This is a genomic window from Flavobacterium sp. NRK F10 (genome assembly GCF_024054235.1).
GTDB classification, from domain to species: Bacteria; Bacteroidota; Bacteroidia; order Flavobacteriales; family Flavobacteriaceae; genus Flavobacterium; species Flavobacterium sediminis.
In genome coordinates this window covers 622,112-731,202 of sequence record NZ_JAMXLC010000001.1, presented here as the reverse complement: position 1 = coordinate 731,202, position 109,091 = coordinate 622,112, and the positions used below count along the sequence as shown (strand labels likewise).

General features: G+C 35.2%; 104 protein-coding genes, 1 tRNA gene and 1 pseudogene. 60 read left to right on the top strand and 46 right to left on the bottom strand.

The genetic code is table 11. The features are described from left to right. From NHF50_RS03440 to NHF50_RS03430, 3 genes and pseudogenes are all read right to left on the bottom strand, one after another. Positions 1-214, bottom strand: a pseudogene (locus NHF50_RS03440) (T9SS C-terminal target domain-containing protein); the annotation flags it as partial. Positions 215-795: 581 nt separating this feature from the next. Continuing rightward, on the bottom strand, positions 796-1,884 hold the full coding sequence (locus NHF50_RS03435) for a cytochrome-c peroxidase (RefSeq protein WP_252775067.1): 1,089 nt from the start codon (positions 1,882-1,884) through the stop codon (positions 796-798). A 93-nt stretch (positions 1,885-1,977) separates the two neighbouring features. Beyond that, complete coding sequence (locus NHF50_RS03430; RefSeq protein ID WP_109568359.1) at positions 1,978-2,682, bottom strand: peroxiredoxin; 705 nt, start codon at positions 2,680-2,682, stop codon at positions 1,978-1,980. A gap of 229 nt (positions 2,683-2,911) precedes the next feature. On the opposite strand from NHF50_RS03430, the gene NHF50_RS03425 reads away from it, so the two are divergent. From NHF50_RS03425 to NHF50_RS03410, 4 genes are all read left to right on the top strand, one after another. Continuing rightward, positions 2,912-3,907, top strand: a complete 996-nt coding sequence (locus NHF50_RS03425; protein WP_252775066.1) for a DUF3365 domain-containing protein — start codon at positions 2,912-2,914, stop codon at positions 3,905-3,907. Continuing rightward, positions 3,907-4,113, top strand: a complete 207-nt coding sequence (locus NHF50_RS03420; protein ID WP_109568357.1) for a DUF6132 family protein — start codon at positions 3,907-3,909, stop codon at positions 4,111-4,113. The genes NHF50_RS03425 and NHF50_RS03420 overlap by 1 nt, the downstream gene beginning before the upstream one ends. Further along, positions 4,110-4,706 (top strand): bifunctional 2-polyprenyl-6-hydroxyphenol methylase/3-demethylubiquinol 3-O-methyltransferase UbiG, encoded by a 597-nt coding sequence (locus NHF50_RS03415; protein WP_252775065.1) that lies wholly within the window; start codon positions 4,110-4,112, stop codon positions 4,704-4,706. Before NHF50_RS03420 ends, NHF50_RS03415 begins: the two co-directional genes overlap by 4 nt. Before the next feature lie 130 nt (positions 4,707-4,836). After that, entirely contained in the window at positions 4,837-6,282 is a 1,446-nt protein-coding gene (locus tag NHF50_RS03410) for a hypothetical protein (protein WP_252775064.1), read from the top strand. 83 nt (positions 6,283-6,365) lie between these two features. On the opposite strand, the gene NHF50_RS03405 is transcribed toward NHF50_RS03410, so the two are convergent. Both NHF50_RS03405 and NHF50_RS03400 read right to left on the bottom strand, forming a co-directional pair. Continuing rightward, the gene (locus NHF50_RS03405; RefSeq protein WP_252775063.1) at positions 6,366-8,462 is read right to left on the bottom strand and encodes a TonB-dependent receptor domain-containing protein; all 2,097 of its coding nucleotides are present in this window, start codon (positions 8,460-8,462) and stop codon (positions 6,366-6,368) included. Between the two features lie 87 nt (positions 8,463-8,549). Continuing rightward, complete coding sequence (locus tag NHF50_RS03400; protein WP_252775062.1) at positions 8,550-8,933, bottom strand: hypothetical protein; 384 nt, start codon at positions 8,931-8,933, stop codon at positions 8,550-8,552. Between the two features lie 328 nt (positions 8,934-9,261). Here NHF50_RS03400 and NHF50_RS03395 point away from each other — a divergent pair, with 328 nt between their 5' ends. The 22 genes from NHF50_RS03395 to NHF50_RS03295 all read left to right on the top strand — a co-directional run bounded on the left by NHF50_RS03395 (position 9,262) and on the right by NHF50_RS03295 (position 30,541). Next, on the top strand, positions 9,262-9,567 hold the full coding sequence (locus tag NHF50_RS03395; RefSeq protein ID WP_109568352.1) for a co-chaperone YbbN: 306 nt from the start codon (positions 9,262-9,264) through the stop codon (positions 9,565-9,567). 86 nt (positions 9,568-9,653) lie between these two features. Further along, a complete protein-coding gene (locus NHF50_RS03390) occupies positions 9,654-9,878 on the top strand; it encodes a hypothetical protein (protein WP_252775061.1) in 225 nt (74 codons plus the stop codon). A 41-nt stretch (positions 9,879-9,919) separates the two neighbouring features. Continuing rightward, positions 9,920-11,518 carry a hypothetical protein gene (locus NHF50_RS03385; RefSeq protein ID WP_252775060.1) on the top strand — a complete coding sequence of 533 codons (1,599 nt, stop codon included), beginning with the start codon at positions 9,920-9,922 and terminating at the stop codon, positions 11,516-11,518. Between the two features lie 154 nt (positions 11,519-11,672). Further along, positions 11,673-13,004: a cytochrome ubiquinol oxidase subunit I gene (locus tag NHF50_RS03380; protein ID WP_252775059.1), complete on the top strand. Its 1,332-nt coding sequence runs from the start codon at positions 11,673-11,675 to the stop codon at positions 13,002-13,004. A gap of 3 nt (positions 13,005-13,007) precedes the next feature. After that, positions 13,008-14,084, top strand: coding sequence for a cytochrome d ubiquinol oxidase subunit II (gene cydB / locus NHF50_RS03375; protein ID WP_252775058.1), 1,077 nt, complete (start codon positions 13,008-13,010; stop codon positions 14,082-14,084). Between the two features lie 85 nt (positions 14,085-14,169). Next, positions 14,170-14,763 carry a TetR/AcrR family transcriptional regulator gene (locus NHF50_RS03370; RefSeq protein ID WP_109568347.1) on the top strand — a complete coding sequence of 198 codons (594 nt, stop codon included), beginning with the start codon at positions 14,170-14,172 and terminating at the stop codon, positions 14,761-14,763. After that, a complete protein-coding gene (locus tag NHF50_RS03365) occupies positions 14,760-16,004 on the top strand; it encodes a TolC family protein (protein WP_109568346.1) in 1,245 nt (414 codons plus the stop codon). The genes NHF50_RS03370 and NHF50_RS03365 overlap by 4 nt, the downstream gene beginning before the upstream one ends. An 11-nt stretch (positions 16,005-16,015) precedes the next feature. Then, a complete protein-coding gene (locus NHF50_RS03360) occupies positions 16,016-16,897 on the top strand; it encodes an HlyD family secretion protein (RefSeq protein WP_252775057.1) in 882 nt (293 codons plus the stop codon). 1 nt (position 16,898) lies between these two features. Then, positions 16,899-17,804: an ABC transporter ATP-binding protein gene (locus NHF50_RS03355; protein ID WP_252775056.1), complete on the top strand. Its 906-nt coding sequence runs from the start codon at positions 16,899-16,901 to the stop codon at positions 17,802-17,804. Between the two features lie 4 nt (positions 17,805-17,808). Next, on the top strand, positions 17,809-18,543 hold the full coding sequence (locus tag NHF50_RS03350; RefSeq protein ID WP_252777301.1) for an ABC transporter ATP-binding protein: 735 nt from the start codon (positions 17,809-17,811) through the stop codon (positions 18,541-18,543). A 14-nt stretch (positions 18,544-18,557) separates the two neighbouring features. Then, complete coding sequence (locus tag NHF50_RS03345) at positions 18,558-19,664, top strand: ABC transporter permease (RefSeq protein ID WP_252775055.1); 1,107 nt, start codon at positions 18,558-18,560, stop codon at positions 19,662-19,664. Further along, complete coding sequence (locus NHF50_RS03340; RefSeq protein WP_252775054.1) at positions 19,664-20,785, top strand: ABC transporter permease; 1,122 nt, start codon at positions 19,664-19,666, stop codon at positions 20,783-20,785. Before NHF50_RS03345 ends, NHF50_RS03340 begins: the two co-directional genes overlap by 1 nt. 138 nt (positions 20,786-20,923) lie before the next feature. Then, a complete protein-coding gene (locus tag NHF50_RS03335) occupies positions 20,924-21,133 on the top strand; it encodes a hypothetical protein (RefSeq protein WP_109568342.1) in 210 nt (69 codons plus the stop codon). A gap of 142 nt (positions 21,134-21,275) precedes the next feature. Then, on the top strand, positions 21,276-21,878 hold the full coding sequence (locus tag NHF50_RS03330) for a DUF2202 domain-containing protein (protein WP_252775053.1): 603 nt from the start codon (positions 21,276-21,278) through the stop codon (positions 21,876-21,878). Beyond that, the gene (locus NHF50_RS03325; RefSeq protein WP_252775052.1) at positions 21,862-22,356 is read left to right on the top strand and encodes a DUF2202 domain-containing protein; all 495 of its coding nucleotides are present in this window, start codon (positions 21,862-21,864) and stop codon (positions 22,354-22,356) included. The genes NHF50_RS03330 and NHF50_RS03325 overlap by 17 nt, the downstream gene beginning before the upstream one ends. Positions 22,357-22,433: 77 nt before the next feature. Then, entirely contained in the window at positions 22,434-23,894 is a 1,461-nt protein-coding gene (locus NHF50_RS03320; protein ID WP_252775051.1) for an NAD(P)/FAD-dependent oxidoreductase, read from the top strand. Between the two features lie 21 nt (positions 23,895-23,915). Further along, positions 23,916-24,044 (top strand): hypothetical protein, encoded by a 129-nt coding sequence (locus NHF50_RS15740; protein ID WP_256475980.1) that lies wholly within the window; start codon positions 23,916-23,918, stop codon positions 24,042-24,044. Between the two features lie 265 nt (positions 24,045-24,309). Beyond that, the gene (locus NHF50_RS03315; RefSeq protein ID WP_109568338.1) at positions 24,310-25,617 is read left to right on the top strand and encodes a TolC family protein; all 1,308 of its coding nucleotides are present in this window, start codon (positions 24,310-24,312) and stop codon (positions 25,615-25,617) included. 8 nt (positions 25,618-25,625) lie between these two features. Continuing rightward, positions 25,626-26,711, top strand: coding sequence for an efflux RND transporter periplasmic adaptor subunit (locus NHF50_RS03310; RefSeq protein ID WP_252775050.1), 1,086 nt, complete (start codon positions 25,626-25,628; stop codon positions 26,709-26,711). Between the two features lie 79 nt (positions 26,712-26,790). Next, the gene (locus tag NHF50_RS03305) at positions 26,791-29,988 is read left to right on the top strand and encodes an efflux RND transporter permease subunit (RefSeq protein ID WP_252775049.1); all 3,198 of its coding nucleotides are present in this window, start codon (positions 26,791-26,793) and stop codon (positions 29,986-29,988) included. A gap of 53 nt (positions 29,989-30,041) precedes the next feature. Next, entirely contained in the window at positions 30,042-30,347 is a 306-nt protein-coding gene (locus tag NHF50_RS03300; protein ID WP_109568336.1) for a hypothetical protein, read from the top strand. Positions 30,348-30,352: 5 nt separating this feature from the next. Beyond that, positions 30,353-30,541 (top strand): DUF2892 domain-containing protein, encoded by a 189-nt coding sequence (locus NHF50_RS03295; RefSeq protein ID WP_109568335.1) that lies wholly within the window; start codon positions 30,353-30,355, stop codon positions 30,539-30,541. 141 nt (positions 30,542-30,682) lie between these two features. Here NHF50_RS03295 and NHF50_RS03290 read toward each other — a convergent pair whose 3' ends face one another. The 3 genes from NHF50_RS03290 to NHF50_RS03280 are packed head-to-tail and all read right to left on the bottom strand — an operon-like array spanning position 30,683 to position 34,690. Next, entirely contained in the window at positions 30,683-33,214 is a 2,532-nt protein-coding gene (locus NHF50_RS03290) for a TonB-dependent siderophore receptor (protein WP_252775048.1), read from the bottom strand. Then, positions 33,214-34,116 (bottom strand): FecR family protein, encoded by a 903-nt coding sequence (locus NHF50_RS03285; RefSeq protein ID WP_109568333.1) that lies wholly within the window; start codon positions 34,114-34,116, stop codon positions 33,214-33,216. The genes NHF50_RS03290 and NHF50_RS03285 overlap by 1 nt, the downstream gene beginning before the upstream one ends. 55 nt (positions 34,117-34,171) lie before the next feature. Continuing rightward, the gene (locus NHF50_RS03280; RefSeq protein WP_252775047.1) at positions 34,172-34,690 is read right to left on the bottom strand and encodes an RNA polymerase sigma factor; all 519 of its coding nucleotides are present in this window, start codon (positions 34,688-34,690) and stop codon (positions 34,172-34,174) included. 216 nt (positions 34,691-34,906) lie between these two features. Between NHF50_RS03280 and NHF50_RS03275 the strand changes: the two genes are divergently transcribed. The 3 genes from NHF50_RS03275 to NHF50_RS03265 all read left to right on the top strand — a co-directional run bounded on the left by NHF50_RS03275 (position 34,907) and on the right by NHF50_RS03265 (position 38,091). Continuing rightward, entirely contained in the window at positions 34,907-35,551 is a 645-nt protein-coding gene (locus tag NHF50_RS03275; protein WP_109568331.1) for a hypothetical protein, read from the top strand. 254 nt (positions 35,552-35,805) lie between these two features. After that, on the top strand, positions 35,806-37,146 hold the full coding sequence (gene ffh, locus NHF50_RS03270; RefSeq protein ID WP_109568330.1) for a signal recognition particle protein: 1,341 nt from the start codon (positions 35,806-35,808) through the stop codon (positions 37,144-37,146). Positions 37,147-37,206: 60 nt separating this feature from the next. Then, the gene (locus NHF50_RS03265; protein WP_109568329.1) at positions 37,207-38,091 is read left to right on the top strand and encodes a bifunctional 5,10-methylenetetrahydrofolate dehydrogenase/5,10-methenyltetrahydrofolate cyclohydrolase; all 885 of its coding nucleotides are present in this window, start codon (positions 37,207-37,209) and stop codon (positions 38,089-38,091) included. A gap of 35 nt (positions 38,092-38,126) precedes the next feature. On the opposite strand, the gene NHF50_RS03260 is transcribed toward NHF50_RS03265, so the two are convergent. Next, on the bottom strand, positions 38,127-38,333 hold the full coding sequence (locus NHF50_RS03260; protein ID WP_109568328.1) for a hypothetical protein: 207 nt from the start codon (positions 38,331-38,333) through the stop codon (positions 38,127-38,129). Between the two features lie 51 nt (positions 38,334-38,384). Then, the gene (locus tag NHF50_RS03255) at positions 38,385-39,980 is read right to left on the bottom strand and encodes a peptide chain release factor 3 (RefSeq protein ID WP_252775046.1); all 1,596 of its coding nucleotides are present in this window, start codon (positions 39,978-39,980) and stop codon (positions 38,385-38,387) included. 172 nt (positions 39,981-40,152) lie between these two features. Between NHF50_RS03255 and NHF50_RS03250 the strand changes: the two genes are divergently transcribed. From NHF50_RS03250 to NHF50_RS03235, 4 genes are all read left to right on the top strand, one after another. Continuing rightward, complete coding sequence (locus tag NHF50_RS03250) at positions 40,153-42,123, top strand: peptidylprolyl isomerase (protein ID WP_252775045.1); 1,971 nt, start codon at positions 40,153-40,155, stop codon at positions 42,121-42,123. After that, positions 42,124-42,972 (top strand): hypothetical protein, encoded by an 849-nt coding sequence (locus NHF50_RS03245; RefSeq protein ID WP_252775044.1) that lies wholly within the window; start codon positions 42,124-42,126, stop codon positions 42,970-42,972. After that, positions 42,956-44,305: a peptidylprolyl isomerase gene (locus tag NHF50_RS03240; RefSeq protein WP_109568324.1), complete on the top strand. Its 1,350-nt coding sequence runs from the start codon at positions 42,956-42,958 to the stop codon at positions 44,303-44,305. Before NHF50_RS03245 ends, NHF50_RS03240 begins: the two co-directional genes overlap by 17 nt. Before the next feature lie 108 nt (positions 44,306-44,413). Then, entirely contained in the window at positions 44,414-45,367 is a 954-nt protein-coding gene (locus tag NHF50_RS03235; RefSeq protein WP_252775043.1) for a MoxR family ATPase, read from the top strand. Here the strand turns inward: NHF50_RS03235 and NHF50_RS03230 are convergent. Continuing rightward, complete coding sequence (locus tag NHF50_RS03230) at positions 45,359-46,453, bottom strand: hypothetical protein (protein ID WP_252775042.1); 1,095 nt, start codon at positions 46,451-46,453, stop codon at positions 45,359-45,361. The genes NHF50_RS03235 and NHF50_RS03230 overlap by 9 nt on opposite strands. A 73-nt stretch (positions 46,454-46,526) precedes the next feature. Between NHF50_RS03230 and NHF50_RS03225 the strand changes: the two genes are divergently transcribed. The 4 genes from NHF50_RS03225 to NHF50_RS03210 all read left to right on the top strand — a co-directional run bounded on the left by NHF50_RS03225 (position 46,527) and on the right by NHF50_RS03210 (position 53,934). Beyond that, the gene (locus tag NHF50_RS03225) at positions 46,527-47,645 is read left to right on the top strand and encodes an acyltransferase (protein WP_252775041.1); all 1,119 of its coding nucleotides are present in this window, start codon (positions 46,527-46,529) and stop codon (positions 47,643-47,645) included. A 240-nt stretch (positions 47,646-47,885) separates the two neighbouring features. Then, positions 47,886-50,675, top strand: a complete 2,790-nt coding sequence (locus NHF50_RS03220) for a bifunctional aconitate hydratase 2/2-methylisocitrate dehydratase (RefSeq protein WP_252775040.1) — start codon at positions 47,886-47,888, stop codon at positions 50,673-50,675. Positions 50,676-50,783: 108 nt separating this feature from the next. Then, a complete protein-coding gene (locus NHF50_RS03215; protein ID WP_109568319.1) occupies positions 50,784-53,045 on the top strand; it encodes an aconitate hydratase in 2,262 nt (753 codons plus the stop codon). Positions 53,046-53,238: 193 nt separating this feature from the next. Further along, the gene (locus NHF50_RS03210) at positions 53,239-53,934 is read left to right on the top strand and encodes a DUF4397 domain-containing protein (RefSeq protein ID WP_252775039.1); all 696 of its coding nucleotides are present in this window, start codon (positions 53,239-53,241) and stop codon (positions 53,932-53,934) included. Positions 53,935-54,024: 90 nt separating this feature from the next. On the opposite strand, the gene NHF50_RS03205 is transcribed toward NHF50_RS03210, so the two are convergent. Both NHF50_RS03205 and NHF50_RS03200 read right to left on the bottom strand, forming a co-directional pair. Beyond that, positions 54,025-55,473: a glyceraldehyde-3-phosphate dehydrogenase gene (locus NHF50_RS03205; protein ID WP_109568317.1), complete on the bottom strand. Its 1,449-nt coding sequence runs from the start codon at positions 55,471-55,473 to the stop codon at positions 54,025-54,027. 125 nt (positions 55,474-55,598) lie between these two features. Next, entirely contained in the window at positions 55,599-56,981 is a 1,383-nt protein-coding gene (locus NHF50_RS03200) for a Do family serine endopeptidase (RefSeq protein WP_252775038.1), read from the bottom strand. Positions 56,982-57,111: 130 nt separating this feature from the next. Between NHF50_RS03200 and dapF the strand changes: the two genes are divergently transcribed. From dapF to NHF50_RS03175, 5 genes are all read left to right on the top strand, one after another. Further along, positions 57,112-57,894, top strand: coding sequence for a diaminopimelate epimerase (gene dapF, locus NHF50_RS03195; RefSeq protein WP_252775037.1), 783 nt, complete (start codon positions 57,112-57,114; stop codon positions 57,892-57,894). Between the two features lie 3 nt (positions 57,895-57,897). Next, the gene (locus NHF50_RS03190; RefSeq protein ID WP_252775036.1) at positions 57,898-58,425 is read left to right on the top strand and encodes a GNAT family N-acetyltransferase; all 528 of its coding nucleotides are present in this window, start codon (positions 57,898-57,900) and stop codon (positions 58,423-58,425) included. A gap of 8 nt (positions 58,426-58,433) precedes the next feature. Continuing rightward, positions 58,434-59,474: an endolytic transglycosylase MltG gene (gene mltG, locus NHF50_RS03185; RefSeq protein WP_252775035.1), complete on the top strand. Its 1,041-nt coding sequence runs from the start codon at positions 58,434-58,436 to the stop codon at positions 59,472-59,474. 109 nt (positions 59,475-59,583) lie between these two features. Continuing rightward, positions 59,584-60,456 carry a DUF2279 domain-containing protein gene (locus NHF50_RS03180; RefSeq protein ID WP_252777300.1) on the top strand — a complete coding sequence of 291 codons (873 nt, stop codon included), beginning with the start codon at positions 59,584-59,586 and terminating at the stop codon, positions 60,454-60,456. Between the two features lie 97 nt (positions 60,457-60,553). Next, positions 60,554-61,198 carry a peptidoglycan-binding protein LysM gene (locus NHF50_RS03175; protein ID WP_109568314.1) on the top strand — a complete coding sequence of 215 codons (645 nt, stop codon included), beginning with the start codon at positions 60,554-60,556 and terminating at the stop codon, positions 61,196-61,198. A 5-nt stretch (positions 61,199-61,203) separates the two neighbouring features. Here NHF50_RS03175 and NHF50_RS03170 read toward each other — a convergent pair whose 3' ends face one another. The 3 genes from NHF50_RS03170 to dnaA are packed head-to-tail and all read right to left on the bottom strand — an operon-like array spanning position 61,204 to position 63,808. Further along, positions 61,204-61,926 carry an SAM-dependent methyltransferase gene (locus NHF50_RS03170; protein ID WP_252775034.1) on the bottom strand — a complete coding sequence of 241 codons (723 nt, stop codon included), beginning with the start codon at positions 61,924-61,926 and terminating at the stop codon, positions 61,204-61,206. Next, positions 61,923-62,381, bottom strand: coding sequence for a low molecular weight protein-tyrosine-phosphatase (locus tag NHF50_RS03165; RefSeq protein WP_109568312.1), 459 nt, complete (start codon positions 62,379-62,381; stop codon positions 61,923-61,925). The genes NHF50_RS03170 and NHF50_RS03165 overlap by 4 nt, the downstream gene beginning before the upstream one ends. Then, entirely contained in the window at positions 62,381-63,808 is a 1,428-nt protein-coding gene (dnaA, locus tag NHF50_RS03160; protein WP_252775033.1) for a chromosomal replication initiator protein DnaA, read from the bottom strand. Before dnaA ends, NHF50_RS03165 begins: the two co-directional genes overlap by 1 nt. Positions 63,809-64,010: 202 nt before the next feature. On the opposite strand from dnaA, the gene NHF50_RS03155 reads away from it, so the two are divergent. Then, complete coding sequence (locus tag NHF50_RS03155; RefSeq protein WP_252775032.1) at positions 64,011-64,415, top strand: thioesterase family protein; 405 nt, start codon at positions 64,011-64,013, stop codon at positions 64,413-64,415. Here the strand turns inward: NHF50_RS03155 and NHF50_RS03150 are convergent. The 4 genes from NHF50_RS03150 to ribD are packed head-to-tail and all read right to left on the bottom strand — an operon-like array spanning position 64,407 to position 67,525. Further along, entirely contained in the window at positions 64,407-65,033 is a 627-nt protein-coding gene (locus NHF50_RS03150; protein WP_252775031.1) for a YigZ family protein, read from the bottom strand. The genes NHF50_RS03155 and NHF50_RS03150 overlap by 9 nt on opposite strands. Beyond that, a complete protein-coding gene (locus NHF50_RS03145) occupies positions 65,034-65,888 on the bottom strand; it encodes an EamA family transporter (protein WP_252775030.1) in 855 nt (284 codons plus the stop codon). Further along, positions 65,881-66,489: an HAD family phosphatase gene (locus NHF50_RS03140; protein ID WP_252775029.1), complete on the bottom strand. Its 609-nt coding sequence runs from the start codon at positions 66,487-66,489 to the stop codon at positions 65,881-65,883. The genes NHF50_RS03145 and NHF50_RS03140 overlap by 8 nt, the downstream gene beginning before the upstream one ends. After that, on the bottom strand, positions 66,482-67,525 hold the full coding sequence (gene ribD / locus NHF50_RS03135) for a bifunctional diaminohydroxyphosphoribosylaminopyrimidine deaminase/5-amino-6-(5-phosphoribosylamino)uracil reductase RibD (protein WP_252775028.1): 1,044 nt from the start codon (positions 67,523-67,525) through the stop codon (positions 66,482-66,484). The genes NHF50_RS03140 and ribD overlap by 8 nt, the downstream gene beginning before the upstream one ends. Before the next feature lie 81 nt (positions 67,526-67,606). Between ribD and NHF50_RS03130 the strand changes: the two genes are divergently transcribed. Both NHF50_RS03130 and prmC read left to right on the top strand, forming a co-directional pair. Next, a complete protein-coding gene (locus tag NHF50_RS03130) occupies positions 67,607-68,083 on the top strand; it encodes a GNAT family N-acetyltransferase (protein WP_252775027.1) in 477 nt (158 codons plus the stop codon). A gap of 23 nt (positions 68,084-68,106) precedes the next feature. Next, complete coding sequence (gene prmC, locus NHF50_RS03125; protein WP_252775026.1) at positions 68,107-69,027, top strand: peptide chain release factor N(5)-glutamine methyltransferase; 921 nt, start codon at positions 68,107-68,109, stop codon at positions 69,025-69,027. A gap of 92 nt (positions 69,028-69,119) precedes the next feature. Here the strand turns inward: prmC and NHF50_RS03120 are convergent, their stop codons facing one another. Continuing rightward, positions 69,120-70,364 (bottom strand): ABC transporter permease, encoded by a 1,245-nt coding sequence (locus NHF50_RS03120; protein ID WP_109568306.1) that lies wholly within the window; start codon positions 70,362-70,364, stop codon positions 69,120-69,122. Positions 70,365-70,556: 192 nt separating this feature from the next. Between NHF50_RS03120 and hisS the strand changes: the two genes are divergently transcribed. Together hisS and NHF50_RS03110 are read left to right on the top strand one after the other, a co-directional pair. Beyond that, positions 70,557-71,981, top strand: a complete 1,425-nt coding sequence (hisS, locus tag NHF50_RS03115; RefSeq protein WP_252775025.1) for a histidine--tRNA ligase — start codon at positions 70,557-70,559, stop codon at positions 71,979-71,981. A gap of 53 nt (positions 71,982-72,034) precedes the next feature. Beyond that, on the top strand, positions 72,035-72,376 hold the full coding sequence (locus NHF50_RS03110; RefSeq protein WP_109568304.1) for a hypothetical protein: 342 nt from the start codon (positions 72,035-72,037) through the stop codon (positions 72,374-72,376). Positions 72,377-72,439: 63 nt separating this feature from the next. Here the strand turns inward: NHF50_RS03110 and NHF50_RS03105 are convergent, their stop codons facing one another. The 7 genes from NHF50_RS03105 to NHF50_RS03075 form a co-directional block, all read right to left on the bottom strand. Then, positions 72,440-72,775, bottom strand: a complete 336-nt coding sequence (locus NHF50_RS03105) for a hypothetical protein (RefSeq protein ID WP_252775024.1) — start codon at positions 72,773-72,775, stop codon at positions 72,440-72,442. A gap of 112 nt (positions 72,776-72,887) precedes the next feature. Beyond that, on the bottom strand, positions 72,888-73,250 hold the full coding sequence (locus tag NHF50_RS03100) for a helix-turn-helix domain-containing protein (RefSeq protein WP_109568302.1): 363 nt from the start codon (positions 73,248-73,250) through the stop codon (positions 72,888-72,890). A gap of 915 nt (positions 73,251-74,165) precedes the next feature. Beyond that, positions 74,166-74,936, bottom strand: coding sequence for a DUF6624 domain-containing protein (locus NHF50_RS03095; RefSeq protein WP_252775023.1), 771 nt, complete (start codon positions 74,934-74,936; stop codon positions 74,166-74,168). Between the two features lie 143 nt (positions 74,937-75,079). Beyond that, positions 75,080-76,357, bottom strand: a complete 1,278-nt coding sequence (locus NHF50_RS03090; RefSeq protein WP_252775022.1) for an alpha/beta hydrolase-fold protein — start codon at positions 76,355-76,357, stop codon at positions 75,080-75,082. Between the two features lie 43 nt (positions 76,358-76,400). Then, complete coding sequence (locus NHF50_RS03085) at positions 76,401-77,477, bottom strand: serine hydrolase (protein ID WP_252775021.1); 1,077 nt, start codon at positions 77,475-77,477, stop codon at positions 76,401-76,403. After that, a complete protein-coding gene (locus tag NHF50_RS03080; RefSeq protein ID WP_252775020.1) occupies positions 77,474-77,908 on the bottom strand; it encodes a MarR family winged helix-turn-helix transcriptional regulator in 435 nt (144 codons plus the stop codon). Before NHF50_RS03080 ends, NHF50_RS03085 begins: the two co-directional genes overlap by 4 nt. 273 nt (positions 77,909-78,181) lie before the next feature. Beyond that, a tRNA-Met gene (locus tag NHF50_RS03075) sits at positions 78,182-78,255 on the bottom strand. A gap of 152 nt (positions 78,256-78,407) precedes the next feature. Between NHF50_RS03075 and NHF50_RS03070 the strand changes: the two genes are divergently transcribed. Both NHF50_RS03070 and NHF50_RS03065 read left to right on the top strand, forming a co-directional pair. Beyond that, positions 78,408-78,800, top strand: a complete 393-nt coding sequence (locus NHF50_RS03070; protein WP_109568288.1) for an START-like domain-containing protein — start codon at positions 78,408-78,410, stop codon at positions 78,798-78,800. A 58-nt stretch (positions 78,801-78,858) separates the two neighbouring features. Continuing rightward, a complete protein-coding gene (locus tag NHF50_RS03065; protein ID WP_252775019.1) occupies positions 78,859-79,701 on the top strand; it encodes an aminotransferase class IV in 843 nt (280 codons plus the stop codon). Here the strand turns inward: NHF50_RS03065 and NHF50_RS03060 are convergent. The 5 genes from NHF50_RS03060 to NHF50_RS03040 all read right to left on the bottom strand — a co-directional run bounded on the left by NHF50_RS03060 (position 79,688) and on the right by NHF50_RS03040 (position 84,208). Then, a complete protein-coding gene (locus NHF50_RS03060; protein WP_109568286.1) occupies positions 79,688-80,248 on the bottom strand; it encodes a YqgE/AlgH family protein in 561 nt (186 codons plus the stop codon). The genes NHF50_RS03065 and NHF50_RS03060 overlap by 14 nt on opposite strands. A 119-nt stretch (positions 80,249-80,367) precedes the next feature. Further along, entirely contained in the window at positions 80,368-80,640 is a 273-nt protein-coding gene (locus NHF50_RS03055; protein ID WP_109568285.1) for an HU family DNA-binding protein, read from the bottom strand. 175 nt (positions 80,641-80,815) lie between these two features. Continuing rightward, the gene (gene fmt, locus NHF50_RS03050) at positions 80,816-81,763 is read right to left on the bottom strand and encodes a methionyl-tRNA formyltransferase (RefSeq protein ID WP_252775018.1); all 948 of its coding nucleotides are present in this window, start codon (positions 81,761-81,763) and stop codon (positions 80,816-80,818) included. Then, a complete protein-coding gene (locus NHF50_RS03045) occupies positions 81,751-83,655 on the bottom strand; it encodes an ATP-dependent DNA helicase RecQ (protein WP_252775017.1) in 1,905 nt (634 codons plus the stop codon). The genes fmt and NHF50_RS03045 overlap by 13 nt, the downstream gene beginning before the upstream one ends. A 7-nt stretch (positions 83,656-83,662) precedes the next feature. After that, entirely contained in the window at positions 83,663-84,208 is a 546-nt protein-coding gene (locus NHF50_RS03040) for an AAA family ATPase (protein ID WP_109568283.1), read from the bottom strand. Between the two features lie 124 nt (positions 84,209-84,332). Here NHF50_RS03040 and NHF50_RS03035 point away from each other — a divergent pair, with 124 nt between their 5' ends. The 3 genes from NHF50_RS03035 to murA are packed head-to-tail and all read left to right on the top strand — an operon-like array spanning position 84,333 to position 86,630. Then, the gene (locus tag NHF50_RS03035) at positions 84,333-84,617 is read left to right on the top strand and encodes a DUF493 family protein (protein ID WP_109568282.1); all 285 of its coding nucleotides are present in this window, start codon (positions 84,333-84,335) and stop codon (positions 84,615-84,617) included. A gap of 3 nt (positions 84,618-84,620) precedes the next feature. Continuing rightward, on the top strand, positions 84,621-85,310 hold the full coding sequence (locus NHF50_RS03030; RefSeq protein ID WP_252775016.1) for a DUF4290 domain-containing protein: 690 nt from the start codon (positions 84,621-84,623) through the stop codon (positions 85,308-85,310). Positions 85,311-85,319: 9 nt separating this feature from the next. Continuing rightward, positions 85,320-86,630 (top strand): UDP-N-acetylglucosamine 1-carboxyvinyltransferase, encoded by a 1,311-nt coding sequence (gene murA / locus NHF50_RS03025; protein ID WP_252775015.1) that lies wholly within the window; start codon positions 85,320-85,322, stop codon positions 86,628-86,630. A 65-nt stretch (positions 86,631-86,695) separates the two neighbouring features. Here the strand turns inward: murA and NHF50_RS03020 are convergent, their stop codons facing one another. The 4 genes from NHF50_RS03020 to NHF50_RS03005 form a co-directional block, all read right to left on the bottom strand. Beyond that, entirely contained in the window at positions 86,696-87,118 is a 423-nt protein-coding gene (locus NHF50_RS03020; RefSeq protein ID WP_109568279.1) for a hypothetical protein, read from the bottom strand. Between the two features lie 36 nt (positions 87,119-87,154). After that, a complete protein-coding gene (locus NHF50_RS03015) occupies positions 87,155-89,623 on the bottom strand; it encodes a DUF5686 and carboxypeptidase regulatory-like domain-containing protein (RefSeq protein WP_252775014.1) in 2,469 nt (822 codons plus the stop codon). A 27-nt stretch (positions 89,624-89,650) separates the two neighbouring features. Next, complete coding sequence (aroQ, locus tag NHF50_RS03010; protein WP_109568278.1) at positions 89,651-90,064, bottom strand: type II 3-dehydroquinate dehydratase; 414 nt, start codon at positions 90,062-90,064, stop codon at positions 89,651-89,653. Positions 90,065-90,139: 75 nt separating this feature from the next. Then, positions 90,140-90,697, bottom strand: coding sequence for a porin family protein (locus tag NHF50_RS03005; RefSeq protein ID WP_252775013.1), 558 nt, complete (start codon positions 90,695-90,697; stop codon positions 90,140-90,142). 367 nt (positions 90,698-91,064) lie between these two features. On the opposite strand from NHF50_RS03005, the gene NHF50_RS03000 reads away from it, so the two are divergent. The 3 genes from NHF50_RS03000 to xerD all read left to right on the top strand — a co-directional run bounded on the left by NHF50_RS03000 (position 91,065) and on the right by xerD (position 93,364). Continuing rightward, positions 91,065-91,682, top strand: coding sequence for an OmpW family outer membrane protein (locus NHF50_RS03000; RefSeq protein WP_109568276.1), 618 nt, complete (start codon positions 91,065-91,067; stop codon positions 91,680-91,682). 188 nt (positions 91,683-91,870) lie between these two features. Then, the gene (locus NHF50_RS02995) at positions 91,871-92,389 is read left to right on the top strand and encodes a porin family protein (protein ID WP_109568275.1); all 519 of its coding nucleotides are present in this window, start codon (positions 91,871-91,873) and stop codon (positions 92,387-92,389) included. A 75-nt stretch (positions 92,390-92,464) separates the two neighbouring features. Then, on the top strand, positions 92,465-93,364 hold the full coding sequence (xerD, locus tag NHF50_RS02990) for a site-specific tyrosine recombinase XerD (protein WP_252775012.1): 900 nt from the start codon (positions 92,465-92,467) through the stop codon (positions 93,362-93,364). A gap of 73 nt (positions 93,365-93,437) precedes the next feature. Here the strand turns inward: xerD and rny are convergent, their stop codons facing one another. The 3 genes from rny to NHF50_RS02975 form a co-directional block, all read right to left on the bottom strand. Next, positions 93,438-94,997, bottom strand: a complete 1,560-nt coding sequence (rny, locus tag NHF50_RS02985) for a ribonuclease Y (RefSeq protein ID WP_109568273.1) — start codon at positions 94,995-94,997, stop codon at positions 93,438-93,440. A gap of 214 nt (positions 94,998-95,211) precedes the next feature. Continuing rightward, positions 95,212-95,505 (bottom strand): cell division protein ZapA, encoded by a 294-nt coding sequence (locus NHF50_RS02980; protein ID WP_109568272.1) that lies wholly within the window; start codon positions 95,503-95,505, stop codon positions 95,212-95,214. Between the two features lie 3 nt (positions 95,506-95,508). After that, positions 95,509-95,799, bottom strand: coding sequence for a hypothetical protein (locus NHF50_RS02975; protein ID WP_252775011.1), 291 nt, complete (start codon positions 95,797-95,799; stop codon positions 95,509-95,511). A gap of 181 nt (positions 95,800-95,980) precedes the next feature. On the opposite strand from NHF50_RS02975, the gene NHF50_RS02970 reads away from it, so the two are divergent. From NHF50_RS02970 to NHF50_RS02955, 4 genes are read left to right on the top strand one after another with little or no spacing between them, the layout of a single operon-like run. Beyond that, on the top strand, positions 95,981-97,666 hold the full coding sequence (locus NHF50_RS02970; RefSeq protein ID WP_252775010.1) for a peptidoglycan DD-metalloendopeptidase family protein: 1,686 nt from the start codon (positions 95,981-95,983) through the stop codon (positions 97,664-97,666). 13 nt (positions 97,667-97,679) lie between these two features. Then, positions 97,680-100,139 (top strand): carboxypeptidase-like regulatory domain-containing protein, encoded by a 2,460-nt coding sequence (locus tag NHF50_RS02965; RefSeq protein ID WP_252775009.1) that lies wholly within the window; start codon positions 97,680-97,682, stop codon positions 100,137-100,139. Between the two features lie 50 nt (positions 100,140-100,189). Continuing rightward, a complete protein-coding gene (locus NHF50_RS02960; RefSeq protein WP_109568269.1) occupies positions 100,190-100,921 on the top strand; it encodes a hypothetical protein in 732 nt (243 codons plus the stop codon). Between the two features lie 21 nt (positions 100,922-100,942). Then, positions 100,943-102,283: an MATE family efflux transporter gene (locus NHF50_RS02955; RefSeq protein ID WP_252775008.1), complete on the top strand. Its 1,341-nt coding sequence runs from the start codon at positions 100,943-100,945 to the stop codon at positions 102,281-102,283. On the opposite strand, the gene NHF50_RS02950 is transcribed toward NHF50_RS02955, so the two are convergent. From NHF50_RS02950 to NHF50_RS02925, 6 genes are all read right to left on the bottom strand, one after another. Further along, positions 102,280-102,981: a hypothetical protein gene (locus NHF50_RS02950; protein ID WP_109568267.1), complete on the bottom strand. Its 702-nt coding sequence runs from the start codon at positions 102,979-102,981 to the stop codon at positions 102,280-102,282. The genes NHF50_RS02955 and NHF50_RS02950 overlap by 4 nt on opposite strands. A gap of 65 nt (positions 102,982-103,046) precedes the next feature. Beyond that, positions 103,047-104,906 (bottom strand): ABC transporter ATP-binding protein, encoded by a 1,860-nt coding sequence (locus tag NHF50_RS02945; protein WP_252775007.1) that lies wholly within the window; start codon positions 104,904-104,906, stop codon positions 103,047-103,049. Continuing rightward, on the bottom strand, positions 104,906-106,633 hold the full coding sequence (locus tag NHF50_RS02940; protein ID WP_252775006.1) for a phospho-sugar mutase: 1,728 nt from the start codon (positions 106,631-106,633) through the stop codon (positions 104,906-104,908). Before NHF50_RS02940 ends, NHF50_RS02945 begins: the two co-directional genes overlap by 1 nt. A 76-nt stretch (positions 106,634-106,709) precedes the next feature. Then, positions 106,710-107,123 carry an ORF6N domain-containing protein gene (locus NHF50_RS02935; RefSeq protein WP_252775005.1) on the bottom strand — a complete coding sequence of 138 codons (414 nt, stop codon included), beginning with the start codon at positions 107,121-107,123 and terminating at the stop codon, positions 106,710-106,712. Between the two features lie 32 nt (positions 107,124-107,155). Further along, entirely contained in the window at positions 107,156-108,106 is a 951-nt protein-coding gene (locus tag NHF50_RS02930; protein ID WP_109568263.1) for a glycosyltransferase family 2 protein, read from the bottom strand. 4 nt (positions 108,107-108,110) lie between these two features. Further along, on the bottom strand, positions 108,111-108,650 hold the full coding sequence (locus NHF50_RS02925; protein ID WP_109568262.1) for a DUF4199 domain-containing protein: 540 nt from the start codon (positions 108,648-108,650) through the stop codon (positions 108,111-108,113). 218 nt (positions 108,651-108,868) lie between these two features. Here NHF50_RS02925 and NHF50_RS02920 point away from each other — a divergent pair. Continuing rightward, the coding region (locus tag NHF50_RS02920; RefSeq protein ID WP_252775004.1) for a type B 50S ribosomal protein L31 at positions 108,869-109,091 on the top strand (223 nt) is incomplete at its 3' end.

The following is a 109,091-nucleotide window of genomic DNA, read 5'->3' as shown; positions in this document are numbered from 1 at the left end:
GATCGCCTTTGTTCTTTTCGTCTTTGTTGCCGTTTTTACCGGAAACCGAACTTCCGGCCAGGATAAATCCGTAGTCAGGCGTCGATATGGCATCGTATAAGTATTCGGCATGTTTGCCTCCATAGGTCTTTTCCCATAGGATGTCCTGCGCTGAAGTAATGGCAGGAATCAATAATGCAGGGAAAATAGCGGTTAAGCGTAATTTTATTCGCATTGCATTTTATTTGTAATTAAATATGGATAAATGTATGTTTTTTTTGTAATACGAAAAGGCAAATAGTTGTTTTTACGGTTTTTTCAGTTTTAACCGGATATTTTCAGATTTTTGAAGGTTTTTAAGATTTTATATCTATTAATTTTCTTTAAATTGTAATTTTTATCTAAAAAAATGCAATGGACAAAAAATCAACACAATGTCAAAATCGTACTCAAAATTGTTTTTTCGGCATTTTGTGTCAATTTTTTGATAGATTTTTTTTGACACAACAATTGTGGCATTTTTTTTTAAACTATTTTTTTGCTACAAAACGTGTGATTTTTTTCTAATGTGATTTTTTTGAACACAGTTTTTCTATATGAAAAAGAGAGGTTTTCAGATAGACGATAGATTGGAAACGATAAGAATAGATAGAAATAAAATGTAGAGCGAATCTTTTTTGGAAGATACTGATTGTATTGATTCTAATATTGTTATGACAAGTGAATTGTTTTTTAGTATTTGGACTATACTAAATTAATGGATAATCAATCTGGAAGACGTGGTTTGATTCTCAATTTAGAATATAAAAAAGCCGATTAATTATCGGCTTTTTTATATTTTTCATCAATATCAGCTGTCAGTGTTTTTAAGAAAGCAACAATATTATTAATCTCAGTTTCAGATAACTCTTTGTTAGTTTGCAGTTTACCCATGATCTTAACAGCGTCTTCTAACTTTGCTACTGAACCGTCGTGAAAATATGGATATGTTTTTTCAACATTTCTAAGACTCGGAGTTTTAAACATGAACTTATCCGTTTCATTTTTTGTCAGGTCATATACACCGTTATCGGTCGTTTTACTTTTAGTGTACTCCCAATAATTTCCGTATAAACCGAATTTTTGCATCATTTGTCCGCCTATAGCCACACCGCTATGGCAGGTGATACACCCGTTGTTGATAAAGGATTTCAGTCCGGCTTTTTCAGTTTCGTCTAAGGCATTGTCGTTCCCGTCTAACCATTTGTCAAAACGGCTTTCTGGCAGCAACTTTCTTTCAAAAGAGCCTATAGCATTCGTTAAATTAGCATAGGTAACAGGTTCCTTATCGTTAGGATATACAGATTTGAATAATTTTTGATATTCTTCAATACCTCTTAGGCGGTTTATTAAAAAGTCTTCAGACGGAATAGCGTGTTCTACCGGATTTAAGATTGGCATGCCGGCTTGTTCTTCCACATCTTTAGCCCGACCGTCCCAAAATTGTTTAAAGTGCAATGAGGCATAAATAACACTGGGAGAATTTCTGTTTCCGAAGGCTTTAGTATCACCAAGTGAAGTAGGTGAGTTGTCTACACCGTAAGTGTCCAGATTATGACAGGAATTACAACTGATCGTTCCGTTTTTAGACAAACGTTTGTCATAATATAACTTTTGTCCTAAGCGTTCTTTATCATTTAAACGATCATCAAACCTAACAGAAGTAATATTGACAGGGTTGTTTAATTGCTGGAAATTTTCCGGAATATTTTTATTTGAAACAGAGGAAATTGGTTTGAAATAATCATCAGCTTCAACCATAAGTGCTGTTTTGACCTTGTTGTCAGCGAGCGGAATTTCTTTTGGTTCATCATTTTTGCAAGCAATAAAACTAAGAATTGCCAGCAAAGCTAAATTTTTTTTCATAAGTCGGATTTTATATCAAAAATAGTAAAAAAGCAAGTTGTAGTGCGTAACAAATGTAACTTACATTACAAAAAATAGCCCGAAGGCTATTTTTTATTTTTTAAGAACAGTGTCCAGAACTTTTTGCTTGTCCAGTTTCTTCGTACAGAAGAACCAGTCTTTACAGTCAAGTGTTTCTGCATCTTCCATTCTTTCTTTGGCTACACCGCAAGAACCTGCAGTAGGAACAATAACATCATCTCCCGGTTGCCAGTCAGCCGGACATGCGACCTGAAAAGCATCAGCAGTTTGTAAGGCTATTAAGGCTCTGTAAATTTCCTGAAAATTTCTACCGATGCTTAGCGGATAATATAAAATGGTTCTGATAATACCTTTCGGGTCAATAAAGAAAACAGCTCTGACTGCTTGTGTACTGCTTTCGCCCGGTTGTATCATCCCGTATCGTTTAGAAACTTCCATTGAGATGTCCTCAATCAAAGGAAAAGTTACCTCAATATCTTTCATTCCTTTGTATTCGATTTTCTCTTTAATCGTTCTTAACCAGGCAATATGACTATATAATCCGTCTACTGATAGTCCTACTAATTCACAATTGGCCTCATTAAATTGTTTTTCCATATTGGCAAACGTCATAAACTCAGAAGTACAAACCGGAGTAAAATCGGCAGGATGACTAAAAAATATAACCCATTTTCCTTCATAGTCTTTAGGGAAATTAATAGTTCCCTGAGTTGTTACTGCTGTGAATTCAGGTGCTTTTTCACCTATTCTCGGCATAAATGTTACTTGATCTTCCATAATAATTATAATTTTTGTTTAACATTAATTTTAATATTGCAAATATCAGATCAACTAATAATGTTATTTGTCTTAATAGTATTTGTGTATTAAATAATTTTATTGTAAATTTATATTTAATAAATAAAATCTATTTAAATATTGAAACGTTCTATATTAAATCAGATTGTGTAACATGTGTTACCTCAAAAGTAGAGTTAGCGTTATATTTTTGATAAAAACTAAAGAAATGAAAAATAGTATATGGTTTTTCGGTTTATTGTTATTGGTTAGTTGTAATAACAAGAAATCAGATTATCAGGAAGTTAAAACTACTGAGGATTCAGTCAGTATGGTTCAGTTTGAACCATCTGAAGCCAAAGAGCTAATGGAAAAACATTGCTATTTATGTCATAGCCCAAGTGCTGCGGAACAAGAAGGGCGTATCGCTCCGCCTATGGTTGCCATAAAAGGACGGTATATTACGATGCAGAGTTACACTAAAGCAGAATTTATAAAAGCCGTTACCGATTTTGTTGCGGAACCAACAGCTGATAAAGCATTGATGAACGGAGCTGTCAAGCGTTTTGGTGTTATGCCGAAGCAAGCTTTTCCGGAAGGCAGTGTTGCTAAAATAGCTGAGTTCATGTATGATTATCAAATTGAAGAACCGGATTGGTTTGCGGAACATTGGAAAGGAAATCATGGTGAATTTAATTGGAAACAAAGCGGGAAACAATTTCAGGAAGAAGCAAAAGAAAAAACCTATGCTGATATTGGTCTGGAATATGCTTTGGGAACCAAAAAGGTTTTAGGTAAAAATCTTATGGGAACTATACAAAAAGAAGGAACCGAAGCTGCTTTAAAATTTTGTAATGTAAGTGCAATGCCATTGACGGATAGTATGTCTGTTCACTATAATGCAGAAATTAAAAGAGTTTCCGATAAGAATAGAAATCCGAACAACAAAGCATCAGCAGAAGAATTAGGTTACATAGAACAATTCAAAAAAGATTTGTCTGCCCAAAAGGAAATCCAGCCTATAGTAGTAGAAGAGATCGAAAAAGTCCATTTCTATTATCCGATCGAAACCAATACCATGTGTTTACAATGCCATGGAAAACCCGAGAATATAAAACCGGAAGTTTTGAAGAAGCTCAAAACTTTGTATCCGAACGATCTGGCAACAGGTTATGCAGAGAATGAAGTAAGAGGAATTTGGAGCATCACGTTCGACAAAAAATAATGAAAAAGAAAACATACCTTATTACAGGAATTGGAGTAATTATCGGTTGTATTGCCGGTTATGCCTATTATTACTATGTGGGTTGTGCATCAGGAACCTGTGCCATAACGTCAAAACCGCTAAACAGTACGCTTTACGGTGGTTTAATGGGCGGTTTATTGTTCAATATGTTTGTTACTTCACCTAAGAAAGACGATAAAAAATGAAAGATTTTTGGAATAGTCGTTATGCAGAAACTGATTTTGCATACGGTGCTGAGCCTAATGAATTTTTAAAAGAGTATCTTGACTTTTTACCCAAAGGCAAAATTTTATTTCCGGCAGAAGGCGAGGGCAGAAATGCTGTTTTTGTAGCTCAAAACAATAGGGAGGTCTGTGCTTTTGACATGAGTGAGGAAGGGAAGAAAAAAGCGTTGGATTTAGCAGAAATAAAAAAAGTATCATTAGATTATGAAGTTTGTAGTGCAATGGGAATGCCCTATAAACCTGATAGCTTTGATGGTTTAGTACTGATTTTTGCTCATTTTCCGAAATCCATTCGCAAAGAAGCACATCAAAAGCTATTAACTTTAGTAAAGCCAGGCGGGAAAATTCTTTTTGAAGCTTTTAGTAAAGAACAATTGAAATATTCATCCGGTGGACCAAAGGATGTAGAAATGCTTTTTTCACCGGAAGAAGTAAAAGAGGAATTCCCGGGAGTTATTTTTGAACAGTTGGAAAAAAAAGTTATTGTTCTCAACGAAGGAAAATACCATCAGGGAGAAGGTTCCGTTATTCGGTTTTTAGGAACAAAAAAATAAAGAAGAACTTTACAGTTTAAGAAAAGCTTTTTGTGAACTCAAACTCGATGTTCACCATAATTGGCTAATATTAGTATGCTACTTGTTTTTAAATTCGAAAAAAATAAGTAGTAATACTAAATAGTTATATATGATACTAAGTGAGTTTTTTGGAATTTTAAATTCTTTAGATTTTGATTTGTTGTCTCATTTTCCTTATGTTGAAGGGAAATTGGGAGAAGAGTTAGCTAAAAAAATTATACAGAAAAGAGAAGAACAATTGTTTACCAGTGAAGAAATGGTATTAGATTTCTTTGGAATAGAAGAAGAAAGTTGGCAATTGTGGAAAGACAGATTAGATATAAATGAAAAATCAGAGAACTATCTGAAATCTCACAATTTATTTATTTTTAAAGGAGAGCCATCTATTCCGGAAGAGTATTCAGAGACTATTTACTTTAAAGAAGTAGCCTTTAAAGAAGAATTGATAATCACTGATAGCGGCGAGATTGTAAAACCTGTCTCAGACGTAAAAAAGTATGAATTATTTTATTCAAAAGAGTTAGATAAACAAGCTTTGGTTGAAAGTTTAGAAAGTCAAGAAAACTTTATTGATACAGTTGAAGATGAAATTTTTGCTATACAATTAAGAAATAATTTCTTTATTGTGGTAGCAGGTGCGGCTTATTCAAGAAATATAAGACTAGCAAATACGTGTAGAGTCGTATATGAAGTGAATAATGCTCATTATTTAGGAAATACTAATCAGCAAAATTGGCCTTGTTTAAATAAAAGTGTTGTTTTTGAAACACGATATTTTAATAGTCCTCCTGATTTTTTAAGCTTTGATAGCGCTCTAAATAGAGTCAAAGCTGCAAGTAACAATCAACAAATAACAATAAATGAGCTATTTGATGTTAATGGGATTTTCAGCCCTCCTAATTGGGCTGGACAAGGTGTCTATAAGCATTTCAATATGATGAATTGGGTACAGTCACAATTACTGCAATCTGATCCAAGGCAGTTTATAAAAGGTAAACCTGATTTTAATTCTAATCGTGTGTTGCTAGGATCCGGTAATAATCAAGAATTCTGGAATCCGGATTATGAGTTCAGATTTGTTCAAATTTTGGATGATGTTCTTATTGAAGTAAAATCTAATCAAACTACCGGATCTCAAAGACGATTTCTATCCCTTCAAAACGGAAATTTAACGACGGTTGACAAATTGATAAGTCAAGTTCAAATTGAAGATCAATTCCGTATCCATGTTATTCATGGTTTATGGAAAGACAGACGAAGTGTAACTACAAAAATTATCATTGAAAATTATTACTACCAAAAATTTGTAGTATTATCAGAAAACCAGTTAAATATAAAAGAAGAATTGAGTACTTTTGAATACACTCCGCAAACGGAACCACTTCCGATACATCCCGATATGCTATTTGATGTAGAAGATGGATGGGGAGGAACAATAGACGATATTGTATTAAAATCAAATGAAGGGAAATACTTATCAAATTGGAATAATCTGATGATCGCAGATAAAAATGCACCTCTTCCGGAATGTCAATTGAGAATAATTCGTCCTTAATTTTTTAATTTAAAAAAGTTTTCGGATTTGTAATTCTAAACTCTCTGATTAGATATCAAATCCGAAAACTTACTTATGTTGTTTTAAAATTTATAATTCACAAAGAATGTAAAATTACGTCCCGGTTCTGTAATCGGAACTCTTCCGTAACCTGCTACATTGTTGAAGGCAAACGTTAAGTGGTTGTTGTAATATTGGTCAAATAAATTCAAAACACCTGCTCCTAATGAAAGGCTCTCAAAAGGCTTGTAGCCTAATTTTATATCCATAACTTCATAGCCGGATGTGGCAATCTCATCATAGCTATATGAAATTTTGTTTTGTTTAGCAGTCAGTGTGTATTGTGCACTAGCCCAAAACTTTTTGATTTCATAACTCAATTTCAAGCGGGTGGTCAAAGGAGGTGTTAAAGGTAAGCTTTCGTTAAAATCTTTGTTTTCGGTATAGGTATAAGAAATTTCAGTACTAAAATTAAAGTGATTTGCAAAATCAGCATTAGCATATATTTCAAAACCGGTTTTTAGCGCATTATCAATATTACGGAATACTTTCGGATGAACAGGAGGAGTTGTCGGGTTATATTTTCGAGTTAAACTTTCGTCTACAACACCTAAAATATAGTTTTCGTAAATTGAGTAGAAAACAGACGAACCGAATCGTAGCTGAGAAACAAAGCCATTAAAATTATGTTTTCCATTGAACCCGATTTCAAATTGGTTGTTTACTTCCGGTTTTAAATACGGATTCCCGACATATTCGTAAGTGTCTCTTCCTATGTTAAAAAAAGCAATATAGCGTTCTTCAATTGTAGCCGCTCTTGTTCCTCTACCAAATGAGAATTCAATGTTATAGTTCGGATTGAAAGTGTATTTGTAGGAAACCGTTCCGCTGTAATTGGCTTCGGTTTGCTTGTCTAAGTTGGGATAAAGTGCGGCAAATGTAGGATCCAGATCTTTAGCTTCAGCAGCAATAAAATCCATTCGCGAACCTATTGTTACCACAGACTTATCTGATGTTTTAATTTTGGCTTCCGCAAAAACTCCGGTATCGTTTGTATAACTGTCTTGCCAAACTTTGTCGTAAAAACTCATTGGCATAGGTAATGGGTTACCATTCATGACTTTAACTAATCGGTCTCTGCCACCATCTCGTGATAAGTTAACCATATCTACTCCGGTAAATAAAACGACTTTTGGACTGAATTGCCATTTAGTTTCTATTTTTCCGCCATAAGTTAAAGCTTCCACATTTGAAACAGCCTCCATCATCATAAAAGAAGGTCTTCTGGTATTACTCATAGTATGGTCTACATACGAGTAATATAGTTTTGAAGTTAAACTTTTAAATGTTTTATGTGTACTATTCCATTTGTAGTCTAAAGCAGCCAGAGTACTATTGTCTTCATCGGTATCCATCGGTAATCCGGCATGTAAAACATCCCGTCCGAAATTTTGTTTGAAAGATGCCTGTAAGCGTTGATTTTCTGTAATGTCGTAACCTGCTTTTAAGCCATAATTAGTACTTCTGAAAGAAGAAGGAATCTCATTTTGGTTTCCGTCCTCATAATTTCCGTAATCCCGATAGCTTATATTTCCGGTGAAATCAAATTTCTTGATCTTGGTACCCAATTCCAGCATATTTACAATAGATTTTCCATTGCTTTCATAACCGGAAGATAATGACCCACTGATTTTTTTCTCGTTATACGCCGGGGTTTTGGTAACCAGATTGATCAGTCCGGCAAAAGTATTTCCGTAGCGAACGGAAAACGGTCCTTTGATGATCTCAATTTTAGTGACTTCTTCCGGGTTTACTAAAGTAGTTACCGGATCCATGCGATTAGGACACGCATGGAAAGCCTTGGTTCCTCCGTCGATCTGTACATTTAATTGTTCGTATTGACTAGCTCTGAACGAAGGGTCAACCGCATAATTTCCTCTTTTTATTAAAGAGAATCCGTTGATGCCCTGAAATAATTCACCCGAATTTTTAGGTTGAACCACCTTTTCGGTATAATCTTGTTTTACGATTACTTGGGCAGGATCATTGATCTGATTTCCTGTTACTAAAACTTCATTTAACAATGTTACTTTAGTAGAGTCAGTTGTGTTTTTTTGATTTTCCTGCGCATGAGATACAGTAAAGGCTAGTAAGCCTAAACTCATTATTATTTTTTTCATTTTAATTAAATAAAGTCAAACTTGTGCCATAACCGTTTTTTAAATGAATGCAAAACAGCTAAGGCAATAAAAAATTGATATTGAAAGTTAAAATGAAAATTGAGGAGGATGATCCAGTTCTGTGAGAGTTGTCAATGAATATAAATCCGGACAATTCCAAAAAGTCTTTTTTAAAATTAAATACGGATTAAAAAAGGCAAAAGTTTTTTCAATATTTTGAAAAAATGTAATTTCGATATCCAGAAAAAATTGTTTTTCAGCGTTTTCTTTTTGATTTTCTTTAGCGATCTTGGCTAAGTGGCATTTACCGTTACATTTTAATTCCGGCTTGTCCTTGTTAATACAGTATTTTTCAGTGAACGCTTTGTTGTTAAAGGTATATTCAAATTGTAAAATGACCACTTTAATGTTAAACAGGAAAAGACTGCTAACAATGAGAAAAAGGAGTGTATTTTGTACAACTTTTATCAAAATAAAAGGCTGAGATCCGTTTTTTTAGAAAATATAAAGCAAATTTTGGTAAAAAAATAATACTAAAAGGTGACAAATGTCACATAACGTTTTTTCGTGATATCTTACTTTAGCTGATATGAAAAATATAAATTGGAAAAGAATGCTCTTTTCGAACTGGCATGTAATGCGTATAGTTCGTTTAGTTTTGGCTATAGGAATAAGTTTTCATGCTTACAAAAGCGGTGAAAGTTTCTTTTATTTATTCGCCTTGTATTTCTTAATACAAACTATCTTTGATTTTGGCTGCCAATCCGGTAGCTGCCCCCTTAATGAAAAGGAATGAGTTATGGAAAATACATTATTAGAAATTATTCAGGATGAAAAGCCTGCTTTAGTTGAATTTACAATTGCAGATTGTGATCCTTGTGAAATGATGGCGCCAACCCTAAGGCAAGTTAAAAACGTTTTCGGAAAACGAATAAATGTGAGTATAATTACGGTAAACAGTTTAGATGAGATAGCCGAAAAATACAATATCAAATCAGTCCCTACAACAGCCCTGTTCTGTAAAGGAGAAATCTTATGGCAATCTTCATCAGTATTGTCTAAACAGGAAATTATTAATATTGTTTTAGATAAGATCGATAGTTGAGATTCTGGATTTACATAGTAGTACCCTATCTTTTTATAATTACACTTTTGCCTTCTGTCAGAGCGCTTAAGTTGCAATTTAGTGCAATGAATGATCTGGAGTGTAGTTATCAGGGAACAACGTGTGAAATGGGTAAATTTATTGCAGATTTGAATTTTAGCTCTGTTCAATGCGTCAAAGAAATGAAATTAGAGTTAGAAGAACACCTGTATATGGTTTATTCTCAAAAACAAAGTCAGTTCTTTTATACTCTTTCCTTACCAACCCCCGTTCAAAATTTCATCTGGCGACCGCCTAAAAAGTTGTTGTAATTCTCTTTGCAAACATACTATTAATCAATAATTACAACAAGATGAAAAAAATATATTTTATTCTTGTGCTGGCGCTGTTGCAGTCAGTACACTCTCAAAGTACGTTCCCGTATGACGTGGTTTTAACACCTGTTACAGTAACAGGATTACCGGGATTGCATTCTTACGCTTTTGGACAACATAACGGCAAATGGTTGATCGTTGGCGGAAGAAAAGACGGAATCCATGCACGCCAACCTTTTAATGCTTTTCCGGAAAACCAGAATAATACGGATCTTTATGTGGTGGATCCTACTGCCAATCAGTTTTGGAGTGCCTCTGTAAATGTATTGCCGACAGGTTTACAAGAACAATTGCAATCGACTAATATGAATTTCTACCAAGACGGGGATACATTATACATTATCGGCGGTTATGCTTTTGCTACTTCTGCCAATGACCATATCACACATGATAAATTAACTGCTGTAGATGTTCCCGGATTAATAACAGCTATTGTTAATAATACATCAATTAGTCCTTATTTTAAACAAATTACAGCGCCTGAATTTGCTATAACCGGAGGACAGTTAGGAAAAATAGGAACGGATTTTTATTTGGTAGGAGGACATCGTTTTGACGGAAGGTACAATCCTATGAACGGTCCTTCATTTACGCAAACCTATTCTAATGCTATCAGAAAATTTCAAATTGACAACTCAGGAACACAACTCAGTATTTCAAATTATACAGAGATATCGGATGCTACTCATTTACACCGTCGTGATTATAATTTAGTTCCTCAGGTTTTTCCTGATGGTGAATTAGGTTATACTATTTCGTCAGGAGTTTTCCAGATCAGTGTCGATTTACCGTTTTTGTATCCTGTAGACATTAAAGCCGGCGGTTATATTCCGCAAACACAATTTAATCAGTATTTGAGTAATTATCATAGCGGAAGTGTAGGGCTTTATAATGCGACCTTAAACGAGATGCACAGTCTGTTTTTTGGCGGAATGAGTCAATATTATTATCAAAACGGGACATTGATACAGGATGATACAGTTCCTTTTGTAAAGACCATCAGCAGGGTTTCAAGATTAACGGACGGAACGCTGGAAGAATACCAATTACCTGTTGAAATGCCGGCTTTAAAAGGTTCGGGAGCAGAGTTCATTCCGAATAAAACCTTGCCACATTATACGAATGAAGTTATTCAATTGGCTAATATTACTGCAAATGAGTTTGTGATCGGTCATTTGTACGGTGGAATTTTAACCTCTTCTGTATCGGCATTTACAGATAATCAAACCGATCTGACTTCTGCGGATACTTCAATTTATGAAGTCAAATTGGTGTACAATCCGACCTTATCAGTTTCCGGTATCGACGGAAGTAATCCTTTTACTTTTAAAGTACATCCGAATCCGACTAACGGAGATGTGGTTAAACTGACTTTTAATGCTCCTTATGCAGCATCACTGGAATACTTAGTCATGTCGATTGACGGTAAGATAATTTCTGACGGTATTATTACTGATTTTCAACCGGGAAATAATTCGATGAGTTTTGATCTTGAGTCGCCTAATGATCAGGTTGTTATACTTACATTGATTTTTGATAATAAATTTTTTGTAACACATAAGGTTATTAAAAATTAAAAAATATTAAGAAGTAAGTATTTTACTAAAGCAAAATTTCAGGTGTACGAGAAATTTTTCGTAACTTTTCGACTGTAAAATTTAACACATTTTTGTAATGGTTGTTACAGTTAAAAAGATGTAAACACCTGAAATTTGTGCAAAATTAATTATCATGGAAGAAATGCTATTTTATGACAGAATGCAATTTGCATTTACAGTCACATTTCATTACTTGTTTCCACAATTAACCATGGGCTTGTCCTTACTCATTGTATACTTTAAGTGGAAATTTCTAAAAACCAATAATGAAGAGTACAACGATGCCGCCAAATTTTGGATGCGGATTTTTGCATTGAACTTTGCGATGGGAGTTGTTACCGGAATCCCTATGGAATTTCAGTTCGGAACAAACTGGGCGAAATTCTCCGAGTTAACAGGAGGAATCATAGGACAAACGCTCGCTATGGAAGGGATGTTCTCTTTTTTCCTGGAATCTTCATTTCTGGGATTGTTTTTGTTCGGTGAAAAGCTCTTAGGACATAAACTTCACTTTTTAACCGGTTTTCTGGTGTTCTTAGGTTCCTGGATGAGCGGTTTTTTAATTATCGCAACGCATTCCTGGATGCAAAATCCGGTAGGATATGAAATTTTAGCCAATGGTAAATTTGTACTCAATAATTTCGGAGCATTATTTACCAACCCTTGGCTTTGGCCTTCTTATTTGCACAATCAGGCAGCTTCAATTGTAACCAGTTCATTTGTAGTTACCGGAATAGGAGCTTTTTATATCTTAAGTAAAAAGAATCTTGCTTTCGGTAAAATGTTTGTTAAAACAGGAGTGATTTTCGGTTTGATATCTTCAATGATAGTAGCTATGCCTACAGGTGATTTGCTGGCAAAAAATGTGGTAAAACACCAACCGGTTACTTTTGCCGCTATGGAAGGGATCTTCCATACTGAAGAAGGAGGGTCTGAAATTGTATTGATTGGTCAGCCTGATGTTCAGAATAAAAAATTAGACAATAAAATTGCTGTTCCTAATATTTTAAGTTTTCTGACCTATGGAAATTGGGATCAGGAAGTAAAAGGATTAAATGAATTTCCGGAAGAAAACTATCCGACCAATATATCAGGTCTGTATTACGGATATCATATTATGGTAGGCTTAGGAACTATCTTTATCGGAATGATGTTTTTAGCGCTTGTCCAATTGTTTCGGAAAAAACTGTTTGAAACCAAGTGGTTATTGTGGGCGTTTATGTTTGCTATGCCTTTTCCTTATATAGCGAATACAACCGGATGGTATACTGCTGAATTAGGGCGTCAGCCTTGGTTGGTTTATAATTTGATGCGAACAAATGCCGGAGCATCTCCTACAGTATCATCAGGTAATACCTTGTTTACCTTCTTAGGCTTTATAGGTTTATACCTGTTGTTAGGAATGCTATTTTTAATATTAGCCGGAAAAATAATCAGAAAAGGACCTCATCCTCAAACACACTAAGTCATGGAATATTTTTGGTATATTATATTAGTCGCAATGTTAGCCGTTTATGTTGTTTTAGACGGTTATGATTTCGGAGCAGGAATTATTCATTTGTTTTTTGCAAAGACGGAAAAAGATAAAAAAGCAATAACCAATGCTATCGGCCCGTTTTGGGACGCCAATGAAGTCTGGCTTATAGCGGCAGGAGGGGTGTTGTTCTTCGCTTTTCCAACCTTATACGCTTCTTCTTTCAGTGGATTCTATCTCCCTTTGATGATGGTGTTATGGTTGCTGATCTTTAGAGCTATAGGTTTAGAATTGAGAGGTCAGATACATCATCCGATGTGGGAAGCTATCTGGGATAAAGCTTTCGGAATTGCCAGTTTATTGTTAGCCTTGTTCTTCGGAGCAGCTCTGGGGAATGTAGTCAGAGGTGTAAATTTAGGAATGGTTGAAAATGGTGTTGCAACGCAGGAAGCACATTATTTCTTTTTACCTTTATGGAATGAAAGCTTCAGTCCGCAAGCTGAGCATTTAGGAATTATTGATTGGTTTACACTGATGTTAGGCGTTATTGCTGTTGTGGCTTTGACCATTCACGGAGCCAATTGGATTATCTTTAAAACCAATTCGGAATTGAACACCAAATTAAAAGATGTTGTTTTTAAACTGAATTTTGTTTTGTTTGCGTTAGTGATTGCATCATTATTGATCTGGCACATTATTGAACCGCAACCTTTTCATAATTTTATACAATATCCGTTTCTTTGGGTTTTGCCGGCTATTACTTTTACTGGCTTGTTTGGTTTGTTCAAAGTAAAAAGTTTTAAAAAAGACGGTTATGGGTTTTTATTTTCAACCTTGTTTTTGTTAGGCGGCTTGTCTTCAACGGTGGCTTCAATTTTTCCTAAATTATTGCCATCAACGAATGAGATCAATCCGTCATTGACCGTTGAAAATGTAGCGGCTCACGAATACGGTTTGTCTATGGGAATGTCATGGTTCTTTGTAGCTTTGGTTTTGGTGTTAATTTATATGGTAGTACAATACCGTGTATTTAAAGGAAAAATGGATGACGTAGGCTACGGCGAACATTAAAAAATAAGAAGTAAACAACTTCACTTTGAGCTTGTTTACTTTTTTTTAGTATTTTTGTTAACCAAATGGTTAAACTAAACAGTTAATGACAACTGAAGAGAAAATATTTAATGCTGCACGGACTGTGTTTCAGCAAAAAGGATTTGCGGGTGCCCGAATGCAGGAAATTGCAGATGAAGCCGGGATCAACAAAGCGATGCTGCATTATTTTTTTAGAAGTAAAGAGCAGCTTTTTAAAGCTGTATTTTTAAATGCTTTTTATCAGATTGCTCCCCAGATGAATGAAATTTTTAATTCATCGGATTCGCTTTTTGTGAAGATTGAAAAGTTTACGGAGAATTATATTTCATTTGTGAAGAAGAACAGGTTTTTACCGGCTTTTATTATTCAGGAAATGAATAACAATCCGCAATTTGTTAAAGAAGTTTTGTCAAATGAAGCAAGGCCAAATCCTATCAAATTAATCAAACAAGTTCAGGAAGAAATGGAGCAAGGAATCATAAAAAAGATGAATCCGAAACAGTTGTTGCTCGACATTTTTTCCATGACTGTCTTTCCTTTTGCGGCACAAACTCTGGTTAAAGGAATTTTAGAGATTTCAGAAGAAGAATTTGAGGTCTTATTAGAAGAACGAAAAAAACACATTACCGAACAAATTATTAATGCTATAAAACGATGAAAAGATACCTGTTGCTATTGGTTCCTTTTTTTACTCTGGCGCAAGAAAAAGTGAGCCTCAGAAATTGCTACGATGAGGTAGAGAAAAATTATCCGGTAGCATCTCAATACGAGCTTTTGGCTGAAAAAGGAGAATTAGAGACAAGCTCTATTAATAAAGCAAAATTGCCCAAGCTTGATGTAAATGCACAGGCAACGTATCAATCAGATGTAACTAAGATGCCGATTTCGTTACCGGGTGTTACGGTAGATCCGTTGAACAAAGATCAATACAAAGCGACGTTAGATGCCTATCAGTTATTATATAACGGAGGTTTTGTAAAAGCGAATGCCAACCTGAAACAAGCGCAAACTAAAGTAGCGCAACAGCAAGTGGCTGTGACCTTGTATCAGCTTAAGGCAAAAGTAAACCAACTCTATTTTACAGTATTGTTGTTACAGGAACGGGTTTTATTGTTACAAGCCAAAAAAGAATGGTTGCAAAAAAGAATAGAAGAAGTAAAAGTAGGCGTAAAACATGGCGCATTGTTACCGTCATCAGAACAGGTTTTACAAGCTGAGGTATTGAAAATAAACCAACAGATAATAGAACTCAATGCCGATAAACAAAAGAATATCGAAACCCTGAAGTTGCTTACAGGAATTTCAATTTCTACGGATTCACAATTTGAAATTCCGACAGAGTCAACACAAAGTGTCGAAGGTATTCGTCCGGAAATTACGTTGTTCAATTTACAGTCCGAACAATTAGATTTTACTAAAAAAGTAATCACTAAATCAAGATTTCCTAAGATTTCTGCTTTTGCACAGTTAGGTTATGGTAATCCGGGTTTGAATATGCTTAAAAATTCCTTCGAAACTTTTTATATGACCGGTCTGAAATTGAATTGGAATGTATTCGATTGGAACAAAACCAAAACCGATAAGAAAGTATTGGATATTGCTAAAAATATTGTCTCAACAGAACAAGAAACTTTTGAACTGAATCAAAAAAGTCAGTTGCAGGAAACAGAAAAAGAGATACAAAAAGCAGAAGCGTTATTGCAAAGTGATGAAGAAATAATTGACTTGAGAACTGAAATAGCTCAGGCATCCGAAGCGCAAATGAAGCATGGTGTTATTACAACTGCCGATTATTTAGTCGAGGTAACTAATCTTTTTGATGCTAAGAACACTAAAAAAATACACGAAGTACAATTAGCTTTAACAAAAGCAAATTATAATGTAATTAAAGGAAACTAAACATGAAATCAATGAAAAAAATACTGTTTTTACTGCCGGTTTTTAGTCTTTTAGCTTGCGGGAATGGTGCTGATGAAGCTGATGCTTACGGAAACTTTGAAGCAACAGAAGTAACCGTTTCGGCAGAAGCAAACGGAAAAATAGAATCTTTAAAATTAGATGAGGGTGATGTTTTAAAAGCAAACGAGCAAGTAGGACTGATAGATACGCTTCAGTTATATTTTGCCAAAGAACAACTCAAAGCAACACAGAATACCGTTGCCTCAAAAACAGCAGTGGTCTCTACACAAGAAAAAGTTTTACAGGAACAACTTAAGACCACATTGATCGAGCAGAAACGGATACACGATATGTTTGCGGAAAAGGCGGCGACGCAAAGACAGGTCGACGAAATTGACGGGAAGGTAAATGTGTTGAATGAGCAGATAACAAATGTTAAAACGCAAAATAGACCGATAGTAAATGAAGTAAAATCGGTAGCAGTGCAGGTAGCTAAAATCAACGATCAAATTGAGAAGAGCAAAGTCGTAAACCCGATAAACGGGACTGTTTTAGCCAAGTATGTTGAACCGGGTGAAGTAACGGCTTTTGGAAAACCATTGTATAAAATAGCCGATGTTTCACAACTGACATTAAGGGTTTATGTAGGAGAGAAGCAATTGCCACAGCTGAAAATAGGTCAGAAAGTAAATGTGAAGATTGATGTTGAAGACGGGATGAAAGACTACAGCGGTACGATTTCATGGATCGCTTCGAATGCAGAATTTACGCCTAAGATCATCCAAACGAAAGAAGAACGTGTGAACCTGGTCTATGCGGTAAAAGTTTTGGTAAAAAATGACGGAAGTCTGAAAATAGGAATGCCGGCAGAAGTTTGGTTAAAACAAGAATAAAATGAGCATTGTCGTTCAAAATATTTCTAAAAAATTTAAAAATGTTCAGGCACTTCAGGATGTTTCCTTTGAGGTAAAAAGTGGTGAGCTATTCGGTCTTATCGGTCCTGACGGAGCCGGAAAAACAACACTTTTTAGAATTTTAACCACTCTTTTAGTACCGCAGAACGGACAAGCTTCTGTTGTTGGTTTTGATGTGGAAAAAGAATACAAAACCATTCGTAACCGTGTAGGGTATATGCCCGGAAGATTTTCCTTGTATCAGGATTTGACTGTAGAGGAGAATTTAACCTTTTTTGCTACGATTTTCGGAACGACCATAGAAGAAAACTACGATTTAATTAAAGATATTTATGTGCAGATAGAACCTTTTAAAGACAGAAGAGCCAAAGATTTATCCGGTGGAATGAAGCAAAAACTGGCGTTGTGTTGTGCTTTGATTCATGCACCTGAAGTACTGTTTTTAGATGAACCGACAACCGGTGTGGATCCGGTATCGAGAAAAGAGTTCTGGGAAATGCTCAAACGATTAAAAAAGCAAAACATTACTATTTTAGTCTCTACCCCCTATATGGACGAAGCGTCACTTTGTGATAGAATAGCTTTTATCCGAAACGGAAAGATTTTCAAAATAGATACACCGGAAAATATTGTACAAACTTTTGAACCGATCATTTACGAAGTAATCGCTGAAAATATGTATTTATTGCTTCAGGATCTGAAACAGTTTCCGGAAACTAAAAGTGTGTTTTCTTTCGGAGAGAGTATTCATTATATCAATAATCACCCTCGGTTTAAAACAGAAGATTTACAGCAGTATCTGGATCAAAAAGGGCATTATAATTTCAGTATACGCCGGATTAAAGCAAGTATAGAAGATGTGTTCATAAATTCAGATGAAGAATAAGCTTATGGAACAAGATACTATCATTCAGGTCGAAAATCTGACCAAGCAATTCGGTGATTTTACAGCTGTGAAAGGAATCTCTTTTGAAGTAAAAAAAGGAGAGATATTCGGTTTCTTAGGTGCTAACGGAGCCGGAAAAACTACAGCCATGAAAATGTTGATCGGAATCTCAAGGCCAACTTCCGGGACTGCGGTTGTGGCAGGATTTAATGTAGCTAAGGATGCTAATGAAGTAAAGAAAAATATTGGCTACATGAGCCAGCGATTTTCGCTGTATGACGATCTGACTATTAAAGAAAATATTCGTTTTTTCGGTGGGATATACGGCTTAAAACCAAAACTCATTCAGGAGAAAACAGTTGAACTGATTAAAAGACTGGATATGGAAAATGTGGCAGACGAAAGAGTAGGGCAATTGCCTTTGGGATGGAAACAAAAACTGGCTTTCTCAGTGGCTTTGTTACACGAACCTAAAATTGTTTTTCTGGACGAACCCACCGGAGGAGTAGATCCTATAACCCGCAGACAATTTTGGGAAATGATTGACGAAGAAGCCCATAACGGAACCACTATTTTTGTAACGACACACTACATGGACGAAGCTGAATATTGCACCAGAGTGTCTATTATGGTGGATGGAAAAATTGAAGCTTTGGACACTCCGAAAAAACTCAAAGAGCAGTTTAAAGTTTCCGGAATGAACGAGGTTTTTTTAAAATTGGCTCGAAATATCGAATAACAAATGGTGTATCTATGAAACGTTTTTTAGGCTTTGTTAAAAAAGAATTTTATCATATATTCAGAGATAAACGCTCCATGTTTATTTTGTTCGGGATGCCGGTTATTCAGATTATGTTATTTGGCTTTGCTATTACGAACGAAATTAATAATGTGAATATCGCTATCTTAGATAAATCCAATGATGTTGAAACAAAACAATTGATCGCAAAAATTGATGCTTCACGTTATTTCAATATCGAACAAAAATTACAATCCGATACAGAAATAGAATCGGTGTTCAAAAGAGGTAAAATAAAGTTAGTATTAGTATTTGAAAAAGATTTCGGGCAAAAATTAGCCAATCAGGACCAGCCGGAAATACAGATCATCTCTGATGCTACTGACCCTAATGTAGCTAATACAGCCACAAACTATGCTAATGCCATCATTCAAAATTATGTTCGGGAAGAAAGTGATGGGCAAACAAAACCTTCCGGTATTGTGTTAGATTCCCGATTTCTGTACAATCCGGATATGAGGAGTGTGTATACTTTCGTTCCGGGAGTAATGACTGTGATCTTAATGTTAGTTTCTGCTATGATGACTTCCATCTCCATCGCTCGTGAAAAAGAGATCGGCACAATGGAAGTATTGTTGGTTTCTCCCTTGCATCCGTTTCAGGTGATCTTGGGAAAGGTATTTCCGTATGTGTTTTTATCTGTGATTAACGCTATAGTCATTGTTTCACTTGGTGTTTTTGTTTTTGGAATGCCTGTCAAAGGAAGCTTATTGCTTTTAGCAGCAGAAAGTATTTTGTTTATTGTAACCGCATTGTCTTTAGGTATTTTGATCTCGACTGTTGCACAATCTCAACAAACAGCTATGCTGATTTCTATGATGGGATTAATGTTACCGGTTATTATCTTGTCCGGATTTATTTTTCCTATAGCCAGTATGCCGTTACCCATGCAAATTATGAGTAACATTATTCCGGCTAAGTGGTTCATCATAATTATAAAAGCAATTATGTTAAAAGGAGCTTCGTTTGCTATAATTTGGAAAGAAACGTTGATCCTGTTCGGAATGACCTCGTTCTTTATTTTGTTAAGTGTAAAGAAATATAAAATCAGATTAGAATAATGCGACTGTTATTATATATCATACAGAAAGAATTTAAACAGATCTTTAGAAATAAAGGAATGTTACCTTTACTTATCGTAATGCCGGTTATGCAATTGCTTATTTTGTCGAATGCAGCTAGTTTTGACATTAAGAATATTAAGATCGCTATTGTAGATCATGACCATTCAAAAATGTCGAGAGAGTTACAGTCAAAGTTCAGTGCTTCTCCTTATTTCAACGTAACCTCAGAAATGCAGACAGCCAAACAAGCTGATATTGCAATGCAGGAAGGAACTATAGATGTGATCTTAGAATTTCCGTATCAGTTTGAGCAAAATTTAATGAAAGATAATCTGGTACATATACCGGTGCGGATCAATGCAATTGACGGAGCTACTGCCGGAGTAGAGAATGTGTATATAACAGAAGTGATCCGCAGTTTTAGTCAAAATATTTTAACGAGTACATTTCATCAGTCAGGGAACCAGTACACATTGCTAAGCGTTGAGACCATACCTTCTTTTTGGTACAACAAAACACTGAATTACAAAACATATATGGTTCCGGGTATCTTGGTATTACTTGTTACAATGCTTACTTTGTTCTTGTCTGCCATGAACATTGTAAGAGAAAAGGAAATAGGAACATTAGAACAGATCAATGTTACTCCCATTAAAAAATACCAATTCATTATAGGTAAACTTTTTCCGTTCTGGGTAATCGGGTTAGTTGTACTTACTATAGGCTTGCTAATTGCTAAATTGGTCTTCAATGTTCCTATTGTTGGGAATATTGCTTTAGTATATTTGTTTACGGCATTATATTTGTTCTTGGTTTTGGGATTGGGATTGTTTATTTCTAACAATGCTCAGACACAACAACAAGCCATGTTTGTTGCTTGGTTCTTTATGGTGATTTTTATTTTAATGAGCGGTTTATTTACGCCGATAGACAGCATGCCGGTTTGGGCGCAAAAACTAACCCTGTTAAATCCGATACGCTATTTTGTTGAAATGATCCGAATGGTCATGCTCAAAGGAGCAGGATTAAAAGAGATACAATTGCATTTAGTCGTTATTGTATTGTATGCTTTTGTGGTGAATGTTTTGTCAGTTTTGAGTTATAAAAAGGTAAATTAACCGTTTTTGCTTCGCTTTGCAGATACCTGTTGGAGAAAATCATAAAAAAATAATAAAAGTGAAGTATAATTAGTAGAAATTTCTATATTTGCTTCCTAAGTTTAAAGAAAAGTAGTTATAAAATTAAAAATTAAGAAAATGAAAAAGTTGGTTTCAATGGTCGCTTTAGCAGCGTTCGTATTAGCTTTAAATGTAAATGCTCAAGAGCCTAAACAAGAGAAGAAAGCTAAAACAGAAAAATCGTGTTGTGCAGATAAAAAATCTTGTGATAAAGATAAGAAAGCATCTTGCGGTAGTGAGAAAAAAGCAGGATGTTGCGCATCTAAAAAAGCGGAAGACAAAAAATAATTTGAATTTTGTTTAAAAGTAAAAGGGTTACGGAAACGTAACCCTTTTTTTTATGGAGTTAAGGTTTTGATTATCTGTATCTTTTGTTACGGTAAAACTTCTTTTTAAGTACTAAATTTGGGAATAACTTAATTGAAATGCTATGAGAACCACTCTATTAAAAACAGGATTTATTTTGTTAGTACTCGTTCTATCCGGCTGTAGTGATAATGATGATAACAACAATTATGAGCCATTGACAGCTACTGAACAAAATAGTTTGCTTTTTATGCTGGAAGAAGAAAAATTAGCTCGTGATACTTATCGGTATTTAGATGACCTTTGGAGTTTAACTGAATTTGAAAATATTAAACAAAGTGAGCAAAGTCACATGGATGCTATTGCACAGCAATTAGATCGTTATAATATTTCTTATACAATCTTACCGGAAGGACAATTCAATAACCAGAACTTACAAGATTTGTATGATCAATTTGTAATAGACGGACAAGCTAATCAAGTGGCAGCTTTAACAATAGGAGCAACTATTGAAGATCTGGATATAGTTGATCTGCAAGAAGAATCTTTACTTATAAACAATTCTGCCGTACTGAATGTTTACGAAAGTTTACAATGCGGTTCCCGCAATCATTTAAGAAGTTTTGTTTCTGCTCTGGATAATCTGGGGGAAACATATACTCCTCAATATTTAACACAGGAAGAATATAATACTATAATCACGTCACCTCATGAACAATGTAATTAAAATAATAGCAGTGACCTTTTTATTTGGAATCCAAATGATAGCAGCACAGGAATCGTCCGCCATAGATTACCGTTACCTGTGGGAGGAAGAAAAATTAGCCCATGATATTTACGATGCTTTGGGTGAGAAATGGGATTTACGGATTTTTCATAATATCAAGCAAAGTGAAAGCCGTCACATGGAAAGTGTAGAAGTGATAATTCAGACAAAACAAATAGCATTTGAATTATTTTCTGAAAGAGGAAAGTTCCATAATCAAACTTTGCAAAAGTTGTACGATAGACTTTTAGCACAAGGATTGCAATCACCTAAAGAAGCTATTGAAGTAGGACGAATTATTGAAGAAACAGATATAGCTGACCTCGAACTTCTTTTAAAAGCAGAAATCCCTGCGTATGAAAAGCAGATTTTAGAATCACTCCTTTTTGCCTCAAAAAATCATCTGGCTGCTTTTAAGAGAAACGCTAACCGATTCTGATTTAGTTAAGTGTGTAACAATTGTTGCTGTAAGACAGAAGCCGTTAGAATAATTTTGACATAACAAAACTAATCATAATGTCCAAGATAGTCATACTAGGTGCGGGAATTGCAGGACATACTGCAGCAGCACATTTAAGAAGAAAGTTAGGGAAACAACACGAAGTATTGGTAGTTTCTCCTAATAGAAATTACCAATGGGTTCCTTCCAATATTTGGGTAGGAATCGGAAGAATGAAACCGAAAGATGTAATTTTTCCCTTAGAACCATTGTATAAAAGAAAAGGAATAGGATACAAACAAGCTAAAGCAGTCTCTTTCCATCCGGAAGGAGATGCACAGGAACCGAAGCCTTATATATTGGTAGAGGGTGTTTTTGGTGAAAATCAGGGAAAACAGGAAAAAGTGACTTACGATTATTTGGTCAATGCAACCGGGCCCAAATTAGCTTTTGATTTGACTGAAGGCTTACAACCGGGAACAAACAACGTGTATTCCGTTTGTACTTACGATCATGCTACACATGCTTCTGAGGCTTTACACAAGCTGATTAATGAATTGAAAAAATCTGATAAAAAAGCTAAGATATTAATTGGAACCGGACATCCGAAGGCAACCTGTCAAGGAGCAGCGTTTGAGTACATACTGAATGTAGAAAAAGAACTGCAAAAGTTCGGAGTTCGGGATAAAGCCGATATTACTTGGATCTCTAATGAATATGAATTAGGAGATTTCGGTATGGACGGAATGTTGCTGGATTACAACGGTTTCAATATGAAATCTTCGGATATGGTCGAAATGGTCTTTGAAGACCGAGATATCAAATGGATTTTAGGAGCCGGAGTGAATAAAATTGAAAAAGGGAAAGCATATTATGAAAATTTAGAAGGAGAATACAAATCTGAAGAGTTTGATTTCGCCATGCTGATTCCTGCCTTTTCAGGACATGGTTTTAAAGCTTACGGCAAGAATAATCAGGATATAACCGATAAGTTGTTCAAAGGATTTATGATCGTAGATGCCGATTATACTCCGAAACCATACGAAGAATGGACAGTTCAGGATTGGCCGGAAACGTATCAGAATCCTTCTTATAAAAATATTTTTGCACCGGGTATAGCCTTTGCGCCGCCACATACTATTTCAAAACCGCGCAAAAGTAAAAACGGAACAGACATTTTTCCGGCACCGCCACGAACAGGAATGCCGTCAGGTATTACCGCAAAATTAGTAGCTGACAACATTATTGACAGTATAAAAGCAGGAAAAGAATCTCTGCACCACAAAGGATCAATGGGTAATATGGGAGCTGCTTGTATTGCTTCAGCAGGTTATGGATTAACACAAGGTAGCGGAGTCAGCATAACAACATATCCTATTGTACCCGATTATAAAAAATATCCGGATACACAAGGTAGAGATATCAATAAAACCTTTGGAGACATAGGTTTGGCAGGACACTGGGTAAAATTAGCTTTGCATTATGCCTTTATTTGGAAAGCAAAAATGCGTCCGTTTTGGTGGTTGATTCCGGAATAATAAATTAAAACAGAAAGAAAAATGGCACAAAGAATATCAAAATCTCAAAAGCGTAAAATGCAGAACCCTATTATACAGTTTTTTAAATTTTTGTATCTAAACATCAGAATTTTAAAGATTGTTGCCGGAGGGCATGGTGGTACGCGATAAGAAATTCATCGACGATGTTGATGATTGTTTTTAGTTTTATTGGTTAGTAAAGGAAGCATCTCTCAGGAGGTGCTTTCTCTGTTTTGTGATAAATGTTGCATAGCAATGTAACTCTTGTTACTGATTGTGCAGCCGTTGCAGTCTAAATTTGCTATAAAATTTAAGTTAAAAGCAAGAAACATATCATTTTTAAAGTATTGATTTATAATTGTCTGTTAAAAGATATGTCTCTCAGTCCGATTAACAAATACTAAAAAAGAAACAAATGAAAAAAAGTATCATTGCGTTAGGATTAACGCTTTTCTCCAATATCTTTTGGGCACAAGATACCCTTTCAGTTAAGAAAGAAGAAGTGCTTGAGAAGATAAACGAGAAGAACTTGCAGATAAAAATTGCAGAAGAAGCTTTTAAATCAGCACAAGCCGATTACCGACAATCAAACGCTTTGTTCTTACCTAATATTTCAGCTTCTCATACGGCAATTTCGACAACGAATCCGTTGATGGCTTTTGGTTCCAAATTAAATCAGGAAATTTTAACACAAGCCGATTTTAATCCGGCTTTGCTAAACGATCCTGAACATATTGAAAATTTTGCAACCATGATCGAAGTACAACAGCCGATCTTTAATATGGACGGAATCTATGGACGTCAGGCCGCAAAAGCTAAAATGAATGCTTACGGTTTACAAACCGAACGAACTAAAGAATACTTGCAATTAGAAGTGTCTAAAGCTTATATGCAACTACAATTGGCTTATAAAGCTGTGACAGTTTTAGAAAAAGCGAATGAAACGGCACAGGGTAATCTTAAAATGGTAGAAAACTACTTTAAGAACGGAATGTTACAAAAAACAGATGTACTGGATGTTCAAGTACGGGTGAATGAAGTAGCTAACCAATTGCAATATGCAAAAAGTAATGTGCAAAATGCTTCTGATTATTTAGCGTTTCTGTTAAATGAAGATATGAAAGGAAAAGTATATAAACCTTATGAGGAATTAGAGAACGAAATTACAGTAGAAATTCCGGTAACAGCTCTTCCTGAAAACAGAAAAGATATTCAGGCAATGGACGAATCGGCGGCGGCATATAAAAAAATGTTCCAGTCTGCCAAAATGGGATTCTTACCGCGATTAAATGCTTTTGGAAATTACCAGTTATATGATGATAAACTATTCGGAACATCTGCTAAAGGGTATTTAATAGGAGCGCAATTATCATGGAATATTTTTGACGGTTATAAAAACATCGGGAAAACCCAAAAAGCAAAAGCCGATTTCCATAAAGCACAAACAGAAGCAGAGCAATATAAAAAGCAAAGCCAGCTTGAGTTAAACAAAACCAATCGTCAATTGGCAGATGCTGAGAACAAAGTTAATTTATCCAAATTAGCTTTTGAACAAGCAGAAGAATCTTTCAGAATCCGTAAAAACCGTTTTGAACAAGGTTTGGAAAAAACAACGGATCTATTAATGGCAGAAACCCAGAAAGCCAAAAAAGAACTGGAGTTTTTACAAGCTGTTTTTGAATATAATTTCACTAAACAATATTTACAATTCTTAACCCAATAATAATTAAAATGAAAAAAATAGTTATCCCTATAGTTGTATTGTCTACTATGTTGTTTGTAGCATGTGGTGGCGATAATAGAGAAAAAGTAGCTGAGCTAAAGCCGGTTGCTGTAAAAGTAGCCGGAACGGCTGAGACTGAAGAAGGAACTTATGTTTCGGCAAGTGGTAAGATTGAAGCGGAAAACAGTGCAAATCTTAGTACCCGAATGATGGGCTATGTGACTAAATTAAATGTTAAAGTAGGTCAAAAAGTACGTAAGGGACAATTGTTAATTAGCGTAAACAATACGGATCTTCAGGCTAAAAAAGCACAAGTGGAAGCTTCTATTATCCAAGCACAAGCTGCTTCTAACAATGCAAAGAAAGATTACGATCGCTTTGTGAATTTATTTGCACAACAAAGTGCTTCACAAAAAGAGCTGGATGATATGACAGCTCGTTACGAAATGGCAAAAGCCGGTTTAGAAGCGGCAAAACAAATGCGTAACGAAGTAAATGCTCAGTTTGCTTATGCTAATATTTCCGCTCCTTTTGATGGTGTAGTAACCAACACGTTTGTGAAAGAAGGAGATATGGCAAATCCGGGAATGCCTTTAGTAAGTGTAGAAGGAGCTAAAAAATTACAAGTAACTGCCATGGTTTCTGAGAGTGATATTGCTTTGATCAAAGAAGGTATGAAAGTGAATGTTTTGGTAAAATCATTAAACCAGCAGCTAACAGGTAAAGTATCAGAAGTGAGCTTATCAGCTAAAAATACCGGCGGACAATATTTAGTGAAGATCGATTTAGATAAAACGGATGTTAAAATTTTATCGGGAATGTTTGTAAATGTTCAGTTTCCGATAGAGAGAACAGCAACACAGCAAGAAGTATCTGATGTGGTTCTGATTCCGCAAAGTGCTTTAGTTAAACAAGGACAATTAACCGGAGTTTATACGGTAGGAAGTGGTAATGTAGCCGTGTTGAGATGGTTGCGTTTAGGAAAAAACTTTGGAGATCAGGTAGAAGTTTTATCGGGTTTAAACGGTAAAGAACAATACATTGTTTCTGCTGAAGGAAAATTGTTTAATGGAGCTAAAGTTCAAATTAAATAATGAGTCAATTTGAAAATTTGAAGATGAATTATCAATTTTTCAAATTATCTAATTTTCAAATCATCAAATTGTAAAAATTATGCAAGAAGGTATTTCAGGTAAAATAGCCAATTTTTTCATCAACTCTAAGTTGACCATTCTGTTAATGGTAGGGTTAATGATTATTGGTGTCTACAGTTCGTTCTTGATTCCTAGAGAAGAAGAACCGCAAATTAATGTCCCGATGGCCGATGTAATGGTGGTGTATCCGGGGGCAAGCCCGAGTGAAGTGGAGAGCCGTGTGGTAAAACCACTGGAAAAAGTAATCAGTAATATTAAAGGAGTAGAGCACATTCACAGTATGGCTTTTAACGGCTATTCTATGATGGTGGTTCAGTTCTATGTAGGAGAAAATAGTGAGGATTCATACGTTAAACTGTATGATGAATTAATGAAACATCGCGATATGTTTCCGGAAGGCGTAATGCAACCCGTAGTAAAAACCCGTTCGATTGACGATGTACCTATGTTGGGATTAACCTTGTGGAGCGAGCACTACAATGATTTCGAATTGCGCAGAATTGCGGAACAGGTAACTGACGAGATCGAAAAAGTAAAAGACGTAGCTATTACCAAAGAGATTGGTGGTAGAACACGGGAGTTGAAAGTTATTTTGGATAAAGACAAAATGGCTGAAAACGGTGTGGATGCTTTAAGCATTATGCAAATGATTAAAGCGAATAACGGAAGTTCTCAATCCGGAAGTTTTGTTCGTAACGATCAGGAATATTTAGTGACTACAGGTAAGTTCTTAGCCAATACAGAAGACGTAGAGAATTTAGTAGTTGGGGTAAATAAAAATATGCCGGTGTACCTAAAACAAGTGGCTTCTATACAAGACGGACCGCAAACAGCTAAGAACTATGTTTCATTTGGTTACGGTAAAGCCAATGAAAAATTTAAAGAGAATCAATCAGAATATCCGGCGGTAACTATTTCTGTAGCAAAAGTAAAAGGTGCCGATGCAATGAAGATATCAGAAAAGATATTGAATCATGTGGAAGAATTGAAGAAAACCTTGATCCCAAATGATGTTCATGTTGAAATTACCCGTAATTACGGTGAAACAGCTTCTCACAAAGTAGGGGAGTTGTTAATGCACTTAGGTGTAGCTATTTTAGCCGTAACCATTCTGGTAATGTTAGCTATGGGCTGGAGAGGCGGATTAGTAGTGTTCTTCTCTGTTCCTCTAACGTTTGCCTTGACTTTGTTCAGCTACTATATGCTGGGTTACACCTTAAACCGAATTACCCTTTTTGCCCTTGTATTCGTTGTAGGTATCGTTGTGGATGATAGTATCATTATTGCCGAAAATATGCACAGGCATTTTAAAATGAAACGATTGCCGTTTAAGCAAGCCGCAATTTATGCGATTAATGAGGTAGGTAACCCAACCATTTTAGCAACATTTACCGTTATTGCGGCTATTTTACCGATGGCATTCGTAAGCGGTATGATGGGACCTTATATGAGTCCGATGCCGATCGGAGCATCTATTGCTATGATGTTGTCATTGTTTGTAGCTTTAACGATTACCCCGTATCTAGGATACCATTTGTTGCAGGAAAAAGACGAGCAGGAGCACAAAGAAGAGCAAGGCTTAGAGACGAGTTGGATTTACAAAATCTACAAGAAGTTAGAGCAACCTTTATTGGATAGTTCTGCGAAAAGAAATTTAATGTTTGCTATTACTGTTTTCTTATTGTTAGGTTCTGTGGCGATGTTCTTTACGAAATCAGTAGCTGTAAAAATGTTACCTTTTGATAATAAGAATGAATTCCAGGTAGTAATTGATATGCCGGAAGGAACAACTTTAGAAAGAACAGCTGCGGTAACTAAAGAAATAGCGCAATATTTATCGACCGTACCGGAAGTAGTGGATTATCAAAATTATGTAGGAGCCTCCTCTCCGATCACATTTAACGGTTTGGTACGTCACTATGATATGCGTGGCGGAAGTAATATGGCTGATATTCAGGTGAACTTGTTGCACAAAGAAGACCGAAGTTTACAAAGTCACGACATTGCTAAAGAAGTTCGTCCGCAAGTGCAAAAAATTGCCAAAAAATACGGAGCTAATGTAAAAATTGTAGAAGTTCCGCCAGGACCACCGGTATTATCAACTTTAGTAGCTGAGGTTTACGGACCGGATTATAAAGAGCAAATTAAGGTGGCGAATCAGGTGAAACACATTTTAGAAACAACTTCTGATGTGGTTGATGTAGACTGGATGGTAGAAGCACCTCAAGTAGAATACAAATTAGAAGTAGATAAAGAGAAAGCCATGCTAAATGGTATTGCTCCGCAACAAGTAGTAGGAAACCTAACCTATTTACTTCGTGAAATGCCGGTCTCTAATTTGTACGATGAAACTTCAGTGGATCCTGTGGGTATTGTACTGGCATTAGATGATGCTGAAAAAACATCGTTGGAAGACATTGAAAACTTAAAGATCAGAGGAAGTCAGGGAAATGTAGTTTCAGTGAGTGATCTGGTTCAGGTAAAAGCAGATACATTACAAAAAGCAATCTATCGCAAAGACCAGAAACGTGTGGTATATGTATTGGCAGATATGGCAGGAGCTTTAGAAAGTCCGGTATATGCCATCTTAGGGATGAATGAGAAATTGCAAAAGATTCAGTTGCCAAAAGGTTATTCTGTAAACGAATTGTATATGGATCAACCGGAAAGTGAAAGTGATTTTACTGTAAAATGGGATGGAGAATGGCAAATTACTTTGGAAGTATTCCGTGATCTGGGAGCTGCCTTTGCTGTAGTAGTTATCATTATCTACATGCTGATCGTAGGATGGTTCCAAAATTTCAAAACCCCGATGGTAATGATGGTAGCAATTCCGTTATCATTAGTAGGGATTGTATTAGGACACTGGTTGCTAGGAGCATTCTTTACGGCAACATCTTTCATCGGTATGATCGCCTTAGCCGGAGTTATGGTGAGGAACTCGGTCTTGTTGATAGACTTTATTGAAATTCGTTTGAATGACGGTATTCCCATCAAACAGGCAATTGTTGAAGCCGGAGCAGTTCGTACAACACCTATTTTATTGACAACCGGAGCAGTTGTAATCGGAGCTTCTATTATTTTGTTTGACCCGATCTTCCAAGGTTTGGCTATTTCATTAGTAGCCGGTGCAATTGTATCCACTTTATTAACATTACTTGTTGTGCCGTTGATCTACTACATCACTGAACACAAGAAATGGGAGAAAAATAAATAAAACATAGCCTGCAAGGTTGATAAAGCCTTGTAGGTTTAAAAAATATAAAAGATATGAAACTAGTCATCATAACCGCAATTGCAGAATTTGAAAAGGAAATAAAAAAAATTCTGAAAGAGGCAAAAGTACTTTCTTACTCTTACAGAGATGTAAAAGGGTATCGGGATAGTACGGAAGATGCTGTAGAAACCAACTGGTTCGGTGCAGAAATGAATGAAACGGAATCCGTTTTGTTTTACGCACTGGTTTCAGAAGACAATGTTAGCTTGTTTATGAATTTGATTCATGGGTTTAACGAGAAACAAGAAGCTAAGTCACATATTCATGTGGCAGTACTCAATGTAGAACAAACAAATTAAAAGTTATGATAAACAGATTAATTAGAGCAATAGCCGGAACATTTGTTATAATCAGTGTATTACTGGGGATGTATGTTAATCAAAATTGGTTTTGGTTTACCATTTTTGTCGGTGTCAATTTACTTCAGTCTTCTATAACCAAATGGTGTTTAATGGAAGATATTCTTCGAAAAGTTTTCAAAATTAAAGAGTAATTTTTTCATAGGAATTAAAGTGTTTTTAGTATAAAAGAGTTGTCTGTTATTTTATAGGCAGCTCTTTTTTTAACGGATAAAATCTTCGGAATTATTCTCTGAATATTTACTTTTTTTATGGGTAGTCTGAAATATTTGGGTTTAAAATTCTATTCTGAAATTGACATTAAGGGTTCTTCTTAAAGCATAATTTCTTATTTCTTCAACGGTATTGTAATCCGGAGAGTATTTGTAGTATTCGTTAATTTCATTTTGTTTGTTCAGTATATTAATAAGTGAACAACCAGCACTGTATTTGATATTGTTTTCAGAGTTCCATTCATAAGATGCAGATGTGTCCATTTGAAAAAAAGAATTCAGATATTTATTATTCGGAGAGTTATAATCCAAGCTTAAATCACCGGAAACCTGATCGCTGGATAAACTGGTTTCAGGTTTTCCGGAGTGCCAACTAGCTCCGAAGGCAAATTTTAGATTGTTTTTATTGTAAATTGTTGCAAAAGAAAAAAGATGATCAATTTCAAAATTGTTAGTGAAAACCGGTTGAGGTAAATCCGGAAAATCATATTTATTTTCATTGATACTATAACTAAACCACGTTATCAGATTACTTATTTTTTTCTGAATAAGGAATTCATAACCAGAGGTGTTGTATTTACCAATAGCATAGACGAATTCCAATTGATTTTGAAATCCCTGTTGCGGAGTTGTAATCCCGTTGACTATTTTATAGAACCTTTCTGCAGACAAAAGCCATTTTCTTTTTTTGAAAGTTAAGTTAAAAGATATTTGTTTACTCCTCTGAACAGGAATAGCGTTGTCATTGCTAAGCATCCATCTTCTTTTTTCAATTCCGAAATAATCATTATGCAGTTCTATTGTTTGAACCGTATTTTGGCTTTTAAATTCACCTAAAACATTTAAAAATAAAGAATTATAAATTTCATAATTGAATTGCAATCGTGGTTCAGCAATAAGCTTTTGAAATGGTTCAATATAATTTGTTCGTAAGCCGACAGAAAGTTTCGTTCTTGAAATGGAATCTTCAAATTTTCCCTCAACAATAACAGAATGGATATTTAATTTTTCCGTTATTTCATCGTGAGCTGCATCAGTATTCGTTTGATCGAGATTTTTTGTTTTTAATCTTGTAAACTGATAACCACTATACCATTGAAATTTAGAGTTCAGCAGATGCTCGTTTTCAATTTTCAGGCCAAAGTCTGATATTGAGTTTTCTTGTTTTAGAGAGGAGTTTAGAATGAGATTGCTGTTTTGGGCGTCTAGTTCATATTGCGAATTATAAATATTGATTTTTGAGGAATTGTTTGAATTCCATGTTTTTATCCAAGAAATATTTATTCCGTCATTTTTTTGATATAGAGTATTATAGTTACTGACAGTGGGGTTGTAAGTACTGTTTTTTTGGGTTATTTTCAGATTGTCTTTAATAGTAATAAAATCGACAACCAATTTATTCTTAGAGTTAATCTGGTTAAAATATTTTAATGTGATATCATAGAAGCCGAATTTTTCATCAGCTAAATAGAGAATATTTTCATTATTTGAATAATTTAAAATGGCATTATTCTGAAAAGCTTTATTATAATATTGCTGAAATGTTGGAGTATTAAGCCAGTCAGTAATGGATTTTCTTCCGGCAATTTCAATAAAGCTATTTTCATTTATCTTTTGTTTAACGAAAAGGTCAGCATTAATCATGTTCAACCCGAAACTGTAATTTTTTTTATCGGATAATTCAGAAGTTGTCGAAATATCTATAACACCGGAAACACTTTCGCCATAAAAGGCAGAGCTACCATTTTTATATATTTTTATTTCATTTGATAAATAAGGGTTTATAGTTGAAATTAACCCGAATAGATGACCGGTTTGATACAATTTAATGCCATTCCATAAAAATAAATTTTGGTCATGAGTTCCGCCTCTGATGTTAATACTGGAAACACTTTCGTCAGTGCTGTAAATACCCGGGATTTGCCGGATTGTTTGAAACACATCAGCTTCAATCAGTCCGGGTAATAAGCCGAAGTCTTTAGGATGGATTACAAACGAACCGTCTTTTGCTTTAGATATTCCGGCAGTTAAATACTCTTTTATTACAATTTCATTTAATTGATATTCATTGTGTTCTAAGTAAATTGCAGTACAATCGTTTTCGTTTAAATTTACACTGGTGTTTAAAGGTTTGTAGCTGATGTGCCTAAGAAAGAGCATAGCATTTTCAGGGATAGATACTTCAAAAAAACCCTGATTGTCTGAAACGGAAACAATTTTGCCTTCCAAATAAATGTGTGTGTTCTCTATAGGAAGGAGAGTGCTTTTATCGTAGACGTAGCCACAAAATAAACGGTTGGGATGGTTCTTAGAATGATGAATGATAATGAATTCATTATCAATAATTTCAAAAGTTAAATTTGTGTTCTTTTCTAAATACTTTAATTTTTCGGTTAAGCTGCTTTCTCTTTCCGGAGGTAAAAGTGTAATAGTAGCTATCGTATTTTCCAGATAATTGAAAGTGACCTGGTGTTCCCTTTCAATATCTTCTAAAATGCTTTTAAGTAATACTACTGATGTAACTTTGGGTTGACTTGTGCAAATAAGCGTTGTAAATCCAATTAGAATACTGTATATATAAATTCTTAAGCTCATTAATTTGACTCTAAAACAAACAGGCTTTCAGCCTTCTTAATTACTTTTAAGTTAAAAGTAGTAGAAACAATTTTTAGAGCAATATCCAGATCGTTTGTAGGTATTTTTCCGGTGAAAATTGTATCTCCGCTTGTCGATTTATTTTCAATAGTTACATTGTATTGTCTTTCAATTTCATTTAAAACCGCAATTAAAGTTTCTTTATGGAATGATACTTCATTATTCATCCAATCAGGCTTTTTAACAGTTACGGATAAATCAGTTTGGATGTCATTTTCAAAAATTACCTGCATGCCTTTAGTTAAAAGGAGTTCTTTGTTGTTGTAATTCACTCTTACTTTTCCTTCATAACATGTAACCTCAAATCGGTCTTCTCTGTTTTTTACATTGAATTGAGTGCCCAAAACCGTCACTTTACCCAACTCCGTCTGAACTTCAAACTTTTTTCCTTTGGCAACCTTAAAAAAGGCTTCACCCTTTAAATTTAGTTTCCGATTTGAATCCCAATTCCATTTTTTATATGAAATTTCAGAACCCGAGTTCAAAATTACTTTGGAATGATCGGGTAAAACAAAACTATTTTTCTCACCGTTTTTAGCCAATAGATTTTCTGTGCTAAAGTTTAGAAACATAAAAGTCCCTAGTCCGATAGATAAAATCAGGATAGCAGCAATTTTTAAGAACCAATTTTTTTGTAACGGAATTATTTTAGGCTTTTCTTTTTGCTGTTGCATTATATTTTCATAAATAGCATTTTTGTCAAATTCAGGAACCGTTAACTGATTTGAATATTCCTTAATTTTTAAATAGGTATGAAATTCGGGACTTTTTTCAAATTCAATCAATTCCTCGCCTTCTAATTCATCATTAAGCCATTTGGCTAAATAGTATTTTTCATCCATCTCAATTTGGTATTAACTATTTTAATAACAACTTTCTTTAGTTTTTCCCTACTTTTTATAGGTTATCAATATTCTTTCTTAATTCAAGTAAAGCTAAATGGATTCTTTTCTCAACGGCTTTTACACTAATGTCAAGTTCTTCAGCAATCTCTTTATATTTTTTGCCGTCAATTCGGTGCATTAAAAAAGCGATACGTTGTGTTTCGTTTAAATTTTCAATAGCCGTTAATAATTTATCTTTAAACTGATTTTCTTCTAAGATGAATTCCGGAGATTGATTTGTCTTGTCTAATCCCGAAAAATCTTTCATGTAGGATAACTTCACTTTTTCATGAGCAATGATATTCAGCGAACTATTATTCGCAATGGTATAGATGTATGATTTTGCTTTTTCTAAAGGAACATCTTTACAATTTTGCCAAAGTTTTATGAATGCTTCTTGGGAGACATCTTCTGCATGGTTACTATTCCCGAATTTATATAATATAAAATTCCTGAGAGGTTTTATATGACTCTCAAAAAAAACAGAAAAAATAGATTCATTACAAATATCTGTAGTTGATTTCGATTTCATTAGAGAAAAAATATTAGTAAATATACTATCTTCTTATTTATGTGTTTCAGTTTTTGTTAAAAATGTTTTTATCTATAGGCTATTTTACAGATTGTTTAAAATAATGAATATTGAGCTTTGTCAATAAAAAAATGAAATAATGAAAAAAAGAGGTAGGGTAATACGTTTTTCGCTTGTTTCATCATCAAATAATAAAAATTTTAAAAAGAATAAATTATGAAAACAATCAACAAATTTGCAATGCTAGCCGTATTATCAATTTCTTTATTTTCTTGTTCAAAAGACGATACAGATGATTCCACATCAGATAATGATCGTGATGGACTAACAAATTCAATGGAATTGAAATTAGGAACCAATCCGAATGTAGCAGATACTGATGGGGATGGTATTTTAGACGGAACAGAGGATTTTAATAAAAACGGAATAATTGATGCAGGAGAAACAAACCCGTTACTAAAAGATACTGACGGAGACCGTGTAAAAGACGGAACAGAAGACTTTAATCGAAACGGTATTCTGGATGAAGGTGAAACAGATCCGTTAAATATGGATTCTGATGGGGACGGAATAAATGACGGAGATGAAGATAGTGATAATGACGGTTTAACCAATAGTACAGAAAGTGATTCAGATACGTCTCCGTATGATAACGATACTGATCACGACGGAATAAATGACGGTGATGAAGATTCTGATCACGATGGAGTAACAAATTCAGAAGAACAACATAACGGGACAAATTCCGGAGATACTGATTCAGACGATGATGGTATAAATGATGGTGATGAAGATTCTGACGGTGACGGATTCCCTGATGGCGATGGAAATAATGACAACGATGACAATGACGGAGAATAATTAAGAATGATCATAAGTATTAATTAGTTTTTTTAGTTAGAAAAATCCCGATTACTTTATAGTATTCGGGATTTATTTTTTGAAATTTTTCGGACAGGAGTGAATTTAAGAATTTTTGTGTCTGATGTAGGCTTCTTAAATCAGAGTATATATAACCTCCCCCCCTTGTTTTTATTTTCAACTTTGTAATTTTCCTGTTTTGAAACTTTTAGACTTTATCTTATCTTTGCGGCTTATTAAAACTACAGCAGATCATGTTTGATAATTTAACGGATAAATTAGACAAAGCTTTCCATATATTAAAAGGGCACGGAAAAATTACGGATGTAAACGTTGCTGATACGCTTAAAGAAGTTCGTCGGGCACTACTTGATGCCGATGTTAACTTTAAAATTGCGAAAGAATTTACAAACAAAGTAAAGGAAAAAGCAATCGGAGAAAACGTATTGACTAACTTACAACCCGGACAATTAATGGTTAAAATCGTTAAAGACGAGTTAACCGAATTAATGGGAGGTGATGTAGCAGGAGTAAACCTGTCTGGTAACCCGTCCGTTATATTAATGTCAGGACTTCAGGGTTCGGGTAAAACGACTTTCTCAGGGAAGTTGGCCAACTTTTTAAAAACTAAAAAGAATAAAAACCCTTTGTTAGTAGCCTGTGACGTTTATCGTCCGGCTGCAATCAATCAATTACATGTAGTAGGTGAGCAAATAGGAGTAGAGGTTTATAGTGAACCGGAAAATAAAAATCCTGTCGAAATTGCTCAAAATGCAATCAAACATGCTAAAGCAAACGGTTTTAACGTAGTTATTGTCGATACAGCAGGACGTTTAGCAGTCGATGAAGAAATGATGAACGAAATTGCTAATGTTCATAAAGCGATTCAGCCACAAGAAACGTTGTTTGTGGTAGATGCAATGACCGGACAAGATGCTGTTAATACCGCTAAGGCTTTCAATGACCGTCTGAATTTTGACGGGGTGGTTTTAACCAAGTTGGATGGTGATACTCGTGGTGGTGCCGCTATTTCAATTAAATCGGTAGTAAATAAGCCGATCAAATTCATTGGTACCGGTGAAAAAATGGAAGCTATAGATGTATTCTATCCTTCCCGTATGGCCGACCGTATTTTAGGGATGGGAGATGTCGTTTCCCTAGTAGAACGCGCACAGGAACAATACAATGAAGAAGAAGCGCGTAAACTTCAAAAGAAAATTGCTAAAAACGAATTCGGTTTTGACGATTTCTTAACACAGATACAGCAGATCAAAAAAATGGGGAACATGAAAGATTTGGTCGGAATGATTCCCGGTGCAAACAAAGCACTAAAAGATGTTGAAATAGAAGACGATGCTTTTAAACATATTGAAGCTATTATTCACTCAATGACGCCTGAAGAAAGAAGCAAGCCGGCTATTATTGACGGTAAGCGGAAAACGAGAATCGCTAAAGGTTCCGGAACTAAAGTAGAACAGGTAAATCAGTTGATGAAACAGTTCGATCAAATGAGTAAAATGATGAAGATGATGCAAGGAGGTGCCGGAAAGAATTTGATGCGAATGATGGGAGGAGGAATGAAAGGTATGAGATAAAAGAACAGACGCGTGTTTTCTCGCGTCTTTTTTTATACAAAATAATCAACAACACAACATATGATATTATTAGACGGTAAAAAAATATCAGAAGATATTAAGAATGAAATTGCTGCGGAAGTAGCAATGATGAAAGCAAACGGAGAAAAGGTTCCGCACCTGGCTGCTGTTATAGTAGGAAACGACGGAGCCAGCTTAACTTATGTAGGAAGTAAAGTTAAAGCATGTGAACGTGTAGGTTTTGAATCTACCCTGGTAAAAATGCCAAGCACAACTTCTGAGACAGAATTGTTAAAAAAGATCAAAGAGCTAAATGAAAATGATGATATAGACGGCTTTATTGTTCAGCTTCCTTTGCCGAAACAAATTGATACCCAAAAAGTTTTGATGGCAATTGACCCTAGTAAAGATGTTGATGGTTTCCATCCGGAAAACTTCGGAAAGATGGCTCTGGATATGAGTACATTTATTCCGGCAACACCTTTCGGTATCTTAGAATTGCTGGAACGATACAATGTAGAAACACAGGGGAAACATACTGTAGTAATTGGTCGTAGCCATATTGTAGGTCGCCCGATGAGTATATTAATGGGGAGAAAAGGATTTCCGGGAAATTCAACGGTGACATTAACACACAGTCACACTAAAAATATTAATCAAATCACAACACAAGCCGATATTATTATTACAGCTTTAGGTGTTCCTAACTATTTAAAAGCAGAAATGGTAAAGGACGATGTTGTGGTTATAGATGTTGGTATTACAAGAGTTGCTGATGAAACTACTGAAAAAGGATACCGAATTACCGGAGATGTGGATTTTGAAAATGTATCTAAAAAAGCATCTTATATTACTCCGGTTCCCGGAGGTGTAGGGCCAATGACGATTGCCATGCTGCTTAAGAACACCCTACTGGCAAGAGAAAGAAGAAAATTAATGAAATAAAATAATAAAAAAAGGAGCCTTTAAAGCTCCTTTTTTTATTTATTGTTTAGAATTACTTTCTTTTGATTAAAAAAGTAAAACGCAAATACAATACCTACAATTGCTAACCAAATCATTTGATTATCAATTGGGGCAGAAGGTGGGTCTCCATCTGCTAATACACCAGATGACTGTGCAGTGCTATCAAATCCGATTAATAACACAAACAAGCTCACATAGAGCTTTACAAGAAGAGGTTTCATTTTGCAAATTAGAATTTGGGGGTTTTGTTTAGTGCAATTTACAAAAAAAAATTAATTCTGGTAAAAATCAGATGTAAAATAAAGTTTAACAGAAGGATATTTTTGTTGCGTCATCTGAATCGAAAATTCACTATCCGCTAAAAACACCAGTTGTCCGTGTTTATCGTGGCCTAAGAACTTTTGTTTCACTCTTTTAAATTCTGCAAATTCTTCACTTTTAGTGTCTTCAGGTTTTACCCAACATGCTTTATACGCCGGAAAATTTTCATAACTACACTTAGCACCATACTCATGTTCTAGACGATATTGGATAACTTCATACTGTAGAGCACCTACTGTACCGATAACCTTTCTCCCGTTCATTTCCAGTGTAAACAGCTGAGCTACTCCTTCATCCATCAATTGATCGATTCCCTTTTCTAATTGTTTTGATTTCATCGGATCAGCATTGTTAATATAACGGAAATGCTCCGGAGAAAAACTAGGGATTCCTTTAAAGTTCATAACTTCGCCTTCAGTAAGTGTGTCCCCGATTTTAAAGTTTCCGGTATCGTGTAAACCTACAATATCACCCGGATAAGAAACGTCTACAATTTCTTTCTTTTCTGCAAAAAAGGCATTCGGGCTGGCAAACTTTAAATTTTTGTTATGGCGAACATGCAGGTAAGGTTTGTTTCTTTCAAAAGTTCCCGAAACAATTTTAATGAATGCTAAACGATCTCGGTGCTTCGGATCCATATTAGCGTGGATCTTGAATACAAAACCGGAGAATTTTTCCTCATCTGCTTTTACTAAACGAGTATCCGATTCTTTAGGTCTGGGTTGTGGAGCAATCTCTATGAAACAATCTAAAAGCTCACGAACACCGAAATTATTCAGAGCCGAACCGAAAAAAACCGGTTGTAAATCACCTTTAAGATAAGCTTCTCTGTCAAAATCAGGGTAAATCTCAGTGACTAACTCTAATTCTTCGCGAAGTTTTTCAGCATGTTTCTCTCCTACGATCTTGTCCAGTTCCGGATTGTTTACATCGTCAAAGGCAATAGTTTCTTCTATGTCTTTACGACTGTCTCCGGTAAATAAATTGATGTTCTTCTCCCAGATATTGTAAATTCCTTTAAAGTCGTATCCCATACCTATAGGAAAACTCAAAGGCGTAACAGTAAGTTTTAATTTTTGTTCTACTTCGTCTAACAGGTCAAATGCGTCTTTTCCTTCTCGGTCTAATTTGTTGATGAAAACAATCATCGGGATATTACGCATTCTACAAACCTCTACTAATTTTTCGGTTTGTTCTTCAACCCCTTTAGCAACGTCGATCACTACAATTACACTGTCTACAGCAGTTAATGTTCTAAAGGTGTCTTCAGCAAAATCTTTGTGACCGGGAGTATCAAGAATATTGATCTTTTTATCCTTATAATTAAAAGCTAATACCGAAGTTGCAACCGAAATACCTCTCTGGCGCTCAATCTCCATAAAGTCGGAAGTCGCTCCTTTTTTTATTTTATTGCTCTTTACGGCTCCCGCTTCCTGAATAGCGCCACCAAATAACAATAACTTTTCGGTTAAGGTTGTTTTACCGGCATCGGGGTGCGATATAATACCGAAAGTTCTTCTTCTTGCAATTTCGTCTTTAAAACTCATTTTCTTTCTTTTAATTCGGGTGCAAAATTAACTCAATTAATTTAGAATTAAAATCTTCCGACAAAACAAATCTTTTAGGGTATAATTTTTTGTTAATGCAACTTATTATAGTTGGTTTATACAATTGAATTACTATTTTTGTTGGTCGCAATTCAAAAATATTACATAGAAAATGAAGAAAATTGCTTTTTTGCTTTTTGTAGTTTGTTTAAGTTCAGTGAGTTTCGGACAAAACAAACAAAAAGAAGTTCTGTTTACTATTGATAATCACCCTTATTATACAGATGAATTTATAAGGGTATATAACAAAAATCTGGATTTAGTAAAAGATGATTCACAAAAAGATTTAGACCATTATTTAGATTTGTTTGTCGGCTACAAACTTAAAGTTGAGAAAGCTAAAAAATTAGGGCTGCAAAATGATGCTAAATATACAAACGAATTAGGTTCGTATAGAAAACAATTAGCAAAGAACTATGTAAACGACAGCAAAGTAACCAATGCATTAATTGATGAAGCTTACGCCAGAACAAAAGAAGAAGTAAGAGCCTCACATATTTTAGTATTGGTTAGCGAAGGAGCTGAACCTAAAGACACTCTTAAAGCTTACCATAAAATGTTGGATCTGAAAAAGCGTATCGATGCAGGAGAAAACTTTGAAGCGGTAGCGCAAAAATTTTCAGAAGATCCGTCAGCAAAGGAGAATAAAGGCGATTTAGGTTATTTTTCAGCATTTAAAATGGTATATCCGTTTGAAAGTGCTGCGTATAATACTCCGGTAGGGAAAATTTCAAAGATTTTCAGAACACGTTTTGGTTACCATATTTTAAAAGTAACGGATAAGCGACTGAACAGAGGAGAAGTAACCGTTGAACACATCATGTTACTCAATCCGTCTGTGCCAAGTTCGGAAGCGAATACTGCGGTAAAGAAAGCGATAGATGACATTTATCAAAAGATAAAACAAGGTGAAAACTTCGAAGAATTAGCCAAACAATTTTCAGAAGATAAATCAACGGCTGCAAAAGGAGGTTTATTACAAAGATTCGGTTCAGGACAGTTAACATCACAAGAATTTGAAAATATAGCGTTCTCATTAACTGAAAAAGGACAAATATCAGAACCGTTTAAGTCAAAGTTCGGCTGGCATATTGTAAAATTAGTAGAACGCAATCCGGTGCCTCCGCTTGATGAAATAAAGTATGATCTGGAAAACAAAATCAAAAAAGACGATCGTTCATTATTGATCACTAATTCGCTGGCTAAGAAGTTGCGCGCAAAATATGATATAAAGCAAAATGCTAAATTATTGGCACAAATAAAGAATGCCGTAACAGAAGATTTTTACAGAGGAATCTGGGAATATCCTTCGGATAGTAAAAAATATAATGATGACCTGATCGTTATCAATAAAGATAGAAAAATTGAAGGTTCTGCTTTTCTAACGTATTTGCAGAGCCAACAAAAAGGGAATAGTAAAACCAGACCGCTCAATGCATTGGTTGATGAATTGTACCAAAAATGGGTAGACGATCAATTGATCATTTATTTTAATGACAATCTTGAAAACGAATTTCCTGAGTTCAGCTATGTGATGGATGAATATCGCGATGGTTTATTGCTGTTTGATCTGATGGAAAAAGAGATTTGGGAAAAAGCAAAAACCGATACATTAGGCTTAGAGAAATTTTACAATAGTCATGTAAAAGATTATATGTGGAAAACTCGATATAATGTTGATATTTATTCTTCTACAGAGGAAAAAGCGGCAAAAAAAGCACAGTCTTATTGTAAGAAAGGGAAATCAATAGAGTACATTAAAGAGAAATTAAATAAGGATGGAAAAGTAAACATCATGGTTAAATCGGGAGTTTTTGAAGAAGATTTTGATGTTTTGCAGGAATTGGCAATTAAAACAACCGGAGCCACAAAAATAGTACAAAAAGGAAGCTATTATTTTGTAGCAGATGTAAAAGAGATCAAAGCGGAAACACCGAAAACAATTAATGAATGCAAAGGGAAATTAACCAGTGACTATCAGCAATATCTGGAAAACAACTGGGTTACTGAACTGAAGAAAGAATTTGATGTAAAGATTGATAATACTGTTTTTGAAAAAGTAAAAGCACAAATCCGAAAATAAATGAAATACCTTGCTTCATTAGTTTTGCTGATCTCCGTTGTTTCTTGTGATTACTTCAAAAAGCCTCAGGCTCCTAAAGCTATTGCAAGAGTGGGAGAAGCTTATTTGTATGAAGAGGAAATTGAAAATTTAGTACCTAAAGGAACCTCAGACAAAGATAGCGTTGCAATTATCAGAGCGTTTGTCGATCGTTGGGCAACACAAAAGATACTTTTGAATGCGGCAGAGGTCAATTTGAGTGAAAGCCGACAAGAAGAGTTCAATCAGTTGATCGAACAATACAAAACAGATTTGTTTACCAATGCCTATTTGGAAGATATGGTCATTCGTAAAATAGATACCGTGGTAACGGAAGAGCAAATCGTAGCGTTTTATGATAAAAACAAACAATTGTTCAAGAATGCGAACGAATTAGTCAAGCTACGCTACATTAATTTAGTTAAAGAAAATCCAAAATTTGATAAAATTAAAGCAAAGTTTAGTTCCTTTACCACGCAAGATAAAAAAGAACTGAATGAAATGAGTATTCAGTTTAAAAGTTATGCTTTTAATGACTCAGTATGGGTGGATGTTAATCAGGTTTATGAAAAACTCCCTTTCATTAATGCTGACAACAAGGATCAATACATTGCCGACGGGATCAATTTTCAACATCCGGATTCCACGACGGTTTGGTTAGTGAAAGTGAAGCAGGTTATGCCGAAAGATTCACCAACCCCCTTGCAGTTTATTAAACCGACTATCAGACAGGTTATAATAAACAATAGAAAATTAGAATTAGTAAAAACATTAGAAAAAGAAATTACGGAAGATGCGATTAAAAATAAAGACTATGAAATTTACAAGTAGAGCGACAGCCTTATTCTTATTGTTTACTACAGTGTTGTTTGCTCAGCCTAAAAAGGAAAAAGTAGATGGTGTTATAGGGGTTGTAGGAGACTATGTTATTCTGGATTCTGATGTTGATTTAGAATTTATCGGACTGAAAGCTCAGGGTATTGATATCAAAAACATAAGTCGATGTGAACTTTTCGGAAAATTATTAGAAGATAAATTGTATGCTCACCAGGCCATTCAGGATAGTATTGTAGTAACGGATCAGGAAGTGAATGATTACATGAACCAACAGATCGATGCAATGGTAGAGCAAGTAGGTTCTTTAGAAAAAGTAGTGAGCTTCTACAAAAAGAAAGACGAAGAAGACTTCAGAAATTACTTTTTTGATATTATTAAAATGAACAAGCTTACTTCTCAGATGCAAAAGAAAATTGTAGACGAGATTGAGATTACACCGGAAGAAGTTCGTAACTTCTTTAAAGATATTCCTGAAGATGAAATCCCTGTTTTCGGAGCTGAAGTCGAAGTAGCACAAATTGTGAAAAAACCTAAGATATCCGAAGAAGAGAAGCAACGTACAATTGATAAATTAAAACAAATTCGTCAGGAAGTGTTAGACGGAGGAAGTTTTTTTACAAAAGCAGTGTTGTTTTCGCAAGATCCGGGTTCAAGTTCAAATGGGGGGTACTATAAAATGAATCGTAAAACCCCGTTTGTTAAAGAGTTTAAAGATGTAGCATTTAGTTTGGCAGAAGGGGAGATATCGGAACCTTTTGAAACAGAATTCGGATATCACATTATCATGATTGATAAGATCAGAGGACAGGAAGTAGAATTACGCCATATTTTAATTGCTCCGAAAGTAACGCCTGAAGCTTTACAGGAAGCTAAAGAAGAAATTGAGAAGATCAGAGCGAAAATAGAAAGCGGTGAAATTTCTTTTGCAGATGCAGCTAAAGCTACTTCAGATGAAAAAGAAACCCGTAACAACGGAGGTGTTTTGTTTAATCCTCGTACAATGGAATCTAAATTTGAATTGACTAAAATGGATCCGGCTTTGTATAACCAAATTGTAGATTTGAAAGTAGGGGAATTATCGCAGCCAATTTTAGATCAGGACGAACGTGGTAACAAATTCTATAAAATTGTAACCATCAATACGAAATTGCCTGAGCATAAAGCGGATTTTGCCAGTGATTATTTAAAAATTAAAGAATTGGCTTTACGCGACAAACAAATTAAAGCAATTGCTAAGTGGACCGAAGAAAAAATCGGAGAAACGTATATTAAAATTGATAAAGAATATCAGGATTGTGAGTTTACCAATAATTGGTTGAAAAAATAATTTTTGAAGAGATCCAAAGAAAAAGATATTTGTAGGATATATAGTATTAGGGTAAGTTCTATTTTTTTTGTTTCTTTATCCTGATTTTTAATACTAAAATATAAGAGTATGTCAGACGTAGCAGCGATTCAACAACTGGTTCAAAAACAACAAGACTTAAAAAATGAGATTGCGAAAGTGATTATCGGTCAGGAAGAAGTTGTTAACCAAATTGTATTGAGCATTTTTGCCGGAGGTCATGCTTTATTAATTGGTGTTCCGGGATTAGCAAAAACCTTGATGGTTAATACCATTTCTCAGGCTTTGGGATTGGATTTCAAACGAATTCAGTTTACACCTGATTTGATGCCTTCTGATATCTTGGGAAGTGAAATATTAGATGAGAATCGAAATTTTAAATTTATAAAAGGTCCGATTTTTTCCAATATTATTCTGGCAGACGAGATCAATCGTACACCTCCTAAAACTCAGGCAGCTCTGTTAGAAGCGATGCAAGAGCGAGCAGTTACGGTGGCAGGACATCATTATAAGCTGGATTTACCATATTTTGTATTGGCCACTCAAAACCCGATTGAGCAAGAAGGAACATATCCGCTTCCGGAAGCACAGCTCGACCGTTTTATGTTTGCTATTAAGTTAGAATATCCTTCTTTTCAGGAAGAAATACAGGTGGTAAAAGCTACTACAACTGATTTTAAACCGCAGGTAGAGTCATTATTTACGGCGCAGGAAATATTGGATTATCAAAATGTGATCCGGAAAATACCGGTGGCAGATAATGTAATAGAATATGCCGTTACTCTGGTTAGTAAAACCAGACCTGATAACGAATTAGCACCTGATTTTGTAAAAACCTATATCGACTGGGGTGCAGGTCCCAGAGCTTCTCAGAATTTGATTTTGGCTGCCAAAACACAAGCCGCATTAAACGGAAAGTTTTCACCGGATATTGAAGAAGTTCGATCTGTAGCAACAGGAATCTTACGTCATAGAATAGTGAAAAACTACAAAGCAGATGCGGAAGGTATATCGGAAGAGGACTTGATCAAAAAATTATTTTAGTTTTAATTTTTCATCCATTTCTTTGTCGTAGAAAAATAAGAACATACTGCCCATCATGTCTTGTAAGGTCATAGAAGTGTTATTGGTTTCCATGACTAATTCGTACTGATGATTTCCATACAGCCAAACGCCATCTATAGAGCTAAAAGGTTCTACTTTTAATAAGCCTGCTTTATCATTATAATTTTGTATCTGACTTTTGAAAATGTATTGTCGGGTAGTCGCATCATACAAACTGATAGAAGTTGCAAACGGATGCACGTGTATTGCCGAAAAATGCAGACGCAAACTGTCTTTTATTTGTAATTGTTCGTCAATAGAACTTCTGTAGGTTGCTTTCCCTTTAGGAATGATCCAATGTCCTGATAGCATATTGCCGTTGCGGTCAGTATAACAATGATTTTTAGTTTCCACCGGAATACATTGATTGCTTCCGGGAGTTAAAGGTGATTTAAAAGGGTCTTCTTTGTCAAAAGGCAACCGTATGAAAACCGTTTTACTCATCAAAGGCTTTTGAGTACCATCATATTTTTCATGTTCAACACTCACCAAGTGCTTTACTTTTTTAAAAATTTTAGGTTGGTTTAGATTTAAAGCTTGAGTAGTGATATAGAGATATTCATTTCCTTTCACAGGAATGCCATAACCGCTAGGAAAAATACAATCTTCAAAACCGCCGGAAAGAGAAGTGAGTCTCGGATATTGTTTTCCTATTCTGTCTTCCATGTTGAAATTAGAGTAATAATGAACATCATTAAGATCTACGTTCATGTGGCAGATGAAATCTTTTGAAACTTCTTTCAGGTTCTTTTCATCAACTGCTTTTATATTAAAACCGGTGATCCAAAGCAGTTCGTCTGAAGTGCTAAGCTGAATGTAGCGGGACGATTTTGGACCTTCCATTGATTTGTAAATGCCGTCAATTAAAAGAGTAGGCGAAAGCATGGTGTATCGTTGGTGAATATCTTTGACCTCCCAGTCACTATCAACTAAGTGAAGTTGGTGTAAAAGAGTTGTTTTTACGATTGCTTTATGACGGTTTGAAAGCATAAAATAGGTCAGGCTCCCAAAAAGAAAAGAAACCATAACACTAAACAGTAAGTATTTGTATATCTTTGGTCGTTTCAAAATTAAGAATATTGACACAAAAGTAACGGAAATGAATTTAGAAAAGCAAGTAAAGCAAAGAATTTTCGGATTAGATGTGGTAAGAGCCTTAGCAATAGCTCTTGTGGTTTTTTCGCATTTATATTATTTAACGGATAATCAAAGCTCTTTACTACTTTCTTTAAGCGGATTGGCAGGGTACTTGGGTGTAGAGATTTTTTTTGTATTAAGCGGATTTTTGATCGGGACAATCCTCTTGAAACAATTTTTAAAGGATCAGTTCTCGATCAGAGATGTTTTATATTTTTTAAAAAGGCGATGGTATCGTACATTACCTAATTATTATTTGGTTTTAGGAATAGTGTTGTTAATTGCTTTTTTTTCAGGATTTCAATTGAGCTGGAAAGTTTGGCGTTATTTTTTCTTTCTGCAGAATTTTGAGCAATATTCTATTACGATTTTTGTGGAATCATGGAGTTTGTCAGTGGAAGAATGGACCTATTTTTTAGTACCTGTGATGCTTTTTTTTGTAGCGTTTTTGGTAAAGAGTACTAAAAAAGTACTCTTCATAACAACGGTTTTTGTATTTATCGTTTTGTTTCATTTCTTTCGCTATATCCATTTTCTGAATGATAAGACGACCGACTTGAATGTTTGGGGAACAGCAATAAAATCAGTAGTTATCTATCGTGTTGATGCTATTTTATATGGGTTTGTAGTTGCTTGGGTTAACTATTTTTACACAAAAAAACTTAAACGATTACGGGTTTATTTTTTGATCGTAGCGCTGCATTTATTGTTTTTTCAGTATGTTGTTATGAATGTTTTAGGATTTAACCTGATTAAGACACCTTTGTATTATCAGGTGTTCTATTTTTCGTTGACATCGATAACGATTGCTATGCTACTGCCTTTTTTTGTGTTTTGGGAAAAAGAAGAAGGATTCATTGCTCGCGGAACAACATTTGTCAGTAAGATATCGTATAGCATTTACTTATTGCATTATTCCGTTGTTTTATACTTATTGAAAGATTTGTTCATGCAGCTTACGTATGAGATCCCTTCAGTTTTGAAAATAATTGTTTACCTGTTTAGTACACTTTTACTTTCGTACTTTTTATACCGTTTTTATGAAAAACCAATGATGGATTTGAGAAATGATAAATATTAAATTCTCATTTTTACACCCTCTATTTTAACGATTTAATAATTTTAAAAGCCTAAAATATCAATTTTGCAATAAAATATGATTTTGTTTAATTTTGATGAATAAAATTCATTAAAATGGAATAATTATAAATAATATTTCCCATATTTTAAGCTTTTGCTAAAAATTTTTAATTCTCGTGAAGATTTATTAAGTTTGTTCCAATTAAAAATAAACTAACATAAACATAACGTATTAATAAGTATGGATTCTGATATTCAAAAGAATGTTTACAACGATTACATCAAAGAGATTGAAGAACGTAAGACACAAGGTCTTCATCCAAAGCCTATTGATGGTGCAGAATTACTAAGTGAAATTATTGCACAAATAAAGGATTCAAACAGCCCAAATCGCGAAGATTCGCTTAAATTTTTTATCTATAATACATTACCGGGAACTACTCCGGCAGCTGGTGTTAAAGCTAAATTCTTAAAAGAGATCATCCTTAACGAATCAGTTGTAAGTGAAATTACACCTGCTTTTGCTTTTGAGTTATTGTCACACATGAAAGGTGGTCCTTCTATCGAAGTATTACTGGATTTAGCTTTAGGCAATGATGCAGCTATAGCAAAAGAAGCGGCAAATGTACTTAAAACACAAGTGTTCCTTTATGAGGCCGACACTAATCGTTTAAAAGAAGCTTACGAAGCGGGTAATGAAATCGCTAAAGAAATTTTAGAAAGTTACGCTAAAGCAGAATTTTTCACAAAACTACCTGAAGTACCGGAAGAAATTAAAGTGGTAACCTATGTTGCCGGTGAAGGAGATATCTCAACAGATTTACTTTCTCCGGGTAATCAGGCGCATTCGCGTTCTGACCGTGAACTACACGGGAAATGTATGATTACACCTGAAGCTCAAGAGGAGATCAAAGCTTTACAGGCGCAACATCCGGATAAATCGGTGATGTTAATTGCTGAAAAGGGAACAATGGGAGTTGGTTCTTCTCGTATGTCGGGTGTTAACAATGTAGCACTTTGGACAGGAAAACAAGCAAGCCCTTATGTTCCGTTCGTAAATATCGCTCCGATTGTGGGAGGTACAAACGGGATCTCTCCGATTTTCTTAACTACAGTAGATGTAACCGGTGGTATTGGTCTTGACCTTAAAAACTGGGTGAAAAAAGTAGATGAAAACGGAAATGTGGTTCGTAATGAAAACGACGAGCCGATTTTAGAAGAAATGTACTCTGTTGCTACAGGAACAGTTCTTACGATCAATACTAAAAAGAAAAAATTATACAACGGCGATCAAGAGTTGATTGATATCGCTAAGGCACTTACTCCGCAAAAAATGGAATTCATCAAAGCGGGAGGATCTTATGCTATTGTATTCGGTAAAAAATTACAAACATTTGCTGCAAAAACTTTAGGCGTTGAAGCTCCGGTTGTGTATGCCCCTTCAAAAGAAATCTCTAATGAAGGACAAGGTCTTACAGCGGTTGAAAAAATCTTCAACAGAAATGCTGTCGGAACGACTCCGGGAAAAGTGTTACACGCCGGATCAGATGTTCGTGTAGAAGTGAATATTGTAGGGTCTCAAGATACTACAGGTTTAATGACTGCTCAAGAGTTAGAATCTATGGCAGCTACAACTATTTCTCCTATTGTAGACGGAGCTTACCAATCTGGTTGTCACACAGCTTCCGTTTGGGATAGAAAAGCACAAACCAATATTCCGAAGTTGATGAAATTCATGAACGATTTCGGTTTAATTACAGCTCGTGACCCTAAAGGGGTATACCATTCAATGACTGACGTTATTCACAAAGTGTTGAATGATATTACTATTGACGAATGGGCGATTATCATCGGTGGTGACTCTCATACCCGTATGTCAAAAGGTGTTGCTTTCGGTGCCGATTCAGGAACTGTTGCACTTGCTTTAGCGACGGGTGAAGCTTCAATGCCGATTCCGGAATCTGTAAAAGTGACTTTCAAAGGGGATATGAAATCGTATATGGATTTCCGTGATGTAGTTCACGCTACTCAAGCGCAAATGCTACACCAATTCGGAGGTGAAAATGTATTCCAGGGAAGAGTAATTGAAGTTCACATCGGAACACTGACTGCTGACCAAGCGTTTACATTTACTGATTGGACTGCTGAAATGAAAGCGAAAGCCTCTATCTGTATTTCTGAAGATGCTACTTTGATCGAATCATTAGAAATTGCTAAAGGTAGAATCCAGATCATGATCGATAAAGGCATGGATAATGCTAAGCAAGTATTAAAAGGGTTAATTGAAAAAGCAGATAAAAGAATTGCTGAAATTAAAACAGCAACTAAACCTGCTTTAACTCCGGATGCAAATGCTAAATATTATGCTGAAGTAGTAGTTGATTTAGATCAAATTGCTGAACCAATGATTGCAGATCCGGATGTAAACAATGCAGATGTTTCAAAACGATATACTCACGATACTATCAGACCTTTATCGTATTACGGAGGAGAGAAAAAAGTAGATTTAGGATTTGTCGGTTCTTGTATGGTTCACAAAGGAGACATGAAGATTTTAGCTCAAATGCTTAAAAATATTGAAGTGCAACAAGGGAAAGTTGAATTCAAGGCACCTCTTGTTGTTGCACCGCCAACCTATAACATCGTTGATGAATTAAAAGCTGAAGGAGATTGGGAAGTATTGCAAAAATATTCAGGCTTTGAATTTGATGACAACGCACCAAAATCGACAGCACGTACTGAATACGAAAATATGTTGTATTTAGAACGCCCGGGTTGTAACCTTTGTATGGGTAACCAGGAAAAAGCAGCTAAAGGAGATACGGTAATGGCGACGTCTACACGTTTATTCCAAGGGAGAGTTGTAGAAGATTCTACTGAGAAAAAAGGAGAATCATTACTGTCTTCCACGCCGGTTGTGGTATTATCGACAATACTTGGTAGAACACCTACAATTGAGGAATACACAACGGCTGTGAGCGGTATTAATTTAACTAAATTCGCACCTTCGCACAGACAATTAGTTATGTAATTATTGATAAGTTAAGCCTGAGTTAAAACTCAGGCTTTTTTATTATAAATATTCATTTTTTTTGTAAATTGTATATCCTAAAAAAAACTAACAAAATATATTAAAATTATGGCTTTTGATATTGAAATGATTGAAAAAGTGTACGCTGGTATGGCTGAGCGTGTTGATAAAGCACGCGAATTGGTCGGGCGTCCGCTAACATTATCTGAAAAGATTTTATATTCTCACTTGTGGGAAGGTATGCCTAATCAGGCTTATACAAGAGGAAAAGATTATGTTGACTTTGCTCCGGATAGAGTAGCTTGTCAAGATGCAACTGCACAAATGGCTTTATTGCAATTCATGCATGCCGGAAAAAATAAAGTTGCCGTTCCTACTACAGTTCACTGTGACCACTTAATTCAGGCAAAAGTTGGAGCAGCAACGGATTTAAAAGTAGCTAGAACACAATCCAGTGAAGTTTTTGATTTCTTATCTTCAGTTTCTAATAAATACGGAATCGGTTTCTGGAAACCGGGTTCAGGTATCATCCACCAGATTGTATTGGAGAACTATGCATTTCCGGGAGGTATGATGATCGGTACCGATTCACATACAGTTAATGCCGGAGGTTTAGGTATGCTGGCTATTGGTGTAGGTGGAGCTGATGCGGTTGACGTAATGTCAGGAATGTCTTGGGAATTGAAATTTCCTAAATTGATCGGTGTAAAGTTAACAGGTAAATTAAACGGTTGGACAGCACCTAAAGACGTAATCTTAAAAGTCGCCGATATCTTAACAGTAAAAGGAGGAACGGGAGCGATCGTAGAATATTTCGGAGAAGGTGCACAATCGATGTCATGTACCGGTAAAGGTACTATCTGTAACATGGGAGCCGAGATCGGAGCGACTACTTCAACTTTCGGTTACGATGATTCAATGAGAAGATATTTAGCGGCTACAGGTCGTCAGGATGTAGTAGATGCTGCTGATAAGGTAGCTTCTTATTTAACGGCTGATGCGGAAGTATATGCTAATCCGGAACAATATTTTGACCAGTTGATCGAAATTAATTTGTCAGAATTGGAACCGCATATCAACGGACCTTTTACTCCGGACAGAGGTACACCGGTTTCTAAAATGAAAGAAGAAGCTGAGAAAAACGGATGGCCATTGAAAGTAGAATGGGGATTGATCGGTTCTTGTACAAACTCTTCTTATGAGGATATGACAAGAGCAGTGTCAATCGTAGAACAAGCGGTTGAGCACCATATTACACCGAAAGCGGAATTTGGTATCAACCCGGGATCAGAACAAATTCGTTTTACTATTGAAAGAGATGGTATTATTGAAACTTTTGAAAAATTAGGAACCAAAGTATTTACCAATGCTTGCGGACCTTGTATCGGGCAATGGGATAGAGAAGGAGCTGATAAAGAAGAGAAAAATACCATTGTTCACTCATTCAACCGTAACTTCTCGAAAAGAGCTGACGGTAACCCGAATACTCATGCCTTTGTGACCTCTCCGGAAATGGTTGCTGCTTTAGCAATTTCTGGACGTTTGGACTTTAACCCGATCACAGATACTTTGTTGAATGATAATGGAGAAGAAATCAAATTAAATCCTCCGAAAGGAATTGAGTTGCCAACAAAAGGTTTTGAGGTGGATGATCCGGGATTCCAAGCTCCGGCAGCCGATGGATCTTCAGTACAAGTTGTTGTTTCTCCTACATCTGATCGTTTGCAGTTATTAGAGCCTTTCCCGGCTTGGGATGGTAAAAACATCACAGGAGCTAAATTGTTGATCAAAGCTTTCGGTAAATGTACAACCGACCACATCTCTATGGCAGGTCCATGGTTACGTTACAGAGGACACTTAGATAATATTTCAAACAATATGTTGATTGGTGCAGTAAATGCATTTAATCAGGAAACGAATAAAGTTAAAAACGAGCTAACCGGAGCTTATGATGCAGTTCCGGCGGTAGCGAGAGCTTACAAAGCGGCCGGAGTTCCTACAATCGTTGTGGGAGATCATAATTATGGGGAAGGATCTTCACGTGAGCACGCTGCGATGGAACCTCGTCATTTAGGTGTTAAAGCGGTATTAGTAAAATCTTTTGCTCGTATCCATGAAACGAACCTGAAAAAACAAGGAATGTTAGCTTTAACATTTGCAAATGAAGCCGATTATGATAAAGTACAGGAAGATGATACAATCAACTTCTTAGACTTAACAGATTTTGCACCAGGTAAACCATTAACTTTAGAATTTGTGCATGCAGATGGTTCTAAAGATGTGATTTCGGCTAATCATTCTTATAATGAAGGTCAGATCGAATGGTTTAAAGCAGGTTCTGCCTTAAATTTAATTGCCGCAGGTAAATAATTTTTATTACCGTCGAATATTTAAAAACTCCTTCTTATTGAAGGAGTTTTTTTATTCCGGATTTTCATTGTTAGCAATTGTACTTTTTAAGTTTTGATTTGGGCAATTCATACTTTTCAGATAAAAAGAAGAATAAGGAAAAATTACATTTGGATTATAAAATAAATGTGTTTGAAATTTAAATAAAATTGCTATGAAAAGAATTATTTTGAAAAGTATGACTTTATTTTTTCTGGGGTTAACGTTAGTCTCTTGTGACAACAATGATGATGTATACTATTATTATATTGAAAACCCTGATGTGGCTCACGGTATTTTGGTAAATGCAAGTCCGAATAGCGGTGATCTCTATTTTCATGCTGATGAGAATCAGATCAATTCAGGGGCGATAAATTACGGAACGGCAGTGGGGTATTTTAATTTTTCTTTAGGAGAACGATTATTTTCACTGTTAAATACGTCCGGCGATACCTTAGCTTCAACAGAATTTGTAGTAGAGGATCATCAGGTCTTTGGTCTCTTTGCAGTTAATACATTTAATCAGATCGAGTTATTTGTCGATGTAGAAGAGAATGTTAATCCCAACTCGTCGCATGCTGCAGTTCGTTTTATTAATTTATCTCCGGATAGCCAGCCAATCACAGTTTCTGTAAGTTCGGGTAATGTAGTAACTGAACTGGGTTTTAAAGAAGTTTCGGGTTTTATAGAGTTTGAAGACGGAGAATACGATTTTACATTTTCAGATACTGCAACAGGGATCACACTGTTTTCCGATACATCAATGAATTTATACGGAAACCGTATCTATACAGTTTATACAAAAGGTTTTGTATCGCCTCCTTCCGGGAGCAACGATACTTTTTCAACGGAGTATTATTGGCACTATTAACCTTCAGTATTATTATTTTTTTTGTTTTTCACTAAAAAAATCCGGCCTTTAAGCCGGATTTTTAATCATAACCAATGTTCTATAAAGATATTAATAGTAAGTATATCTTCTAACTTTAGAGACATATTTGGCCAAACGAATTACCTGATGGCTGTATCCGTATTCGTTATCGTACCAAACATACATCACTACATTCTTACCGTCAGGGGCAACAATTGTAGCATTACTGTCAAAAATTGAAGGAGCCGAAGTCCCTACGATATCTGACGATACCAATTCGTTATTGAGTGAAAATTTAATTTGCTCAACCAGACTTCCTTCCAGAGCATATTTTCTCATAATATTATTCAGATCTTCTTTAGTAGTAGCCTTTTCTACTTCTAAATTTAACACAACCAGCGAACCGTTCGGAACAGGTACTCTGATAGCATTAGAAGTCAATTTACCGGTTAAGCTAGGCAATGCCTTTGCAACAGCACTTCCGGCACCGGTCTCGGTAATTACCATATTTAAAGCAGCAGCTCTACCGCGACGGTATTTTTTGTGCATATTGTCAACCAAGTTCTGGTCGTTCGTATAAGCATGGATAGTTTCTAAGTGACCTCTCACAACACCTAAAGTATCTTCTAAAGCAGCTAAAACCGGAGTAATAGCGTTAGTGGTACAAGAAGCTGCGGAATAAATTTTAACCTCGTCCGGATTGTATTCCAAATGGTTTACACCATAAACAATGTTAGGAACTCCTTTGCCGGGAGCAGTTAGTAAAACTTTGTCCACACCTTTTGATGTTAAATGGCGTTTCAAAGCTTCTTCTGTTGTAAAAGCACCGGTGTTATCAATTACTAAAGCATCGTCTATACCATATTGTGTATAATCAATGTCTTCCGGAGTATTAGCCGTAATAATATGAACGGTTGTGCCATTGATTGTTAAAGCATTGTTTTCAACATCGGCATGAACAGAGCCTTCAAAATCACCGTGAACGGAATCATGACGTAATAAAGAAGCCCTTTTCTCTAATAAAACAGCATCGGTTTTATCTCGGGTAACAATAGCTCTTAAACGCAATTGTTGACCTTTACCTATTTTACTCATCATTTCACGAGCCAGTAAACGTCCGATACGCCCGAAACCATAAAGAACCACATCTTTTGGTTTGATCTCAGAGTAATCTTTAGCGTCTTTTAATTTATCAATGACAAAAGCTTTGGCATCGTTGTATTTATCATCTTCTAAATGATATTCATAAGTCAATTTACCAATGTCAATTTTTGAAGGCGGTAAGTCAAGGCTTTCAATTGCACGGGCAATTTCCACAGAGTCAAAAACATTGATCGGTTTTTGAACAAATTCACCTGCATATTCATGCAAGTTAATAATATCGCTTACGTTACGGTCAATTAATTGGTTTCTGAAGAGTACCAATTCAATTGATTTGTCATACCATAAATCGCTTATTATTCTGATAAATTCTACACAAGCTTTTCTTCTGTCTGCTTGAAAAGCCAGCTCTTTTTCGTATAAAGCGTTATTGTTCATGTAAGTTAAGAATATGTGTTGTTTTTTTAATTCGGGGCAAAAATACTTATTTCAAACGTTTTCGTAAAATATTTTTGCATAAAAAAACCACGCTAAGGCGTGGTTGAAAATCAAATTAAAATCAATTAAAAGATAATTCGAACAATCTTTCCGTTTTTTGTGAGTATTTCATATCGGGAACGTTGTTTGTCTTTCCCATTTAAAAGTTTGGTGACGGTTTCAACATCTTTAGCTTTTACGTTATCCACACTCAGAATAATGCTTCCTTCTAATTCATTTGCATAATCAATGAGATCTTCATTAGTGATCTTTTTAATCTTAACACCATAATTGATACCGTATTCTTTTTTGTCGTTTGAACTGATATCTTCAAACTCAATTCCTTTAGCTTCGTAAGTGATTAATTCTTTTTTAGTCAGTGTCACAGGAATTGTTTTCTCTTTTTCGTCTCTGATGATGGTAACATTAACAACATCATTAGGTCGTTTGGTATTAATGTAGGAAGAAAGATCAGAAAAACCGTTGATTTTTTTAGTATCCAGTTTTACAATTACATCACCTTCTTTTAAACCTGCTTTCTCAGCACCGGATTTTTTAGTTATTTCGTTGATATAGAAACCTTGCGTTTCATTAATGCCAAAATGTTCGGCAACGGCACTGTTTAATTCAGATCCCTGAACTCCTAAAACACCTCTTTGTACATTACCGAACTGCATTAAATCTTCAATGATTTTACGGGTAATATTTGAAGGGACTGCAAACGAGTATCCGGCATAACTTCCGGTAGGAGAAGATATCATAGTGTTGATCCCGATTAGTTCTCCGTTAGTATTAACTAAAGCACCTCCGCTGTTTCCGGGATTAACGGCAGCATCGGTCTGAATAAATGACTGTAAACCCTCGTTGCTCAGATCTCTTGCTTTAGCAGAAACGATTCCTGCTGTAACGGTAGAGGTTAGGTTGTAGGGATTACCGACAGCTAAAACCCATTCACCTACTTTAATAGCATCAGAATCACCAAACACCATATAAGGTAATTTTTCATCGGCATCAATTTTCAAAAGGGCAATATCCATTTTAGAATCAGTGCCTACCAGTTTAGCTTTGTATGTCTTATTATTGTTAAGAGTAACCTCCAGATCCGTTGCATCCTGAACCACGTGATTATTAGTCGCTATATACCCGTCTTCAGAAATAACTACTCCGGAACCGGTTCCTATTTGCTCTTGTTGTTGGACACCTCCTTTGGAACCGTAGAAAAATTCCATAATGGGATTGTAAACTTTTCGAACACTTACGTTCTTAACGTGTACAACACTGTGTACGGCCATATCGGCAGCTGTCGTAAAATCTACATTTTCAGCTCCGAGACTAACATTTTTGGAATAATTCGGGCTAACAGTAGTTAATGAAGAATTTGATTTCGGCTCTAAAAATAATTTATAAGCACCAAGAGTAATAATTCCACTTAAAAGGGAAACAATAAAAAGACTTCCTATTTTTTTCATAACTTTCATTGTTTTAATTTCATAGTAAAGTTAAAGACAAAAATTTAACATAAAATCAGTTTAACGCTCGGTTAACAATGTTTAACATCTTATTAATATTCCTTACTTTTGCTATTCTATTTTGCAATTGATGAAACTTACATTTTATAAATACCAAGGAACGGGAAATGATTTTGTAATGGTAGATAACCGACAAGATATATTCCCCAAAAATGATACCAAACTGGTAGCGCAGTTATGTGACAGGAGGTTTGGAATAGGTGCAGACGGATTGATCTTGTTAGAGAACCATTCGGAATACAACTTCAAGATGGTTTATTATAATTCTGACGGAAATGAGAGTACCATGTGCGGTAATGGCGGTCGTTGTTTGGTGGCATTTGCAAAACAATTAGGAATTGTATCGGATAAAGCGGAATTTGAGGCAATTGACGGTTATCATTTTGCTTCTGTAAGTGCAGATGATATTGTGTCTCTCCAAATGATTGATGTAGATACAGTGAAAATAACGGATGAATATACTTTTTTGAATACGGGTTCTCCTCACCATGTAGAGTTTGTCAGTAATGTTAGAGATGTCGATGTAAAAAAAGAAGGGGCTGAGATTCGCTATTCAGATAGATACGGGAAGGCCGGGAGTAATATCAATTTTGTTTCACCTTTAGCGAATGGAAAATTTGCTGTACGGACTTATGAAAGAGGAGTAGAAGATGAAACCTTGTCTTGTGGTACCGGGGTAACAGCAGTTGCCATTGCGCTGTATTCTAATAAAAAAACAACTGCAAACGTAGTGAAGTTACAAGTTGAAGGAGGGGATCTGTCAGTAAGTTTTAAAGAAGAGAACGGCAAATTCCATGATGTCTTTTTAATAGGTCCGGCTAAGTTTGTTTTTAAAGGAGAAATTGAGATCTGATCTATGACTTTAAGAGGACAAAATATTTATTTACGAGCTTTAGAGCCTGAAGATTTGGAGTTTATTTACACCATAGAGAATGACGAATCTGTCTGGGAAGTAAGTCATACACAAACACCCTATAGCCGTTTTTTAATCCGACAGTATTTAGAAAATGCCCATCAGGATATATATGAAGCGAAACAGTTGCGCTTAGCCATTTGTAAAAGCAAGACTGCTGAAACAATAGGTTTAATAGACTTATTTGATTTTGATCCGCAAAACTCAAGAGCCGGGATCGGAATTTTAATTCATCAGGTTCAGGACAGACACAAAGGAGTGGGAGCTGAAGCATTACAGCTTTTGATGGATTATGCATTCACTCATTTGCAATTGCACCAGTTGTACGCAAATATAGCAGAAGATAATCAACCTAGTTTACAACTTTTTACTAAATTTGGTTTCCGAAAAATCGGAGTTAAAAAGCAGTGGAATAAGATAGGAAGTCAGTTTAAGGATGAAGTTTTGTTCCAAATTATTAATGATAAATGATAAAGCCCTTGAATTTAAAGAAATTAGTTCTGATAATTGCGGTAGCCGGATTGTTTGTAGCTTTTGCAGTAGCCGGTTATGTTTATTTTAAAGCCTTTACACCCAATACTACTTTTAATCAAAAGGAAGTTTTTGTTTACATTCCTTCAGGTTCAACTTATGAGCAGGCAAAAGAAGAATTAGCTCCGTTTTTGAAAAATATGGACAAATTTGATTTTGTAGCCAAACAAAGGAAGTATGACAGAAATGTAAAGGCAGGAAAGTTTCTGATAAAGCAAAATATGAACAGCTTTGATATGATCCGGGCTTTGCGACAAAATATTCCGGTAAAAGTAGCTTTTAACAATCAGGAAACTTTGGAGAAACTGGCACAGCGACTGGCAACGCAGTTAGAACCTGATAGTCTGGCTTTAGTACAAGCTTTTACTGCACCCGAATTTTTGCGGGAAAACGGCTTTACAGAAGAGGATATTTTAGCCATGTTCATTCCAAATTCGTATGAGTTTTATTGGAACACACCGGCTAATAAATTAGCCGATAAATTTGCAAAAGAATACAAACGTTTTTGGAATCCGAGACGTATTCAGAAGGCAATGGATAAAAATCTGTCTCCGGTTGAAGTATCTGTTTTAGCATCTATTGTACATAAAGAAACAGCAAAAGTAGATGAAAGACCTCGTGTAGCAGGGGTTTACCTGAATCGTTTGCATACTGGAATGCCTTTACAGGCCGATCCTACAATTATTTATGCCATGAAAAAAAAATCAGGTGATTTTGATCAGGTTATAAAAAGAGTGCTGCATGCCGATTTAACTATTGAATCTCCTTATAATACCTATAAATATGCCGGGTTACCGCCCGGACCAATAGCCATGCCGGATATTTCTGCAATTGATGCTGTACTGAATGCAGAAGATCATAATTACATTTATTTTTGTGCAAGTCCGGATAAACCGGGATATCATGCCTTTGCAACCAATTTTGAACAACATCAGGTCAATGCAAGAAAATATGCGCAATGGGTAAATAAATTAGGAATAAACCGATAATCATTTGAAGCAAGGCATAGATTTATATCATTTATCGGCAACCGACACGATTAAAGCGAGAAAAGGCATTATTCCTGTAAAGCTTTTGGTGTTTTCCTTTCTGTTTTTTGTGGGGACTTTTAGTTATTCGCAATCCAAATTAAATATATTTCTAACGCCTTCAGACTCTTTAAATAAGGTTCGTAAAAAAACCGTTTATGTAATTGAAGCTTCAGCAGCAGGTTTAGCTTTAGTAGGACTAAACCAATTATGGTATGCCGATTATCCGCAGTCTAAGTTCCATTTTTTTAATGATAATAATGAGTGGATGCAGTTAGATAAAATAGGGCATTTCTATTCAACATATCATGTCGGACGATTCGGAGCGGAGCTCTTAGCCTGGAGTGGAGCTTCTAAAAAAGAGCAATTATGTTACGGTGCTACTTTGGGATTTGGATTTCTGACGGCTGTAGAAGTATTCGACGGATTTTCTCAAGAGTGGGGATTTTCATGGGGCGATATGCTTGCCAATGCTTCGGGAACTGGCTTGTATATAACGCAGGAGTTATTGTGGAAAGAGCAAAGGATAATTCCGAAATTTTCTTTTCATAAGACTTCCTATGCTGCAATCCGTCCTGAAACTTTAGGAAGTTCATTAAATGAGCAGCTTTTAAAAGATTATAATGGACAGACGTATTGGCTTTCGTTTAATCTTTATTCTTTTATAAAAAATAAACACGTACCAAAATGGTTAAATCTGGCAGTCGGATACGGCGCTGAAGGGATGCTATACGGAAATAACAAAGAAGCAATAGCGGATGGTTTTTCTCAAAATCCTAACCGACAGTTGTATCTGAGTCTTGATGTTGACCTGACAAAAATTGAAACTAAATCACATTTTTTAAAGACTGTTTTTTCACTTTTTAATACAGTTAAAATCCCGGCACCGACACTTGAACTGGGTGATTTCAACGGGGTTAAGGGACACTTGGTCTACTTTTAGAAAAGTTTAACACCTTGTATATCAATATTATAATTTTTTTCGTATCTTTGCCCTCGCAAATTTCAGATGGGTGACAGACGCTGAGAAATGAAAATTTATGATAAAAAAAGGTTCTTATTTTTTTGGATTGACCATCCTAGTAATGTTAGTTTCAACGGGATTTAATTCTTTTGAAATTGAAAAAGTAGAAGGGTTTCACTTAGAAGAGAATGAAAACTATGTGTATACAGTCCCTACAGAAGATGAATTCGAAGAAGAATTTGATGTGATTTTTCCTTATGTAGGAAAAACATTCGTAGGATTCAGAGAAGCAATAGCTTTCAGAGAATCAAGAGGAATCTTAAATTTGGTAAACCCTTACGGATATATGGGGAAATACCAGTTTGGGAGAAGTACATTGAGAACAGTTGGTATTTACGATTTTCAGGAATTTTTGCACAATCCGGAGTGGCAGGAAAAAGCATTCAAAGCTTTAGTGGCACGTAATAAATGGGAATTGCGCAAAGAGATTAAAAAATATTCCGGAAGAAAAATGAACGGAGTAGTAATTACAGAATCAGGGATTTTAGCGGCAGCACACTTAGCCGGAGCAGGTTCTGTAAAAAAATACCTGAGAAGCAACGGAGCAAACGGCTTTAAAGATGGTTTCGGAACTTCTTTAAGAAGTTACATGAAAAAGTTCGGAGGTTTTGACGTTTCTTTAATCGAAGCCGATGCTAACGCCAAAGTAAAATTAGATTAAAAACTTCACATTTTGTGAATAATGAAAATGCAAGGTCGCTTATGTAAGTCGACCTTGTTTTTTTTCCACTCACTAACCTTTTTGGTCTTAATAAATTCAGTAGGAAGGGTTATATCACAAGCAATACACAATAAAGTATCGGGTTGTAATATCTGTATAAGGTCTTCAAATAATTTATTATTTCGGTACGGAGTTTCTATAAACAATTGCGACTGATTTTTTTCAAATGACAAACGTTCCAATTGCTTGATAGTGTTCTTCTTTTCATGTCCGTCAATGGGCAAATAACCATTAAAAGCAAAGCTTTGTCCATTCATACCACTTGCCATAACGGCTAATAAAATAGAGCTTGGTCCGACTAAAGGAACTACCTGAATGCCTTTTTCATGTGCTATCTTTACGATTACAGCACCCGGATCAGCAACACCGGGACATCCTGCCTCGCTCATTAAACCAACATTTTCACCATGTAATAGCGGAGCGATCATGTTCTGATACTCATTGGGTTCCGTGTGCTTATTGAGTAGGGAAATTTTTAGTTCAGATTGTTTTTTATCAGGATGGACACTTTTAATAAAACGTCGGGCAGTCTTTTCGTTTTCTACAATATAGTGATCAATAAAATCGATACTTCTTTTGATGGTTTGCGGTAATACGTCTTCAGAGTTCATTTCGCCTAAAGTAGTCGGAATCAGATAAAGTTTGCCTAAAAAAGTGACAGGTTTCATTTTTGTAAATTCTTTGCAATTATTGAACAGGCTTCATCCAGCATTCGGTATACATTTTCAAAACCGTTTAATCCGCCGTAATAAGGATCCGGAACTTCTACATTCTCTTCAGGGAAGAGTTCGTTTAGAATCAATTTTACTTTTTGTTTGGCATCCTCATCCGGTGCTAATGATAAAACGTCTTTATAGTTTGACATATCCATTGTATAAATATAGTCAAATGTTTCAAAGTCGTCTGTTCTGAATTTTCTGGCTCTTTGGTAAGTAATATCTACACCATGTTCTTGTGCTGTAGCTATAGAGCGTTCGTCAGGCAATTCTCCTGCATGCCATCCACCGGTGCCGGCTGAATCAACTATAAAATTTTGTTTGGGAAGTTTAGACTGTAATATACCTTCTGCCAATGGAGAACGACAAATATTGCCTAAACATACCATTAAAATTTTGGTTTGCATTACATTGATAATTTTTTGTTGATATCGTCAACAAATTTACGGAATTGTTTGTCAGTTGTAACCAGATTATCAACAGTTTTACAAGCGTGTAATACTGTGGCGTGATCTCGGTCACCGATTTGGCTTCCGATATTGGCTAAAGAATTTTTAGTGAATTTTTTAGCAAAGAACATCGCCAGTTGTCTGGCCTGAACCACGTGACGTTTTCTGGTTTTAGACTGTAAGGTCTCTATGTCTAACTGGAAATATTCAGAAACTACTTTTTGAATATAGTCGATAGAAATTTCTCGTTTAACATTTTTGACAAATTTTTCAACGACTTGTTTTGCCAGATCAATAGTTACTTCTCGTTTGTTGAAAGAAGACTGAGCGATTAATGAAATGATGGCTCCTTCTAGTTCTCTGACATTACTTTTGATGTTTTTAGCCACATATTCGATGATCTCTTCCGGTATTTCAACACCGTCTCTGAACAAAATATTTTTCAGAATAGAAATACGGGTTTCAAAGTCAGGCTGGTGTAACTCTGCCGATAATCCCCATTTGAAGCGGGACAATAAACGTTGTTCAATATCCTGCATATCAACAGGAGCTTTATCAGATGTTAAAATAACCTGTTTTCCGTTTTGGTGCAAGTGATTAAAAATATGGAAAAATACATCCTGAGTTCCTGATTTACCCGACAAAAATTGTACGTCATCAATAATCAGAACATCAATTAATTGATAGAAATGGATGAAATCATTACGCGTATTTTTCTTAACGGAATCAATATATTGTTGTGTGAAAATTTCAGCAGAAATATATAAAACCGTTTTTTCTGGGAATTTATCTTTTATTTCCACACCGATCGCATGTGCTAAGTGTGTTTTTCCTAAACCTACGCCCCCGAATATCAATAACGGGTTGAAAGAAGTTCCTCCCGGTTTGTTGGCAACAGCCAAACCGGCACTTCTTGCCAAACGATTCGAATCACCTTCAAGGAAATTATCAAAGCTGTAATTTGAATTTAATTGCGAATCGATGTTGATATTTCTGATGCCGGGAATGATGAACGGATTTTTTAATTCCGGATTTTTCTGAACAATAGGAACATCAACTTCTTGAGTTTTGATGACTTGTCGGTTGTTACTTGGTATTTGTTCGGTAAATGGAAGTTTGTTCCCGTAAGGGTTTTCCATTTTAATTTTATATAATAACTTTGCGTTTGGTCCGAGTTCTTTGGTAAGAGCAACTTTTAAGAGCTTAACATAATGTTCTTCCAGCCATTCATAAAAGAATTTACTGGGAACTTGAATAGATAATGCGTTTTCATTAAGGTCAACTGACTGTATCGGTTCAAACCATGTTTTATAGGCTTGTTCCTGAACATTGTCCTTTATAAAAGAGAGACAGTTATCCCATACCGATTGCGCAGTTTTATTCATAAAAGTTCTTTTTTTACAGTTGCTTTTTAAAGATTAACAAAGGTTATCTTACAGGAAAAGGCACGAGACCTTCAAGTGATTTGGGAGAACAAATATGTGAACAATTTTCTGTAAAAAAAAATGAAACTGCTATTGGTTTTTAAAAAAAAATATTGTAAACCCTTTTATGGGAAATTAAGAATAAATTAAGATAAAATTAACAATGAAAGAACATCAGTTACAAGTAAGAGTTCGATATGCGGAAACCGATCAAATGGGAGTAGTTTATCATGGAAATTACGCCCAGTACTTTGAGATGGGAAGGGTTGAATGGTTGAGAAACCTAGGGGTTTCATACAAATGGATGGAAGAGAACGGTATTATGCTTCCGGTCGTTTCTCTTACAATGAATTATAAAAAATCAGCTCGTTATGATGATCTGTTAACGGTAAAAACGATTTTTAAAAAACAATCCGGCGTAAAGATCGAATTTGACTACGAAATTTACAATGAAAAAGGAGAGTTATTAACAACCGGATATTCAATGCTGGTCTTTATAGATATGAAAACAGGGCGTCCGGTTTATCCGCCAAGCTACCTTGCTGAAAAGTTAGAAGTATTAGTCTGATTCTTTTTCTTTAATTGTTACTTCGTAAAGTGTATTGAAAATGTCGAATATGGTTTCGGCATTTTTTTTTCGGGTTGCGATTTCAATTTCACAACTCAATTCCATTTTTTGGTGTACAATATCTAAGTTTTTTTCTTTTATAATTCGCATGACTTTATTCATGTTTTTATAATCGAAGGAAACGATGAAATGTTTGTTTATGGTTTTTTCGATAATGTCTGAGGCTTCTAAAGCCATTTGAGCCGCAGTTCGGTAGGCTGAGATTAAACCGCCGACACCTAGTTTTACTCCTCCGAAATACCGGACAACTACAATTAAAACATTGGTAAGGTCAAAAGATTGGATCTGTCCGTAGATAGGCATTCCGGCAGTATTGTTAGGTTCGCCGTCGTCATTTGCTCTGTAGTAGATTTTTTCAGTTCCGGTTTGAAAAGCATAACACCAGTGGCGTGCAGAAAAATGTTGCTTCTTTATTTCGGTCAAAATGTCTTTTACTTCATCTTCATTTTGAATGGGAAAAGCATAGCCGAAAAATTTACTGTTCTTTTCTTTGTATAATATTTCAGGCGAAGCCTGAGCGAGCGTTCTGTATGTGTCTTTTGTGTTCTCTGAATCCATTTATCGTACTAAAAATAAAGCTATGATGGCGATGATGATGCCTGCAAAATTTTGTTTGCTTAATTTTTCCTGAAAAAAAAGAAGCCCCAAAATTGTGGTGAACAAAATTACACCAATATTTAATAAAGTAAAAATGGTGGCACTTTCCATATTTTTCGTCTGCAAAGCTTTGATCATATAAAACATAGAAAAGAAGTTGGGAATACCCAAAATGATTCCTCCTAAAATATTTTTAAAATGAAAGCTGGTTTGTTTTCGGAATATTCGGTAAGACAAAATGAGAATACCGATACTGAAAGCCGTTAAAAAGGTAAAGGCAGAAAAAATAGCCGTGTCGTTTTGGGGAACGTAAAAGCGTTGAATAAAATTCATGCCGGTATCTATTGTTCCGGCACCTATAAATAACAGACAGGGTAATAATAATGAATCAAAGCGAAGCTGGCCGGAATCTTTTTTGGAAACAAAGTAAACTGCTGTTAAGGCTAAAAATATTCCCAGTAATTTTTTAAAATGGATGGACTCGTTAAAAAATAATATGCCGAAAAGTACGGGAACTATCAGTGACATTTTGCTGGCAACGGAAGCTACTGTTAAGCCATTAACTTGAGCGGTTTTCCCCATAATGTTAAAAACAACAATAAATAAGAAACCTAAAAAAAGAGTTCCGGGAAACCAGGTTTGTTGCAATATTTCGTCGGTATTGATCTCAACCGGGCTTAGGATCATTCCGGTAGTGAAGGCAATAATATAGTTAAAAACAATGGCTTGAAAAACATCGATATTAATCTTTTTGAATAGTGTAAAAACGATAAATAGCAGCCCTGAAAAGATAATGGCTAATACCAGATCAAGCATGTGTTTTTTTTAGGTGTTCAAAAAGTTGAGTCACATCTTCTGAGGTAGGGTTCAGATGCCAGGTTTTAAAACCTAATTTTTTAGCCGACTCAATGTTTTCTTTTTTATCGTCAATAAATAAAGTTCGTTTCGGCGTTAAATTATGATTATTGATAACCAGTCTGAAAGTTTCTTTATCTGGCTTGCGCATCCCTATGTCGAAAGAGAAATAAGTCTTTTCGAAGCAACTGTAAAAATCTCGTGCAAAAGATTCGCCTACTTTGTGTTCAAAGTGTTCAATATGTGTAGCATCTGTATTGCTTAATAAAAGCAAGCGATAGTCAGACAGCATTTGAAGGAATTCCAATCGATCTAAAGGAAAGTCTTGCAGGATAGCATTCCAGGCCTCTTTTATCTCATGAATCTGGGCTTTCGGAACAAACTGTTTAATACCCTCTAAAAAAGTTCCTTCGTCTATTTTTCCGGTTTCATAGAGTTGGTTCAGCTCATTTAAAGCCGGATTCCACTGAAGTAACCCCAGTTTCTTTAAAGCATTTGGCGTTGCGTTTTTGTCTAAGTTAATGAAGACATCCCCAAAATCAAAAAGTATAGTGTTAATCATAATTTTTGTATTGTTTTAATTGGTTCCCTTGAACGTTTTCGATACTAATTGGAAAGCGATGGATTTTGGGTGCAGTAATTCCATTTTTTAAACTAATATTTCCGATAAAAACACGCGCTTCATCCCACAGGTCTTTATCTATGAAGCTTTGTAAAGTTTTAGCTCCGCCTTCGATAATAATTGACTGAAGTCCTTCCTGATGTAAATCGGATACTAAAAAGTCTAAAAAATGAGTATCAAATATAGCTTTTTTATGCGAAATAGTATTATTTTTTGTTAAAAAAATAGTGTCACTGTAAATAATTGATTTTTGTATTCCGTTTTTGACAGCATAACTTTCCGGTATTTTTCCTTGTCGGTCAAGGATAATCCGAGTAGGATTGTTACCGAAAAAATCCCGTGCATTTAAGACCGGATTATCGTCTAAAACGGTTTGAGTACCTACTAAAATACTTTGCTCTTCCGTACGCCATTTGTGAACTAATTGTCTGGAATATTGATTGGTGATCCAAACGGGACGGTTACTGTCCTTAGTTAAAGGAGCAATGAACCCATCGTTGCTTTCGGCCCACTTTAGGATAATGTACGGACGCTTTTTCTCGTGAAATGTAAAAAAGCGTTTATTTAGTTCTTTGCATTCCTTTTCTAAAACTCCCACAGTTACATTTTTTCCGGCTTCTTTTAATTTTTGAATGCCGGTTCCGGCTACTTTGGCAAAAGGATCAATTGTGCCGACGACTACATTCGGAATTTCTTTAGCAATGATTAAATCGCAGCAAGGCGGTGTTTTTCCGAAATGACTGCAAGGCTCCAGTGTAACGTAAATAGTAGCTTCTTTCAAAAGACTTTTGTCTTTAACTGAATTTACAGCATTTACTTCTGCATGGGGTTCTCCGGATCTCTTATGCCAGCCTTCTCCGATGATCTTTCCGTGGTGAACAATTACACTTCCCACCATAGGATTGGGATAAGTTGTTCCTAATCCGTTTTTTGCCAATTGTAAGGCGCGATGCATGTATTTTTCATGGGTCGTCATGATACAAAAGTAGGGATTTTAGAAATTTTTAAGTCAAAAAGGAACTCAATTTATGTATTTTTACAAAGTGAATTGTGAGATATGATAATCAGAAAAATAGAATGGAAAGATAATGCTCAAATTGCAAAAGTGATTCGAGATATTTTTGATGAATTAGATGCTCCGAAAACAGGTACGGCCTATGCGGATCCTATTTTGGATACCTTATACGAAGTATATCAAAAGCCCAGATCGGTTTATTATGTTGTGGAAAAAGATGGGCAAGTTCTAGGCGGCGGCGGAATAGCTCCTTTAGAAAATGCTTCGGAGGAATATTGTGAATTGCAGAAGATGTATTTTGCATCTGAGATAAGAGGTTTAGGCTTAGCACAGGAAATTATTGAGAAAGGTTTGGTTTTTGCTAAAGAACAAGGCTTTGAAAAATGCTATCTGGAAACGTTACCATTTATGAAGGCTGCACAGAAATTATACCATAGGGTAGGTTTTCAATATTTAGATCAGCCGCTTGGTTGCACCGGTCATAATAGTTGTGATGTTTGGATGATAAAAGAATTGTAAAACCGAACAAAAAGAAATAGATTTTGACATTAAGAGAGCTTAAAAAGCATTTCGAAAGTAAATTGGGAACCCTTTACGATCAGGGAGAAACGGAGTCGTTTTTTTATATGGTTCTGGAACATTTGCATCAAATGAAACGTATTGACTTTACGTTGAACCCTGACTTTTCAGTGGCTAGTATTGAGGACTGGAACAGAATTATTTCCGACTTACAGCAAGAAAAACCCATACAGTATATTTTAGGAGAGGCGTGGTTTTACGGGTTACCGTTCAAGGTTAATGAATATACACTGATTCCGAGACCGGAAACGGAAGAACTGGTGGAGTGGATTTTGGGAAGTAGAAAGCCGGAAAGCGAAATGATGTTATATCAAGGAGAGTTGCGATCTGCGTTTTCAATTTTAGACATCGGAACCGGAACCGGATGTATTCCGATCTCGTTGAAAGTCAATTTACCGGAAGCAGAAGTTTTTGCTATTGACGTTTCGGAAGAAGCTTTAAAAGTAGCCAATGAAAACGCCCGGCAAAATAATGCACAAGTGCATTTTACCCAAGCGGATATTTTATTGGTCGAAGACCTTAAAAAACTGTCAGCGGTTAACGATCTGTTACCAACTAAATTAGATGTCATCGTTTCAAATCCGCCTTATGTCCGGAATTTAGAGAAAACAGAGATCCGAAAAAATGTTTTGGATTATGAGCCGCATCTGGCTTTGTTTGTGGAAGATAATGATCCTCTGGTTTTTTATCGAAAAATAGCTGAACTGGCTATAGAAAGTTTGAAACCGAATGGGTTATTGTTCTTCGAGATCAATCAGTATTTAGGTAAAGAAACCATAGAGATGTTAAAACAGTTAGGCTATCAAAATATAGAACTCCGTAAAGACTTGATGGGAAATGACAGAATGATTAAAGCAAAGATAAAAGATGAAATGAAATTTTAGCTATTGTTGTACCATCAATTAAAACATCAAGAGCATCTGAATCCTAAAAAATAAGCACTGAAATTCGTACTTCTGCCCTTGTACTTCGATAATTATTCATAACGCAAAGCTTCAACCGGATCTAATTTTGCAGCTTTTAATGCCGGATACAGACCGGAAACGATCGTAACGATAAAAGTCGTGATGAAAGCAGCGATAATAGCCATCCACGGAATCACAAATGAAAAACCGAAACTTAAGGCTATAATTGATCCTAATAAGATACCGAAAAGTATTCCCAGTACACCGCCTATCTGACTGATAACGAATGTTTCAGTAAAAAACTGCCAGGCAATGGTCGATTTTTTTGCTCCTAATGATTTACGGATCCCGATCTCCCGGGTGCGTTCCGTAACGGAAACCAGCATGATATTCATCAAGGCAATAGTAGAACCGAAAATGGTAATTGCACCTATCACTACTGCGATCAGGTTAATGAAAGCAATATTTTCACCCAAACGCTGGATCAGATCGTCACTTCGGTTAATTCCGAAATTGCTTTTTTCAATCGGATTCAATCGGCGTACTTTTCGCATCATTAAAGTAGCATCGTCAACGGCTTCATTAAGTAAGTTGTCATTATTGACCATTACTGAAAGGTCGTAATTTATATTAGGAGCCGAAAACAAGGAACGGGCGATCTGATTTGGGATCAGAACACGTAAGTCCTGGCTGTTGCCGAAAGTGGATCCTTTTTCTTTTAAAACTCCGATAACTTTAAACTTAGCCCCTCTGATGGAAATACTTTTGTCTAAAGGGTTCATATCTTTAAAAAGTCCTTTTTCAAAGTCAGAACCTAAGATACAAACGTAATTATTGTTCTTAACGTCAAAAGGAGTGAGGTTTCGCCCTTTTACGACTTCCAACCCTTTGTTAGGACAAAAGTTCTCGTCGACCCCTACAATTGTAATTTCCGGATCGGTTTTTTGATCCTGATATTTAACTTCAATGCTCGAAGCGGCAGTGAAAGACAGAGAGGTAGAGGTAAAAGGAAAATTATAACGTTCTTTGAATTCTTTAGCCTGTGGGTAACTGATGATAGGATTGGGTTTTTGCTTGCTGTCATTTTGGTTGATCTCGGCAGAAAAATCGTATTGACTGATCGAAAAAGTATTGGCACCCATTGAAGCAAAATTTCCGAATAGGTTTTTTTCCAACGCCTTGGTTAAAGTCAGAATCCCTACCAGAAAAGTAATACCGATCATGATGATCAATACCGTTAATGATGTACGCAATGCCTGGCTCTTAATAGAATCAACGGCGATCTTTGAGTTTTCTTTAAATAATCCTATACGCATACAGCATTAGACTCAACTTTTTATGTTTTGTTACACAAAAAAGGGAAATAGTAAAAAGGGGACAGGAATTACCGTTATAATTTTTAAGAATCAGTAATAAATTCGATATTTGCAGGAGAAAAATTTTAGTTTCGAAATTTATTTTTCAGATCGATAAACGGACAAACTTTTTAAATTGGCAAATTAAAGAAAATGGCTCAAAAACCTAGTATACCAAAAGGAACACGTGATTTTTCACCCGTTGAAGTGGCGAAACGCAATTATATCTTCAGTACGATAAAAACGAATTTTGAAAAATTCGGATTCCAACCGATCGAAACTCCTTCCTTTGAAAACTCTGAAACCCTGATGGGGAAATACGGGGAAGAAGGCGACCGATTGATCTTTAAGATCTTGAATTCAGGAAATTTTTTCTACAGTAAAAAAGGAATTGAGTTGCCGGAATCATTAAACGAATTGTTGGTGAATTCTGCTGAAAATATTACTGTGGAGCAACGCATTGAGTTAAATAAGTTTACCCATAAAATTTCTGAAAAAGCATTGCGTTATGATCTGACGGTTCCGTTTGCACGTTATGTGGTGCAACACCAAAATGAAATTGAGTTCCCGTTTAAAAGATATCAGATCCAACCGGTTTGGCGTGCCGATAATCCTCAAAAAGGACGTTTCAGAGAGTTTTACCAGTGCGATGCCGATGTGGTAGGTTCTAATTCGCTTTGGCAGGAAGTGGAATTGGTACAATTGTATGATTCGGTTTTCACGGCCTTAGGTTTAAAAGGGGTTACGATAAAGATCAACAACCGAAAGATATTATCAGGAATTGCTGAAGTGATCGGTGCTTCTGATAAGTTGATCGATTTTACGGTTGCTTTGGATAAATTGGATAAAATAGGGGAAGAAGGCGTTAAGAAGGAAATGGTCGCCAAAGGCATTTCGGAAGAGGCGCTTGAAAAAGTACAGCCGTTGTTCCATTTTACCGGAACTATTTCCGAGAAGATCGAAAAGTTAGCGCAATTGCTTTCTACTTCTGCAGAAGGAATGAAGGGTATTGAGGAGTTGAAATTCATTTGCGAAAATGTAATGGAACTAGGCCTGCAAACGGCTTATTTGAATTTAGATGTAACCTTAGCCCGAGGGTTAAATTATTACACCGGAGCTATTTTTGAAGTAGCAGCTCCGGAAGGATTAGCTATGGGCTCAATTGGTGGTGGTGGTCGTTATGACGATTTAACGGGGATCTTCGGTTTAAAGAATATGAGTGGTGTCGGAATTTCGTTTGGCTTGGACCGTATTGCATTGGTGATCGAAGAATTGGGATTGTTTCCGGAAACGGTTACGGCTACTTCAAAAGCTTTGTTTTTGAATTTTGGTTTAGAAGAAGCTAAATATGCTATGAAAGCAGTGATGCAATTGCGTCAGAAAGGGCTTAAAGTAGAAATGTATCCGGATAATGCTAAAATAGGGAAACAGTTCCAACATGCAGATAAGCGTGGAATTCCTTTTGCAGTGATTGCCGGAACAGAGGAGATACAAAACGGAGTGTATGCTGTTAAAAATCTGGTTACCGGAGAACAACAAACCGTAAATTTTGATACTTTAGTTACTGTATTGCAGTAAAAAAATGGCTTACTTTGTTGTTTCAAAGCAGGTAAAATTCTAAATGTATAGGTATGGATGTCGATAGTGAAGCTAAGAAAGTGATTTGGTCACTACAAAATAACGTTCGTTCTGAGGAAGAGCGCAATGTTTTTAAACCGACCGGGAAAAAGCCTAAAAGCAATACCTTGAAGTATGTACTGGTGGTATTAACGGGATTGCTTGCCATTAGTTTTGTAATGGCACAATTTCAGAAAACAGCAGTGGATGTCTGTATTGTATCAGATTTTTGTATCAACTCAGAACAGGATGCTTTGTTGTATGTGCTGTATGTTTTTATAAATGTGGTACTAGTCGTCTTCGGAATATATTTTGCGTACCGTATAGGGAAATATCTGGCGGGAAGATTAATGTAATAAAAAAAGGCTTTAGAAAATCTCTAGAGCCTTTTTTATTAAGATAGAAAAATGATATTGTGATTATTCAACAATTACTTTTTTATACATTGCTTTATTATTTTTTAGCTGAACTCTTTGTGCTTCAGTAAGTCCTGATAAAACTTTGTGGTTGAATTTTTCGTTTATTTTCTTTTTTTCTTCGGCAGTAGCTGCATTAGATAATGCTTCTAATCGCATGTCGACCAATTGAGTAAATGCGTTTTTAAGGTTAGCATCAATTTTTAAAAAGGTAGCAACTTCTTCTACACCTTTAAGCATTTCAGTTCGGTTAAGTCCTTTTTCTATGTTGATTTCCTGAGCAGAGGCATTTATTGAAAACCCAAGAAACAAAACAAAAAGTAATAGTATTTTTTTCATAATTTTTTGTATTTAGTTGTAACAAATCTAATTTAAAAAATGATTAATACAAAAAAAGAACATGAAAAAATGAATTTCCTTTCTTTTAGTGGTGTATACTTAAATTCTGTAGTTATTTAGAATTACTTCTGTAGGCGGCAAGTTCTCTTTCTAAACTTGCTATGATCTTATCTTTATCCTGTAAAGATTGTTTCAGTAATTCAATGATCTCACTTTCTCTTTTGTAATCGTCTTTCGGTTCCTGAACCACGTTTTTAGGAAACATTTCTCCCATGGGTTTATTAATGAAATCGTCAATACTGATTTCAAAATAGGTACAAATCTTTTGAATAGTTTCAATTTTAGGTAATGCTTTTTTGACAACGTAGGAGTTGATCGCACCGTTGTTTAAGCCAAACATTGCACCAAATTCATTTTGAGAACAATTCATTCGGTTGACTAAATAAGAAATATTTTCTGGAATATGATTAGTCATCAAAAATACAATATATTGATTATCAAATAATTACTAATAATTGAAAATTTACACTAAGAAAAAATCTTCTTTTTTTGTAAAATTTCTTGTTTGTTTAAGAAAAAATCTGTAAACTTGTACAATCAAAATACAAAAAAATAATTAATAATTGATAATTTCTTCAGAAAAGAGATTAAATAGTTGTGCTTTGGTGATAAGAAATGTCGTGTTAATGGATAAGGATAGAGACACAGCCGTAAAAAATGGAAGTGTTGTTTTGTGAAGGGGGCACATTTGCATAGTGTAGGGGTAAAGGATTAAAAAAATAAAAATAAAGCGTAAAATTACTATATTAACTTAACCAATAATTGGCATTTGCTAAATTAGCTTTAGAAAGAAACAGTTCATTTGAACTGTTTTTTTTTATTATTGAAATTCCCTCTTTTAATTTTACGATCAAACTAAAAAGGATCAGGTGTTTTTAACTAAAGCAGATTTCGGTTATTATAATTTTATTTCGCTTGTTGAGTAAACAAATTTACAAGGAATTTAGTTCATAGAAAAGTATTCTTTTAGAATACGTCAGCTTTATATATAATGAAAGCCTATACTTGAATATAGTTACATTCTTGCGAGTTGGGAAGTAAGTCTGCTACATTGTTTATTTAATTTCCGATCTTTCGGCAGCGGAGTCCCGTGTCTCATTCTGTTTCATTGGAGAAAGGCATTAAGTTTTGAATGTATTTTAAAAGGTTATTCATTGCTTTTTTAGGTTTTGTATAAAAAGAGCTGCTGTAGTAAGTTTATTTAATGTCGGAACACATTCAACTTTAGTATCTTTAGACCAATGAGCATCTATTCCATCTCAAATTTTATGAGTTTTGTTTTCTTCAGTTTTCAATCCTACAATCAATAGGCTCTTTCGTTTGTATTTCGTTATTGTTTTTTTGACTGTCTTTCTTTTTCAAATTTTTCAGACCTAAGTATTTGTTCTTCTAAATTCCACTCAAAATCAAATCTGTTTTTCAGATATTCCGAGATTGGTTCTAATCCGATTTCAGCTCTTCTTTTATCTACATTTACAGGGTCAAATATTGGCCATACATTAAAGCTTTTCGTTTCAGGGTAATATTTCATTTGTCCGCCATAGATTTGAAACTCGCCTTTGTCAGTAGCAATTCGATCTTCTGTTCTTGCTAACAGCCATGGGCTTAATTGGTTATTTTTTACAGCTTGACGCATCAAGGGGAGATACTTTATTCTGGTTTCCGTACTGCTATGTTGAAGTACATTACAGAGGGTTAAATTTCCTTGTTTTCCTATAAGAGACCGATCCGGCCATCCTTGGGTATCCAGGATTTCTCGAATCTTTCTTTCATTGAAGTCATGATTTTTATGATATATAGTATTTTGTTTTACAAATTCCTTTGAATCAAATCCATAAATTCTCCCAATTGAATCTCTCAATCGAATAGGATCTTGTTCTGTTCTCCATATAGTATCTAAAACAGCAGCTAAGTTTTCCGATTTATGGTCGCTTGTTGTGCCTTTTTTTGGTTTATTCTTGTCAGTACAAGAAATAGTTGTTACTAAAAAGAGTATAAATATCAATCTCATCTTTAATTTTAAATTAGTTTTGTAATCCAATTTTCGTGATGATTGCCAGCCATGTCTATTTCTTTTAATATGGTTTTTTTCGAGGGTCATTTGAGTATTCCGGATGAGCGTCTGGTCAATTTTATAAAGTTCTTTATTTTAAGCTCTCTTCAAAACTCCTGAAAGGAAGATGTTTGTTCATGGTCTTTTATGCTATATGAGAATAAGGGTGCTCTTATTACCGGTTCAAACATTTATTTAGTTGTTGTCTGTTCTTGTTGTTTTTTCTTTAATGTCAGTATTCTTTGTTTATAGTAGTCATTAGGTTTTTTCTCATAAGCTTTAATCGTAAATGTTAAAGCATTGTCAAAGTCATTCATTCTTTCGTAAAATTCAGACATAGAATCATAGGTGTTAGCACTTTCAGGATAATATTTAATGGCAAGTTCAAAGTACATTTTTGCTTTTTCGGGTTGTCCCATATCCATGTTCATATAGCCTGACATATTTAAAAGTTCTTCCGGGTATGGTGGTTCTGAATATCCGAAATGGTATTTGAGCTTATTTTCTCTGTTTTTTATAATTTTGAATAATTCTTCTTTTGGGGTATCAAATGAGTTTATTTTATCAGTGTCTTCCATTTGATACCATTTAAAAAGTGATATTAAACCGTCCATGATAGAAGGGAAAGAGATTGTACCATGTATATCTCCGGGGTAAAATTTCCATTCATAAGCTAATTCGTTTTTATTATTTTGATTAACTAAATTCGAAAATTCTATATTGGAACGACTAAACAAGGTAAAGTCTGTTGTGTCCTGCATTACATTATCTATGGTCACTTTTGAGTTCATCATGTGTAATTGTCCGTTTAAAGTCATATATAGCGACTTTCCTTTTAAACTATTGTTTGGAAAAATGTCTTTGGCATGATTCAATAATTTTTGATTGTCCCAATCTAAACTTGGATCAATAGCTAAATAATTTGCAAATAGTTGAGGATGATTAATAAGTGTGTAAATGGTAAAAAGACCGCCATATGAATGGCCTATTAATGTTCTGTAATTAGTGACAGAATATTTCTTTTCAACAAAAGGAACCAACTCATCTTCGATAAATTTATAGAACTTATCGGCCTCTCCGTTTTTTTCAGTAAAAGGCATTCCATATTTTGTGTCAATCTTAGTAGGGGTTAAATCTCGGGTTCTATTCTTACTGTTTGAAATTCCAATAAGGACCATTTCGGGCGTATAGCCTCCACTATAAAAACTTTGTACAACACTAACAGTAGGGAGTAGTTTTTCTCCGTCTAAAATATATGCTACGGGATATTTCTTATTATTTTTCGGGTCATAATTTTCAGGTAGTTCTATGTAGATCTCTCTAAACTCTTTAAGAGTGTGGGAATACAGGCTATCAATAATTCCGATTTCCTTCAAGAATTGCTGATTTTCATGGATCTGTGCATTAACATTTAATTTACCTAAAATAAAGCATATTAAGATCAGGGTATATCGTAAGTGCGTATTCATTTTTTAAATTTTTGTTTTGTTCATTTTCTTTATTTATTACAGCTTAGTCGGGATTATAAATCTCAACTGCTTTTTTTATGATTTTCATTTGAGTTTGAATGGAATTTCTTCTTCTGTAATCACTTTTAGTTTTAAAAGCTAAAACAACATCTATTTCCGGGTAAACTGTAATATTTTGTCCTAATGCTCCTTGAGCAGAATAGGCATGATTAAGTCTGTAATCGTCTGTGTTTTCAATTAACCACCACATATAACCATAGCCTAAATCTAGTCCGTCTTCTTTTAGTAAAGGCACGCTTTTTTGAGCTTCAATGTAAGAAGTACGCTCTTTAATTATTTCATTTACCCAATATTCCGGGATGATTTGTTCCTCGTTCCATTTGCCCTTTCTCAGCATGAGTAAACCAATACGCGCCATATCTCTGGTTGAAAACCACATATGGTAAGCTGGGAACTTAGATACCTTGTAGTTGCCGCTTTTTTGTTGAAGCGATTTGTCCCAATCCTGCATTTGCAGAGGTATGGCAAGTTGAGATTCTATTTCGTCATAAATGCTACGATTGGTTTCTTGTTCAAAAATATATCCTGCAACATTAAAGTCCCAATTACTGTATAGCCAATGCGTACCAGGTTTTACAGAACCTCTTTCCGGTGCATACCTGCGAAAATCTCCGCCGTTTGATCCGTTTAAGTATATTCCGGATCGAGCAGCAATTAAATCCCTTATTTTGGCTGTATTTTCTATCGGAAGAAGTTCGGACACATCGTTGATGTTTAATTCTCCTAACGTTTTGTCAAGGTTTATAATGCCACTTTCAATATATTTTCCAAACAATATAGCAAGAATACTTTTTCTACAGGAGGCTATATAGCTGTTTTCTTGTATATCACCATATTCTAAAACAATTTGACCTTTGTGAACAATGACCAATCCCGTAATATTTGTGCTGTCAATGATATAACGAGTAAAAATAGAGCGTTCTGTATTATCCCACCCGTTTAACGACGGATCTTCGTCTCTTGACCAAGTTTGGTCAGGATATGTCTGTGCTTCACAGGTATAGCAATATAAAAGTGAAGTGAATAATAATAGGATTAATAGTATTTTATAGTGTTTCATGTTTTATTTAAGTTTGATAAGATTTTATTTAGTGTTATGTCAAGCTGAATTAATTCTTCCTCTGTAATTCCTGCAAATGCTTTTTTTCTATTGTCTACAATAACAGGTTCCAATTTGCTTAAAACTTCTTTTCCTTTAGCGGTGATCTCTATTTTATACCTTCTACGGTCTTTAGTATTCATTGATCTTTTTATGAATCTTTTATTGACCATTAAATCAATCATGCGGGTTAATGATGCATTGTCTTTAAAAACCAATTCCGCTATCTCTTTTTGGGTTAATTCAGGAAAATCATTAAGATATTGTAAGATTAGTTTTTGGTCAATGGTGATGTCATTAATTACTTTAGAAAAATTTTGTTTTGAGAACCTTCTATAACTTTTTATAGTCTTTTCAATAGTATAAAATACTGTCTTAGATGGAATTTTCATATCAAATGTTTGATACAAATATAATTGATATATCAAATAAAATACATTTATATAATATTTTTTGTTACAAAACGGGTTATTTGTTATACTGATTTTTCCTTTCTATGAGATTTGTGGTAGAAAAAGGAGCATTAGAGATAAAAATTTTCGGTACTTAAATGAAATTTCCTCACTTCGATCCCTCACTCCTTAACTTTGAGGTATAAAGAAATTAGTAAAATTAAAAGCAATAAAAAAACCCTAACTGTTTGATTAGTTAGGGTTTGCTTTTAGTAGCGAAGACGGGAGTTGAACCCGTGACCTCAGGGTTATGAATCCTGCGCTCTAACCAACTGAGCTACCTCGCCATTTTTGTTGGTCTTGCATCTCTCAATGCGGGTGCAAATATAAAACAAATTCTAAACAGTCCAAATTTATTATGATAAAAAATTAGAGCTTTTTTTCTTTTTGCTTTTTCAAATATTTCTCTATATATTTCCAATCTAAAAATAAATAAAAGATGGAAGTAAAAGTAAAATATGAATTAGAATTCCCCATACACGTATCCCCATCATTACTATATCAATATATTTCAACACCTTCCGGTTTATCTGAGTGGTTTGCCGATAATGTTAACTCAAGAGGAGAATTGTTTACCTTTATTTGGGATGACTCCGAAGAGAAAGCTAAACTTATTTCGAAACGTTCCGGAGAACGCGTTCGTTTCCGTTGGCTCGATGAAGACGGAGTAGAAACCGAATACTTCTTTGAAATGAAAATTTTAGAAGATGAGATAACCAAAGATGTTTCGATACTGATTATAGATTTTGCAGAGGAAGAGGAGTTAGATGAAGCTCGATTGTTGTGGGAAAATCAAATATCAGATTTAAAACACGTTTTGGGATCCAACTAGGTTTCCATTTACAATTATAAAGATTATATTTGTCCCGATTTTTAAGTCGGGATTTTTTATGGTTAATTTTAATGGAAATATTCAGGAAACAAGCGGTATCACAATAGAGAATAACAGAGGATTCTTATTTGGAGACAGCATATTTGAAACAGTAAAAGTAGTAGAAGGAAAAGTGTTGTTTGCGGAAGATCACTACTTTAGATTAATGGCATCCATGCGAATTTGCAGAATGGAAATTCCTATGCGTTTTACGCTAGAGTTTTTTGAAGATGAAATTATAAAATTAACAGAGTCCTTGCCGCAAAGTAAAGCTTACAGAGCGCGTTTCACTGTTTTTAGAGTAGGTGACGGATTGTATTTGCCAGTTTCAAATGAAGTACAGTTCATTGTTACTGCCAGCGAAAACGATCAGGTGGCATACCAAATCAATGAACAGGCTGCCTATGAAATGGAAATCTATAAGGATGCTTATGTGACTAAGCAATTGTTCTCAACGTTAAAGACCAATAATAAAATGCTTCATATAGCAGGAAGTGTTTTTGCTCAAGAGAATGGCTATGATAATTGCTTCCTGTTGAATAGTGAGAAAAATGTTATTGAAGCTTTACAATCGAATATTTTTATGTTAATGGGGAATACTTTAGTAACACCACCGGTTTCAGATGGTTGTCTGAACGGAATTATGCGTAAAAAGATCTTAGAAATAGCTTCGGCAATGCCAAATATCTCTGTTGAAGAAAAATCGATTTCACCATTCGATCTGCAAAAAGCAGACGAGATCTTTTTGACCAATGTTATCAAGGGAATACAGCCTGTTACAAAATACAAAAAGAAGTCATTTCAACTGCACTTGGCAAAAGAAATGGTAGCGCAATTAAATACAGTACTTAATTTAGCATAGGGTCAGAAGGAGCGTTGGAAAACAAAATATATTCGCCACCCTGCTCTTTCATTTTCTCTTTCCAGAACTGTTGTACAGGTTTGGCTAAAAGTTTTGCCTTTAAATTATTCTCTGTAACAATCCAGGCGTTCTCTTTCAGTTCATTTTCCAATTGATGAGCCTCCCAGCCACTATACCCTAAAAAGAAACGAATATTCTTTTTGGTTATTTTCCCTTCGTTAATAAGGTCAAGTGTAACGTTAAAGTCGCCACCCCAATAAATGCCATTAGCTATTTCCACACTGTTTGGAATGATATCAGGAATGTTGTGAATGAAATACAAATTATCCTGTTCAACGGGACCGCCATTGTAAACGGAAAAATTAGCCTTGATTTCAGGTACCAAATCGTGGATAGTATAGTCCAAAGGTTTATTAATGATAAACCCTACTGAACCTTCCTCGTTGTGTTCAGCTAATAAGATGATGGAGCGATTAAAAGAAATGTCTCCTAATGTTGAAGGTTCTGCTATCAGCAAATGACCTTTTTTGGGTAAAACTGATATCATAGCTTTGATTTTTTTCTTAAAGCTATTAAAATTTTATTAAAAAATCAAGAAAAAAAGGAGAACGGGTAAAAAAAATCCTGCGAATTGCAGGATTTAATATTTTTTGAGTAAAAATTTTATTAGTTTACTGCGTTGTCAAGCTCAGCACCAGCTTTGAATTTCACAACGTTTTTAGCAGCGATTTTAATTGTTTTACCAGTTTGAGGATTTCTACCTTCTCTGGCAGCTCTTTTAGAAACCGACCAAGATCCGAAACCTACTAAAGAAACTCTACCACCTTTTTTTAGAGTACCTTCAACATTGCTTAAAAATGATTCTAAAGCTAATTTAGCAGCTGCTTTAGTGATACCGGCAGAAGCAGCCATTGCATCGATTAATTCTGATTTGTTCATAATAATACTATTTATGATTGGTTAAACTTAATTTAAGTGTTACAAATTTAGTTGTATAACGGAATTACACAAGGGTTTATGCGTTTTTTATATGAAAATGTTGATAAAACAAGGAAATTGTTAATAACATTATTTGTAAAATTCTAATTTCTTCTAATTCCAGTGATAATAAGGCTTAAGAAACGTTAGCTTCATCTGAAAAATGAATGCCGTTTAAAAGTTCCCGGATCTGCATTTTTTTCTTTCCGGGAAACTGCAATGAAAAAATTTCAAGAAAACCATCTTTTACCGCAATTTTCATTTCTTTTTTAGTGGTTAAAATTTTGCCTACTGGGAACGAATGAGATTCTGCAACGAATGTTGTATCGTATAATTTTACGTTCCATTGGTTGTTTTCATCGTTAAAATAAGTCCAAGCTGCCGGATAAGGGCATAAGCCTCTGATCAGATTGTATATTTCCTGTCCGCTTTTACTCCAATCTACCTTACAGTTGTCTTTATTTAGCTTGTAAGCTGTCTTGATCTCTCCGCTTTCTAACTGAACGGTGGTTTGTACCTCACCGTTTTCAATGAGCTTAAGTGTTTCTAAAACAGCTTCACTGCCGAGATCCATTAATCTATCGTGTAATATTCCTGCCGTTTCATTTTTTTCGATAAAGGTTTCTTTATGAAGGATCATAGCGCCGGTATCAATCTTGTCGTCAATAAAGAAAGTTGTTACACCGGTTTTGGTTTCCCCATTTATGATAGCCCAGTTAATAGGAGCAGCTCCTCTGTATTGTGGCAATAGCGAAGCATGAAGGTTGAATGTACCCAATTTTGGCATGCGCCAAACAACTTCCGGTAGCATTCTGAACGCTACAACCACTTGTAGATTAGCCTTAAGACTTTTAAGTTCGGCTAAAAAATCTTCCGATTTTAAGTTGGTGGGTTGTAACAGATGTAAGCCTTTTTCAACAGCATATTTTTTAACGGCACTTTCGCTTAATTTTTGTCCTCTGCCAGCTGGTTTGTCAGCGGCGGTTATGACTCCGACGATTTCGTAATTGTTATTATAGATAGTGTCAAGGATCCCGACAGCAAAGTCAGGGGTTCCCATAAAGACAATTCTTAATTTTTCCATTTGAAAATTGTATATTGGTTTTGAGAATTTAATGTGATATAATTTTGGTCTAAAAGTAATTGCAAAGCCTGTATTAAGGAAGAACTGTCTATGTTTAGTTGTTGTTCCAATTCTTCTGAAGTAGCTGCTTTCTTTAGTAATGCAGAATGGATTTCTGTAATGAGAACCGGAATGTTAGTTTCAGACTTCTTTTTTTGGAGGCAAACCGAACAGATACCGCAATCGTTTACTTCTTTTTCGTCAAAATAATTTAGCAATTTTTTGCTGTTGCAGATTTTCTGATCTGAAACATAGTATAAAACACTGTCAAATTGCTGTTTTTTAACCTCGTTGTATTGTTCTAAAAATTTTAGAACCGGATTAATGGTCAAATCGTCTTCTCTTGTTTCATTGAAAGTTATTATAGCGTCACTATTATGAACTTGAAGCGAAACACAGCCTGCTTTTTCCAGTTCGTGTATCACCTTTAAAACAATCGCTTCAGAGGTTTTCGTTTTTTTTGCTATCAAAGTAGTGTTGATACCGGTCTCTACTTCAAAGATGCCGCTGTATGTTCTTAAAATAGTGGTGATGATCTCTTCCTGATCGCGATGAAGACTGATATAACGGATGATCTCTTTACTGGGTAATAAAAAAAACATCTTTACTTTTTCACTGCTTTTATTCAAAAAAGTAATGATACCTTGCCGATCTAAAAATTGTAAAGCATTGAATGTTTTCAGAATCGGAAAAGTATAATGAGTACAAAATTGGTTGAGGTTGAAACTGAATTCTTGCCCGAAGCCCTCTCCGTAAGCGATCTGGAAAAAACTGTTCAGTTTTTTGTAAACGTCTTTTAAGAATGATTTGTCTATTTGGGCTGCTTCAAAAAGTTTTTTAGCCGTTTCTGTATCACTACTGCCTACCAGTAAAACGCTGAATGATTTTGAGCCATTCCTTCCGGCTCTTCCGGCTTCCTGATAATAATTTTCTAAGTTTTCAGGCAATTGGTAGTGGATCACTGTCTTTACATCGGGTTTGTCTATTCCCATACCGAAAGCATTTGTTGCCACAATGACCTGCACTTTGTTCTGCATCCACAATTCCATATTCTTTTCTTTTTCTTTAGCGGGTAGGCCGCCGTGAAAAAAAGTAGCGGTAAAACCTAGATATTGGATTTGACGGGCTAATTCATGACAGCTTTTTCGGTTGCGAACGTAAATGATAGAGGACTGAGGATTTTTCGTTAAAATTTGCTTTATTTTACTCAGCTTATCATCTGTTTTGATAGTATGGTATGCTAAATTTTCTCTGTAAAAAGATTTTTTGAAAAATTTAGGATGCTCTAATTCCAGATTTTCCACAATGTCTTGTTGGACTCTTTCTGTGGCTGAAGCCGTTAGTACTAAAAACGGTACTTTGGGAAAATGTTGTTTTAAATTCTTGATTTTAAGATAAGCCGGTCTGAAGTCATGTCCCCATTGACTTATACAGTGAGCCTCGTCAATAGCGATCAGATTAACGGGGAGCTGTTTTAATCGCTCAACGATCCATTCATGCTGTAAACGTTCAGGTGAAAGGTATAGAAACTTGTAGTTGCCGAATTGGCAGTTGTCAAGTAGTGTAATGATTTCGTCTTGAGAAAGTCCTCCCGAAAGTGCGATAGCTTTTATGTCTTTTTTCTGTAAATTTTCGACCTGATCCTTCATTAAGGCAATCAAAGGTGAAATTACCAGTGTAATTCCGTCAGAAAGTAAGCCCGGAATTTGATAACAAACTGATTTTCCGCCTCCGGTTGGTAAAAGAGCAAACGTATCATTACCGTCAATAACCGATTGTATAATGGCTTCTTGAGGTTCTCTGAAGGAATCGTGTTTCCATACTTTTCGGAGAATTTGTAACGCTTGACTCATTAAAAAATTAAAAATTGTGATTGAGGTGGTCTAATACAAAGTTTACCCGTTTGTCAATGGCACCTTTAGGAATAGTGATTAGTTGGTATCCAAAGTTTTTATACGTTTCTTCTAAGTGTTCGTGTATAAGTACAGCTTGCTCATAGGTCTCGTAACGTTCCGAATCACTTTCGTAAATTTCTTTCCAGGGTGGTAAAATAAATACTTTGGTATATATATGATTTTTACATGCATCAGTAAAAAAACTGGGATAGGAGTCACCGATGTAGTGCATATAAGCTAAAACATCAGGGATGCCACGATCCAGAAAAACAATATTTTCTTCTTCTTCCTGTGCGTTTCTATGTTGTTTGATACGGCCTTCCAGTAACAGCTCGCTAAAAAGCAAGGGCTTTTCAAGAAAAAGCTGTTCGATACCTTGCTTTTGAGCTTCGCGGATGACTTCACGTGAAACTTCCGGATAACAAATAAATCCTTTTTCGGTTAAGGCGTTAATTAAAGTTGTTTTTCCGGAACTTGGTCCTCCTGCTAAAACAATTATTTCTTTGTTCATGCTTCAATTCTAAAATACAAAAGTAAGTTTTTTTGAAAATCTAATCAACTTTGTTAAATTTATAGTTTTCACGCTATTAATTCTTGTCGGAAAGAAGTATATTTGCTGTAAATTACCAGATAGAATGGATAAGAAAACAGAAGAATTTTACATAAGACTAAAAGATGAATTGACGAATACATCACTTTGGCCTACAGAATATTTATATAAATTTATTGTACCTTCAGAACCTCATAAAATTGCAGAAATAGAAGGCGCTTTCAACGGAATGGGAGCAGTCATTTCAACTACTCAGTCAAAAACAGGGAAATATACGAGTGTTTCGGTAAGTGTTCATATGAAAAACCCTGATGCAGTTATTGAAAAATACAAAGAGGTTTCAAATATTGAAGGTATTATCTCTCTTTAAAATATGGAACAAAAAGCAGAATCTTCTTATTTAGAATACAATTCGCAGCGCTCTCCGTTGATTATACCGGAGTATGGCAGACATTTGCAAAAATTAATTGACCAACTTACGCAAATTAAAGACAGGGACGAGCGAAATAAGGCGGCCAAGTATGTGATCTCGGTAATGGGGACATTGAATCCGCATTTGCGTGACGTGCCGGATTTTCAGCATAAGTTATGGGATCAGTTGTTTATTATGTCTGATTTTAAATTAGATGTAGACTCGCCTTATCCTATACCGTCTCCGGAAGCACTGAACCTAAGACCGGACCGTTTAAAATATCCGCAAAACTTCCCGAAATATCGTTTTTACGGAAACAATATCAAATATATGATCGACGTAGCTACGAAATGGGAAGAAGGCGAAATGAAAAGCGCTCTGATCTTGGTTATCGCTAATCACATGAAAAAGTCGTATTTGAGTTGGAATAAAGAAACTGTTGAAGACGAAGTGATTTTCCAGCATTTATATGAATTGTCAGATGGAAAAATTAATCTGATGACTTCAAATGAAGAATTGTCAAATTCTCAAAGTTTGATCAAAGTCAATAAAAAAGTCTCAAATAAGGCACAATTCAACAACCAGAATAAAAATTCCAACCAAAAGAATCAGTTTAAGAAAAAGACCAATCAAAAGAATAAAAGAAACTAAAAGCACTCTATGGGTACATTTAAAATAGAAGGAGGAAAACCTCTAAAAGGTGAAATTATCCCACAAGGAGCTAAAAACGAAGCATTACAGATTTTAAGTGCTGTATTGCTGACTCCTGAAAAAGTAAAGATATCTAACATCCCTGATATCATCGATGTCAATAAGTTGATAACCTTGTTAGGAAATCTGGGGGTAAAAATCCAAAAGATCGGACACGGAAGTTATACTTTTCAGGCTGATGAAGTAAATGTAAATTATCTGGAGACAGAGGCTTTTAAGAAGGAGGGAGGAGCACTCAGAGGTTCCATTATGATTGTAGGACCGTTGTTAGCTCGTTTCGGTAAAGGATATATTCCGAAACCGGGTGGGGACAAGATCGGAAGAAGACGTTTGGATACTCATTTTGAAGGGTTTATCAATCTGGGAGCTAAGTTTCGTTATAACAGAGAAGATCATTTTTACGGAGTTGAATCAGAGGGGCGTTTGAAAGGAACATATATGTTACTGGATGAGGCTTCAGTTACCGGAACGGCTAATGTTGTTATGGCAGCCGTTTTGGCAGAAGGTACAACTACTATTTATAATGCAGCTTGTGAGCCTTATTTACAGCAATTGTGTAAAATGCTGGTTTGCATGGGCGCTAAAATATCCGGAATAGGCTCTAATTTGTTAGTGATAGAAGGAGTAGAGCAGCTTTCGGGTTGTGAACATCGTATTTTACCGGATATGATAGAGATAGGGTCGTGGATCGGACTGGCAGCAATGACCAGAAGTGAGATCACGATAAAAAATGTTAGTTGGGAAAATTTAGGTCAGATTCCTAATGTATTCGGGAAACTCGGAATTACAATTGAACAAAAAGGGGATGATATTTACATTCCGGCACATAAAGACGGTTACCGGATTAAAACGGATATCGACGGATCTATTCTGACTATTGCAGATGCTCCATGGCCAGGATTTACTCCGGACTTGTTAAGTATTGTTCTGGTGGTTGCTACTCAGGCAAAAGGAGAAGTTTTAATCCATCAAAAAATGTTTGAAAGCCGTTTGTTCTTTGTGGACAAATTGATCGATATGGGAGCCAAAATTATTCTTTGCGATCCGCATCGTGCTGTAGTTATCGGACATAATTTCCAATCCCAATTAAAAGCAACGACCATGACCTCACCGGATATACGGGCAGGGATTTCATTATTGATAGCGGCTCTATCGGCTAAAGGATTCAGTACGATTCAAAATATTGAACAGATCGATAGAGGTTATGAACGAATCGATGAACGTTTGAGAGCTATAGGTGCTAATATTGTAAGGGTTTAAAATATCTTTCCATAAATAATAATAAAAAAGGCTGTTTTTTAAACAGCCTTTTTTATTTGTCTTCTCTAAGATAACCACTTTTTCTTTTCTGCATATTTGGCATAGCCAATAGAAAAAAGAGCCAGTATAACGATCATTACAGGCATTGCCATTGCTCCCGGACCATAAACAGCAATAGAATCAATGATAACAAAGTTGTAATACATTTGAATGATTATGGCGATGAATGAGATTGTAAATAATGTTTTAGCCCATTTTTTACGCAATAGCATAGCAATACTACCTAGTGTAGCACCAAAAACAGCAAGAGCAAAAGCTCCTGTTGACCAAGCCGGAGCATGGCAGATCATATTAAATTGTTCTTCAGTATACATGGCTTTAAAAGCTTCTGTTCTAAAAGCCTGTTGGAAATATTGGTTTACTCCCATGAGATTCCATAGTAGTAAAATACCATTGATAATCCAAAAAGATGCTGGTGGTTTTTTCATTTTGTTTTCAGTTTGGTTTACTTAAAAGTAATAAAATTAGAACTGTAAACCAAACATTACACCATCACCCATAAAACCTCCCTGATACGTTCTGACATAATCTACTCGTAAAAAACGGAATTTTCCGAAACCGATATTTCCGAAACCGATACCGAATTCCTGATAAGGTTTTCTATCGGGAACATTGATTTGATGAAAGGTTCCGATCAGGTTCCATTGCAATTTATTCAGTAATGGTATTTTGTTCATGAGAAAACCTTTAAAATCATGTTGAAGATGTGTTTCTACATATGAATCGTTTGTGGATTGTGTATAATAAGGTAATAGATTAAAACTATTCAGATAATCCCCGTTTAGGTTAACATGCGTTTGATTACCGTTAAAATGTTTGTAATCAAGGAATGAAATATCATCGGCATTAAAAAACTTACCGGCTTTAATTCTCAACCCGAAATCTCCTTTATTTCCGAATGTTTGATTGTAATCCATTCGAGCAGCAAGAAAGTCGTATTTGTATTGCTCTTTACTGGCAGAAAATGCTTTACTGTAGTAGAATTGCAAAACAGGAAAATCATCATTTTGAACATTAAGTTTCGCATTCGGTCTGCTAATGTATTTTTGTCCGAATCGGATTCGGGTACTGATACTTGCTTTTAGGATTTCATGTTGTTCAAAAGGAACAGAGTAATTGTTGTATGGCTGTAGAGGATCATTAGAAAAGTAAAGATCACTGTTTTTAAATAGCGTATAATCTGTATTGTTAAACAACGGTCGTCGATTCTCATATTCCAATCCGGCGGTTACAAAAATTCCATTGGTCACTTCTTCACCAGCATGAATTGTAGCAAATTCCTTGTTGTACAATTTCATATAATTATCCTTAAAAAATAAGGAACTGACAGAATTGACGATGTTGCTGATGGGATTAGCTTTGTTGATCTGACTGATGGCACTTCCTCCGGAAATACTTATGTAAGCATCATTGATATTGTTAAAACGATGGTAAATGTATCCGTTTACACGTAAGCGATCTTCGGCAAATCCATAATTAAATGTAGAGCTTATTGTGGTATATTTTCCGGTTTCTTCGTTCCATTTTCTGAATGAGAAGCCACTGTCTAAATTCCAGCCCTGAACCGTATTAAAACTCAGAGAAGTAATATCGGCCAGTCCTTTATAATTGAAATTCCATTTTTTAAATGAGTTTTTATAGGTATAGCCGGTAAAAATGTCAAAAACTTTAAAACGGTTTCCTTTAGCATCGATAGAGTCTAAGTATTCTTTAGATTTTCTGACCGTTTGAATACTGTCCTTTTTTATATAATTAGAAACCTCTTCCTCAGTCAATGGAACCTGACGGCTGGAGTTCCAATAAGCATCATCTTTTTTATTTGCGTTTTCGGCAAATGAGACAATTTCTTTCCCGAATGTTTTTTTGTCAAAACTATCTTTAAAAGTATAATTGGTAAATACATGTGTAAACTTACCGTTAAAATTCATACCGAAAATTCCGGCTTCAAAACTAATAGTCTGTATGTTTTTAACCCAAAGGCTATTATCCGTATTAAAACTGAAATTTTGTTTAAGATTTAGTGTCTCTAGAATGGGTTCCTGCATGCGGTATCCTTTAACGTCAACATCCACACCATATATTGCCCAGGAATCTTCTACAATATAAATGTAACCTTCAAAGACAGGTTCTTTGTCTCGTTTTGGGGTAAGCTTTATTTTGTTGATCAAATGCTTGTTGTTGTCGTAAAAAGTACCTTCTAAATGATATTTATAGTAATTAAAAGCATTGTTTGCGATAGGAGAGACCATTTTGATGGAAAGATCAACATAATTTTCGTAAAAATCATAGTCTGTACTCATTGCTGTATTGTAGCTGAAACCATTATCGTTTCCGGCTACTTTTGAAGCAATTATCTCTTCTTTGAGATGATCTGGCTTCTCAAATTTGATCTTAGAAACGGTTTCAGATAAATAAATTACACCGCTTCGGGTAGAATCTAAGCTACCGTTGAGATCGCCTATTTCCACTCCCATAAATTTTTCAGGAATGTCTTTGGCTCTGAAAATTCCTCTTGAATAAAAATCGGCTTCAAATTTATCAGTTTTAAAGGTATTTTTTTCTTTATTAGCTATAGCTTTTCGAATGATGTCGTTAGCCGGATTTTCTCCGTCTTGCACAACCACTTCGTTGAGCATCATGTCTTCTTCTTCTAAAGTGACATCTAAAGTGTAAGGGAAGTTAATGTTTTGTAGTATTTCTTTACGGGTTTTGAAACCTAAATATTGATATAAGACTACATAGGTTGAAGCATTTGAATTGACATATAGTTCGTATTTTCCTTGTTCGTTTGTCGTGGTACCGTTGTAAGTGTTCTCTAAATAGATACTGACATAGGGAATCGGGTTTCCGTTTTTGTCAACAACAGTACCTTTTATTTGAGAAAAAGTAAAAACAGATATCAGAAGAGAAAAGAATAGTAGTGTTTGCTTCATAATGATTAGGTGTTTCGTGATTAATAGTTATAGAAACGACTGAATAGCCAGATCGTAACTTTGTAGGCCAAAACCTATTATAACTCCTTTAGCATTAGGAGAAATATAAGATTGGTGTCGGAACGATTCTCTGGAGAAAGTATTTGAAATGTGAACTTCAATAACCGGAGTGGTAATTCCTTTAATGGCATCTCCGATTCCGATAGAAGTATGCGTGTAAGCTCCTGCATTTAAAATAATACCATCAAAAGTAAACCCCTTTTCGTGCAGTTTATTAATAATTTCACCTTCTATATTACTTTGGTAATATTCTAAAACGATGTTCGGAAATTTTTCTTGCAGTTTTTTATAATAGTCTTCAAAAGTAGCGTTTCCGTAAATTTCAGGTTCTCTTTTTCCTAACAGGTTAAGGTTCGGTCCGTTTATAATGATAAGTTTCATACAAATCTCTTTTAGGTAAAAATAAAAAAACCATTCTGTTTCAGAATGGTTTTTGCATATCTTTAAGATTTTATTTTAAAACATTATTCCTACAGAGAGCTGTATAACCGAATTTTTAACATCAGCATCTTTTTTTACATCCGTTAAACCGGCAACATAACGTCCCGAAACAAAGAGACGTTTGGTTAATTTGTAGCTTAAGCCTCCGGCTATTCCGAAATCAAAAGTATTGGTGTTACTTGTGTCTATTTCATTTCGTTCACTGACCAATACAGAGAATTGAGGACCGGCTTCTAAGCTAAGTCCGTTATCGGTCAAATAAAACTTAGCCAAAACCGGAAGAGATAAATAACCCAACTCGTTTTTTATTTGTTCGCCTAATCCTTTCAATTCTGATCCCTGAGTTGAATATAATAATTCGGGCTGTACGGCAAAATTGTCAAATATATTTAGTTCCGCTACGACTCCTGCATGGTAGCTGGCAATGTTATTAAAATCAATTCCTTCTACCGATCCTCCGGTGTAGTTTGCAAAATTGGCGCCGCCTTTGATTCCGAATTGCAGAAGCTGAGCATTTGAGCTAAGTGAAAAGATTGAAGAAATGACTGTAAAGATGATAACTGCTTTTTTCATAGCATTTTCTTTTTAAGGTTAAAGAATACTCAAAACACACTATAAATTTGAGGTTAAAATTTGATATTTTCTAACCTTAAAACGCAATATATGCGTTTTTATGACGTTTTTTCGATAAAATGCAAAAAAATACGATTAAGGGAAATTGCTGATAATCAGTTGTTTGTTTTATTTTTTGGTTTTCAAGAATGTGAAAGAATTATTAAATTTTTTAAAATTCAAACAATTGTTTAAAGTGTAAAATATTGTTAATCAATATTTAAGTTGGAATGTGTTACAAAAGTTACAATTTAGTGCGTGAATAGGTGTTTTTCATGTGAAAAAAACTTATAACTTTGCCCCGTTAACTTTAAAATTTAAACTAAACATGAAAAAAGTTTTATTATCTGTAGTAGCTTTATTCGCTTTCGGATTTGCTAATGCTCAGGAAGCAGAGACAACAGAAAACGCTGGTTTTGCACAAGGAGACGTATTTATTTCTGGTGCTTTAACTTTCAATAGTTCAAAAACAGGAGATTTCAAAGAAAATGCTTTCCAAATTGCTCCTAAAGCTGGTTATTTTGTAACTGATAACATCGCTGTTGGATTAATGGTAGCTTACCAATCTAATAAAGTTGATTTCGGTTCTGCTGATGCAACAAATGATGGTTTCGGTGTTGGTGCTTTTGGTAGATATTATTTTACACCTGCTAGCAAATTCTCTTTATTCGGAGAACTAGGTGTTAACTACATGGGGTATAACAACGAGTATGTAGAAACTACAAGTGGTTATTCTGCAGTTGATTACAAATCAAAAGTTTTCGGAGCTCAATTAGGTGCTGGTATGAACTATTTCGTATCATCTAACTTCTCTATTGAAGCTGGTGTAGGAGTTTTAGGATTCTCTACTGATGATAACGGTGGTAATGGTGCTGACAAAACTAATAGTTTTTCTTTCGGTGGAAACTGGACAGCTGTTACTTTTGGTGTTAACTACAAATTCTAATTTGTACAATAATATCCTGAAAAGGCCCGGGCGATGCCCGGGCCTTTTTGTTTGTGGTAAGCAGATGTTTTGAAAAGGTTAATTTAAAATAGCTTTTTATTGTTTATAGTATTAATAGCGGAAAAAATTTGTTAATTTAAATTTGTTAGTTATATTAGCGCAACTTTAATTCAAAATTAATTAACAAAATGAAAAAAATTTTACTTACAGTTGCGGCTATAGCAACTTTTGGATTTGCTCAAGCCCAAGATATTAAGTTTGGAGTAAAAGGTGGTTTGAACTTTACTAATTTTACAGGTGATTTCAACACGGACTCAAAAGTAGGTTTCTACGTAGGTGGGTTAGCAGATTTCACTGTGACAGAAAAGTTTCACGTACAACCGGAATTGTTGTATTCTGCTGAAGGTGCTGATAATGATGCGGCTATTTCTTATTTAAGAATACCGGTAATGGCAAAATATTATGTAGCTGATGGTTTTAACATTCAGGCTGGTCCGGAAGTGGCATTTAAAGTTGCTGCTGATGACGGAGTAGATAATGCTACAAAATCACTTGATTTCGGTTTAGGTTTAGGAGCAGGGTATGAAATGGAGAGTGGTTTAATGTTTGATGCTCGTTATAATTTCGGATTGGCTAATATTTATGACGGTGATAATTATGACCTGAAAAATGTTGGTTTCCAAATTGGTGTAGGATATAGATTTTAATACATATCATGTTTAGTTAACGAAATCCCGCCTATGGCGGGATTTTTTATGTTTAAAAATTGCTATTTTTGAAGTATGGCAAATTGGCAATCGTATTTAAAAGAATATCAGAATTATTTGCGTTTAGAAAGAGGACTTTCTGAAAATACGATCGTGAACTATAGTTTTGATATAGAGAAATTAATATTATTTTTAGATCAGTATCAAATAGAGGAGTCACCGCTAAAAATCAGCGAGGAAACAATCCAGCAGTTTATCTATGAGCTATCTGGTCAGGTCAATGCAACTAGTCAGGCTCGTGTTATTTCGGGCTTAAAAAGCTTTTTTTCTTATTTAGTATTTGAGGACTATCGGGAAGATTCTCCAATGGAGCTGATAGAAGTGCCTAAAGTGGGTAGGAAGTTACCGGATACGCTTTCTACGGTTGAAATTGATCAATTAATCGGAGCGATTGATCTGTCAAAGGAGCAGGGGGAACGAAACAGAGCTATGCTTGAAACATTATACAGTTGTGGTTTGCGTGTTTCGGAATTAGTAAGTTTGAAACTTTCAGATCTTTTTTTTGAAGAAGGTTTTGTTAAGATCACCGGTAAAGGAAATAAACAACGCTTTGTTCCGGTTGGAAAATCGACTCAAAAGTATATAAATCTGTATATAAATGAGGTTAGAGTACATCAGGAAATCCAAAAAGGTTTTGAGGATACGCTTTTTTTAAACAGGAGGGGAAAGCAATTAACCCGTGCGATGGTTTTTACCGTAATTAAAGATCTGGCTAAAAAAATAAACCTGAATAAGGTAATTTCACCACATACTTTTAGGCATTCTTTTGCGACACACTTGTTGGAAAACGGGGCAGACTTACGTTCCATTCAATTGATGTTAGGACATGAGTCTATCACAACAACAGAAGTATATATGCATCTGGATCGAAAATTCTTGTCGGAAGTGTTGAATAACTACCATCCTAGAAAGTAGATTTCTATTAATTTTAAAAATAACAAAAAAGGGTTTATCAAATGATAAACCCTTTTTTTAAATATAGGAATAATTATTTTGCAATATTAACAGATCTGGTTTCGCGGATCACGGTAATTTTTACCTGTCCCGGATAGGTCATTTCAGTCTGGATTTTTTGAGAAATCTCAAAAGAAAGTGTTGCGGCCATTTCGTCTGAAACTTTTTCACTTTCAACGATTACACGTAGTTCCCTACCGGCTTGGATTGCATAGGCGTTTTTAACACCGTTGAATCCGAAAGCAATGTCTTCCAAGTCTTTCAAACGTTGAATGTAAGAGTCTAATACCTGACGTCTTGCTCCCGGTCGAGCTCCTGAAATAGCATCACACACCTGAATGATAGGTGAGATCAAGTATTTCATTTCAATTTCATCGTGGTGCGCTCCAATAGCATTACATACTTCGTCTTTCTCACCATATTTTTCAGCCCATTGCATACCTAAGATTGCGTGTGGCATTTCGCTTTCTGTTTCCGGCACTTTACCGATATCGTGTAAAAGTCCGGCACGTTTAGCTAATTTTACATTTAAGCCTAACTCGGCAGCCATGATACCACAAAGGTTAGCTACTTCACGGGAGTGCTGTAATAAGTTTTGTCCGTAAGATGAACGGTATTTCATTCTACCTACGATTTTAATCAATTCAGGATGTAATCCGTGAATACCTAAATCAATAACTGTACGTTTACCTACTTCAATGATTTCTTCTTCAATTTGTTTCTGAGTCTTTGCAACTACTTCTTCGATACGAGCCGGGTGGATACGTCCGTCAGTAACTAATTTGTGAAGAGCTAAGCGTGCGATCTCTCTTCTTACCGGATCAAAGCAAGATAAGATAATAGCTTCAGGTGTATCGTCGACAATGATTTCAACACCGGTAGCAGCTTCCAAGGCTCTGATGTTACGTCCTTCACGTCCGATGATTCTACCTTTAACGTCGTCAGATTCGATGTTGAATACAGAAACACAGTTTTCTACAGCTTCTTCTGTACCGACTCTTTGAATAGTGTTGATAATGATTTTCTTTGCTTCTTGTTGCGCTGTCATTTTTGCTTCTTCCATCGTATCCTGGATGAATGACATAGCATTAGTTTTAGCTTCAGCTTTTAAGCTTTCTACCAATTGGTTTTTAGCTTCTTCAGCAGAAAGTCCGGAAATCACTTCTAATTGTTCTACCTGACTGCGGTGAACTTTTTCGATCTCTTGTTGTTTTTTCTCTAAAAACTCAACGCGATTGTTGTAGTCAGATACTTTGTGTTCTAACTCTTCGTTCAGTTTTTTGTTTTTAGCTAACTCATTAGATACTTGCGATTCTTTATCGCGTGTTCTTTTTTCTGCATCCGTGATCTTTTTGTCTCTTGACAAGATTACTTGTTCGTGCTCAGCTTTTAATTCTAAAAACTTTTCTTTAGCCTGTAAGATTTTATCTTTTTTGATTGATTCAGCTTCTGCCTTGGCATCTTTCAAAATAGAGGCAGCTTCTTTTTTTGCATTTTTGATCAGGTTTGATACGTTGCTTTTTTCCAGAAACTTAGCAATACCGAAACCTAATGCAATTCCTAAAACAATTCCTATTATACTTATTATATCCATAGTTAATTAAAAAAATTATATATAAAAAAAGCCTACATTAGGTGTTTGTATAAACTCGTAAAGACAAGTTTTGAGCTAACTCGCAGTTCATGTTTCCCACTTAAGGGCTTACAATAGATGCGACGATTCACTCGTTTAATTTGTTAGTGTTGAGTTTATCAAAATGTGAACTAATGTAGGCAGTACCTTTATTGTTACTGTAAGAACGTATTTTTTATTTTGAGAGTAACTCACTCAATTTCTTATCCAAGTTTTGCAGGCGCCTGATCCCGTTTTCATAATCTTCAGATGAATCAATCTGTTTTTGTTCTAATTGGGCGGCAAACTGTAAGGCACACATGGCCAATACATCCTGCTTGTCTCTAACAGCATAGCTTTGTTCAAACTGTTGAATCATCTCGTCTATCTTTTTTGAAGCGCTGCGCAAAGCTTGTTCTTGCTGCTCTTCAATAGTAAGCGGATAAACACGATCGGCAATTGATAACTTAATTTTTAATTTTTCATTCATCTTTTAGTCCGATAGCTGTGCTATGCAATTGTCAATTTCTCGAATAAGAGAATTTATTTTGAGTTTCGTTTCTCGTTTGTTTTCGTCACTGCCTAATAAAGAATTGACCATCTTTAAATTTTCCAATTGTTTCTTTAGTTCAGCAATTTCACTTTGTTTTACATTGTTTTCCTGTGTCGTTTTCAGAAACAAAGCTTCTAATTCTGAATTTTTTTTCTCTAATTGAATCAGTTTTTGGTTCAATTTAAAGAATTTAACTTCTAGAGAATCAATTAATTCAGTTAATTTATTCATCAATGGTACAATTCATTTCCCTTCCTACAAAATTAGTATTAGAATTTAATAATTACAATATTTTTTCTTTTTTTTTATGAAATAAGGTTTAGGGTTTATAATATTTTGGCTGTTAAGGAGTTGTAACAGAGGTTTTAATTCCTCTTTTTATTTTATTACTTTAGCTGAAAAATCTTAAAATATGCTACGTTATATTTTTCTTTTAATTGGTTTATGCGCTTATTCACAGAGTGAATACCCAAGTGGATTTATATCACCGTTAGACATTCCTTTAGATTTTTCGGGCTCATTCGGAGAATTGAGAAGTAATCATTTTCATTCAGGATTAGATATGAAAACGAATGCAGTAGAAGGATTGAAAGTGTTTGCAGTAGCCGACGGGTATATCTCCAGAATTAAAATTTCACCTTTTGGCTATGGTAAAGCTATTTATATAACGCATCCGAACGGATATACTACTGTATACGGACATTTACAAAAAGCTAACGGAGCGATTGAAGAATATATTAAAAAGGAACAATATCGTCAAAAATCGTTCGGAGTTGAAATGTTTCCCGGTCCGGCGGAATTACCGGTTAAACAGGGAGATGTAATTGCTTTTTCGGGAAATACTGGAGGAAGTGGTGGTCCGCATTTGCATTTTGAATTTCGTGAAACCAAGAGCGAAAGAACGGTAAACCCTCTTTATTTTGGTTTTAATAAATTAGCTCCGGATAAATACAAACCGGATTTACAGGGAATAATGGTATATCCGATGGGAGATAGCGTAATCGCAAATTCTTCTCAAAAGCCATCCCGGATTTCTTTTTTGAAGCAAGTTGACGGGAATTATAAAGCAGAAAAAGTAGTGGCTAACGGAAAAATAGCATTTGCGATTAATGCGTATGACCATTGTACTAATCCGTATAATAAAAACGGACTTTTTAAAGTAAATGCATATTTAAACGGAGTACTGTATTATAGTTTTGAGCTCGATAAATTTGCTTTCAATGAAACACGGTATCTGAATAATTTTATCGATTATGGGATTTATAAGGACAAGAAGCAACGTTTTCAAAAGTTATTTTATGAGACCCCTTATCCGCTTTCTATTTTGAAACAAAATAAAAATAACGGAGTAATCAATACACAACCTAATTCGACATATACTTTCAGAATTGAAATGTTTGACTTTCATGGTAACCAAACGAATATTTTTATTCCGATTGAATATGGAGTTGAAGATGCTAAAATCACTAAAGAGGAATCTTCTGCACCTTACGTCTTGAAATCTAAGATTGAAAATAATTATGAAAAGGACAATATATCGGTTTACGTTCCGGAGAATGCGTTCTATGATGACTTTAATTTGGATTTTGAAGTAAAAGAAGGTGTTTTGACTTTTGGAAAACCTGAAATTCCGGTGCATAAAAACATTACAATTACTTTTTCAAACGTAGAAGGATTGTCTGAAGAAGAGTTGTCTAAAACTTTTATTGCTACTTTAGACGGGCATCAATTAGAATATAACGGAACACTTAGAAAAGGGAATGTTTTTTCGGCAAAAGTAAGAGAGTTAGGTATGTTTAAACTCGCACAGGATTCTGTTCCGCCAAGGATTTATAATGTTAATTTTGTGGAAGGGCGCAATTTGAACAAACAAAACACATTAAGTGTTTCAATTTCTGATAAACTTTCAGGAATTGATACGTATAACGCCTATTTGAACGGGGAATGGATTTTAATGGAATATGACTATAAAACTAAAAAGCTGATCCATCAGCTATCAGATGGTAAATTTGTTTCCGGTAGGAATGATTTGAAAATTATTGTTACAGATAATATGCAAAATTCAACTACCTTTGAGAGCTATTTTTTTATGAATTAAAAATTTAAACTACTTGAATAAATATCTTTTTCTTTTCGTTTTCGGCTTATTCACAACTTTTGCGTTTGCACAAACAGCACGTATAAAAGGAGTTATTTTGGATGAATTCAATCAGCCGGTTGAAAATGTTACAGTGAGTGTTGGTAATAAAGGAACAGTTACGAATAAGAACGGTTTTTACAGTTTGGATGTTCCTGCTAATCAAAAAGTAACGGTTACGTTTTCCCACGTTACCTATAAACGAGTAACTGTAAATGTTGAGTTAAGACCTAATGAAGATTATGAGTTTAATCCGGTATTAAATACCAATGTAGAGCAAATAGGTGCTGTGGTCGTTATGGGAAGCAGTAAAAAAAGAGTAGAAGGAATCACCACAATTGATCCCGTAGTAATCCGGAAAATTCCGGGAGCTAATCCGGGTATTGAAAACATCATTAAGACGTTGCCGGGAGTATATTCAAATAATGAATTGAGTACATCGTATGCCGTAAGAGGAGGGAATTATGATGAAAATCTGGTTTATGTTAATGAGATCGAAGTGTACCGTCCTTTTTTAATTCGCTCAGGACAACAGGAAGGTTTAAGCTTTACGAATACGGAAATGGTTGAGAGTGTAGATTTTTCAGCCGGAGGCTTTCAGGCTAAGTATGGAGATAAAATGTCTTCTGTTTTAGATATCACCTATAGAAATCCGACGCGTTTTAAGGCTTCTTTGGATGCCAGTTTATTGGGGGGGAGCTTGACGGTCGAAGGAGTGTCAAAAAATCAGAAATGGAGTAATATTACCGGTGTTCGTTACCGCGATAATAGCCTTTTAGTAAATAGTAAAGAAACGGAAACCAATTACAGACCTTCATTTGCAGATATTCAAACTTTATTTACGTATAATGCCTCTTCAAAATGGCAATGGAGTTTTTTAGGAAATGTATCCCAGAATAAATACCATTACCAACCTTTAAGCCGTCAAACAAATTTCGGTACGGTTAGTGACCCGATTGCTTTGTTAGTGGTATATGACGGACAGGAAAAGGATGAGTATACTACTGCATTCGGAGCTATAAAATCAGTATATCAGTATAACGAGAAAAATAAACTGAAGTTTATAGCCTCGACCTATCATACTCAGGAACAGGAATATTATGATATTCTGGCTCAATATCGTCTGGGAGAAGTAGATTCAAATATTGGTTCGGATACTTTCGGAGATGTGGTATATTCTCGTGGAGTAGGAGGCCAATTAACTCATGCCCGTAATGATTTAGATGCTTTGATCTTTAACGGAGAAGTTAAAGGTTTTCATCAGTTAAATGAAAGATCGGAAGTAGAATGGGGGATAAAATATACTTATGAGGATATCCGCGACCGATTGGTAGAGTGGGAAGTGATCGATTCCGCCGGATTTTCATTACCAAGACCGGATCTTGAGTATCAGAATGATCAGCCGTATAATCCTTACACAGGACCATTAGCACCTTATTTTAGCTCAAGAGCAACAAATTATACTACTATCAATCGTTTTTCGGGGTACTCTCAATGGAATTACAGAGGGAAAATAGGAGAGCATCAATATTGGTTAAATGCGGGTGTAAGAGGACATTTTTGGCAAGTAGAAACTCAGGATGAAAAAGGAAATGCTCAATTTGTATTCTCGCCGAGAGCTCAGTTTGCTATAAAACCGAATTGGGATAAAGATATGCTGTTCCGTTTATCAGGAGGATTGTATTACCAGCCGCCTTTTTATCGTGAGTTAAGAGACTCGTCCGGAGTGGTAAACCCTAATGTAAAAGCGCAGCGATCATTTCATGTAGTGGTGAGCAATGATTATAGCTTTAAAATATGGAATCGCCCGTTTAAATTGGTTAGTGAGGCGTATTACAAAAAAATGACGGATGTAAATGTTTATACCATCAATAATGTCAGGATTCGCTATAAAGCGGATAATAATGCAGAAGCGTATGCTTATGGATTTGATGCAAGACTTAATGGGGAATTCGTTCCCGGAACCGAATCTTGGTTCAGTTTCGGCTTTTTAAAAACCGAAGAGAATTATAATGACAGAGGTTATATTGCCCGACCGACCGACCAAAGGCTGAAGTTCGGACTTCTATTCCAGGATTACATGCCGAATATACCTAATGTGAAGTTATATCTGAATTTAGTCTACAATACGGGATTGCCGGGAGGTTCGCCTTCTTATGCTGATCCGTATGATTATCAGTTGCGTTTAAAAGATTACCGCAGAGCTGACGCCGGATTCTCTTATGTGTTTAAAGATCAGACCCTGAAATCAGAACACAGATGGTTAAAGCCATTCAGTGAATTTGCATTAGGGGTGGAAATATATAATCTGTTCAACAATCAAAATGCGATTACGAATACTTGGGTTCGCGATGTATATACCAAATCACAGTACGGTATACCGAACTATATGACAACGCGAGTGTTTAATATTAAGTTAATTGCACGTTTGTAAAGTTGGAGATGCTTAAAAATTAGTATATTTGATAAAGAAATTTTTAACTTATGCGAGTACTTATTGCTTATATATCGGTTGTTTCGGTAATGTTTTTGGCAAGCTGTAAAAGAGAAGAGAAAGAAACACCTAAAAAAGTGATTTACGAAGAAGTGAAATCAACAGCGGTTAAAGAAGAGAAAAAAGTAGACACATCTTCTATAAAAATTGCAGATTTACCGATTCTTATGGACGGAACGAAATACTTGATCCATCCGGTTGGAGATGTACGCGTATACGATGATTACAGCAGAGTTTACGGTTCCAGTAAAACCAATCAGGTAAGTTATGCTATCTCTAATTACAATCGTTTTGAATTAACCGGATATTTTGAGAACCTGAAGTTTCAACATATTGATTCCACAGCTATTCATTCGTTGACGGATACTAAAATGCAAATTCAGACAGTTACTTATCTGAATACTATTGCAGAAAAATTTAAGAAGCACGTTTTGGTGTACACTTTAGTGGATCATGATACCAATAAGGATGGAAAAATTGATCAGAACGATATTAAATCTTTGTATTTGAGTAATATTGACGGAACTCAATTCACTAAGGTTTCAGAAGATTATAATGAATTGATCGACTGGAATATCATTGAGCCTCAAAAGAGACTTTATTTGCGCAGTATTGAAGATATCAATAAGAACGGAGCTTTTGATAAGAAAGATAAAGTACATTACCATTTTGTAGATCTTTTAGCGGACGAATGGAAAGCAGAAGAATACATGCCGATATAAAAGACTGAAAGTTACTTTTCTATGAAAGATTCTCTTTCATTTAAGAATATAAACAAACTTGCAATTCCTGCCTTGATATCCGGAGTATCAGAACCTTTACTATCTCTGACGGATGTTGCTATTGTCGGAAATATTAAAGAGCATGCAACTGAGTCTTTGGCAGCGGTGGGTATTGTAACCACTTTTTTGTCCATGCTTATCTGGGTTTTAGGACAAACGAGAAGCGCACTATCAGCTATAGTTTCACAATATTTAGGAGCGGAAAAATTAGATGAGATTGAAAATTTGCCGGCACAAACGGCTTATTTAATTACCTCATTAGGAATATTTATCATTTTTCTGACCTTACCTTTTACAGAAGAAATCTTTAAGTTATATAATGCTTCAGACACAATCTTAGCGTATTGCGTGGAGTATTATAAGATCAGGATATTCGGTTTTCCGTTTACACTGTTTACTATTTCGGTTTTCGGAACTTTCAGAGGGCTTCAGAATACTTTTTATCCGATGTTGATAGCCATTACAGGAATGGTTGTCAATATTATTTTTGATTTCCTTTTTGTTTTTGGTTTAGAACCTTTGATGCCGGCAATGGGAGTTAAAGGAGCAGCATTAGCAAGTGTTCTGGCTCAAATGATAATGGCGGTTATGTCGGTTGTTTTATTGTTACAAAAGACAAGGATCTCCATGCGGTTACGATTGCCTGTAAATAAAGAACTGAAAAGGTTCATGCAAATGGTGCTCAATCTTTTTATTCGTACATTAGCCTTAAATGTAACTTTATATTTAGGAACCAGTTTTGCTACAGCTTACGGAGAATCTTTTATTGCAGCTTATACAATAGCAATCAATATCTGGTTTTTGGGAGCTTTTTTAATAGATGGTTATGCAAGTGCCGGAAATATACTGTCCGGCAGGTTATACGGTGCTAAAGATTATAAATTATTATTGAAGTTAGGCAATACTTTAATGAAGTATGGTTTTGTTTTCGGGATAATAATGGCGATTATAGGTTTTACCTTTTATAAACCGATAGGTACTATTTTTACAAGTGATAAGGAAGTGTTGGAAAAGTTTTATTCGGTTTTTTGGATTGTTTTACTAATGCAACCGTTTTGCGGACTGGCCTTTATTTTTGATGGTATTTTTAAAGGATTAGGAAAAATGAAACAGCTTAGAAACTTATTATTAGTCGCTACTTTTACCGTTTATGTACCTGCTTTATGGATGTTAAACCAATTCGATTACAAACTAAAAGCAATCTTTATAGCAATGACATTCTGGATCGTAGCCAGAAGTTTTCCATTGATCTATCAGTTCAGAAAGATATTTCTTCCTTTAGTTGATGAAAGAAAAAATTAAATAAGGATTTCACTTTCCAGATCCGATTTTTCAATAGTAAAATCGAATCCTAGTTTCTCAACCAGTTCTATAACCAGTTTTTTGTACCAGTTTTCACTTTTAGGATGAATGTAAATTTTTTCAATAAGCGAATTAATATCCACATTGATCTTTAATCCGTTATCTATAATGACATTATTTTGACTAACGTCGGAAATAATTCGGATTTCTTTTTCGTACTGAAAGCTTTTTCGCTTGAATAAAAACGGGAAAAACGTATCGTCAAACGGAATAAAATCTTTTTTATAATCGATATAGTTTACTTCACCTATGAATTGTTCAAAATGATTTTCGGGTTGTAAAGCTTCTTTTACCCGTCCTATTGTCGATTGAATAGCTAAACCTTCGTTGTTTTTGGTAAATATCTGCCACATGGCAAAAGATTCATATTCATTGGCGTGCCAACTGCTGATGACTACTTTTTCACGATGGGATTTATAGTAATCTAAAAACTTCGGATTGTTCTCAGCTATTTTTTTGATCTCTTCAAAGGTAGGTTCAGAAAAAGTTCCTTCGTATTGATCTTCAAATTTATCGGAACGAGACATAAAGAGCTTTTCTGAAAGCAACATGTCTAAGAATTTTGACAGATCCAGATATTTCCACACAATAGTGGAATCAGTATCACTTAATTTTATATTAGGATTTTCAATATACATACATAAAAAAATCTCCATAAATTTAAACATTTTATGGAGATTCTTCAATTATTTAAAAACTATATTTAATCAAAAGACTGAAGAGAAACTAATTTGGCATAAGTGCCGTTTTTTGCCATGAGTTCAGCATGTGTTCCTTGCTCAACGATTTCTCCTTTTTGCATGACTACAATTTTATCAGCTTTTTGAATAGTAGACAATCGGTGCGCAATAACCACAGAAGTTCTGTTCTGCATCATGTTTTCCAGAGCAACCTGAACCAATTTCTCACTTTCAGTGTCCAAAGCAGAAGTTGCTTCGTCTAAAATCATGATCGGTGGGTTTTTGAGGACTGCACGGGCAATAGATAAGCGTTGCTTTTGTCCACCTGATAGTTTACCGCCGGCATCACCGATGTTGGTCTCGATTCCATTCGGAAGGTCTTTTATAAATTCATAAGCATTAGCAATCTTTAAAGCCTCTAAAATTTCCTCTTCAGTAGCGTCAGGTTTACCGATTAGCAAATTGTTTTTGATCGTATCGTTAAACAAGATAGAGTCTTGTGTGACCAATCCCATTAATGAACGTAAAGAATGAATATTCCAATCGCGGATATCAGTTCCGTCAATTTTAATATGTCCTTCATTTACATCGTAAAAACGAGTTAATAAATTAGCAATTGTACTTTTTCCACTTCCGGATTGTCCTACCAAAGCAACGGTTTTTCCTTTAGGAACTTCAAGAGAAAAGTTTTTCAATACATTTTCATCTCCGTATCTGAAATTGATATTTTCAATAGTAATAGATTTATCAAAAGTGTCCTTAACCAAGGCGTTTTCTTTGCTGTCAATTGTATTTTCCTGTTCTAATATTTCAAAAACTCTTTGAGCAGCTGCAATACCGTTTTTAACTTGATATGAAGCTTTGGAAATAGCTTTTGCCGGAGTTAAGATATTGTATGCTAATCCCATGAAAGGAAGAAAAACCGTACCTGCTAATGTTTTTTCAACTAATACAAGATTTCCGCCATACCATAGTAAAACCGCAATAGTGACAATACCTAAGAATTCACTCATAGGAGAAGCCAGATTGTGTTTTTTACCTATTTTATTAGATAACTGTAGTAAGCGTTGGATAGAGCCCTTAAAATTCTTTTTGAATATAGGTTCTGCATTATAACTTTTTACTACTTTAAGTCCACTCAGGGTTTCTTCAGCTAATGAAATCATGTATCCGCTTTCATTTTGAGCGCGAAGCGATTGTGATTTTAAGCTTTTACCGATTCTGGAGATAATTAACCCGGAAATAGGAATGAAAATAAAAATGAAAAGACTTAGTTGCCAACTAAAAGTAAACATCATTATGATGGAAAATACAATAGTAAGCGGTTCTTTTACAATTAGTTCCAATAAGGTGAAAAATGAATTTTGAACTTCACCGATATCGCCGAGCATCCTTGCCATAACATCACCCTTTCTTTTTTCTGAATAAAAAGAAACCGGAAGACTGATAATTTTGTCATACATCTGCTGACGCAAACTGGCCATAATGCCGTTGCGCAGGTGCATCATGTGGAAAGAAGCAAAATAACCGGCTAAATTTTTAAGTAAAAATGTAACAATTACTAATGAAATTACGATTAGTAATGCAAATTGAGGCTCGCCATTTTCGGTAAGACTCGTTATTTTATAATTAAAAAAACTTTTTACGTAATTAAAAACTTCGCTGATGTGGATTACATAATCGTACCAATTTTCTTGTTTGATAAAAACCGGCTCTTTTGATACTTGCTGGTTCTGATCGAACATTACATTGAGTAATGGTATAAGGGTAACGAAAGATAGCGTACCAAAAAGAGCGTATAAAACGTTATAGATAATATTCCAGACCACATGTCTTTTTAACGGACGGATATGTGGCATTAATTTTTTAATAATTTTTTTCATTAGTTCAATTTCATTTCAGCAATGATTCGGGCAATTTTGGCGTCCAATTCTTTTTCGACTGCTTTGTATTGCTCGGCAGTAGGCAATACTTGGTGAACACTAAAGTAAAACTTGATCTTAGGTTCTGTTCCGCTCGGGCGAGCACAGATTTTGCTTCCGTCTTCTAAATAATAGATAAGAACGTTTGATTTAGGAATGGTAATCTCAAATTGATCATCGTTCATTAAATCTTTTCCTTTAGAACTTTGATAATCCTCTATGCAAACTACACGTTCACCGGCAATTTCAGTTAAAGGGTGTTCGCGCAGGTTAATCATCATCTGTTTGATTTCATTAGCTCCTTCAATTCCTTTTTTAGTGATCGAAATTAAATGTTCTTTATAAAAGCCATAGTCAACGGAAAGATTTATCAATTCCTGAAATAAACTGCTTCCGGCTGCTTTGGCCTGAGCCGCAATTTCACAAACTAATAAAATGGCTGCTACAGCATCTTTATCGCGAACATTATCACCCACCATATAGCCGAAACTTTCTTCACCACCACCAATAAATTTTTGGTTAGGGAAATCTTTAATGAATTTAGCGATCCATTTAAAACCGGTTAAGCCTACTTTACATTCTACACCGTAAGCTTCTGCTAATTCAAGCATTAACGGCGTAGATACAATAGTGGAACCAATGAATTCATTACCTTTTAACTTTCCGGAGCGTTTCCATTGTTCTAAAAGAAATGCTGTCATGATAACCATGGTCTGGTTACCGTTAAGTAATTTCATATTTCCTTCCAAATCACGTACGGCAACTCCTAAACGGTCCGAATCAGGATCTGTGCCTACAACAATGTCAGCCTTAATTTTATCGGCTAGTTCTAAAGCCATGGTTAAAGCTTCAGGTTCTTCAGGATTCGGCGATTTTACTGTAGGGAAATTACCGTTAGGAACTTTTTGTTCTTCTACGATATTAACATTTTTGTATCCTGCTAAATCCAAAACATTCGGAATGGCCTTAACAGATGTACCGTGTAAAGGCGTGTACACAATTTTTAAGTTGTCTTTTGCCTCCTGATGAGTACTAAAACTAGCGTTTTCTACAGTAGATTTCCAAAAAGCTTGGTCAATAACAGTGTCAATGTATTCGATCAGGCTTTCATTCGCTTCAAAGTTAATGTCACTGTACTGTAAGTTTTCAATAACCTGAATGATCTCTCCGTCTTGTGGCGGAACTAATTGACCGCCGTCTTGCCAATATACTTTATAACCATTGTATTCCGGTGGATTGTGTGAGGCTGTCAAGACTATTCCGGCATGGCAATTCAAATGACGAACAGCAAATGATAATTCCGGAGTGGGACGCATATCTGAAAACAGGTATACTTTAATTCCGTTCGCTGAAAATACGTCGGCAACGATTTTAGCTAAAGTGTTACTATTGTTTCTGCAATCATAAGCAATAGCTACTTTGATTTCTTCTCCGGCAAAAACTTTTTTCAGATAATCTGATAGACCTTGTGTATTTTTACCTAATGTGTATTTATTGATCCGATTGGTTCCTACTCCCATGATCCCGCGCATTCCTCCGGTTCCGAATTCCAGGTTTTTATAGAAACTGTCTTCCAATTCTTTAGGAGCGGAGGTTATCATTTCTTTAATAGCTTCTTGTGTTTTTTCATCAAAAACAGGAGTCAGCCATTCATTTACTTTGTCTAAAATATGTTTATCGATGTGCATATCTAATTTTTTTTGTAACCAATTTTTTCTCGGTTTTCCTTTTCAATATTTTTTTGATTGGAATTCATTAAAAAGTTCAAAGCCTTGTATATTGATTTTCAATCTCTGTTAAGCGTTTTGTTAGTTCTTCGTAAGTTAAAGCAAACTTTCTTAATGAAACAAAACTTCTCATTATGGCAATGTTTACAGCTATTGCTTTTTCGTTATTTAGTACAGAGGAGAGCATTGCTACGCCTTGTTCGGTAAAAGCAAAGGGCAAATATCTGGTTCCTCCTCTTTTTGGGGGCACAAATTGTGACCTCAAAATTTCAAATTCTTCTAATGTTAATTCAAACATAAAATCAGTAGGGAATCGTTTTAAATTTCTTCTGACTGCCTGTTTTAAAGCTTTAGTTTGAATTTCGTAAAGTTCAGCTAAATCATAATCAAACATTACTTTTTGATTCCTGATTTCATAAATTTTGTCGTTAATAATTTCAATTGTGTTCATGGCGTATATAAATAAAAAATAATGCAAATTTACTAAAATTCTTGTTCAATCTTATAGCGTTCTTCATCGCTTTTGGTTCTCAAAATGATCTCGCCTAAAAAACCGGCCAGAAAAAGTTGAGTACCGATGACCATAGTTGCCAGAGAAATATAGAACCAAGGATTGTCTGTAACTAAAATAGTAGGTTCCTGATGGTATAGTTTCCAAAGTTTGAAGAAACCTATGAATCCTGCAGAAATAAAACCGATTAAGAACATCAAAACCCCTAAGGCTCCGAATAAATGCATCGGACGTTTCCCGAATGTAGATAAGAACCAGATCGTGATCAGATCTAAAAAACCGTTGATGAATCGATTCATACCGAATTTAGAATGGCCGTATTTACGAGCTTGATGTTGAACCACTTTTTCACCGATTTTAGAAAAACCGGCATTTTTGGCTAAAACCGGAATATAACGGTGCATTTCTCCTGATACTTCAATATTCTTAACGACATTTTTATTGTATGCCTTTAATCCGCAGTTAAAATCGTGTAGTTTAACCCCCGATGTTTTACGGGCAGCCCAGTTGAATAACTTAGAGGGCAGGTTTTTACCGATAACGGAATCATACCGTTTCTTTTTCCAACCCGAAACCAAATCATAATCGCCTTGGGTTATCATATTGTAAAGTTCCGGAATCTCATCGGGGCTATCTTGTAGGTCGGCATCCATAGTAATGACCACATCCCCGTTTGTTCTGGCAAAACCAGCATGCAAAGCCTGACTTTTACCATAGTTCCGGAAAAAACGAATTCCTTTTACATTCGGGTTTTCTTTAGATAGGGATTGAATGATTTGCCAAGAGTGGTCTGTACTACCGTCGTCTATGAACCATATTTCATAAGAAAAGTTATGAGAATCCATAACTTTCTTGATCCAATTGTGTAATTCAGGCAACGATTCCTGTTCGTTTAATAAAGGGATTACTATAGATAAATTCATAAAATTAAAAAGCCGGTTTGTCTTTTTTTACAATGGCGCCTACAATCAAAGAGTGAATTAAACCAATTACACTATACATAACAATAGAGAAAGGTATAGCAACATAAGGTTTCATGAACATTTCTACAAATTTCATAGACATTTTTAATTGATCTGCAGTCATATTCGGATTTTGTTTAACTGTGATTTCCTGAATTTGAGAAATAACTTCTGTTTTAAATTCCGGAAAGATAAAGTCAAAGATAAAATAAAATATACCGTAGATAACTGCTGCTAAAGCACAAAGGGATAATCCTACTTTTAACGTTTGACCGAATGAGATGTATCCGTTGTTGATCTTGTTCTTAAAATCATTAGCGGCTAAATAAATAAATGTAAAAGGTAAAATTAAATAATTAAGTACATTAATAATTACGCCTATAGTAGGATTGGTCTGGGCACTTAAATTGAATGCATACATAATTACAAATTCAAGAATCATAACGATCCCGAAAACAATTGCATAATTTACAGCCGATTTACTTGGTGATATAGTTTGTTCCATGTTAAAAATAAATTACAAATATAAACAGAATAAATATTACTAGTTATTAGTTGGTATTAAATAAAAAAAGTTACACGAATGCTTGTAAATTAAAAATTTAGTGTAAATTTGCACTCTCAAAATAAAAAGATTAACAATAAAAGGTTATTGTGTTGCTTACACCTTTTGAAGAGAAAGCCGCGGAGTAACAGATAATCACAAATAAAAAGATTTACATTATGAAAAAAGGTATTCACCCTGAAAATTACAGATTAGTGGCATTCAAAGATATGTCAAATGATGATGTTTTTATTACTAAATCTACAGTAGAGACTAAAGAAACTATCGAAGTTGATGGTGTTGAGTATCCTGTATTTAAAATGGAGATTTCGAGAACTTCTCACCCGTTTTATACTGGTAAATCTAAACTTATTGATACAGCTGGTCGTATCGATAAATTCA

What these genes read in the sequence shown, in the direction of transcription:
- ribD (WP_252775028.1), bottom strand. Translation starts at nt 67,525, where the DNA reads ATGACGACCCATGAAAAATACATGCATCGCGCCTTACAATTGGCAAAA.
- NHF50_RS03390 (WP_252775061.1), top strand. Translation starts at nt 9,654, where the DNA reads ATGAATGATCTGGAGTGTAGTTATCAGGGAACAACGTGTGAAATGGGT.
- xerD (WP_252775012.1), top strand. Translation starts at nt 92,465, where the DNA reads ATGGCAAATTGGCAATCGTATTTAAAAGAATATCAGAATTATTTGCGT.
- NHF50_RS03155 (WP_252775032.1), top strand. Translation starts at nt 64,011, where the DNA reads ATGAAAGAACATCAGTTACAAGTAAGAGTTCGATATGCGGAAACCGAT.
- NHF50_RS03310 (WP_252775050.1), top strand. Translation starts at nt 25,626, where the DNA reads ATGAAAAAAATAGTTATCCCTATAGTTGTATTGTCTACTATGTTGTTT.
- NHF50_RS03110 (WP_109568304.1), top strand. Translation starts at nt 72,035, where the DNA reads ATGGATGTCGATAGTGAAGCTAAGAAAGTGATTTGGTCACTACAAAAT.
- cydB (WP_252775058.1), top strand. Translation starts at nt 13,008, where the DNA reads ATGGAATATTTTTGGTATATTATATTAGTCGCAATGTTAGCCGTTTAT.
- NHF50_RS03035 (WP_109568282.1), top strand. Translation starts at nt 84,333, where the DNA reads ATGGATAAGAAAACAGAAGAATTTTACATAAGACTAAAAGATGAATTG.
- NHF50_RS03085 (WP_252775021.1), bottom strand. Translation starts at nt 77,477, where the DNA reads ATGAAACACTATAAAATACTATTAATCCTATTATTATTCACTTCACTT.
- NHF50_RS02935 (WP_252775005.1), bottom strand. Translation starts at nt 107,123, where the DNA reads ATGAACACAATTGAAATTATTAACGACAAAATTTATGAAATCAGGAAT.
- NHF50_RS03255 (WP_252775046.1), bottom strand. Translation starts at nt 39,980, where the DNA reads ATGAGTTTTAAAGACGAAATTGCAAGAAGAAGAACTTTCGGTATTATA.
- NHF50_RS03210 (WP_252775039.1), top strand. Translation starts at nt 53,239, where the DNA reads ATGAAAAGAATTATTTTGAAAAGTATGACTTTATTTTTTCTGGGGTTA.
- NHF50_RS03090 (WP_252775022.1), bottom strand. Translation starts at nt 76,357, where the DNA reads ATGAATACGCACTTACGATATACCCTGATCTTAATATGCTTTATTTTA.
- NHF50_RS03425 (WP_252775066.1), top strand. Translation starts at nt 2,912, where the DNA reads ATGAAAAATAGTATATGGTTTTTCGGTTTATTGTTATTGGTTAGTTGT.
- NHF50_RS03060 (WP_109568286.1), bottom strand. Translation starts at nt 80,248, where the DNA reads ATGATATCAGTTTTACCCAAAAAAGGTCATTTGCTGATAGCAGAACCT.
- NHF50_RS03065 (WP_252775019.1), top strand. Translation starts at nt 78,859, where the DNA reads ATGGTTAATTTTAATGGAAATATTCAGGAAACAAGCGGTATCACAATA.
- NHF50_RS03395 (WP_109568352.1), top strand. Translation starts at nt 9,262, where the DNA reads ATGGAAAATACATTATTAGAAATTATTCAGGATGAAAAGCCTGCTTTA.
- NHF50_RS03190 (WP_252775036.1), top strand. Translation starts at nt 57,898, where the DNA reads ATGACTTTAAGAGGACAAAATATTTATTTACGAGCTTTAGAGCCTGAA.
- NHF50_RS03100 (WP_109568302.1), bottom strand. Translation starts at nt 73,250, where the DNA reads ATGACTAATCATATTCCAGAAAATATTTCTTATTTAGTCAACCGAATG.
- NHF50_RS03365 (WP_109568346.1), top strand. Translation starts at nt 14,760, where the DNA reads ATGAAAAGATACCTGTTGCTATTGGTTCCTTTTTTTACTCTGGCGCAA.
- NHF50_RS03410 (WP_252775064.1), top strand. Translation starts at nt 4,837, where the DNA reads ATGATACTAAGTGAGTTTTTTGGAATTTTAAATTCTTTAGATTTTGAT.
- NHF50_RS02975 (WP_252775011.1), bottom strand. Translation starts at nt 95,799, where the DNA reads ATGAATAAATTAACTGAATTAATTGATTCTCTAGAAGTTAAATTCTTT.
- NHF50_RS03235 (WP_252775043.1), top strand. Translation starts at nt 44,414, where the DNA reads ATGTCAGACGTAGCAGCGATTCAACAACTGGTTCAAAAACAACAAGAC.
- NHF50_RS03300 (WP_109568336.1), top strand. Translation starts at nt 30,042, where the DNA reads ATGAAACTAGTCATCATAACCGCAATTGCAGAATTTGAAAAGGAAATA.
- NHF50_RS03345 (WP_252775055.1), top strand. Translation starts at nt 18,558, where the DNA reads ATGAAACGTTTTTTAGGCTTTGTTAAAAAAGAATTTTATCATATATTC.
- dnaA (WP_252775033.1), bottom strand. Translation starts at nt 63,808, where the DNA reads ATGAATAAAACTGCGCAATCGGTATGGGATAACTGTCTCTCTTTTATA.
- NHF50_RS03140 (WP_252775029.1), bottom strand. Translation starts at nt 66,489, where the DNA reads ATGATTAACACTATACTTTTTGATTTTGGGGATGTCTTCATTAACTTA.
- NHF50_RS03295 (WP_109568335.1), top strand. Translation starts at nt 30,353, where the DNA reads ATGATAAACAGATTAATTAGAGCAATAGCCGGAACATTTGTTATAATC.
- NHF50_RS03385 (WP_252775060.1), top strand. Translation starts at nt 9,920, where the DNA reads ATGAAAAAAATATATTTTATTCTTGTGCTGGCGCTGTTGCAGTCAGTA.
- NHF50_RS03205 (WP_109568317.1), bottom strand. Translation starts at nt 55,473, where the DNA reads ATGAACAATAACGCTTTATACGAAAAAGAGCTGGCTTTTCAAGCAGAC.
- NHF50_RS03230 (WP_252775042.1), bottom strand. Translation starts at nt 46,453, where the DNA reads ATGGTTTCTTTTCTTTTTGGGAGCCTGACCTATTTTATGCTTTCAAAC.
- NHF50_RS03435 (WP_252775067.1), bottom strand. Translation starts at nt 1,884, where the DNA reads ATGAAAAAAAATTTAGCTTTGCTGGCAATTCTTAGTTTTATTGCTTGC.
- NHF50_RS03245 (WP_252775044.1), top strand. Translation starts at nt 42,124, where the DNA reads ATGAAATACCTTGCTTCATTAGTTTTGCTGATCTCCGTTGTTTCTTGT.
- NHF50_RS03105 (WP_252775024.1), bottom strand. Translation starts at nt 72,775, where the DNA reads ATGAAAAAAATACTATTACTTTTTGTTTTGTTTCTTGGGTTTTCAATA.
- NHF50_RS03070 (WP_109568288.1), top strand. Translation starts at nt 78,408, where the DNA reads ATGGAAGTAAAAGTAAAATATGAATTAGAATTCCCCATACACGTATCC.
- NHF50_RS03420 (WP_109568357.1), top strand. Translation starts at nt 3,907, where the DNA reads ATGAAAAAGAAAACATACCTTATTACAGGAATTGGAGTAATTATCGGT.
- NHF50_RS03020 (WP_109568279.1), bottom strand. Translation starts at nt 87,118, where the DNA reads ATGAAAAAACCACCAGCATCTTTTTGGATTATCAATGGTATTTTACTA.
- NHF50_RS03325 (WP_252775052.1), top strand. Translation starts at nt 21,862, where the DNA reads ATGAACAATGTAATTAAAATAATAGCAGTGACCTTTTTATTTGGAATC.
- NHF50_RS03430 (WP_109568359.1), bottom strand. Translation starts at nt 2,682, where the DNA reads ATGGAAGATCAAGTAACATTTATGCCGAGAATAGGTGAAAAAGCACCT.
- NHF50_RS03360 (WP_252775057.1), top strand. Translation starts at nt 16,016, where the DNA reads ATGAAAAAAATACTGTTTTTACTGCCGGTTTTTAGTCTTTTAGCTTGC.
- NHF50_RS02970 (WP_252775010.1), top strand. Translation starts at nt 95,981, where the DNA reads ATGCTACGTTATATTTTTCTTTTAATTGGTTTATGCGCTTATTCACAG.
- NHF50_RS03355 (WP_252775056.1), top strand. Translation starts at nt 16,899, where the DNA reads ATGAGCATTGTCGTTCAAAATATTTCTAAAAAATTTAAAAATGTTCAG.
- NHF50_RS03120 (WP_109568306.1), bottom strand. Translation starts at nt 70,364, where the DNA reads ATGCGTATAGGATTATTTAAAGAAAACTCAAAGATCGCCGTTGATTCT.
- NHF50_RS03285 (WP_109568333.1), bottom strand. Translation starts at nt 34,116, where the DNA reads ATGGATGAAAAATACTATTTAGCCAAATGGCTTAATGATGAATTAGAA.
- NHF50_RS03130 (WP_252775027.1), top strand. Translation starts at nt 67,607, where the DNA reads ATGATAATCAGAAAAATAGAATGGAAAGATAATGCTCAAATTGCAAAA.
- dapF (WP_252775037.1), top strand. Translation starts at nt 57,112, where the DNA reads ATGAAACTTACATTTTATAAATACCAAGGAACGGGAAATGATTTTGTA.
- NHF50_RS03200 (WP_252775038.1), bottom strand. Translation starts at nt 56,981, where the DNA reads ATGAAAAAAATAGGAAGTCTTTTTATTGTTTCCCTTTTAAGTGGAATT.
- NHF50_RS03340 (WP_252775054.1), top strand. Translation starts at nt 19,664, where the DNA reads ATGCGACTGTTATTATATATCATACAGAAAGAATTTAAACAGATCTTT.
- NHF50_RS03250 (WP_252775045.1), top strand. Translation starts at nt 40,153, where the DNA reads ATGAAGAAAATTGCTTTTTTGCTTTTTGTAGTTTGTTTAAGTTCAGTG.
- NHF50_RS03320 (WP_252775051.1), top strand. Translation starts at nt 22,434, where the DNA reads ATGTCCAAGATAGTCATACTAGGTGCGGGAATTGCAGGACATACTGCA.
- NHF50_RS03170 (WP_252775034.1), bottom strand. Translation starts at nt 61,926, where the DNA reads ATGAAACCTGTCACTTTTTTAGGCAAACTTTATCTGATTCCGACTACT.
- NHF50_RS02980 (WP_109568272.1), bottom strand. Translation starts at nt 95,505, where the DNA reads ATGAATGAAAAATTAAAAATTAAGTTATCAATTGCCGATCGTGTTTAT.
- NHF50_RS03030 (WP_252775016.1), top strand. Translation starts at nt 84,621, where the DNA reads ATGGAACAAAAAGCAGAATCTTCTTATTTAGAATACAATTCGCAGCGC.
- NHF50_RS03240 (WP_109568324.1), top strand. Translation starts at nt 42,956, where the DNA reads ATGAAATTTACAAGTAGAGCGACAGCCTTATTCTTATTGTTTACTACA.
- NHF50_RS03095 (WP_252775023.1), bottom strand. Translation starts at nt 74,936, where the DNA reads ATGACCCTCGAAAAAAACCATATTAAAAGAAATAGACATGGCTGGCAA.
- NHF50_RS03005 (WP_252775013.1), bottom strand. Translation starts at nt 90,697, where the DNA reads ATGAAAAAAGCAGTTATCATCTTTACAGTCATTTCTTCAATCTTTTCA.
- NHF50_RS03335 (WP_109568342.1), top strand. Translation starts at nt 20,924, where the DNA reads ATGAAAAAGTTGGTTTCAATGGTCGCTTTAGCAGCGTTCGTATTAGCT.
- NHF50_RS03215 (WP_109568319.1), top strand. Translation starts at nt 50,784, where the DNA reads ATGGCTTTTGATATTGAAATGATTGAAAAAGTGTACGCTGGTATGGCT.
- NHF50_RS03305 (WP_252775049.1), top strand. Translation starts at nt 26,791, where the DNA reads ATGCAAGAAGGTATTTCAGGTAAAATAGCCAATTTTTTCATCAACTCT.
- NHF50_RS02925 (WP_109568262.1), bottom strand. Translation starts at nt 108,650, where the DNA reads ATGGAACAAACTATATCACCAAGTAAATCGGCTGTAAATTATGCAATT.
- NHF50_RS03380 (WP_252775059.1), top strand. Translation starts at nt 11,673, where the DNA reads ATGGAAGAAATGCTATTTTATGACAGAATGCAATTTGCATTTACAGTC.
- NHF50_RS02950 (WP_109568267.1), bottom strand. Translation starts at nt 102,981, where the DNA reads ATGTATATTGAAAATCCTAATATAAAATTAAGTGATACTGATTCCACT.
- NHF50_RS03220 (WP_252775040.1), top strand. Translation starts at nt 47,886, where the DNA reads ATGGATTCTGATATTCAAAAGAATGTTTACAACGATTACATCAAAGAG.
- NHF50_RS02995 (WP_109568275.1), top strand. Translation starts at nt 91,871, where the DNA reads ATGAAAAAAATTTTACTTACAGTTGCGGCTATAGCAACTTTTGGATTT.
- murA (WP_252775015.1), top strand. Translation starts at nt 85,320, where the DNA reads ATGGGTACATTTAAAATAGAAGGAGGAAAACCTCTAAAAGGTGAAATT.
- NHF50_RS03165 (WP_109568312.1), bottom strand. Translation starts at nt 62,381, where the DNA reads ATGCAAACCAAAATTTTAATGGTATGTTTAGGCAATATTTGTCGTTCT.
- NHF50_RS03405 (WP_252775063.1), bottom strand. Translation starts at nt 8,462, where the DNA reads ATGAAAAAAATAATAATGAGTTTAGGCTTACTAGCCTTTACTGTATCT.
- NHF50_RS02945 (WP_252775007.1), bottom strand. Translation starts at nt 104,906, where the DNA reads ATGAAAAAAATTATTAAAAAATTAATGCCACATATCCGTCCGTTAAAA.
- NHF50_RS02940 (WP_252775006.1), bottom strand. Translation starts at nt 106,633, where the DNA reads ATGCACATCGATAAACATATTTTAGACAAAGTAAATGAATGGCTGACT.
- NHF50_RS03080 (WP_252775020.1), bottom strand. Translation starts at nt 77,908, where the DNA reads ATGAAAATTCCATCTAAGACAGTATTTTATACTATTGAAAAGACTATA.
- NHF50_RS02960 (WP_109568269.1), top strand. Translation starts at nt 100,190, where the DNA reads ATGCGAGTACTTATTGCTTATATATCGGTTGTTTCGGTAATGTTTTTG.
- NHF50_RS03370 (WP_109568347.1), top strand. Translation starts at nt 14,170, where the DNA reads ATGACAACTGAAGAGAAAATATTTAATGCTGCACGGACTGTGTTTCAG.
- NHF50_RS03055 (WP_109568285.1), bottom strand. Translation starts at nt 80,640, where the DNA reads ATGAACAAATCAGAATTAATCGATGCAATGGCTGCTTCTGCCGGTATC.
- NHF50_RS03280 (WP_252775047.1), bottom strand. Translation starts at nt 34,690, where the DNA reads ATGAAATCGAAATCAACTACAGATATTTGTAATGAATCTATTTTTTCT.
- rny (WP_109568273.1), bottom strand. Translation starts at nt 94,997, where the DNA reads ATGGATATAATAAGTATAATAGGAATTGTTTTAGGAATTGCATTAGGT.
- NHF50_RS03015 (WP_252775014.1), bottom strand. Translation starts at nt 89,623, where the DNA reads ATGAAGCAAACACTACTATTCTTTTCTCTTCTGATATCTGTTTTTACT.
- fmt (WP_252775018.1), bottom strand. Translation starts at nt 81,763, where the DNA reads ATGGAAAAATTAAGAATTGTCTTTATGGGAACCCCTGACTTTGCTGTC.
- NHF50_RS03000 (WP_109568276.1), top strand. Translation starts at nt 91,065, where the DNA reads ATGAAAAAAGTTTTATTATCTGTAGTAGCTTTATTCGCTTTCGGATTT.
- NHF50_RS03275 (WP_109568331.1), top strand. Translation starts at nt 34,907, where the DNA reads ATGAAAACAATCAACAAATTTGCAATGCTAGCCGTATTATCAATTTCT.
- NHF50_RS03225 (WP_252775041.1), top strand. Translation starts at nt 46,527, where the DNA reads ATGAATTTAGAAAAGCAAGTAAAGCAAAGAATTTTCGGATTAGATGTG.
- NHF50_RS15740 (WP_256475980.1), top strand. Translation starts at nt 23,916, where the DNA reads ATGGCACAAAGAATATCAAAATCTCAAAAGCGTAAAATGCAGAACCCT.
- hisS (WP_252775025.1), top strand. Translation starts at nt 70,557, where the DNA reads ATGGCTCAAAAACCTAGTATACCAAAAGGAACACGTGATTTTTCACCC.
- ffh (WP_109568330.1), top strand. Translation starts at nt 35,806, where the DNA reads ATGTTTGATAATTTAACGGATAAATTAGACAAAGCTTTCCATATATTA.
- aroQ (WP_109568278.1), bottom strand. Translation starts at nt 90,064, where the DNA reads ATGAAACTTATCATTATAAACGGACCGAACCTTAACCTGTTAGGAAAA.
- NHF50_RS03265 (WP_109568329.1), top strand. Translation starts at nt 37,207, where the DNA reads ATGATATTATTAGACGGTAAAAAAATATCAGAAGATATTAAGAATGAA.
- NHF50_RS02930 (WP_109568263.1), bottom strand. Translation starts at nt 108,106, where the DNA reads ATGAATTTATCTATAGTAATCCCTTTATTAAACGAACAGGAATCGTTG.
- NHF50_RS03330 (WP_252775053.1), top strand. Translation starts at nt 21,276, where the DNA reads ATGAGAACCACTCTATTAAAAACAGGATTTATTTTGTTAGTACTCGTT.
- NHF50_RS03290 (WP_252775048.1), bottom strand. Translation starts at nt 33,214, where the DNA reads ATGAGCTTAAGAATTTATATATACAGTATTCTAATTGGATTTACAACG.
- NHF50_RS03145 (WP_252775030.1), bottom strand. Translation starts at nt 65,888, where the DNA reads ATGCTTGATCTGGTATTAGCCATTATCTTTTCAGGGCTGCTATTTATC.
- NHF50_RS03415 (WP_252775065.1), top strand. Translation starts at nt 4,110, where the DNA reads ATGAAAGATTTTTGGAATAGTCGTTATGCAGAAACTGATTTTGCATAC.
- NHF50_RS03040 (WP_109568283.1), bottom strand. Translation starts at nt 84,208, where the DNA reads ATGAACAAAGAAATAATTGTTTTAGCAGGAGGACCAAGTTCCGGAAAA.
- NHF50_RS03315 (WP_109568338.1), top strand. Translation starts at nt 24,310, where the DNA reads ATGAAAAAAAGTATCATTGCGTTAGGATTAACGCTTTTCTCCAATATC.
- NHF50_RS03045 (WP_252775017.1), bottom strand. Translation starts at nt 83,655, where the DNA reads ATGAGTCAAGCGTTACAAATTCTCCGAAAAGTATGGAAACACGATTCC.
- NHF50_RS03150 (WP_252775031.1), bottom strand. Translation starts at nt 65,033, where the DNA reads ATGGATTCAGAGAACACAAAAGACACATACAGAACGCTCGCTCAGGCT.
- NHF50_RS03260 (WP_109568328.1), bottom strand. Translation starts at nt 38,333, where the DNA reads ATGAAACCTCTTCTTGTAAAGCTCTATGTGAGCTTGTTTGTGTTATTA.
- NHF50_RS03350 (WP_252777301.1), top strand. Translation starts at nt 17,809, where the DNA reads ATGGAACAAGATACTATCATTCAGGTCGAAAATCTGACCAAGCAATTC.
- NHF50_RS02955 (WP_252775008.1), top strand. Translation starts at nt 100,943, where the DNA reads ATGAAAGATTCTCTTTCATTTAAGAATATAAACAAACTTGCAATTCCT.
- NHF50_RS03175 (WP_109568314.1), top strand. Translation starts at nt 60,554, where the DNA reads ATGATAAAAAAAGGTTCTTATTTTTTTGGATTGACCATCCTAGTAATG.